Source organism: Vibrio sp. Vb0598, from assembly GCF_033338935.1.
GTDB classification, from domain to species: Bacteria; Pseudomonadota; Gammaproteobacteria; order Enterobacterales; family Vibrionaceae; genus Vibrio; species Vibrio alginolyticus.
The window spans coordinates 230,686-346,028 of the sequence record NZ_JAWOTP010000002.1 but is presented as its reverse complement, the minus strand read 5'-3'; the positions used below and the strand labels follow the sequence as shown (position 1 = coordinate 346,028).

Genomic DNA, 115,343 nt, shown 5'->3' with positions numbered 1-115,343 from the left:
CATATCTCGGTGTCTGATCGTGATGGACTAGTTTGCGGTGGGCATTTGCTGGAAGGCACAGTGATTGATACTACCGCAGAATTGATCATCCATTCTTACTCAGAACTTGAGTTCACTAGAGCGATGGACGACTCGACTGGCTATACCGAACTACAAGTGAATCCTTCCAAATAGTAAAAAGCTCCAGAACCATACTGTGGTGTATCTGGAGCTTTATTCGCATGTCTCTCACGCGAAGAATTCACTCATATCGAGCAAGCTAACTTCGGAGATCACTCTTCGACTAAATAACAAACCTGATTATCGTCGACCATTACTTGCCACGTTTTTAGACAGTGCGCATCGTCTTCTAAACACTGCCCGCTCTTTAAACTGAAGTGCTGTTTATACAGTGGTGATGCAACACACATCTCACCATCAATATCACCGACAATCCCTCGACTCATCACATAAGCCTTACCAATTGGATCCCAATCTTGAACGGCGTAAACACCGCTATCAGGAATGTAGAACAACGCGACATGCTCGCCTTCAATCAACACCGTGGCACCGATGAACGGCATTAGGTCATCAAGCTGACACAATTTCACTTTGGTTAAAGCTGCCATTTACACCTCCTGTTTCAATGGAATACGCTGACCGCGCACACGTTGGTACGGCAAGACTTTGCTGCCCGACGAGCTGTTCAAGAAAGGACGGAAGCGTTGCAATTTTTGAGGATTATCTAACGTACTCTTCCACTCACATTGATAGGTATCTACGACTCGTGCCATTTGTTCATCCAAAGAATCACATAGATTCAGAGAGTCATCCAAAATCACTTGTTTAAGGTAATCTAGGCCCCCTTCCATGTTCTCCATCCACACAGACGTGCGCTGCAAGCGATCAGCGGTGCTGACGTAGAACATCAAAACTCGGTCAATCATGATGATCAACTCTGGTTTGGATAAGTCGGATGCAAACAAATCAGCGTGTCTTGGTCTCATGCCGCCATTACCACACACATATAGATTCCAGCCGTTTTCAGTGGCGATCACCCCAATGTCTTTACTTTGCGCTTCTGCACACTCGCGAGTACAGCCCGATACGGCAAACTTAAGCTTATGGGGCGCTCGCAATCCTTTGTAGCGGTTCTCTAACTCAATCGCTAATCCGACCGAGTCATCAACACCATAGCGACACCAAGTAGAACCCACACAAGATTTCACGGTGCGCACCGACTTGCCGTAGGCGTGCCCTGTTTCAAAACCAGCATCAATCAAGGTTTGCCAGATTTCAGGAAGCTGTTCTAACTGCGCGCCAAATAAATCCACGCGTTGACCGCCAGTGATTTTGGTGTATAGATCGTATTGCTGAGCGACTTCGCCTAGCACGATGAGTTTGTCTGGTGTGATTTCGCCACCCGGAACACGAGGCACAATCGAGTAAGAGCCATCTTTTTGTAGGTTCGCCATAAAGGCATCATTAGAGTCTTGCAGAGATTGATGCTGCGGCTCCATGATGTGTTCATTCCACAAAGAAGCAAAAACAGATGCCGCTGTCGGCTTACAGATATCACACCCATGCCCTTTGCCATGCAGTGCAATTAAGGTGTCGAAGTCTTTGATTTGTTCCACTTGGCAAATATGGAACATCTCTTGGCGACTTAACTCAAAGTGCTCACAAAGGTGGTTGTTAACCTCTACCCCCATGGCTGCCAGTTGAGTATCCAATACCGACTTCACCATATTGCTACAGCCACCACAGCCAGTACCGGCTTTGGTGTTCGCTTTAAGGTCCGTAAGGTTGGTGGTGCCAGCTTGAATCTCGGCAACTAAGTCGCCTTTTGTGACGTTGTGACAAGAACAGATGATGGCGCTGTCTGGCATCTCTCCATCAAGCATTCCGGTATCAAACAACAGGTTCGCGGCGTGGTCTGGTAGAACCGTTTTGTTCAAATAACACTGTAAGAGCGCATCGTAGTCACTGTTGTCACCAACGAGAATCGCACCAAGCAGTTGGGTGCCGCTCGCATCAACCACCAGCTTTTTGTAGATGCCTGCAACCGCATCTTGCAACACCATTTCCTGTGCGCCTTCGGTTTGCATTTGTGCATCGCCGATAGACGCCACATCCACCCCAAGTAGCTTGAGCTTGGTGCTCATGTCTGCACCTTTAAAACCTTCGCTCGGCATTCCAGTCAAGACATCGGCAGTGGTTCTCGCCATGGTGTAACCGGGTGCGACTAAACCAAATATCTTCTGCTCCCAAAGGGCACATTCGCCAATCGCATAAATGTTCTCATCGCTGGTTTGGCATTGGTTGTTAATCACTATACCGCCTCGCTCGCCTACTTCTAGCTCAGCCATTTTTGCCAGCTCATCTTGAGGGCGAATCCCTGCGGAAAAGACAATCACATCCACTTCGAGAGGATCTTTGTCTTTAAACACCATGCGATGCTTAGCCGTTTCACCATCGCAGATTCGTTCCGTACCCGTTGAGGTGTGAACGGTTAGCCCTAGCGCCTCAATCTTCTCTTTTAGCACTAAGCCAGCACCATCATCTAACTGTACGGGCATCAGGCGAGGTGCAAACTCAATGACGTGAGTTTCTAGCCCCAACAGTTTGAGTGCGTTTGCCGCTTCTAAACCCAACAAGCCGCCGCCAATCACTGCGCCTGTTCTTGCACCTTCACATGCCTTTTTGATTTGTGAAAGATCATCAAGCGTGCGGTAGACAAACACGTTGTCGCGGTCTTTACCTTCAATTGGCGGCACAAATGGGTACGAACCAGTAGCGAGCACAAGTTGGTCGTAACCCAGCACATCTTCACCATCAAGCAGAATGCGCTTTTGCTCTCTGTCGATACCTGTTACTTGGCTGCCAAGTACGAGTTGGATGCCATGCATGTCGTACCATTCTTGGTTACTCAGCATCAAATCATTATGAGACTTACCCGCAAACAAAGAGGACAACTGTACACGGTCATACGCGATAAAACGCTCTGCACCAATCACGGTAATTCGGTGCTCCAAATGCGCGTTTTTCTGCACTAATTGCTCGACAAGGTGTTGCCCGACCATACCGTTGCCTACCACAACGATGTGGCTCAATGCGTTCTTTACTGGAATCGTTAAAGGACTGTTCATCGCTGCCTCCTTATGCCGTTTGCGCTGCGGTTTTGGGTTTGTCTTCTTTCGAAACAGGAATCTCGACTTTGGATTGCTTCTCGTAAAGAAACTTCAGCACCGCTTGTCGACACTTCTGATACTGCGCATCATCCGCCAGTGCGACACGCTCACGAGGGCGAGGTAGATTCACTTCTAACACTTCACCAATGGTTGCTGCCGGTCCGTTAGTCATCATCACGATTTTGTCGGATAGCAGCACGGCTTCATCCACGTCGTGGGTAATCATGATGACAGTGTTGTTTAGCTCGGCTTGAATCTTCATCAGTGCATCCTGCAAATGCGCACGTGTTAACGCATCCAACGCACCAAATGGCTCATCCATCAGCAGAACCTTTGGTTGAAGTGCCAGTGCTCTCGCGATGCCGACTCGCTGCTTCATACCGCCCGAGATTTCATCCGGCTTTTTGTGCGCAGCATGCTGCATTTGAATCAACTCCAAATAGTGATTCACTTGCTCCTGAATCCACGCTTTGCCCTTTTTGCCGGCAATTTGTTTTACAGCTAGCTCAACGTTTTGATATACGGTGAGCCAAGGTAACAATGAATGGTTTTGGAACACCACTGCGCGGTCAGGTCCCGGTCCAGCTACTTCTCGCCCATCGACTATTACGCCGCCGTCTGTTGGCATGTGCAGCCCTGCGACTAAGTTCAATACCGTTGATTTACCACAGCCAGAGTGACCAATTAGGGATACAAACTCGCCTTTATTGATTTGTAAATCGACGTTCTTAAGCGCGATGAACTCGCCATCTGGCGTTGGGAATCGCATCCCTAAACGCGTTAGATCTAATAATGCTTTTTCCATGATCTTTTCCCTTATCTCAACGCTTGTTGTTTATTCCAAGACAGCCACTTTTGAAGTTGCAACATGCCTCTATCGAGCATCAAACCGATAAAACCAATGGTGATGACAGCCACCATGATGCGCCCCAATGACGCTGAACTGCCGTTCTGGAACTCATCCCAAACAAATTTGCCTAACCCTGGGTTCTGCGCGAGCATTTCTGCCGCAATCAATACCATCCAAGCGATACCTAAAGAGAGACGTAAACCAGTGAAGATCATTGGAATGGCAGAAGGTAAAACGATGGTGCGTATATGCTGCCACCACGAAAGTTGAAGCACTTTACTCACGTTGATTAAGTCTTTATCAACGCTCGTTACACCCACGGCGGTATTAATCAGCGTCGGCCATAAGCTACACAGCGCCACTGTGATCAGAGAGTTAATGAACGACTTAGCAAACATCGGGTCATCACTCACATAAGTGGCACTTACAACCATAGTGACGATAGGCAGCCAAGCCAAAGGTGATACGGGCTTGAGCAATTGAATGATTGGGTTGAACGCTTGATACAGCCCTTGATTAAGACCAAGCACGATGCCAAGCGGAATCGCAATAACCGTCGCCAACAGAAAGCCTGCAGTCACAGTCACTAAGCTTGTTATGATTTGGTCGAAGAACGTCGGTTTACCAGTGTAAGGACGAATCTTTACTTCGGCGTCTGGATTTTCGGCTAACTTTGCAGCATTGCGCTTTTCCTGACGCTCGATAAACGCTTGTTCCTTTTCTCGCTCTTGCCAATGGTCATCGACAAGGTTGCTAAACTGCTGAAAAGTTTGCACTGGTCCCGGTAGCGTACCTAATGAAGTTTGCACTTCTCTCGCCGCTAAGTGCCACATTGCCAAGAAGATCAGCAAACCAATGACGGGCAAAAGCACCAACCTACTTCGGTTCACTACCTGCTTAGCAGGAAAAAGGGAAATGACATTACTAGACATACTCACTCCTAAGAAATTTACATCCTTGTTGCCACAAGCGAATCCCCCTCGCCTGTGGCGTTTATCGTTATGGTTAAACTTTGTCTTTTCCTTTAAGCCCGATAGAGAACTTCTCTAGATATTTATTTGGCTCACGACCGTCATAAACGATGTTGTCGATAAAGTGTGTTTGTGGCGCACGGAAACCATCTTCAGCACTGAAATCTGGGAAGTCTTTTTTGCTCAACACACCATCTTCAATCAGTGCTTGAGCCGCTTGTTGGTAAATGTCCGGACGGTAAACCTCTTTTGCGACATCCATGTACCAATCATCGGATTTCTCGCTTGAGATTTGTCCCCAACGGCGCATTTGGGTCAGGTACCAAATCGCATCGCTGTAATACGGATAAGTGGCGTTATGACGGAAGAACACGTTGAAGTCTGGCACGTCTCGTTTGTCGCCTTTCTCGTATTCAAATGTGCCGGTCATTGAGTTGGCGATAACTTCAGCATCGGCTCCAACGTATTCGCTTTTTGATAGCATCTTCACTGCGTCTTGGCGGTTGGCATTGTCGTTTTCATCCAACCAATGTGCCGCTCGAATCAAGGCTTTCACTACGCGAATGTGCGTGTTTGGATACTTCTCAGCCCAAGCTTTGGAAACACCAAACACTTTCTCTGGGTTGTTCTTCCAGATCTCGTAATCGGTCACAACTGGCGTACCAATGCCTTTAAACACAGCTTGTTGGTTCCATGGTTCGCCAACGCAGTACCCTTTGATCGTGCCCGCTTCCATTGTTGCTGGCATTTGTGGTGGCGGTGTAACACTCAAAAGAACGTCAGCATCCAACTGACCACTGTTATCGCCTGAGTCTGGCGCGTAAAAACCTGGGTGAATCCCACCTGCCGCTAGCCAATATCGCAATTCATAGTTGTGCGTCGATACAGGGAACACCATACCCATGTTGAACGGTTTGCCTTTATCCAGATAGCTGTCGACCACAGGCTTCAGTGCATCCGCTTTGATTGGGTGAACAGGTTTGCCATCTGGTTGTTTTGGAATGTATTGCTTCATCTGCTCCCAAGTATCATTGGAAACCGTGATTGCGTTGCCGTTCAAATCCATACTGAACGCAGTAATCACTTCTGCTTTTGTGCCAACACCAATCGTTGCGCCCAATGGCTGACCAGCAAGCATGTGCGCACCGGCAAGTTCACCGTCGATGACTCGGTCTAGAAGCACCTTCCAGTTTGCTTGAGCTTCTAAAGTGACGTACAAGCCTTCGTCTTCAAAAAAGCCTTTCTCATAAGCAACCGCAAGCGGTGCCATATCGGTTAACTTAATAAAACCAAACTTCAGATCTTCAATTTCTGGCTCACCCAACTCTGCCTTTACACTGACCGCGGTGAATACCGATAACGAAATTGCTGACACTTTCAGCATCGAACTCCATTTCATTGGTTTGCTCCCATAAAAAAAGCGCCACTACTCCGAAGAGCAGTAGCGCCGTTGCTAAGTCTACAATTACCGCCGTTGATAATTGAGATAAGCGATTCAACAATAAACCCAATTCTTCTAATCCAATTACTGTGCCAACTTATTTTTCACAGTAAATACAATAAGTTAGTATATCTTGCCGTTTGTTATTCCCTGTTATTGCTTGCTGATAGTGCAACACGCACCACGTTAGAAAACGCACTCTAACCCCAAAGTGGTAGAGCAACTAATCAAGCACCTCCAAAGTAGTTATCAAATTCTTGGCAACTTGTGCGAGCGTTTGGCTCGATTGCATGGCTGAATTTCTAAGTGCTTTATAAGCCTGTTCTTCATCAACGCTGTGCATCTTCATCAGCAGACCTTTGGCTTTTTCCACCAGCTTGCGCTCTTCAATCTTATGGGTCAGCGATTCAATTTCCGATTGCATACTTTCGAATTTCGCTCTCACTAGTGTCGCATGTTCAATCCAAGGTTGAAGTGCAAACTCACTATCATGTGGCATGAGAACATAGTCCATTTTTTCTGATAACCGATTGATATCATTGGATGATAACTGCTTTAAGACAATAAGAAGTGGTGCCGATTTTCTGCGGCAGAAATCGACTATCAAACGCAGTTCTGCCGTCGGCTGCTGCCATCCGACTACAACGCTTGCCGACGGTTCTCGCTGCATCAGCGTTTCTAATTGTGCCAATTGGCAGCCGATGATGTTGTCGTAATCTTTGCTCAATAAGCCGGACAATCGAGCCTGCTCTTGGAGGCTATCACAACATACTATGATGGGTGTTTTTGACGTTGATTGAGTCATGCACATTCCTTGTTTATATCTCACTCACTAAGAGAGACATAACAAGGAATGTGCCAACTAAAGTAGACGCGTTTTAACTAGAGGCGAGATGTTCTTTGAAGAAGCCGAGTGTGCGCTCCCAAGCGAGTGCTGCTTCTTCCGGTGCGTAGCGTGCTGTTGAGTCGTTATGGAAGCCGTGGTTGACGTTCTCATACATTAACGCTTGATACTGTGCGTCGGTTGCGATCAATTGCTGCTCATAAGCAGGCCATGTGTCGTTAACACGCTTATCGAGCCCTGCAAAGTGAATCATCAACGGTCCTTTGACTTGCTTTTGGATCTCTTGCGCCGCTGGTGTTCCATAGAAAGGCACACCTGCGTCGAGCTCTTCTGGCATTACCGCGGCAAGCATGTTGACAATGTATCCACCGAAGCAGAATCCAACCGCGCCCAATTTACCGTTACCACCCTCGTATTGCTTAAGGAAGTTAGCCGCTGCAATAAAGTCTTGTTCGATCTTGGCTCTGTCCATCTCTTTCTGCATGGCGCGCCCCTCATCATCGTTCCCCGGATAGCCGCCGAGTGGATAAAGCGCGTCTGGAGCGAAAGCAATAAAGCCATCTTTTGCAAGTCGTCTAGCGACATCTTTGATATAAGGGTTCAGACCTCGGTTTTCATGGATCACCAACACAGTCGGTGATTTTAAGGTCTTCTTCTGTGGCATCACCAAATAACCACGCCCTTCTCCATGCCCATTTGGAGATGGAAAGGTTTCGTAAGTTGCTTTGATGTCAGGATCGTTAAATGAAACTTGTTCTGCGAGTGCATAATTCGGGGTTAACGCGTCGACCAGTGCTGTCATGCTAAAGCCAAGCACAGCAAGGCCACCCAGCCTATTTAGAAACTCACGGCGCGAGATTTTTCCGTGGGCGTATTCGTCGTACCAATCGAAGGCTTCTTGCGGGATCGGATGAGAAGTCTTTTCACTAGGAGTGGTATGCTTTAGAACCATTATCCATGTCCTCTGTGTCTTACCATATGGGATTTTCTCATTCTCAAAAGCGCAGCGAGAAACGAACGCGATTGAGGCTAAAACTGCGGTTTCACCACTCTGATACGGAGCAAGGTGGTGAAACACATCATTGGCGAGCTAGGATCTTTTACCTTCTTCAAACAATAGATAATGGATTCAGATTCAACAACTTTGCGTCGTTGGTTTTACATTAATTGACAATAGTGCGTTATTGCTGGCCACAATAGGCTTGCCAGTAGGAGAAGGCGCGTTCGAATGCTTTTTCCCTGTCGTGCATTTGTGCAAATAGCACCACTGTCATGGTGGCAAGAACCGTATTTGCCATTTGGTTCATGTCATCTTCTGACGTCCCAAACGGGCAGTTCACAGGCATTGGCACCTCAGACAGCATTTGCTCCGTCCAGTAGTGCGATGTCACGCCGCTTGTTTGGCTTAGCCATACCGTTTGGCTTACTTTCGGGTTGTATTCTGACTCACCCGATTGTCCTTTGAATGACACAACGGCATGAGCGGTTTGACCGATCTCGTATTCGACTTCAGCATGAAGTTGTTGGAACCCAGGATGGAAGCTACCACGAATACCAACCGTCGCCTGCCCCGGATTCAATGCTCGAACCACGGTATTAATCGGCGTTCTAAGCCCATAACGATTCTTCCAACCGATCATGGTTTCTGCTTGAGGAGCAAACGCACTGAGCGGCAGATACACAATGTTTTGTATTTCTAATACACGCTTTGCGTCTTCTGCTGATTCCGCTTTCGTAATAGCAAATTTGTCGAGGTAGTCTTCAGCGTGTAAACGACCAGATTGACGGTCGTGATAGCCGTGCATCAGCACTTTGTGGCCATTATCGGCAAGGATCTTCGCTGCCAACAGGTGCCAAGGCTGCCCTGCCGCTTCACGTTTGCCTGCATAACATGGCCAGTCAATGTCTGCACCAATAGCTGGCATGCGGGATTGGAATGCTTTCACAAAGCCAGCGATTTCTTGTTGAGTTTCGTTCTGTACACGGATCAGCATCAATAGCATTGCCATCTGATCGTCGTCGCACTCACCGTTTAGGTATTCATCCATAACTCGAAACGCTTGGTCAAAGTTCAGTGGTTTTCTACCACGTTCGCCACGACCCACTGTTCTAATACATTCCAAAATGCTGCTCATATTCCCTCGTATTCCGTCACTGACTGTACGGTTTCTATTAGTTGTTCGCGCAGTTTGACAACTTCTCCCATCACAATCAATGCTGGGCTCACGCCTTTAAGTGTAATCGATAAATCATTGAGCTGATTGAGTTGTGTAACATGCACTTGTTGTTGAGGGCTGCAACCATGAGTGATGATCGCGACTGGGAAATCCTCTCTCAAACCGGAGTTGATTAAACCCGTTTGTATTTGAGATGACTTTTCTAACCCCATATAGAAGACTAACGTTTGTCCGCTTTGCATCAGTTGGCTCCACGCTTCAAATGCGCCTGTTACTACTTGCCCCGTCACAAAGGTAACGCTACGAGCAACGCCACGATGAGTCAGCGGAATCAAGCTGTTTGCTGAACATCCAATCGCAGCAGTAATACCGGGGATGACTTCGTACGCGATTGAGTGTTTGACGAGTGCTAACGCCTCTTCACCTCCACGGCCGAATACAAAAGGATCTCCCCCTTTTAAGCGTACAACTCGCTTTCCTTGTTGAGCGAGCGATACCATCAAGTCACAAATTTCTTCCTGACCAATACTAGGTTGTCCGCATCTTTTGCCCACGTAAATCCAATCGGCTTGTGGCGAAGCCAACTCCAAAATATCTTTGTTAACCAAACGGTCGTACAACAGTACCTCTGCCGACATAATCGCTTTCACTGCCTTCACCGTTAATAAGTCAGGATCGTGCGGCCCTGCTCCAACAATCGAGACAAAACCTTTGTGGTTCGCATCTAGATCTACTGAATGGTCTTCTAAAAGTTGGTTCAGTTTGCTTGCTTGGTCATGCTTAGAAAAGCGAGACGAGCGTTCTTGTTTCTGACTCGCTTGTCCTTTCTTAAACCAAGACTTTTGATAAGGCGCTTCCATGTGCTTATCCTCTTTGTGACTTACTTTATTTGAATAGCCAGACTTTGCTGGTTCGCTTGCTGTTTGCCCTTTTGATGCTGATGGCTGTCGACCATTTGTTTGATTTGAGAAACGCACGAACCACAGTTAGTGCCGCATTTGAGTTTGTTTTGAAGTTGAGTCAGTGAAGTGCAGTCTTGTTTCTCCATCGCGTCATGTATTTGTTTATCAGTGACACGGAAACAACTACAAACCAGTTTGGCACTGCTTTGCGATTGAGTGATGGTAAGCAGTTGCGATAGCTCCATCGGTTTGCCAATCAAGCCGGTAAAGTTGGTGTAGTCGGTTTGAATCGGTTCACTAGACACCACCAAAACAGAGCGAATGATACGAACGTCTCCAACAAGGTCGTAATCCACTGCTAGCCAACCTTGGGCAATATCTATCGTAATTCTGCGGCTCTTTTCCGTTCGACAAAAACTCTGCTTCTTTGGTCGCTTATCGTGTGCAAAGCGCCAAATACCCAAATTGCTTTCTGCTTGAAATGCGCTGTAAAGAAATTTACCGGAATCAAACTGTGTACCGATGAACATACCGTAGGTTTTTACCGCCGCATCTTGCACTTCAACATAAGATGACTTAAACGCAGGTTGCCCAGAAATAGGGTCTTTTGCGCTGTTTACTATCGCGTTAACACTGCTTTCACCGCCATATCGACCTGCCCAGTGCATTGACATAAACAGCTCCTGAAAACCCAAACCTTCATCAATGGCAACTTTGGCATAAATACTGGTGTTTGAAGTAGGCTGGAACAGCTTGGTGAGCTGTCCTGCTTTTAAGCGATTTTGAGTGGCAGAGAGCGTGTTCATGTACACGGTTGGTTCTAACTCTGAGGCGGCAAGGTGGGCGATATGCCCTGTGCGCGTCATGGTATGCCATTGGTCACGTTGCCTGCCCGTATTGAGCCACCAGCCTTTTGTTCTTTCTAAGCGCGTTGGAGATTCACTGGTCACGACAAAACGCGCTTTTCCATCTGGGTGTGAATAGACGCCATCAGCAAAAGGGCGCTCTCCTCCCCATTGTGTCGGCACCCACTCTTCGTATTCTTGCTCGGTTAAGTTGGCGTATTGAGAAAGATCTAGCTTCAATGGCGAATCTGCATTCATGCCTGTCATCGCGGCATATTCCCTGAATACCGCCCGCTCAGAAGTAAACGCAAAGCCATTTTGTGTCTTTTCCAATGCACACAGAGCTTGCCCAACTTGGCTTATCGCCCACCAATCTGATTTTGCTTCACCCGGAGGCATTTGAAACTGACGCTGCCTTGAAAGTCGACGCTCAGAGTTGGTCACCATGCCTTGCTTCTCACCCCAACCAGCGGCGGGCAGCAACAGGTCCGCGTAATGCGCGACATCCGAATCCGCTGTGATATCGGAAACAATCACAAACGGACAAATCTCTAGTGCTCGTTTTACCAATTGGTTATCTGGTAAAGAGACAACGGGATTGGTTGCCATGATCCACAGAACTTTAATCTCACCACGTTCTACCGCCTCAAACAGCTCAACGGCTTTTAAACCGGGCTGAGTGGCAATTTCTGGTGAATCCCAAAACGCCTGCACTTGCTTGATAGACTCTGCGTCAAAAGCGCGATGAACCGCTAATTGATTTGCCAAACCACCGACTTCTCGTCCGCCCATCGCATTCGGCTGACCTGTAATAGAAAACGGCCCGCAACCTGACTTGGCAATTTTGCCTGACGCCAAATGTGCATTAATAATGGCATTGCCTTTATCGACACCATTTTCGGCTTGGTTAACTCCTTGGCAAAACAGAGTGATTGCGGTTGGGCTTTGCGCAAACCAATGGAAGAATGTCGTGAGTTTTTCTTCTGAAATGCCAATGGAAGACGTTAGATTAGTGACATCGTAACGTGAGTCAGAGACTTCTTCTTTAAGTGTATCAAACCCGTCGGTATAGGAATTTATGTATTCAGAATCAATGCATTGCTGCTCAATAAGAAACTTAAGCAACCCATTAAAAAGTGATACATCCCCATCGTTTTTAATCGGTAGATGCAAATCCGCTTGCTGTGCAGTGACCGTTTCACGCGGGTCAATGACCACCAGCTTGAGGTTAGGATTGTTTTCTCTCGCTTGTTGAATACGTCGGAATAAAACAGGATGCGTCCAAGCGGTATTAGCACCGCAAATTATCAAGAGCTCAGTCTTATCAATATCGTCGTAATTGACGGGGACGACATCTTCACCAAATGCTCGTACATGAGCCGCAACCGCCGAAGACATACACAAACGGGAGTTAGTATCGATGTTTGCGCTGCCAACATAGCCTTTCATGAGTTTGTTGGCGACGTAATAGTCTTCCGTCAACAACTGACCAGAAACATACATAGCGACGGAATCAGGTCCAAACTCCGCTTTCGCTTGATGAATCTTTTCTGCAATTAGATCCGTGGCTTGTTGCCATTGTACTTCTTGCCCTTGAGGTCGCTGCTTGGTGACAAGCTTTGGATACAGCAAACGCGAAGGCATATTCAAGCTCTCTGCCAACGCGATGCCCTTTACGCACAGTGATCCCGCATTTGCAGGATGACACGTATCCCCAACGATTCCTTTCGCATTGACCTCGACACCACATCCAACACCACAATAGGGACAAGTGGTTTTTTTACATCCTTGCGACATTCCGCCCCCTGATTCTTTCCTTAGAATGACGAGCTACAAGCGAAAAAAAACCTCTCCCGAAACGAGAGAGGCTGCATTGCCTATAAAAGCTCAAAAAAGTAATACCCTATCCGCTTAACCGCCTGCTAAGGGAAAGCGGCGCATCGAGTTAACGATGAACGTTTATGTAAAGCAAGTGAGGTGCCAAGATTAAAAACCCTTAATATACAAAAGGTTAGCATAAAACCAATTATAGCAACGCAATGCTACGCACTGATTGTGTGCAAATTTCGGTCATTATCGTGCAGTATTACTTTACTAATTCCATAACTAACCTGGATTCTTCGTCACCAAAATAATGCGCTTCTTCTTCTAACGTTTTAAAGCCAAGGGAGAGGTATAAAGACAATGCAGGTTGGTTCTTAGGATCGACAGTCAATTTCACGCTTGAGCCTAACGTCAACGGCGCAATAACGTTTTCTAGGAGGGAACGCGCAATACCTTTACCTCTATGTTGAATATCGACGGCCAATGACATGATCCAATATTGATGTGCATTTGTGCTAGTCGTTAGCAATATATACCCTGCGACCTGCTCTCCCTCTTTTGCTACCAGTAAGCTCTCTCCCCAACAATCAAAAGCTTGCCGAAAGAAAAATTGAGGATAGGCGTGTTCTCCAAATAAAGTATTTTCGAGCTTATATATGGCAAATAAGTCCTCTTTTTGCGCAGACAAGATGTCCATTCAATGACTCCTTCTTTAACATGAATGGCAGCAGTATACCTAAATCTCATCTAAATGACGGGACACAAACATCTCAATTAAGTGCTTAAGAAATGTAATATTCTTCCTGAAAATTAGGCCTAACTCACTTAGAACATACATCCGTGATTAAGTTTTAACCGCAAAATCAAAAACCACACAAGATGAAAATTTCAACACATACAACCATTGAACGTATTAAATTTAAGAACTTTATTCTGGTTAATTGAAAAATTCATAGTTGGATAATTTACAACCACCCCAAATTCACAGCATTATTCACCAAGCTTCGCGTGTGATAATAAACACTAAAACCTTTACCATTTTCAGCATTATTATTTTTATAAAAGCGAGTTTTAAAGTGAAAGAATCTCGAAATGCCTTAAATCCTAGTGAAATAAACACAACCACAGCTTGGTCAAAACATGATACACATTGGGTTCTTAGCCTATTTGGAACAGCCGTTGGCGCAGGCATCCTGTTTCTGCCAATTAACCTTGGGATTGGTGGTTTTTGGCCTTTAGTCGCGATGGCAGTACTTGCTTTTCCAATGACCTATCTTGCGCACCGTGGCTTAGCTCGTTTTGTACTATCTTCTAAGATCAAAAACGCAGACTTCACTGATGTAGTGGAAGAGCACTTCGGCGCAAAAGCAGGCCGTTCTATTTCACTGCTGTATTTTCTTTCGATCTTCCCGATCCTGTTGATATATGGTGTTGGAATAACAAACACAGTAGATAGCTTCATGGTAAATCAGGCTGATATGGCTTCTTTACCTAGACCTTTGCTTTCTGGCGTACTAGTGTTTGCACTAATTGCTATTATGATGGCGGGTGAAAAAGTAATGCTACGGGCCTTTGCCATTATGGTGTTCCCACTTGTTGCCATTCTTGCCTTTCTATCATTTTACTTAATACCGAACTGGACCATGCCTGTCATGGATGTGCCAGAAGCGTCAGCTTTTGCTAGCACTATGTGGTTAGCAGTTCCTGTAGTGATTTTCTCGTTTAGTCACGCAGCTGCAATTTCAAGCTTTGCAAATGTACAACGTCGCCATTACGGTAAGCAGGCAGATGCCAAATCCGAAGTTATTCTTCGTCGCACTAGCATCATGCTGATTGCCTTTGTTCTTATTTTTGTATTTTCCTGTGTGCTAACACTGTCACCTGAACAATTGGCTCAAGCAAAAGAACAAAACGTATCCGTATTGTCTTACTTAGCGAACGCAACCGATAATCCATTTATTGCAACACTTGGTCCTTTAGTAGCGTTTGTTGCTATCACTTCATCTTTCCTTGGGCATTTTTTAGGTGCGCGTGAAAGCTTAAATGGTTTAATTACCAAGCATTTTAACCTATCTGAGAAGCGTGTTGATCGTATCAGCGTGGCAGCACTGTTCTTCTCAATCTGGGCGGCGGCGATCATGAACCCAAGTATTCTTGGTATGATGGAAGCATTGTCAGGGCCTGTTATTGCAATGATCTTATTTATTATGCCAATGTTAGCGGTGTATAAAATCGAGGCGATGAAACAATATCGAGGAAATATCTCTACTTACTTTGTTCTAGCAGCAGGCATTGTGGCGGTAAGTGCATTGATTTTTAGCTTCTTCAGCTAATAACTAAAGACTAGCTTGGATTTTCAGGGGAATACCTTACACAAGGTTAAGGTGATTCCCTGAATTTTCTTACTCTTTAAAAGGTAATCATCGTTACCCTTGACTCTTAAATAAGAGCGAAAACACCCGCAATCATAAGTACTGAAGCGATGCAGGTCCGGCCGATAATACCGAAGTGCGAAGGTTGAATCATTTCATTATGCATAGTTAATCTCCTATTTATTATAAAAGCCATTTTTTATTGGCTTAATAACACTATGTCTAATATCCAGTTTTTTAACAACCCATACAAACATTAAATATTTATGACAGAAACGTAATTTTTTACACTTCGCCCTGATTTTGAGCGATGAATCCGCGGCTTAAATCATTAGATTGAGTCCACCCAATATGCTCGCCTACCTGTCATCGTTACCTTGTCTATACCATCGTCTAATCATTGCATAAGTTTTCAATAGATTTTGTTTTATAAATCATAATATTATAGAGAGCCTTCTCGTCTCTCACTCCCAAAACACTTTACTACTGGGAATCCATCCGCACTTAACCAACAAGAAATGGTAGACTTAACTGGTATTCGGTTAAGAGATCACATTTTATTAATACGCTCATGCACTTCTCAATTAAAAAACTGGCTTGCGCACTTTGTACTGCACTTGGACTTTTCTTGCATCCGACCAACGTACTGGCGAGTACCGAAAAGCAAGCTTATCTGGAAGAACACATTTCAGCAGAAAGCAAGCCCATGTTAAAACTCTACTTTCGCTCGATGGGTAAGCCGCGATCAATTCAAAAAGATGAGTTAAATACGCCACAGAATGCATCAGCAGAGTCTCTTGCTCTGTATTACTTTGCACGAAAGTACCTTAAGCGTTACGAAGGTGTTCCATTACCGAAAGATATGCCCGATTTAATCGAATTCGGTAAAAAGCACCATTTGGAATGGGTCGTCGCTGAAGCACAGCTCAATAAGGCTGTAACAATGATTGAGCAAGACGATAACTGGAACGCAGAATTGTTACTCCATGACGTTGTTTCTACAGCCCGTGATCTTGGTTATCTAGCATTAGAAGGCCGTGCTTACCGCTGGTTAGGCAATCTAGAAGTATCTCGAAATCAACTACGCAGTGGCCTAAAATATTATCGCAATGCCTATGAGTTATTAGAAAAAACAGTATTTGAAATACAAGTCGCGATGACACTGAACAACATTGGGACGGTCTACATCGATGCATCAGATTGGGCTCGGGCCAACAGTTACCTAACGCAAGCTCTCGACACTTACCTAGAGAGCGAATATCAATACGATAATAGCTTTTTTATGGGGGTTATCTACGCAAACCTTAGCATCGTTCACTCGAGCCTCGGAGATAACAAAAAAGCGGAATATTATTTCAATGAAGCCATTCGACTTTCAATGCAAACGGGGTCGGACACAGTCAAGCACCACTCTTTATCCAGCTTTTCACAAATGTTGAGCTCGGTAGGAAAAATTGATGATGCATTAATGGTCGCACAGCGTTGCGTAGACCTGCCCATTCCCAAAAATCTAGAAATGCTAAAAACGTCTTGTTACGAGGCATTTGCAGAGGCTTACCTCGCAAACAAACAATACGATAAAGCTATTACAACAGCACTTAACGTTCTAGAACAAACCAAATCAACCAGTGAATTAGAGCTGCGTCAGCGTATTGATATGCTTTCGGTACTGGTAAACGCTCATCAAATTCTTAATGACTATGAAGCGGCTTTTCATTATTTAACCCAATTAAGAGAGCTAGAGGCTGAGTTTTCTCATCATATTCATGGTGAAGAGATGATTAACATTAAGTTTGACCTCGAAGCTAAGTTAGCCCAGAAAGAACTCAAATTGCTAGAAACAAAAAATGCGCTACAAGCCTCTGAACTGCGTTCACAGCGCTATCGAGAAATGTTCTACTTTATCGCTATTGCGGCAATTGGAGTCGTTGGTTTTCGTTACGTACTGCGCGTTAGACGTATTAATAAAGCACTCACTCAAGAAAATACTACCGATCCATTAACTCAACTGCATAACCGTCGCTATCTTCACATTTGGTTGGACAAAATGGCTCGTAGAAGCCCAGATAGAACATTTGCCTTAGCCGTTTTAGATGTCGATCATTTCAAAACCTTTAATGATCAATATGGACACGATATTGGCGATAAAATGCTGACTCATATTGCCACGCTATTTAACGAATCCACCCGCTCTGGTGACCTACTCATTCGTTGGGGTGGAGAAGAGTTTGTCCTATTATTCGAAGTACAGCGAGCCGAAGATTGCACTAAGTTTTTGGAGCGATTGAGATATACTGTTGAAAACACGCCATTGGTGGTTGACTCTAAACCATTAAGCGCGACAATTTCCCTTGGAGCAGTGGACAAACTGTCGGCACAAACAATTAAACAAGAATGGGATCAGTGGTTTTTCTTGGCAGACCAAGCTTTGTATGATGCGAAGCAAGCTGGTAGAAACCAGTTCATCATTCATCCTACATCATAAAAAAGCACACATGAAAAAAAATCTAATCATTATTACTTTTGCGCCTCTATTTCTTATGGCGTGTAGTAATCAGCAAGCATCTCAACTGGGAATGCGCAGCAGCAGTGTCAATGTATATGCCCAGCAAATGAGTAACACTCAACTATGTGAAACTCTCTACTACAACCGTGCAACCAACCAAACCAAAGTGGCGATTGGTGCTGAGTTCAATCGACGTGGATTAAACAAAAAGTGGTGTGATAAAGAATTCGATAAGTTGTACATTAAAAAGTGGATTGATAACGTGCTGCCTAAGGAAAAAGCCGAATCTAAGAAACCAATGGCAACTATTCAACCCGCTTCAACTAAATAACTCCCCTCTTGAAGCAGACGGTACACTCGTATTTTCTGCTTTTCACTTTTCACGCATGCTCGATGCGACATATAAAAACCTCATGGTTTCAGTAAATTAACAAAGACTTATGTTGTCCATCGAACTTTTAATGTAAACAAGTTGTAAATGGTTTTCGTCCTTATTCTTTGTCGTTAGCTTTGTTTGTTCCTGTTAGCGGAATATGAAACAGGAACTAAAAAATTCCAAACAAAGACATGAGGTCAAAAATGGAAATACGCATTAATCGCCTATTTGCTGCTATGTTGGCAGTAGGCATTGCACCTGCCGTCTCGGCGTTTGATCCACTCTATTCTGAACAATGGCACTTAGACAACACGGGGCAAACTGCGTTTGCGGCTAATCCTGCTGTTGCTGGGAACGACTTAAACACTAAGCTCACTCAGGCAATGGGGATTGCAGGTGTTGGTGTGAAAGTTGCCGTCATTGATTCTGGAGTGCAGATCGATCACCCCGACCTTGCAGGTAATATAGTTACAGGTAGCAGAAACTTCGTCGAAGACTCTTCATTCCCACCAAGTTATCCGGTTGATACTAATGGTCATGGCACTGCTGTAGCCGGTTTGATTAGCGCCGTCGGCAACAACGGTGAAGGCGGACGCGGTGTCGCTTCTCACTCTTCCCTCATTGGTTTTAACTGGTTAGCCAACCAGACATTAGAAGGTTGGTTAATCTCCCATGGCATGGACCCAGCAACACGTGATGTTCGCGTATTTAACCAAAGTTACGGTTTCAGCCCTATAAACCCGATTACTTTTGATGAAAGCGACCCTCAACTAAAACTTGAAATGGACGTGATGAAAAACGTCAGCGAGAGTAACGCCTGGGGTCGAGGTGCTGTATTTGTAAAGTCAGCAGGTAATGGTTACCGTTATTTCAATGCAGGGCGATTCTTCGTATTGCCAAGTAACTTCTTTGCTGGTGGAGACAATCAAGGCTTACCGATGCACAACTCTGCTCAGTCTTATGATAACGCCAATTACTTCAATTTAGTCACTAGTGCACTGCGAGCGGATGGTACGAGAGCGAGTTACTCATCTGTGGGTTCGAACGTGTGGGTTGCAGCACCAGCAGGTGAATATGGGCAAGATTTCCCTGCTATGGTCACCACTGATTTAATGGGTTGTGAAGAAGGGCAAAATACCAGTGATGGCCTTGGCATTAATGGGTTACACGGCGGAACGGAGCTCGATCCGAACTGTAACTATACCAGTACGATGAACGGAACCTCATCGGCTGCGCCAAACACATCGGGTGCCATCGCGGCAATCATGTCAACCAACCACGCACTTTCTGCTCGTGATGTACGTGCTTTACTAGCGGAGACAGCAAAAGTAACGGATAAAGCGCATCCAGGCGTACAGCTTGAATTTACTAACCATAAAGGCGAACAGGTTAGCTACGAGGCCATTGCCCCTTGGCAGAAAAATGCAGCAGGCGTAGATTTCCATACTTTTTATGGCTTCGGCGCTGTAGATTTAGATGAAGCGATGCAACGTGCCCGGATGACGAATCGTGTTTTGCCAACTCAAGTCATTACGCCATGGGTTAATAACGCTACAGAAGTAAGTGTACCCGATGCAAGTCTAGTTGGTGGTTCTTCAAGTATCGCCATTGCCGATGAGCTGACAGTCGAATCCGTTCAAGTGACATTGACACTGGACCACGCTCGTCTGCCCGACTTAGCTATCGAGCTCATTTCGCCATCAGGGACTCGTTCCGTTTTGCAAACACCGCGCAATGGTCTTGTTGGTCAATCTCTTGATCCAACGATTACAGGCTACAAAGATCAATTAATGTTGTCTAACCAATTTTATGGCGAAGATGCAAAAGGCGAATGGACGTTGCGAGCAATAGATACGAACGGCGATGAAGTCTATTCTTACATTGCATATTTCAACTCTTCCACCATCTATGACGTTCCGATGGCAAACAACGCTCAGCCCGGTGTTATTAAGAACTGGTCGATGCGCATATTTGGACACTAAGGAGTCAATAACATGAAATACAAATCATTTTCTATGCTGGCTCTCGTTATCATGACGTCGAGTGTATACGCTGAGCAACAGCTCTCTCAACAACCTGCACCAGAACTGTTTGTGCCATCAGAAGCGGTTGAGATTAATGGCCAAGATTATCGAAAAGTGCAAACTGGCACTGTTAGAACCCTATCTGAAGACGTAAAACTTCAAGCGGGTGATGAGGTGTTTAAGAATGCGTTTAGTAACGTATCCAAAGCCACAGGGCTGGTTTATATCACCGTAAACAATCCTAACGAAGCGAAAGCAGTCGCCAAAGAGTTAAAATTAGAAGTTATCTTCGCAGAGGGGGAATCAGCGGTGTTAAAAGCATCTCAAGATCAAGATCTGCTAAGTATTAGCGACTACCTAAATGCAGACAGCCGGGTAAAAGCGTCTAAAATTGAACTAAACAGCGGTAAATACCGTGCACAATAATTCTCTAACAAGAGAAGTTGGCCTGTAAAACCATGCCTCAGCGATTGCTGAGGCATTTTTATGGGTAGGAACAGATAGGCTATTATTCTTTAATAACATTTCGCATAACCAGTATGATACCTAAACACCCTACTCGCCTGCGCCTGTCATTTCTTAAACAAAATAATTTCCGTTCTTAGCTCTTCTTCCGTGGTTTCCTTCGGGCTATTCAGATAGCGTTCGATTCCTAAAGGACTGGTTTTGACTTTCATACCACTCTGACGAACCAAGTTCATCGCTAAAGCCCATGCATTTCCCAAAAACTGATATTCACCTCGGTGTTCAACGACAAATGTTTCACTCTCAGGAATGGTACCGGTAACCGCCCCTTGAGGCGCTGATACTGAGTTATGAAGAGGAAAGCAAGTGATAAACTCGAATGTTCCTTTCTGCATATCCATCGACTGGTAATAACAAAACAATTCACCATTCACGGATAGGGTTTCGTCACTAATTAACTGTTCTAGTTGCTGAACATGCTTCTCAATTACCGAACCTAATTCCTGCAAGCTAGCCACACCCTTGATCCCAATGTAATGAATTTGAGGCAACGTTCGGTTACCTATTTCGACTAAGTCTGAATGCACTCTTCCGGTTTCAAGCTTACTTTTGAGCATGCGTAACCCACGTTGATAATCCATCTCTATCATCGACTTAAACATACTTTTCAGAAAGAACAGATACCAAGGGACGCGAGATTGCATTTGCCATTCGACTAAACAGCCATTTTGTGACGGCGTCACGATTAGAGTCACCTTTCCATGGCTCTTGATTGGGCGAAAGAAATGCAGCTCCATATCTAATCGATGCTCTTGAGTACTTTCCAGTACAATCGCGCCAGTCCCAATACGCTGACCATTCCATTGATAACCAGCTCCAACGTGGCCCTGATTATCACTGAATGTCAGCTCGCAGCTTGGTTCAAGAATGATCCATGGTGACCAGCTGGGCCAGTTATTGAAGTTCTTGAGATAGCCAATAATTTCACTTTGATTCTTATTAATTTCAATATTTCGGCTGACCTGATAAGAGAGCATAACGGTTCCTCGAGTTTCCGCTTCACTAACTTCAGTCTAATTCAAATTCCAGTTTTTTCTTGTTTGACTGCGGGTTAGATGCGTACGACAAGAAAAATCCAGATCGTTAATTCTCACTTGAATCAATACGCGCAAAGCTAAGAGCAGAACTCCACTTTTGCACTAAATCGAATACCATCATCGTCCAGTACTAACGCCCACCCCATCCGTTCACATATTCGTTGTACGATAACAAGCCCACAACCATAACCAGCGTTGTACGTCTCGTTGCCATCGTGACGGTTTAGGATCTTAAGCGCATGACCTTTCAACTCAATTTCAATATCTCCCACACTATAGCTAAAGGCGTTTTTAATCAGATTGTTGATAACAATGGTCACAAAACTCTCTGGTGCCTTCACTACACCACTATGTTGTTCGTGCAAAGCGTAATTCGAATCTTGCTTGGCAAATAAAGGCGCTAGCTCTTCCAACTGTTTTTGTAAACAAGTGAGAAGCTGATGCTCTCCGTAATGCTGAGGCTCTATTTTCTCTTTACCAAGTAAGAGAAACGCTTCTGTCAGTACACGCATTTCGTCACAAGCTGACTGCATCCTCATGATGGCTTTTTGCGCAACTCGAGGTTGGTCAGGAATACGCGTCAGAATGTCTGTTGAGCCTTTAATCACCATGATTGGCGTTCTCAACTCATGCGATGCAAAACGGCTAAATTCTTGCTCTCGTTTGAAATAGCCCGCGATATCGTTTTTATTATCCAGCAAAGTTTGCTCTATCTGGCGTGTTTCGCTGAACTTAGTTTCAACTTGGAAAGCGGGTTGATCCGGTGACATTTGGCTAATTTTTTCTTCGATTTGCGCTAGTGGTCGAGACAATATTCGCACCATATAAATGCCATACCCGACCATAACAAATGAAAATAAGCCACCGAGCAGTAGCGTAAACTGATGCAGCGAGCTTTCGTATTCGTCGAGGTAATCATCGGAGTCATCTTGAAATACAATGTACATAAGCCCCTTCCCTGAGGGGTGTTTCAATACGACGAAGTGTTTGTCTTCTTCACCAAGCAGATATTCGTAAAAACCGGGCGAAGTAAAAGAGAGCAACCAATCCGGTGTCGGAGCTTCACTCCAATATGAGTTGAACTCCAATACGTTTGGCAATGGCGCATCCCAGCCCTGTTTCTCGAAATTCTCACTATAAAGCGCCGCTTCAGTATCAAGCCAGTGATGTAAACTCAGCACTTCAAGTTTGTTTTCTGCCACATAAATCAGCGACCAAAAAAGAGTAAACATCACAAACGTCATGACCCCAAAACCCCAACGGATCTTGCGATAAATGCTTGGATATTCGTTATGCTTTAAGTCGGTAACCTTGTCCATGAATAGTCTCTAATCGTGATTCTTCAAAACCTTTGTCTAGTGCGGTTCTTAAACCATAAATATGGCTACGAAGTGCATCACTTCCAGGTGGTTCGTCTCCCCACACACTATCGATCACTTCTGTGCGCGAGACCGCTGCTGGAGCACGTTGGAGGAGCAATTTTAAAATTTTAGTTTGAATTCGACTCAGCTTAATTTCTTTGTCTTTTCTCGTTACTTTTCCTGTACGCGCATCTAAACAAATATCTGCAAATTTGAGCGTTCCGATATCTTGTCTTGGACCACGATTAGCCAAAGCATGAACACGCAAACTGAGCTCTTCCATCGCAAATGGCTTCATTAAATAGTCATCTCCCCCCGCTTTAAAAGCCGCGATTTTGTCATCTAGCGTATCTTTTGCCGTTAGGAAGAGAATTGGCGTTCCACATAACTTATCTTGTCGAAGCTTCTGTACCGTACTGATGCCATCGAGCTTCGGCATCATGATATCCATGATAATTACATCGTAATGATTTTCCTCGATTAACTTAATCGCAGCCTCTCCATGAAACGCACAATCGATAATCATGCCTTCGAGCTCAAGATAGTCTGCAATCGTCTCCGAGACGTTATGGTTGTCATCTACAATTAAAATTTTCATAAAATCACATTTCTTCACGATCTCTTCACGATATGCCCAATAAGATACAGGCAATTTCCTAAACTCGCTCGTAAATTGAGGTTAATACAATGAAAAAACTCGCTCTTATTTCTGTAGTAGGTTTGGCATTGTCTGGTTGTGGTGGTTCAGGTGGTGGCAGCAATAGCGATAGCACACCAACTCAACCAACAGTGAAACCAAGTGTAGCGATTGGCTCTGTTGAAGCGGTCAACGCTGAAGAAAGCACGTTAACCGTCAATGGACATACGTATCGTGTGTCTGAGGTGGTTTATGACGACACACAAGTGCAATTGGCCGATGTAAAACCAAAAATGGTGGTTCGCGTGGGGTCAGATATTCGGCAAGCTTCGGACAATGGCGTCCGAGTCACACTTGAACCAACCATTACTGGACGTGTTACAGCAATTGATTATGTGAAGAAAACATTTACGGTAAACGGCGTAGATCTGCAGTTTGACGGTTTAAGTGATGATATAGAGATCAACGACTGGGTGATGGTGTCATCCTTGCCGACTGCGGATGCGGGTTATCGAGTGTTGTCTGTGGTCGAAATCGACGTAGATAACGATTACCCAGCCCTTGGAAGCTACTACGAACTGGAAGGTCGCATTACTAATACCGATGAAAATGCTGGCACGTTTGAGCTTGGTACAAATATAACCGTATCTTACGACAACATTAGCCAACTTAGCATCGGCCAATGGGTGGAAGTAGAAGGTGAAATGCAAAACGGCATCTTCATGGCAAATGAGGTAGAAGTTGAAGGCTACGACGTCATAAGCAATGACAGCGATGTGGAAGGCATCGTCACATGGGTTGCAAATGACTACAGTGAGTTCTCACTAAACTACCGAGGTGCATTCTTCATCGATAACGCAACACGATTTGAAGATGGCAGCAAAGCGAACCTAAAACAAGGCCAAGAAGTGGAAGTAACGTCTGTCGTGAAAAATGGCAAACGCATCGCTACCGTTATTGAGTTTGAGCAACCAGACTTTGACGATAACAACCAATGGCAAGGTAAAGAATTTGAATGTGAAGGATACGTATCAAACTACGATGCTGAAGCAAGAACATTTGAAATCGAGCATTGTGAGAATGATGCTGATCAAGTACTAAGTAACACCACCGTTGTGATTGATGCACAAACACGCTTCCAAGGCATTGAAGAACTTAACCTAAATGGTGCTCGTGTCGAAGTCGAAGGTGTGATCATTAACGACCAAAATATTGCCCGTGAAGTGGAGTTAGACGTTTACGACAACTAATCCCTTCTACGCTTAAGAAAAAGTGTCACTTCGGTGGCACTTTTTCTTTTCACCTTACTTTGCTTCCCAAGCTCAAACCAACAAATTCTCAGCCAAAGCCTTTTCTCTCCGTTACACTTTACCTATGTTTCACAACATTGGTGACGAATATGAAAAAACGCAACCTCATTTTGTTAATCTTGTTTTTTGGTTCAGCCACGAGCTTAGCTAGCGTTATGGATCCTGACTGCGATGCAGAAAAGGCAGCTAAAGCCGCTGCGACAAAAGCCGTGGTTGGTGTTGGGGGTCGCTGTACGCCTAAAGAGGCACTGAAAGATACCGCAGTTGATGCAGGAAAAGACAAATTGCCAGATGAAGGGATGGCGGGTAAAGCCGTTGATGCAATGACACCGGAAAAAGAGAAGAAAACGGTGAAAGACGTAACCAAAAAGCTCAATAAAGATTGATACGCTTTCTTGTAGTTAACTTTAATAGCGAAACTCCCCCCCTCCCAAAAAAAAGAGCGCCGATTGACGCTCTTTCCGAACTTTAATAGATAACCAATTATGCGGTCTCTGCTTCACCTATCCAATGATAATGGTGGTTGGCTTTTTTCCCCACTAAACCGAGCTCTGCCAATTCTTCAAATACCTTGTCTACCTCTTCCGCAGACAGCCTAAACTGTTTAGCAACGGCTTTTTTGGTGCACGTAATTTGATGCGTTTTAAGTGCATCGCTAACTTGCTCTAACAAGGTTTTCGGTTCCTTTGGTTCTTCTGGCTCCGGCGCTACTGGTATTTCTTGCTCTTCTTCCTCTTTTATATGAGGAAGATAACCCGCAGGCGCTGGGTCTATATCGCGAACTGTTTTCAATATCATGCCCTCATTTCTGCGATAGAAATATCGGAACCGTTGCTCTTCACCAATCAAGCCAACAAAAAATGCAGCAAAGAAGTCCAACAGAATCGAAAGAAATATAACCAAGCCAAGCTGAGCTTGCTGAGAGGTGGTACCAAATGCGTTAGCTAGACTATCAATTAAACCAATCACTGATCCTTGCGTGACTGGCGGTAAACTATCACGCTCCATAGCCAAGCGTTGCTGCTCTTCACGTAAGGTTTTGTTTTGATCCTGAATGCGAGTTACACCAGTCGCGATACGCTCCATCTCGATGTATTTCTGCGCTGCCATATTGTTGAGCTCAATCTGCTTATCGATTGCCGCAATCTGACGATTAAACGCTTCCACTTTCGCCTGCTCTACCGAAATATGACTTTGTGCACTATTGGTTGCACTATTAATGCCACCAATACTACCGCCAATGGAAATCGCAGCTAAGACTAAATAAAACACGAGAGCGGTTGCTGCTCCTGTGTAGTTGCGATGGGCTCGGCGCTCACCGTATTCATACCAAGCGTAAAATTTACCCGCTTCAAAAATGATCGCTAAACCACCAAATAAGGTTTGCATCATCGGATTTTCGTCGATAGACAAAAATAGCAATAGAGAAAAAATAGTCGATGCTAAAATCGCAGCACCAGTGAATGCGTATACACTCACCATGGCAAATCGACCTTTAGGGTATCGATATCCAATCTGTTGTTCGTATTTCATTTGAGAAATTTCTTAAGATTAATCGCCCCTCCTACTAAGTAGGACGGACGTTTCTGGCATGTACAAAGGAGCGCAGAATACCGTATCCTTTATTAAATTACTGTCATAATTCCGTTAATGGAAAACAAGTGAAGATTCGGTGGGCATTTTGAATCGATATCAGCCAAATCTAGCATGTAAAAACACCACCACGACACCCACTAACCGAAGCTTCAGTAACATATAAGAGAGATTAATTCGGTATCTTCAAAAGCGACTAGGCAAGACTGACAAGTTGAATTGGAGGTTGTGAATGTCAGCCGAATCAAGACATTAAAGCGTTAAAAATAGACAATAAAACAAATAACGCACACTTGCATCACCTTTTAGTAAACTGATAATTACATTGTTTGGTTAATTTGTTAGTATCCCGCGCCGAAGAAGATAAGCACTCAATTGTATGGAAAACACTCTAATACAGCACAAACACCATCGCTTGCACGCTATTGCGGTTATTATCGCGGTGTTGTTTCAGTTGTATTTAGCGTCCACAGCCGCTCTTAACCCTACACAAGTTCACAGCACAACTTGGCTCAACAAAGTCCAAAGTGAAAAGGTTTTACTGTGTACCGCAGATGGTTTCAAATGGGTGGATATCAATACGTTGATTGAGGCTAACGCTCAATCTTCTTCTAAGCTCATCCAAGATCTTAACTTACACGACGGCTTTCAGTTTGAATGCCCGCTTCTTCAAGCTGTTCAATTCTTTCTTTTGGTTGCGATTGGGCTTTACCTGACAACCATCCATTGGCTGCGCCGAGTAAAGTGTGCACTGACGACTTATCACTTTTCAAAATGCGATAAGCTCGTTTACAAACACATCGCGCCTAAGCACTCTCCGCCGAGTGTTTTTCCTGCCTAACAGGCATCTAATCATTAACAACTTTATTCAAAAATAACGATGACTCTGTTTGTTGTCCATTCAGAGAAGCTATTCATTCAAAAGGAAAAACACATGCTTAAATCATTTAAAACCGCCGCTATCGCGCTTATTGCTGTCATCGCTAGCCCACTGAGTTTAGCGCACGATTATGAAGCAGGAAAAATTCATATCGACCATCCATGGAGCCGCGAAGCGCCACCAAACGCACCTGTTATCGGTGGTTTTTTTCAATTAACCAACCACGGTGACAGTGAAGATGCATTGATCGCAGCAGAAAGCCCAATCGCAGGGCATGTCGAAATTCACACGCATAAGAAAGAAGATGGTGTGATGAAAATGATTAAGATTGACGAAGTGCGCGTTCCAGCCAATGAATCTGTGTTGTTTAAACCAGGCAGCTTCCATTTAATGATTTTTAACCCAACACAAACTCTTAAAGAGGGTGACCGCTTCCCTATGACATTAACCTTTAAAAACGCAGGTAAGGTTGAAGTGGAAATGGCGGTTGAGAAACAAGGCCACATGGAAAAACACATGCATCATTAATGACGCAAACAAAAGTGCCCGCTGATTTAGCGGGCATTTTTATCTCAGCTTAGTCAAAATCATTATCCAATAGGTCCTAACTCGACTCTTCAGAACAATGGTGATAAATAACGCTTGGCGAAACGGCGTCATATATCATAACAGCGTGCTCGGGCAAGAGATTCTAAATCACGCTCGTTCCTCGCTATTCAGAATGACCTTGAAAGACTTAAGATCCTAAAAAGGTTCCCTAACCGCTTAAAACTCAACCTCTCGACAAAGTTATCCAACCATCACTTGGCAAGCCTAAATGAAATCATAAGTTTGGCAACAAAGACCCACCGTTAATCGGCTTTCTTTCTACTTGCAACAAACCTCGGCCCAACGAGCTAAGCCCGCAGCTATAAGCTCAATTGTTTATATATCCCGATTATCCTGACTAGATACAAATCATGCACGACCGTAAAGTCGATATATGCCACTGGATGAGTCAGCATCTAAAGAAAGTACGTGATCGACTTCTCATTGTTGGTGTTTCTCTGTTTATTAAAACTATTTGTATTACAATAATACTCTATGTTAAATAAAAATCCTTTCCAACTCTACAAACATGAGAGAACACCATTATGTCTACTAAAATTGCATTTATTTCTGGTGCTACTGGCGGTATCGGCTTCCAAGTAGCAAAGCGTCTTGGTCAGGATGGATACACGGTCATTCTAAACGGCATTGAAGATGAAAAAGGTTCGGAGTGTATCTCCAAACTACATAACGCAGGAATTGAGGCTGAATACTACGGTTTTGACGTTACAGATGAACATGCCGTCGATGAAAACATCAATGCTATTGGTGAAAAATACGGCAAAATCGATGTTGTCGTTAATAACGCAGGTGGTCTTGGTGGTCGTAGTCCTATTGAAGGTATGGAAACTGATTTTTTCCGTAAAGTCATGGCTTTAAACCTCGATAGTGCATTCTTCGTATCACGCGCAGCGATTCCATTTCTAAGAAAGTCTGATAATGCATCAATTATCAACTTCACTTCAAACGCTGCTTGGAATGCAGGTGGTCCAGGTGCAGGTATTTACGGTACATCAAAAGCCGCCGTTCATACATTAACTCGCGCTTTAGCTAAAGAGTTAGCTCCGGCTGGAATTCGTGTCAATGCAGTATCTCCTGGCACTATCGATACACCATTCCATGCTCAAATCAAAGCAACCAAGCCTGAAGTATTTGCTTCTTGGGCAGACAGTATTATGCTTGGACGCCTAGGCCAGCCAGAGGAAGTCGCCTCTGCTATCTCTTTTCTGGTAAGTAAAGATGCATCATTCATTACCGCAGAAACACTGCAAATTGGTGGTGGTCAAGCTTTAGGCATTTAGTACCAATAAGTCTTTTTACCTATCAGTAAGTACGCTTTAGTACTGATTTGATAACGGCCGCAGTATGTTTGTACTGCGGCTTATCCTTATACCACCTCGCCTTTCACCCCATCTGGAACGTTTCACCCATTTTTGGTATAGACAGTATTCCTCTAGCTGAAACAAAATCACTTGTATTACAATAAATCTTATTTTTACGTTATTTAAGCCTCCTAAAGGATTTGTTCACGATAAAATGGAAGCGTGATGAATCCGCTTTTCTTATATACACTGATGAATAAAACCCCCACAAACCTTACTTACATCTCACTTTTAGAAAAAATTCATCCCAAGCCCGCTATGCTCATAATTTTCAATTGCAAAAGCCACAATAGTCATTATGATTACTAACAAGCAATATAATCATACAATAGTATTTTTGGAGTTAAAATGACTAAACCTATCATTGGTTTCATCGGCCTAGGCTTGATGGGCGGAAACATGGTTGAAAACCTACAGAAACGTGGTTACGAAGTTGCTGTAATGGACCTCAATAAAGATGCTGTTGACGCAGTACTAGCTCGTGGAAACGCTTCTGAAGCTTCTTCAGGTAAAGAGCTAGCAGAGAAAAGTGATATCGTGATGCTGTGCCTAACAACATCTGAAGTTGTCGAAAAAGTTGTTTACGGAGACACTGGTGTTCTAGCTGGCATGTCAGAAGGTAAAACACTCATCGACTTCGGTACATCTATTCCAGCTTCAACGAAGAAGATTGGCGCTGACCTTGCTAAGAAAGGGGCTGGTATGATTGATGCGCCTCTAGGTCGTACACCTGCCCACGCAAAAGATGGTTTACTGAACATCATGGCCGCAGGCGACGTCGAAACATTCAATAAGGTTAAGCCCGTACTGGACGATCAAGGTGAAAACGTATTCCACCTTGGCGCACTAGGCTCTGGTCACGTAACTAAGCTTGTGAATAACTTTATGGGTATGACAACCGTAGCAACCATGTCTCAGGCATTTGCTGTTGCTAAACGTGCTGGTGTTGATGGTCAACAATTATTCGACATCATGTCTGCAGGACCATCAAACTCACCATTTATGCAATTCTGTAAGTTTTACGCCGTAGATGGCGAAGAAAAACTAGGCTTCTCTGTCGCAAACGCAAACAAAGACCTCGGTTACTTCCTTGCTCTATGCGAAGAGCTTGGTACAACTTCCCTAATTGCAGAGGGCACTTCTAAGAGTCTACAAGCGGCAGTTGATAAAGGCCTTGGTCAAAATGACGTTCCAGTCATCTTCGACTACTTTGCAGAGCTAGAAGCTTAGTCACACTCAGTTGCAACTATAAGCCCAGCAACCAATGTAGCTGGGCTTTTTTGTTTTTCCCAAACGCTCATCACTCCTTGATACCCTAGCCACTCCTTTAAAGTTTTGCAGGGCAGCCTCTTCCAATTCTCTTATATATTTTCCACTCACACTTCAAAACCTCTCTCCTATTTCTGGCGTACGCCTCATTAAAGCTACGTCTGATTTAATGCTTTTTCTTTGCTAAGAAGGCACACATATTTATTTAAATAGACAAAGCATCAGGTTTGGGGTGTAAAGTGTAAACACGGCATGCAAAGAAAGTTAGATTGCTTTTTCGCTTTAGGCTGACGACTCTAATGTGAATATAGTCGCAACTTATTGGGAGTTCCCCAATACAACGAATAACAACAAACGATGCGCCACGCTTTCTCAGTCAGCTTGATCAAAAAATCCCACGGCTTTAACACCGCGGGATTTTTCATTGAGAGTCTTTAACTTTGGTTAGCTTTTCGCGTTAGCTAACTTTGGGCTTTTAGGCCCTCGGGCTGCGTTCACCAATAGAACACCCACCGAGAGAACAATCGCACCACACAAGATAAACAGTAGTCGACCAGATGATTCATTTGGAATTAGAGCCATAGCTAGGATACCGAAGCCCGCTACGCTGATAAGCTTACCAAGCATGCCGCGCTGTTTTGTATCTAGGTTCTGCTGCTCTTCGCTGTCAGCCACAAGTGGCGTATTCCAGTTCTCGAACAATTGGTCCACTTCTTTCTCACGTTCAGGTGATAGACCTTTGTAGAAGCGCGTTGTCAGCAAGAAGAAACCACCGGTGAAGATAACGTGTGCCGCTAAGCTCAAGCCAACTTTCAGATCTGCCCACTCACGTCCTGTAAACGCTTGCTCTAGACCGAATAGGCGCTCTACATCTTCTGCTTGTAGTGAGATACCGAAGATGTAAGAAACAAAGCCACCAACAACCAGTGTTGCCCAACCAGCCCAATCCGGCGTCTTACGAATCCACATACCAAGTAGTACAGGAATCAGCATTGGGAAGCCAATTAATGCACCGACGTTCAGTACGATATCGAACAGGCTCAAGTGACGTAGTGAGTTAATGAATAGACCGATACCAATGATGATGAAGCCCATCACGATAGTCGTTGCTTTACTCACGATAACCAGTTCTTTTTGCGACGCTTGTGGACGCACAATCGGGCTGTAGAAGTTCATCACAAAGATGCCCGCGTTACGGTTAAGACCAGAGTCCATTGAAGACATGGTCGCCGCAAACATTGCTGACATCAGAAGACCCACCATACCTGCTGGCATTACGTTTTGTACGAATGCTAGGTATGCTGCATCACCACCTACTGAGCCGTATTGCTCTGCGAAATCAGGCATAAATGCCGCAACGTACCAAGGTGGTAGGAACCAGATGATAGGACCAACAATCATCAGCACACATGCAAGACCTGCAGCTTTACGTGCGTTTTCACTGTCTTTTGCACATAAGTAGCGGTAAGCGTTGATGCTGTTGTTCATGACACCGAACTGTTTAACAAAGATGAAGACAACCCAAAGGATAAAGATACTGAAGTAGTTCAGGTTGTTACCCAGCATGAAGTCGCCGTGGAAGTTCGACACGATGTTGCCAATACCGCCACCATGGAAGTATGCCGCCACCGCACAAGTGATCGTCACTGCCATGATAACCAGCATCTGCATAAAGTCAGATGCAACAACCGCCCAAGAGCCGCCTGTTACCGCCATTAGCATTAGCACTAAGCCCGTAACGATGATGGTCGCTTCCATAGGAATGTTGAAGACCGCTGCCACGAAAATCGCAAGACCATTCAACCAAATACCGGCCGAGATCAAGCTGTCTGGCATACCAGCCCAAGTGAAGAACTGCTCTGAAGTCTTACCAAAACGTTGACGAATTGCTTCAATCGCCGTCACTACACGTAGTTGGCGGAACTTTGGAGCAAAATAGAGGTAGTTCATAAAGTAGCCAAATGCGTTGGCTAAGAATAGGATTACAACAACGAAACCGTCGTTGAACGCGCGTCCTGCGGCACCTGTAAACGTCCATGCTGAAAATTGCGTCATGAAGGCGGTAGCACCTACCATCCACCATAACATCTTACCGCCCCCTCGGAAGTAGTCACTGGTCGAGGTAGTGAACTTACGGAACATCCAACCAATTGCAACTAAGAAGAAGAAGTAGGCAAGAACAACAAGAGTATCAATAGTCATTTTTTCAGCCTTTCAAGTTTGATCATTTTCTAACGTCTAGACTACTCTCCTCATAACTCTATTTGTACTACAATAAGTTTTAATTGTGATCTAAAGCATAAGTTATTCAACGAAAAAAATACGTCAAACCCCTTACTTTCTTAGACCAATGGCTTTCTAGGAGATAATTGCCATTCAGAACACCTCAATATATTGTAATACAAATTGTCTAATTGAAATTTATTAGAGTATGGAATATTTTTCTTCTTCGCGCTTTGTCTGAAGATCAAAAATGCGCGGCATTTCTTTGAAGGAAACGTAATGAGATGTTTCGAAAAAATTTGATAGAAAGTAGGATTTATATGAATGCGATTCTTAACTCTCGCCTCTTTCAAACTTTCAAACACAAAAAAGCGAGCACTGAGGCTCGCTTTTCATTCTTTCGCTAGTTTTATCGGGGTGTTACGACACTTATGCTACGTGAGCTACTGCGTCGCGAACCAGTGTCCCTAGTTCATCCCACTTACCTTCATCGATAAGTTTTGTTGGCACCATCCAAGTGCCGCCACATGCCAGTACTGAAGGGATAGACAGGTACTCGTCTACGTTACCTAGGCTCACGCCACCTGTTGGCATGAATTTCACTGGGTAAACCGCCGTTAATGCTTTAAGCATACCAACGCCGCCAGATGGCTCAGCAGGGAAGAACTTAAGTGTACGCAGACCCATTTCCATCGCTTGCTCAACAAGGCTTGGGTTGTTTACGCCAGGTACGATAGCCACACCTTTGTCTAGGCAGTATTGAACCGTGCGAGGGTTAAAGCCAGGGCTTACGATAAAGTCCACACCAGCTTCGATCGCTTGGTCAACTTGCTCGTTAGTTAGGATCGTACCTGCACCGATCAGCATTTCTGGGAACTCAGCGCGCATAGCACGAATCGCTTCTGCAGCACACTCTGTGCGGAACGTGATTTCAGCGCAAGGCATACCGTTTTCAACCAAAGTGCGGCCCAGTGGAATCGCATCTTCTGCTTTGTTGATGGCAATAACAGGAATTACTTTTAGGTTTGCTAATTGTTCGTTTAATGTCGTCATAAGAGTGTACTCGTCGTCGTTAACTTGAGTTCAATAAATCACTGCGGAGCGCCGATTACTCAACGCTCCGCAAAAGAATTACAAAGGAAGATCTGGCATCACTTCACGTGGAATGATGGCACCTTTATGTTGAATTACCGCGCCAGCCATACAGTGGCCAGAGTAAGCCGATTCCGCTGCATTGCCGCCAGTCAAACGCTTCGCCAAGAAGCCCGCACTGAAAGAATCACCAGCCGCTGTTGTATCAATCACGTTGTCGACTTTGTTTGGCGCCACGTATTGCGCTTCGCCATTCGCGACAACTAAGCAATCTTTGCTACCACGTTTGATGATGATTTCATCCACGCCCAGTGCAGAGGTTCTCTCGATGCACTGTTCTAAATGCTCATCACCGTAAAGCATTTGCTCATCTTCAAATGTGAGCAGTGCGATATCTGTGTGCTTAAGGATCTTAAGGTACCAAGACATGGCATTCTCGCGGCTTTCCCACAATTTAGGACGGTAGTTGTTATCGAAAATAACCTTACCACCTTGTGCCTTGAAGCGCTCAAGGAAGCCAAACAGTTGCGTCTTACCTTCTTCAGTAAGGATCGCTAATGTAATACCGCTCAAGTAAACCGCATCGTACGAGTAAAGTTTGTCGACTAATTGCGGAGACTCATTTTGCTCGAATAGGAACTTAGCGGCCGCTTCGTTACGCCAGTAGTGGAAGTAACGTTCTCCAGTTTCATCGGTTTCGATGTAGTAAATACCTGGTTGCTTTTCTTTAACGGAAAGAACCAGACTAGTATCGATGCCCTCTTCTTGCCATGCTGATAGCATTTCTTGGCTAAAAGGATCGTTACCCAGAGCCGTTACATAGCTGGTTTTAATATCGTGAGCTTTGGTCAAACGAGATAAATACAGTGCGGTATTCAACGTATCACCACCGAATGACTGCTTTAGCTGACCTTCCTTTTTCTGTAGCTCAACCATACATTCGCCAATGACCGCGATGTTTAATGATTTCATGTTGTCACCTTAGCAACTGAGGTTGCGCTATAGATTATTTTAAGAAGTCTTCACGAGCTGGGTTGAAGATGTCTAGAAGAATGCTGTCTTGCTCTAGTGCAACCGCACCGTGCATCATGTGCTTACGAGCAAAGTATGCGTCGCCTTCTTTAAGTACTTTCTTCTCGCCTTCGATTTCTGCTTCAAAGCTGCCACGTACTACGTAGCCGATTTGATCATGGATTTCGTGAGTATGCGGAGCGCCAATCGCACCTTTGTCGAAACATAGGTGAACCGCCATTAGGTCATCTGTGTAAGCAACAATTTTACGTTTGATACCGCCGCCTAGCTCTTCCCACGGGTTCTCATCTAATACAAAGAAAGAATTCATCGTCATACTCCTAAAAAGTCTCTATTAAAGCGAACCCTACGGCACTTCATTCTTAACCATGCTTTTATTAAAAGGTTCTCTTAAAAAAGCGTCGTATTGATAAAAGTGAAACGCGAAGCGAAAGGGTCTGCTGTCGAATTGGTAACGAGCATATCCGATCTATTTTAATTGTCATACAATATATCTAAAAATATGTGATATTCATCAAACGGTGCTCGTTAAAGCATTCCACTTAACGATTGATAACGCCGAAACATCAGCCACAACAAGGATTACCACAACAATATAAATCAATAAGTTAGCTAAATTCGCGTGATTTCACTCTCCCTTTTTGCCACAAAAACTACACCAAAACTTAATATTGTATTACTTTATAGAAAGTTTAAGAAAACAACACACTTCATCTGAGGGTGGTAAAGAAATGACTACACAACCGATTTTGTTGACTGAAGCAGAAGTCGAACTACTAAGAAAGGAAGTCGGAAAGCCGAGCTTAATGGGCAAATCCATTGAAGCGAATCGCAAGGAACTTGAAGCCTTTATGCGTCTGCCTCTAGACGTACCAGGTCACGGCGAAGCGGGTGGCTACGAGCACAACCGCCACAAACAAAACTATACCTACATGAACTTAGCGGGTCGTTTGTTCTTGATCACTCAAGAAGAAAAGTACGCGCAGTTCGTCAAAGATCTTCTCGCTATTTACGCAGAGAAGTACCTCACTTTTGATTTCCACGTACAGAAAAACACTAACCCAACAGGTCGTCTTTTCCACCAGATCCTTAATGAACACTGTTGGTTAATGTTTACTAGCCTTGCTTACTCTTGCGTGGCATCAGTGATGACAGAAGAAGAGCGCACAGCCGTTGTTAAGCGCATTTTCGAACCAATGCTAGACATGTTCACAGTGAAATACGCGCACGATTTCGACCGCATTCACAACCACGGTATCTGGGCAGTGGCGGCCGTTGGTATTTGTGGCCTAGCCATTGGCAAACCTGAATATCTAGAGATGTCGGTATACGGTCAAGACCGTGATGATACCGGTGGCTTCCTAGCGCAAATCTCGCAACTGTTCGCCCCTTCTGGTTACTACATGGAAGGTCCGTACTACCATCGTTATGCGATTCGTCCAACTTGTGTATTTGCAGAAGTAGTACACCGTCACATGCCTGAAGTAGACATCTACAGCTACAAAGACAAAGTGATTGGCAACACTGTACAAGCGATGCTGGCAACGGCTTACCCGAATGGTGAGTTCCCTGCCCTAAACGACGCATCTCGTACCATGAGCATTACCGACATGGGTGTTCAAGTTGCAGTGAGCGTTTACAGCAAACACTACGGTATGGATGACAACATCCTAGGCATGGCGAAGATTCAAAACGCCGTTTGGATGCACCCATGTGGTCTAGAGCTTTCTCAAGCCTACGATAAAGCCATCGCAGACCGTGAAATCGGCATGCCTTTCTGGCCGAGTGTGGAGCTTAACGAAGGTCCAACTGGTAACAACGGTGCACAAGGCTTTATCCGTATGCAGGATAAAACCGGTGATGTGTCACAGCTTGTGATGAACTACGGTCAACACGGCATGGGACATGGTAACTTCGATACGCTTGGCATTACCTTCTTCAACCGTGGTCAAGAAGTGCTGCGTGAATACGGCTTCTGTCGCTGGGTAAACGTAGAGCCTAAATTTGGCGGTCGTTACCTAGACGAAAACAAATCGTACGCACGTCAAACTATCGCGCACAACGCGGTAACGATTGATGAGCAATGTCAGAATGGTTTCGATGTAGACCGCGCTGATTCAGTGCACGGTTTGCCTCACTTCTTCAAAGTAGAAGGCACTGAAATCAACGGTATGAGTGCGTTTGCGAACGACCATTACCCGAATACAGACATGCAGCGCAGTGTGTTCATGCTTAACCTCGATGAGCTTGAAGCACCGCTACTGCTAGACCTTTACCGCATCGAAGGTGAAGGCGAACATCAGTACGACTACTCTCATCAATACGATGGTCAAATCGTACGTACTAACTTTGATTACCAAAGCTTTGGTGAACTGAGCACGCTTGGCGATGATTTCGGTTATCAACACCTTTGGAAAGTAGCAAGCGGCAAAGTGCAAGATACGGCGTTGGTTAGCTGGCTACAAAACAACACCTACTACACTTGGTTAGGCACAAGCAGCAGCGCGAAAGCTATTGTCGATGAGAACACGCGCGACAATGAAGTGATCTTCACTCGCACTGGCGCCAATGACCCAAGCTTTAACCTACGTAGCGAACCAGCATTCATTCTACGCAGCAAGGGCGAATCGACGCTATTTGCTTCTGTGCTAGAAACACACGGCTACTTCAACGAAGAGTTTGAGCAGTCGGTGAATGCACGTGGTCAGGTGAAAGATATCCGCGTCGTGGGTTACAACGCCGTTGGCAGCATCGTAGAAATCACGACTGAAAAATCACTGGTTACTGTGATGATCAGCAATGTGCTAGGCGCTGACGACCAAACCCCACACCAAGTAGAATTGAACGGTAAAACCTACAGCTGGAATGGCTTCTACTCTCTAGAAGTAAACGCATTCGGGCAGGAGAAATAATAATGAGCTACCAAACCCAGTCTTACCAACCGCTATTAATGAACTTTGAAGAAGCGGCAGAACTAAGCAAAGCACTTGGCACGGATAGCCTATTAGGAAATGCACTCGCACGTGACATCAAACAAACTGACGCTTACATGGCCGAGGTGGGTATTGAAGTTCCAGGTCACGGCGAAGGCGGCGGCTACGAGCATAACCGTCACAAGCAAAACTACATCCACATTGATCTAGCGGGTCGCCTATTCCTTATCACTGGCGAACAGAAATACCGTGATTACATCGTGGACATGCTAACGGCTTACGCGAAGGTTTACCCGACGCTAGAGAGCAACACCAGCCGCGACTCTAACCCTCCGGGTAAGATCTTCCACCAAACTCTTAACGAGAACATGTGGATGCTATACGCCTCTTGTGCGTACAGCTGCATTTACCACACGTTGGAAGAAGAGCAAAAAACACTGATTGAAAACGACCTGTTCAAACAAATGATTGAGCTGTTCGTAGTCACTTACGGTCACGACTTCGACATCGTACACAACCACGGTCTGTGGGCGGTAGCAGCAGTAGGTATCTGTGGTTACGCAATCAACGATCAAGATGCAGTAGACAAAGCGCTTTACGGCTTGAAACTGGACAAAGTGAGCGGCGGCTTCCTAGCTCAGTTAGACCAACTGTTCTCGCCAGATGGCTACTACATGGAAGGTCCTTACTACCACCGTTTCTCGCTGCGTCCAATCTACCTATTCGCAGAAGCGATTGAACGTCGTCAGCCTGAGCTTGGTATTTACGAATTCAACGACTCGGTCATCAAGACCACGTCTTACGCGGTATTTAAGACGGCATTCCCAGATGGTACTTTGCCAGCACTGAACGATTCATCGAAGACGATTTCGATCAATGATGAAGGCGTAATCATGGCAACGTCAGTATGTTTCCACCGTTACGAGCAGTCTGAAACGTTACTTGGCATGGCAGACCACCAACAAGACGTTTGGGTTCATATCTCAGGCAAAACATTGTCTGACGCGGTTGCAGCAACAGACAACATCAAACCATTCAACTGGGGAAGCCTATTCGTAACAGACGGCCCTGAAGGCGAAAAAGGTGGCGTAAGCATTCTTCGTCACCGTGACGAACAAGACGACGACCCCAATACCGCAGATACAATGGCGCTTATCTGGTTTGGTCAACACGGCAGCGATCACCAATACCACTCAGCGCTAGACCACGGTCACTACGATGGTCTGCACCTGAGCGTGTTTAACCGCGGTCATGAAGTGCTGCACGATTACGGCTTTGGTCGCTGGGTAAACGTTGAGCCTAAATTTGGCGGTCGTTACATCCCAGAGAACAAGTCTTACTGTAAGCAGACCGTCGCGCACAACACAGTAACGGTTGGCCAAAAGACACAAAACAACTTCGACACAGCGCTAGCAGAAACCAAGTTCGGTTCTAAGCACTTCTTCAAAGCTGATGACGAAAAACTGCAAGGCATGAGCGGTCGTATTTCTGGTTACTACAACGGTGTAGACATGCAGCGCAGCATCATTCTTGCTGAATTGCCAGAATTCGAAAAACCACTTGTGATTGATGTTTACCGCATCGAAGCAGATCAAGCGCACCAATACGATCTGCCAGTGCACTACTCTGGTCAAATCATCCGTACGGATTTTGAATACGACGTAGAAAGCACGCTGCGTCCAATGGGCGAAGACAACGGCTACCAGCATCTATGGAATGTGGGTTCAGGCCAAGTTGAAGGCAGCTCACTGGTAAGTTGGTTGCACGACAACAGCTACTACTCGCTAATCACAAGCGCAACAAACGGCGGCAAAGTGTTCTTCACTCGCACTGGCGCAAATGATCCAGACTTCAACTTGAAGAGCGAGCCAGCACTGATCCTACGTCAATCTGGTCAGAACCACGTGTTTGCTTCTGTATTAGAGACACACGGTTACTTCAACGAGTCTATCGAAGCATCGGTTGGCGCTCGTGGCCTAGTAGAGTCAGTAACCGTCGTTGGCAACAACGAAGTGGGTACCGTGATTCGTCTGCAAACCACCACAGGCAACGCTTACCACTTCGCTATCTGCAACCTAGACGAAGACAAGCAAAACGCGGCACATCGCGTTGAGTTCGACGGTGTGGCTTACACTTGGGAAGGCGCATTCGCACAAATTTAATCTTTAGCTAGTCACTAAAAATTAATGTAAAAATCGGGAACTAATTCAAAGCCGGACGTCATGTTCGGCTTTTTTTGATTGTTTACATGACTCTACATGAGCTTATCAATTAGCGTTTAATCATAGTAAAACCGTTAATAACTCTTAGGAAAAACAGACATAACTTAGCCTTACGCCTTATCAAAGACACCACTTATAGATATAGAACTCTTCTGAGATTTAATTAACACTTTTACTATTTAACTTATGACTAAAATACTCCCCAACAACACTAAAATGATATTGTATTACAAATATTAAATAGTGTAAGAGACGTACTACTGTGTTTATAAAATCAACTAAATTGCTTCTAATAAGCTTCTCTGGGCTTGGATTAATAGGGTGTGGAGGAAATACCGCCCCTACAAGCCAAGATGATAAACCAAATATTCCGCACCAAGAGCATGTAGCACCATACTCAATAGCAAAATTTCAAAACATATTGAGTAATTCAGATTTACAAGTATCAGATCCCAATGGGAAGGAGGGAAATAAAACCAGTGACGTCAAAAATGGAGCATTCTCGGATTATAAGAGTGACCACTTTTACGCAGAAAAGGATTCCAATTACCTTGTCTTTAAAATGTCGAACTACAAAATGCGCTCAGAAGTTCGTGAGCGAGAAAACTTCAACATTTCAGAACAAGGCGTCTTTAGAACTTTGTATGCAGATGTTCGATTACCAGAGATTAACCTTGCAATGGCTAGCTCCCCTGCAAACCATGATGAAGTCACTTTCCTGCAAATTCATAACAAAGGCACAGATACTTCTGGTACAGGTGCTATCCCACACCCTTTGTTACGAATCGTTTGGGAACAAGAACGAAACAGTATCACTGGTCATTACTGGGCGGTAGTAAAGAACAATGCCATAGATTGCAGTCTACCTTCTAGCGCATCAGATTGTTATGCAACATCATATGATCGTTATGACTTAGGAAAAGCCGATCTCAACGCATTCACGCGATTCGAAGTAAAAATCGGAGAAAACACATTAACCATTAAAGTGAACGATGAACAAAAGGTAAATGTAGATGTATCCTACTGGCAGCACCTCCTGAGCTACTTTAAAGCCGGAGTTTATAACCAGTTTGAAAACGGTGAAGCAAAGGTACAATTTAAGCAGTTAGGACTAACCAAAACTGACCATACTGATTCAATAGCCTGGAATATTGACGATTGGAAATTAACCATTCCTACAAGCAAAAATGATTGGTATGGTTTTGGCGGTGACAGCGCGGCTGAATTAGAGCCTGAGCGTTGTAATTCAAGTAAAGATCTTCTGTCTAACGAAGAGAGCGTTTACCAACGCGAGATTGATTTATCATACTTCAATGTTATTGACGGTAGCATGCATTTCCGCGCCGATATGGGTTACGGCACGTCAACGGCCAACTCCAGTTACATCCGTTCAGAATTGCGAGAGCTCTACATCAGTACTAACTCCCCGGATTGCAGCACCAGCGATGAAGAGACAAGTTGGTATATTGAAGATAGTCGTACCGGTGCAACTTCGCATACGCTAAACGCAACACTAAGAATTAACGAATACCCTAAAATCGACGGTCAATTACCAAAAGTCGTGGTAGGCCAGATACATGGTTGGAAAATCAGCCAAGCACTCGTGAAGCTACTTTGGGAAGGTGACAATAAGCCAGTCCGAGTTATTCTGAACGATAACTACAAACTTGATAACAACAAAGACTGTACTGATTGCAACGCATTCAGTGTTAAGCTTGGTACCTACGCGGTAAACGAAGACTGGCAATATACGATCCGTGCCGATAAGGAAGGACTGTTTTTAGCCACCTACGATGCAGATGGCAGTAATATGGTCTCGCACACACTGAAGTGGGGAGAAGCATACTCAGACACCGCTAACAACAAGTCCTATACTCTTACTGAAAGATGGGCGTCGCCTGATATTGCGTTTTACTTCAAAGCCGGAATTTACCCTCAGTTTAAACCTGATAATGCATATCGAGGAGAAATCTTTGATGTGAGCTTTAGTGCTTTGAGCACTCTTCATCAATAGTCATTTCAATCTCTTAGCAATAGGCTTGCTACTATGCTCTAAAGCAACGAACAAAGCTCATACTGCCGCCACGGGAAATTTATTTTCTCGTGGCCTCTTCTTTTAGAACACCACAATTCAACTCGCTTCACGCATAGTGTTTCCTTCTACGATAAATATATAAATCAACCTCCACTTAGGCAGCTTAAAAACAGCTTCTATAGTTTCATGAGATATTTATCTACCCTAACGCTGAGTTATTTTAAATTTAACCAATTAAACTACTCTAATATACATTCGCACTTAAAAATAAACATTGTCAGAAGATAAAAGCAATCAATAATTATTACCTATCTATAGTGATAAATTTTTAAATTAATTTATCTATGTCAATTAAAATAATATTTGAGCTGTTTTATTCTTCTATAGAAAAAAGCCCTCAGCTACAAAGCTGAGGGCAAAGGACTTCAATCAACTATAAGTGATAGAACTAGCCTTGGTACTTACCAAAAGATTGTTTTAATTTATAGAAAGTAGCTTGTGCGTAATCATCTGGATTACCGTACATATTCTGGTTATAGACACCGGCTTTAAAGTACATATATCTGCCACCTTCGTCATAGCCACTGTCACTCATATCGACGACTTGAACAACATCATCTTTACCATCACGTTTTACCGTAACTGTCATTGTGTTGCCTTTCACATCAATGATGTAGCTGAATTTTTCACCTAGCGCGATGCCATCGTCACCGATTTCACCAGTCATATCACCCACTAAGCTGTAGTAATCCTCTGTTCCAGTTTTGGTTTTTTCGTGAGCAAAGTAAACTGTACCTGTTGGTTGGTCTGGTAGCTTACGATAATAAAGACGAATTGGCTCATCATCTTTGTCATGAATCTGGCCGATAATAAAGCGGCCAACTTCATGCGACTGACCAGTTGTGGTTGCGTGGTCAATCTTCAGAGTCGCTTCAAGCGTACCGTCTACACCACCCGCTTCTTTTTGATCTTCAACTGGTGCAGAACTGAATACCCAGTTATTAGGATTTACACCTTTTGTGCTGTAAGACTTATCACCAGCACGAAGCATGGTACGTAACTCAGTTCGCGCGTATTTAGTGTTTTCAGAAGTTCGAGCGCCTTTCACATAGCTCTTGAATACCATTCCGCCATCATCTGCTGTGTAGAATATATCAGAGTGTTGGAAGCCGTTAGCCAAGTCCCACTCATCAATATCATCAGCACGACCATCTTTGTCATGGTCGAAAGGTGTCGTCAGTTTCCAACGTGTTAAGTCAAAGTTTTCACCCGGTGCATTTGTAGCGAGTGGCTCTTTCGGTAACGTAGGGTAAGGCATCGCTTTAGAAAGATCACACGTCACAGTCGTTTCACAAGGACGGACGATTGGTGCTCCAAAGTCGCCTTTACGATTCTTTTTGAGTAAATCCTTTTGTGCCTTTTGCTCCGCTTTCATTTGCGCAATCATAGCCGCTTCAGCGTTAACGACGTCATCAGTAATGATGTGACTTGCCGGACAGGCATTAATTCCGCAATTAACTGCAGCTAACTCAGTAACTGAGTTCCATTGGTTTTTGCTATTACCGTGGCCAACGTAACGAACATAGCGTGCTTTTACTGCAGGCTCAAACTGGAAGCGCTCTAAGCCAAGTGCACGACCAGAGCTTTGCGCACCCTCAATAACCGTCACCCAGTTTTCACCATCAGTACTAAACTGAACATCAAATTTGCTGACGCGTTCGTTACCTTTGCTGAACGAGGCTTGAATTGCGTCGAACTCATAAACCGAGCCGTAATCCAACATCGCCCACTCACCATCACCATTTGCTGACCAACGTGTCATAATATCTTGGTCAAACAACTGCTCTGGAACATTACCATCATGACTACTCGCCGTTATCGTAACGGGAGTCAGAATATCAGCACCAGTTTCTTGGTTGTTTGGAAATGGATCTACCATGGTCGTCGTACTATTACAGCCCACAGCAAGTAAAATAGAAGAAGCTAACAAGCTTTTGAAGAAAATATGCTTCATGTAATCTAACACCTACAATATAAAAATGAATTAACAGCTCTTTTGCTGTAACAACAATTAGGCAATAACACTCGGGTTAAAAGCTGTATTTAAGGCCAAGGCGTGTTCTCAATTGGCGGTCATCCGTGGTTGAACCATCCTTACCTTTGACATTCCACAATTCAAAGTAAGGACGGAAATCTCCCATTTGGTAACCAACAATTAAGCCAGCATCCCACTCAGAATCTTTCCAATCAGATAAACGCACTTCGTCATAGTTTTTGTTGTAGTTGATCTCATAGCTCAGCTTGACGTTATCAAGGTACTCGTTATCAAACTGACGCATATCGTAAGAGCCTGTCAGTGTCCACTTACCTTGTTCAACTGTTTTCCCAGCAACGCTTACCGAAGTACCATCCGTTAGTGTTTTGTTACCTGCACCATCTGAATAAACTTGAAATTCGTGTCGGTAACGTAAAGCGGTACTTAAGCCAAAAGAGGATTTGTAACCAACACGAACTTGTGGTTTATAAGTGGTTTTTTCGTCATCATCACCAAAAGTAATAGGCATCCCTGGTTGGATAAACCATTGTTTATTTATTTGGTAGCGAACTCCCCAATCAAACTCAGAATCACCAGCAACGAGTTGATCCCAAAAATGCGAGTTGTCGTAACTATGGAATTTTTGTTCAACACCAAAGTTCAGTTTGGTCTGATCGTTAATTTTAGAACTACCACTAATTTTGATACGTTGGGCATAAGTTTCACTCTCATGCTTATATTCTGCGCGATAGTCTAAAGTTGCTGCGGAAACCGCTCCCGCCATTAATGTGGAAGCAACGAATAGGGACATTGTTGTAACTGCTTTCATGATTATATCTCTCTGTATATATTTTTGGGATACCACTTAAATCCCTGGATTTGATTCAACACTATTGAATTAATGTATGACAAATACTAGTTAATTCATCATGAGAGTTCTGTGATATTAATCATGTAAGTGCCCCTCAACTGACAATTTGTATTATTATATATTCAAAAGTGTTAGCTATGTCTGATTCTAAAACGACCTTTGTAGACATCACTTACAGAGAAATGTTTTAACTCGTTTCATATGATAAAGAAGAAGATTAAAAAAATATAAACAACAATAACTTCAATGGCTTAAAATCAAAAATCTTGATGTAAAATCAAATTTCTTTCCTAAATCACCTTTAGTTTTTGCTGTTCCTCTATAAAGAAAGCTGTCAACCTCATAAAGGTTCAGCTCTTATTGATGTTGATATTCAACTATTTTGTGTGACTTATTCATCACTTCAGTGAGCAATCATTGTATCTAGTGTGAGTCGGATCATTCTATTGATAAAACCATCTAGATGACAGAAATTATTTGTCTAACAATATTACATAAATAAAAACACATAGAAGTGAGTACCTACCATGCAAGTAACAAAAATTGCAGCAGCAATTGCTATTTCCACAGGTTTGTTAACCGGATGTAACACTGATTTAAGGGATGCACCATCGGCTCCCCCACCAACAGAAACTGAGTCTGAGTTGAGCCAAGGTATGTGGGATATTTCAACACCAGCCACTGTGGCGAAATCCGATGATGAGCACGACCTGCCAAACGTCTATGTCTTTGAAGACGGTACGCAAAAGTATTATAACGATGATGATAACTTCGGTACTTACACAATCTACACTTCAACTTATACCGAAGATAAAGATACAGAGACGCTTACATTCAACCTTTATGACGAGAGCGATCTAGGTAACCCTACCGAGTTAACAGGGACTTATGAAGTTTCAAACGGCATGTTAACCATCTCAGGAACAAATGACGGAAACTTCACCGGTAACGATGAATCAGAAAACGATGCGGTGAAAGATGCAGTTGCAGCGGCAAATAATGACGCTGGCGATAACAACGTCGTACAAATTTTGGATACCAATAAAGGTGGAACAGAAGAAGACACCGGTGAGTTACGAATCAAGCTGTCTGATTCAACGAGTGTTTCAGAAATTTCAACAGGCCGACTAACTGTAGACCTAACTTACCAGCATCATGAAGAAACAGAACAGGAAGCCGACGGTTCTGGTGACAATGCTTACATCTCATTTTATGCAGCAAAAACCTCGAATTCCAACTTGCATGGCGAAGTGGCATTTGAAAACGGCAAAATCAAATACCGCGATGCAAGTGGAAACTTGACGGAAACAGGCGACACGTTTGAGTTAGGTGAAAACCTCGCGATAGAAGTCAGTTGGATAGAAAACTTCTTCTCTTTTTCGGTTAACGGTAAACAAATAGGTGAAATGTTACCTGTCGCTGATGGCACCGCTGTAACCTATGTATCACTGAGACTAGGTGATAATGGCAACACTACAAACTTTGAATTAAATGCAGACAACTTGAAGATTTACTCTAGTGATTCGGGCTCTGAAGTGTTGGTTCTAGAAGAGGATTTTGACAACTACATTCCAGGCTTAGACCTCGCGACAATTTACAACAGTGCATCAAGCGAAGCGGTTGTCATTTCAGACGGAAGTTCTAATCCTGATAAACCGTCAGAAGACGTGAGTGAAAACTTTGACTCATACCCAGTAGGAACAAATATCAGTTCAGCAAACTCTAGTTGGAAAGAATACAATACGGTTGCTGATGACTCCTCCACCTTGACGTCCGTGGCTGTAGTAAGTGATGACGTATCAAAGAGCGGCGCTAACTCTCTGCTAATATCCGACACAGATACGACCAACAAACCATACGTTACGCGCGAGTTTTCAAACGGAGCAACATCAAACGGTAGCGTGTCATTCGATGTTTACATTCCGTCAGACAACGAAAAAACTACATACATTAATGTTGGCTCAGGTAAAAACAACTCAGATCGTTACTACGAATTGAGAATTTCGGGCAGCGGTAAAGTTGAAGCCGAAGCAGGATCAGATGACGTAGAAATAGGCACTATTACGACTGACGCTTGGAACTCAATGTCCCTAGCTTGGGATGGTGATGAGATTAACGTTTCTATTAATGGAAAAACGGTTGATGCGCCAAGCCAGTCCGAAACAGGCTTAGACGCAACGAATACACCATCACAGCTAACTATTTACGTAGGGGACACAAGTGGTGCTTCAACAAAAGCATATTTCGATAACATCGATTCAAAGCAACTCTAGTGTTATTTTGTAGCACTTGATACTAGGCCAGGCTTTCGAGCCTGGCTTTATTTTTTTACCTCTTAAGAAGAACAAAATTCAACACAATACTCTAAATTCAAGCCAGTCCCAGTGATTGCTTGCTCTATCTTGTTTCTTACCTTTTAAAGAATTCCACTGAAAACAAAAGCCTCATCAAATCGATGAGGCTTAAGTAGAAATCGAGTAGCTCTTAGTTTTCTATTAGTTTCAATTTTGATTTAGCTTGAGCTTAGAAAATGTCACGCTGTTATAGTCACCGTTTTTCTTGTCGACTGAAAAATCACCGGTGCCCGCACATCCTGTACCCCACACAGGGTGAGACTCACTGACGCTACATTGACCATAAGCTCCTGCTTTAAAATAGAACATGTCTTCTGCATAGCCATGCTCAAAGTCCTTACTATCAATCCCCTTACTGAGATCTATGGAATAAGTCACTGTCTCGTGGCGTTCTGTTTCAAACGTCAAGTTCATCATAGTTCCTTGAACTTCTATCTTGTAGCTGAACTCTTCACCAAGAGCGATACCTGCTTGGCCTGGTTCTTCAAGGTTATCCCAAGTATTTCCCCATACTGGATATGCAATATCAATACGATTTGGATCTTCCTTCGCTAGGTTACGCTCGTAGTTCCAAAATACAGAGCCCATTTTGTGTTCTGGGAATTTTTTATAGAAGATTTTAATGGGTTCATTTCCATGTCCATAACCTTTACCCTCTTTTATTCTTGCATCAATTTTTTTCGCGTGGATTTGACCGACAACAACAGAATGAGCAGGCCCTTTTTCTGGAAATTTGGCGTGTTCAGAAACATGGTTCACTTTCAAGGTCGCTTCCAACGTTCCACCTACGCGACTGTGTTTAGCAGCCTGAGGGTGGCTCGATAAAGCCCAATGGTTTGCTAAATCATCGGTTTGAATAGAAAAGTCAGCGCCACGAGGCATTTCACGTAGTTCAGAGCGAGCATTCTTCGAGTTTTTTGTCGTTACCGCTTTATTCTGCACTTCAAACACCAAGTTGCCTTCTTCGTTCAAGAAGAAGAAGTCTTTGTGTGAATAACTCAGCATCGCCACACCCTCGATTTCGTCCACTTTTCCGTCTTCATTGATATCGGAAGGAATAGTGATCTTCCAGTTTCGCATATCAAATTTATCGGCAGGGACTGGATAATCAACGCCATTATTTAAATCAGAAGCGATAGCAAGAGTTGGTAAGGTAACAGCCATTGCGGCTACGAGTAGATTGAGTTTCATGTTCAAACCTTATTATATGTAATATTGTCATACATATAATAAGGTTTGCAACGGAATGATTCGAGGAAAGAAGTTATGATGTGCTCTATTGATCACAATTTATAAACTCGATAAACCCCAAAATGATAAGCTAGACATACTCCTCTTTAGTCCATAGCATCTACGAATATTTTCGACCTAATCCAATAGTCATAGAATCAATCGTACATTAGCTTGTCTGCCTTATTAATATCGAAATCTTTCAGAGACTTACGTGCTAAATGCCTAAATGGCCATGCCTTAACAATTTCTTCAAACGGCATGATTGCAAACACCCAAAACACTGAAAGGTCCAAGTATAAAATCATCAAAGCACATAACGGTATTGAGATTACCCACTGACCGGTAAAGTTAATCTTAAACACCTCCGTTGTTTTACCTAACGCTCTCAAAATATGACCATGAACGGTGTTATAGCCACGTACTATCGGTAGCAGTATGTAAAGTGGAGCAATCGCGGATAACGCTTTGTAAGTACTCGGGTCTAAGTCGGGATACAAATCAGGAAGAACGAAACTAAGTGCAAAAAAGAAAAATGCTGAAACGAACGAGATCATCACGGCCATATCAATACTAATATCGACATTGTTACGCAGCTCATCCATTTTTCTTGATCCAATTGCTTGGCTAATCGTGATTGCCGATGAATGCGCCCAAGCAGTAATGAACTGAGTACCCGCTTTGATCCAAGGCATCACGATAGTCATAGCGACATAAGCATTTAAGGTCAGTTGCGAGTACAGCAACATGTATATCGTTGCGCCAGTTTGTAACATTGTGACGTTCGCCGCGACGGGGAAAATCTCTTTAAAATGCTTATGTATATTGCTTTTCAATGACGCATCAAGCTTCTTAATAGACAAGATGATAGAATCATCAAGCTTAATGCACATGGTTAAATATAACAGCCGAATACTAATAGCAACCAAACTACCCGCCGCGGCGCCTTGAACGCCAATACCTTCAAAATTAGTCAGGCCGTGAATCAGAACATAAGACATCGCCACGTTGACTGGCAATTCAATCAAATAGCCTTTAAATGGAACTTTGGTCCGTCCAAGCGCATTGAACACCGCAATCATAACCTGAGTAATGGCATTGAATATGACGATGAACTTAGCAATTGCAAGGTAGCATTTTGTCTCCGCATAGAGATCAACGTTATCCGTCAACTTACTGATTAATGCTTCATCAAAGACAGTAATCAACAGCCAGAATAAGGATGCGACTAGAACGTTGATAACTAAAGCTGCCCAGAAACCTTTATTTAACGATAGATAATGACCAGAGCCTACGGCACGGCTAAGTACCAATTGAGACCCATTTGCTAGAGCCATTTGGATACCTAAAACGAAAGAAACTATTGTTGTAGCAATCCCCATAGCAGCAAGTGAAACTTCACCTAATGGAGTAACAAGCAGCGTATCAATCATAAGCATTGATTGCATCAACAAAGCATTAAGAGCGAGCGGCCAAGCAAGAGATAAATTTTTCTTTATATATGGTTGGGAAAACATTAGTAAACCTTTGTAATGAGGTTAAACGTTTAAACTAAAGAGCTCGGTCATTAGGCAAAGTTCATGACAAAAAGAAACGACAGAAAAATCTTTTTAGTCAATAAAGGTGTACGCAAGCTCTTAACTATTCACGGCGTCGGAAAGCCTCTGATTCTCATCATTTAACAGCGTTTGAGAGGCTAAACGAGCTTGAAATGAGTTTCCGACCATAATTGCATCATAAATTGCACGGTGCTCATTAAGGCAGAACCTCCCTCCTTCAACTGACTTGTCAATAAACACCTTAAATATGGTCGAAAGTATATTGCTGAAGGGAACGTAGAATTGATTATCGGTACAAAGGAATATCGTTTGATGAAACAAATGATCGTTAGCAATCCACTCATCATAATCGTGACATCGTGCTGCCATCGTCATTCTTTGAAATACAATTGACAACAGCTTTCTTTGCTCAGCATTGGCATTTTGGGCTGCCAGCGCACACGCCTCTGGTTCTATGGCTTTACGCAATCCTAAAAACTGAGATAGAAACGGCTTAGTATCTTCTAAATCTTGGATCCACTCTAAGAGTTGAGGATCAAGAAAATGCCAATAGTTTCTTGGTAGTACCGTAGTTCCAACTTTTGGTTTAGAGATAATTAAGCCTTTAGCAGACAGCAACTTCGTCGACTCTCGTAGTGCTGTCCGACTAACACCAAACAACTTACACAGTTCTATTTCACTCGGGAGCTTCTCATTTTGACTTAATTCTCCTGACAATATTTTGCGAGAAATCTGTCTTGCTACTTGTACATGTATCTTGTGATTTGAATTCCCGAGAAGTGAAAACTCTGCCATCTATATTCCTCATTGCCAGCAGCCTAAACGACTTGTTTAGCTAATAATTAGAAAAGGCCAAATGAAACACGCTTTGAAGGCGGAGACTTTCTGTGTAAATGTAAAGCACTGTTATTTAGCGTCTAAAATCTAACGATCTTATGAATATGATTTTTACTCGCGAGGTATATTGGCCAAACTCAATATTGAATGGTCGAGTAGTAACATCATGCACACCGATCTTTAGTATATAATAATACAATATCACTTTATTTAACAAGAAACCTGACCTTCTATTCAAATTGTGTGCTGTGTATTGAAAATCAGTGAGTACAATAAGTAGGCGCGACTAGAGTTAACTAACATATTGAGCTAACAAATAAATAAGGAATGATGTAAGAATCGGTGGCCTCATCTGTTATACGCTAAGTATCATAATCATGAAGGCTTCATAAAGCAGTCGGAGATTCAAAATGGATTTGTGAAGACAGCTGTTATTACGTAAACATCTTCTTGGTGAGCTACACTTTGGATGATATAGTCCAAGCTTAAATAATACAATTTTAACGATAAGTGATTTTATGTCTGGTGAATTTCATTCTATCTCCGGTTCCAAGCGCAGCTTACATGTACAAGTAGCTCGCGAAATTGCTCGTAGCATTTTGTCAGGCAAGATCCCTCAAGGGTCCATTCTTCCAGGAGAAATGTCCCTGTGTGAACAGTTTGGTATCAGTCGCACAGCTTTGCGTGAAGCCGTAAAACTTTTAACATCAAAAGGTTTACTCGAGTCACGTCCAAAAGTTGGTACTCGAGTCATCAACCGAGCGTACTGGAACTTTTTAGACCCACAATTAATTGAATGGATGGACGGTCTAACAGAGATAGATCAGTTCTGTCATCAATTTTTGGGGTTACGACGCGCTATAGAGCCTGAAGCTTGTGCACTCGCAGCGAAAAATGCCACTGCGGAACAGCGAATTCAGCTATCAGAAGCATTCCAAGATATGTTGGAAGTCGCTAAAGCAGACGAACTGGACAAAGCGCGCTGGATGGATGTAGATATTCGTTTCCATAGCATTATTTTTAACTCAACCGGAAACGACTTTTTCTTACCGTTTGGGCATGTTCTGACTACAATGTTCATTAACTTTATTGCTCACTCATCTGAGGAAGGCAATACGTGCATCGAAGAACATCGTGAGATTTATGAAGCAATAATGGCAGGCAATGCTGAAAAAGCACGTCAAGCTTCGGCTAACCACTTGTTGGAGTCAAAACATCGCTTACCCGAAGCCAGTTAAGCTTGGGCTTGGGCGATCTAATAACTAGGCAAAAGCACGCATCTCGCGTGCTTTTTTAATTTCGTTTCCTCCAATTCTTTATGGCACACCATCAATATTTTGATATATAGTAATACAAATGTATTTTGAGAATGTTGTGTTATGACCGACTCGCTACTGCCAAATATCATACAGTTTATCAGCCAGATTGATCCGTTTGACAAGGTACCTAAAGGTGCACTTCGCGAGCTTGCTTCATCTGTTAAGATCACTTATTTAAGCAAGGGGGATGTTGTTGATCAATGTTCTTCTAAGAACGAAAAGTCACTTTATATTATTAGAACTGGCTCTATCGAACAGCGTAAATCTGATGGCATATTGAGAGCTAAACTTGGTCCGGAAGATTTGTTTGGCTTCACTTTTCTTGGTAACGAAGTCGAAAGCGGGAAAGAATACAAAGCAATTGCAATCGAAAATTCATTAGTTTATGTAATTCCAAATGCTGCGCTGAAAAAGTTGTGCACTTCTCATCCTGAATGTGCTGAACATTTTGCATCACAAGCTCAGGTACGGCTAAAGTCAGCATTAGATGTCGTGTGGTCTAACAAAGAAAAAGGGTTGTTTATTCGGCGTGTAGAGGAAGTTGCTAGTGGTCGAGTTGCAATTGTAACCGCTGAGCAATCCATTCAGTCAGTCGCCAACGAGATGATCGATAAGTGCTCTCCCTGCGCTGTCGTTTATCGTGATAATAAAATAGTTGGACTGATTACCGACCGAGATATGACAAAGCGAGTCATCGCTAAAGGATTAAGCATCTCAACACCAGTCGTCGAAGTCATGTCGCCTGATCCTAAAACAATTCATCCTGACGATTTAGTTCTGCATGCTGCCTCCATTATGATGCAGCACAACATAAGAAATTTACCCCTAGTCAAAGACAATAACGTCGTTGGCGTTTTGACAACAACGCACTTGGTTCAAAACCATCGAGTCCAAGCAATATTTTTAATTGAAAAGATCAAATATGCTGGCAGTGTCAAAGCTTTGTCTAGTTTTACGTCTGAGCGCCAAGCTATTTTTGAAGCATTAGTCGAAGGACGGGTTTCACCAGAAATCATTGGTAAAGTGATGACCATGATTATGGATGCGTACACTCGTAGGTTAATACAAATAGCCATTGATAAGTTGGGAACACCTCCCTGTGACTTCTCTTGGATTGTGGCAGGCTCTCATGCTCGCCAAGAAGTACATATGCTGTCAGATCAAGATAGCGCCATCGTATTAGATGATTCGGCAACAGATAACGACCGTATCTACTTCAAACATTTAGCAATGATAGTAAGTAATGGTCTGAATAAATGTAACTATCCATTGTGTCCAGGGAAATTTATGGCAGCGACCCCTAAATGGTGCCAGCCTCTCTCTGTTTGGAAAAAGTACTATAAGAAATGGGTGGCAAATCCTGAATACGAGCGCCTCCTCAATATCAGTGTCTTTTTAGAAATCCGAACCGTTTATGGAAACAAAGACTTTGAACAGATACTCCGCGATGAGCTTCACTCTAACATCAACGCTAATAGAGAATTCCTTACGATGTTAGTTAACGATGCGGTGAAAACAAACCCACCGCTAGGAATATTCAATAGCCTAGTATTACAAAAATCGGGAGAGAACAAGAAAACGCTCGACGTAAAAAAATACGCGATTAATCTAATCATTGATCTTGCAAGGATTTATGGTCTTGCAGTTGAATGTGACCTCACTGCAACTGATGAGCGTTTTAAAGCAGCTAACGAAAAAGGGCTGCTCAGCCATGACGCGTACAAAAATATAATAAACGCATATCAATTCATCTTGTCGTTTCGATTTGCCCATCAATTAGAAGCACTAAAAAGTGGAGATGAGCCAAATAACCACATTGACCCCAATACGTTCGGTAGTTTTGAACGTCAACATTTAAAAGACGCGTTCCGCATCATTGCAGATCTACAAGAAGTCGCCAAACTCCGTTTTGGGAGCCGATAATGAAGCGCTTACTTGAGTACTTTCATCCATTGACACGAAAAAATCGTCAGAGACAAAAGCACTGTAAAAAGAAGCACATCCCTCTTTATCTTAAAAAGCTGCTTCGCTCGCCAAATCTGGACGTAAATCAACGAGCTTTTGACACTGAGTTCATCGTTCTTGATCTTGAAACAACTGGCTTAGACAGTGAGGAAGAAGTCATTCTTTCCATGGGCTGGGTAGAGATTCGACAAGGCCATATTGACTTAGCAACAAGCCAACACCTTTATGTACATAGCGACTCAAAAATTAAGCCCGAAACCATAGTTGTTAACCATATTACCCAACAAATGCTGACTGATGGAATCTCTATTCATGAAGCAATGCGGACATTCTTTAAAGCAGCAGAAAACAAAGTTATTGTTGCGCACGGATGTATAGTAGAAACTAGCTTTATTAATCAATATTTACAGCGAGTTTTCAACATAAAAGAGTTGCCGCTCATTTGGATAGACACCTTGCGAATAGAAAAAAGGTTACAAAGAGCTATCAATGCTTCCGATGAATCAGATGTGACTCTAGCAGCGACAAGGGAACGTTACGGGTTACCCGCTTACAACGGCCATAATGCACTTGCAGATGCAATTGCAACTGCAGAGTTACTATTAGTTCAACAAACCCGTATCGCACCTCAGACAAAAGCGACAGTCGGGCCCCTTTACCGACTTAGCCTGTAATCATCCAGATCACAGGCCTACTTGCTAAACATGTTCTCTATCACAATTTGGTATCATCAGCATTTACCTTAATTAATAATACAATATCATTAATGGGGTCGGCGTTAGCTAAATGCAGCGAATAGCCATTGTCACTTGCCAACATCAGAGCGAGTGTAAACTGATTAGTTGCTCCATATCATAACTACATTTTAGAGAGCTTAGCATTGCATGTGCGCAATGATTGTCGAAGATCTAGCAGCGTTACATAAACAACCGAATTCAGGTGATGTCCCCTCGAACGTAATCTGCAGTGGTTAGTAATCATGTAAAGCCGCTGTTGCGAACTTCAGCCGACAGCTCGCGGTACTAGTACCGTTTGGCCCATGCAGTACAGGCTTGCATGGGCTTTTTTTTAACAATCCTACATCAATCGATGTTATATCCCTCTGCCAGATATGCATAAATCCGCGTCCATTCTTATTAGAGGACTTAAGATTCTTTATAAGTATATTCATAGAACCCATACCTAAACTCGACACTTTTAGCAGCTTCAGAGAAAAGCAATATCTGACACCGATCACTTGTATGATTAATTAAAGGGTTTATTACGCCTTACTGGTCACGATTTTGAGTTATTGTACTACAAATAAGAGGGGCGAACGTTACTATTACTTAGGACAATAAACTACTTCAAAGGTCTAAAGATGGAACTCAATACTCTCATTGTGGGCATCTATTTTCTATTCTTAATCGCAATAGGTTGGATGTTCAGAACTTTTACTAGTACTACAAGCGACTACTTCCGAGGTGGCGGCAACATGCTTTGGTGGATGGTTGGAGCAACGGCGTTTATGACTCAATTCTCTGCTTGGACATTTACTGGCGCCGCTGGTAAAGCCTACAATGATGGTTTTGCTGTCGCTATTATTTTCCTTGCAAACGCGTTTGGTTACTTCATGAACTTCGCTTACTTTGCACCGAAATTTCGTCAGTTACGCGTCGTAACTGTCATAGAAGCCATTCGTATGCGTTTTGGTACAACAAACGAACAAGTATTTACTTGGTCTTCGATGCCAAACAGTGTTGTCTCTGCAGGTGTATGGCTTAACGCCCTTGCTATTATAGCTTCAGGTATTTTTGGTTTTGATATGACAGCAACCATCTGGATTACCGGTTTAGTTGTACTTGCGATGTCGGTAACTGGCGGCTCTTGGGCGGTTATCGCCTCCGATTTCATGCAAATGGTCATCATCATGGCGGTAACGATCACATGTGCAGCCGTTGCTATTGTTCAAGGTGGTGGAGTTACTGAAATTATCTCTAACTTCCCAGTCGCAGAAAGTGGCAGCTTTGTTGCAGGTAACAACCTGAACTACTTAAGCATCTTTAGTATTTGGGCGTTCTTTATCTTCGTTAAGCAGTTCTCTATTACAAACAATATGTTGAACTCTTACCGTTACCTAGCTGCAAAAGACTCTAAAAATGCAAAAAAAGCAGCTTTGCTAGCATGTGTATTGATGCTGGGTGGAGTTTTCATTTGGTTCATGCCTTCTTGGTATATTGCAGGCCAAGGTGTTGATTTAGCGGCAGCTTATCCAGATGCTGGTAACAAAGCAGGCGACTTCGCGTACCTATACTTCGTTCAAGAGTACATGCCAGCAGGTATGGTTGGACTTCTGGTCGCTGCAATGTTTGCTGCTACGATGTCCTCTATGGACTCTGGTCTTAACCGCAATTCAGGTATTTTCGTAAAGAACTTTTATGAACCGATCGTTCGTAAGGGCCAAGCATCAGAGAAAGAGCTAGTCGCTGTTTCTAAAGCAACATCGGCGGTATTTGGCGTTGCAATTATTCTAATCGCGCAGTTTATAAACTCTCTAAAAGGTCTGAGTCTATTCGACACTATGATGTACGTTGGTGCGCTCATCGGATTCCCAATGACAATTCCAGCGTTTTTAGGCTTCTTTATCAAGAAAACTCCAGACTGGGCAGGTTGGGGAACTCTAGTTGTGGGTGGCATCGTTTCCTACCTTGTTGGGTTTGTTATCACAGCTGATATGGTGTCATCGGCGTTTGGCCTTGAGGAGTTGACTAGCCGAGAATGGTCTGATGTGAAAGTAGCAATAGGTCTAATCGGACACATGACACTAACTGGTGGCTTCTTCATGTTGTCGACTCTATTCTACAAGCCTCTAACTGACAAACGTCAAGCAGATGTCGATAAGTTCTTTGAAAACCTATCAACGCCTCTTGTAGCGGAATCAGTGGCACAGAAAAAACTCGATAACAAGCAACGTCAAATGCTGGGTAAACTTATCGCGGTCGCAGGTATAGGTGTCATGTTTATGGCTCTGCTACCTAACCCAGTATGGGGGCGCTTAGTGTTTATTCTATGTGGTGCCATCGTCGGAGGTGTTGGTCTACTACTTGTAAAAGCTGTGGATTCAAGCGCTGAACAAGCCTCTGAACCTGTGACAGAAAGTTAAATCTCTTATTCTAATAAACGCGGCTATTCTTTGGCCGCGTTTTTTAATTCTAAGTTCCCAGTACGAACACTTCACCCTTTTACGAAGACATATCATCTTGTCTAGGGTTATCGAATTGCAGCTTTATTTTGTCATTCGATAAGGCTAAACCAGAACGTGATAATCTGATCGAGTTAAAAGTGCAGCCTACCTTGCTTAAGTAAACGCCCCAAAGCCATCCAAATATCTGATGAAGTAAAGATCTCGGCTCGTATACTTTGTTACCGCTTCGTGATTTAGACTCGCTAGTCCTTTACATCACCACCTAGTCTACAAGCCAAACTATTCCCGCTGAACAAACCATCTCGGGATTACTTAGGTACACTATTTTCTCTTTTTGCAGATGGCACAACAACCGCTACCAATAAAGCTAACAACAGGAACACGGGGCTAAGCATTAATCCATGCCAGATTGAATACCCATCATGGAACAGCCAGAATATACCAAGCGTCAGTAGGTACGAAAAGTAGCTGCAAAACACCAAGCTAATCGCGACAAAGCGCTTTTGATTAATAATAAGAATCCGCACTAGATACTGGCTAAGAATACCAGAGCAGCGCATGGCAAGTTGCCAATTAATGATAAAGAAAGCAAGCGCAATAAACCCAGCTACGACCAGTGCATCATGCGTGCTTAAAATGAAGTAGCTACCAAATCGGCTTATGATGACCGGATAATCGCCTTCGTATATCGTTGACCAAGATATTGCGTTCGCTGCTGCTACGTAATTGGCAAAATAAGCAATGGCGTAGAAAGTCGTTTGAGAACTGAACGGCTGAAATACATCCGTACAAAATCCTCGCCACTCTTCTTTGTTGGCGGTAGGCCCAACCCAGTCACGTTTTTTTTGAGCGGTACGCCCGGCAAACGCAGGCCCGTTGCGAAACAACAGCCAAAATATATAGAGTGCAAGTATAACCAAGAGTATTGAAAACATACCCTTCCCCCTCATAAATTATCGGCGCCACTGCCAATGGCGTTGGGGTCGTAAACTGCACTTCCCTGCTATACCTATTTGATTTATCAAATACTTATTATTTTATTACCACCAAAATTCATTTAATGGCATGCTAAACAGCGACATTTTCACGCTTTGTGCGTGAAGTTCGAAAGCCTACTTTTAGGTTTAGCACAAAAATAGCTACAGCAAAGCGTAAGAAAGGGATTCCGCATCCATCAATGAAGATGAGGCGTTAAGCAGAAGCTGCGACCGCAATGAGAAGAGAAGGATTCAAAGCGGCCATGCATGGACGAGAAGAGCAACTATTTCTCTAACTTTTCTTCAAATACACCAATCTCTCTGCCCAACCAAATCGCGCGTTCTGTGTGATCGAGCAACTCTTCTTCGCTTACTGGGTGAATAAGCACAGAAAAATCGCCTCGAATCGTATCAAGCCACGCCAAGAACTCTTCACTCAATGATTCTAGGTGAATTTCAAACATCGGCATCTTGTGTGGGCCAACTAACCTTCCAACTAATGGAAACACACGCAGCACATCTTGACGCTCTTGACGGATGATCTCGTTCAAGGCTTGCGCTTTATCTTGTTCTCTTAGGGGAAAATAAACATGAGCGTGGTACATAACTTCTCCATAATCACTTCCGCTTGAGCACCACCTACTTTGGATAAGCTCAAGGACTGCCGAGGGTATACATTTGTAATGCCGTCACCCTACCTTGATTCCACTCAGTTGGGAAGAAGTTATGCATTCTCATAAGGTCGAGGCTTCGAGCACAACAAAAATTTGCAATTCATCATATAGCAACTGTTTGAGTTGATTCATTAATAATGACTCACTTTGTCAAATTTTACAGCCAAATTTTGTTGCAAATATGTTTCATTAACCAGTAATTAAATTCGAGTTTAAAAATACCACCAACAAAATATCAGCATATTACTCTGCAAAATCAGGGTGTAAGCAAAACTTTACTACTGATCGAAAGTCAAAATGAAGCATAATTTAACAATTTGTTTACACTTATTGTATCTGGCTATACCACGATTTAGTTAGAGGGTTAGATACAGAAAAGCCTTTCTCTGTATCTTGCGGTGAAATAGTCGCAGCGATGTTATCGACAAATAGTTTAAGGGACGAACAGATGCCTACCGCTATCGAAAGCACACGCAACCTTAGGTATGGCCTTTGCGCTGATATCAGAGTTTGAGTACCCATACAAACTCTGGTTTTGTATGAACAGCTGCAGTCCAAAAGACCCGCAGCGTCAAAAGGAGCTTGAGATGAACGTTCAGGCATTACCCATGCATCGGTTTATCGACCATCGTGGGGACCTCGTCGGCCAACTACCCAACTGGGCTGACACTGAAACATTGGTCGGGTTTTACCGAGACATGGTATTAACTCGCACTTACGACAACAAAGCAGTTGCCTTGCAACGCACCGGTAAGCTAGGGACCTATCCCTCACACTTAGGCGCGGAAGCCATAGGCATTGCGGTCGGCAGAGCACTTAAAGCCGATGATGTGTTTGTCCCTTACTACCGCGATATGCCTGCGATGTGGTGTCGTGGCATTGGCATGGAAAAGAACCTTCAATACTGGGGTGGCGATGAGCGCGGGAGTGATTTTGCTCCTGAGGGCAGTCCGGTTCCTAGCCGAGACCTTCCCTACTGTGTACCCATAGCGACGCAATGTACGCATGCTGTCGGGGTGGCTTCCGCGCTAAAAATTCAAGGTAACCATGAAGCTGCGCTAGTCATGTGCGGCGATGGTGGTACATCCAAAGGGGACTTTCTTGAGTCAATAAACTGCGCAGGTACTTGGAATATTCCACTTGTTTTCGTCGTAAACAATAACCAGTGGGCAATTTCAGTGCCGCGTAGTCTCCAATGTGCCGCCGATTTCTTATCAGAAAAAGCGCAAGGTGCAGGTATACCGGGTATTACTGTCGATGGTAACGATGTCGTCGCCGTTTATGATGCAACTAAAACCGCCCTTGAGAGAGCAAGAAAAGGGAAAGGAGCAACACTCATCGAAGCGGTGAGTTACCGACTGAGTGACCACACTACGGCCGATGATGCGACTCGTTATCGTAAAGAAGATGATGTTCAAACTGCATGGCAATACGAACCTATCGCACGTCTTAAAACGTACCTCCTTAATCAAGGCGCTTGGAGCGACGAACAAGAACAGCAATGGCTAGATTACTGTAAAGAGCAAGTAGAGTTAGCTGTTGAACGCTATCTGAGCTTACCGCCACAAGCACCAGAAACCGGTTTCGATTATTTGTATGAATCGCTACCTCAAGAGCTTCATGCACAAAGAGATGAACTCATCAACAAGGCAATGAGAATGCAGGGAGGCAGACATGGCTGAGCTAACGTTGGTTGAAGCAGTAAACCTTGCCCTGCACCACGAAATGCAACAAGACCCCAATGTTGTCGTATTAGGTGAAGACGTGGGCGATAATGGTGGTGTATTTCGTGCCACTGTTGGACTCAAGCAAGAGTTTGGTCTTAAACGAGTCATCGATACGCCCCTCGCTGAAGCCTTAATCGGCGGGGTTGCGGTCGGTATGGCAACGCAAGGATTACGACCTGTCGCCGAATTTCAGTTTCAAGGTTTCGTTTTTCCTGCGATGGAGCACTTAATGTGCCACGCGGCTCGAATGCGTAACAGAACTCGCGGTCGGCTCACTTGTCCCGCGGTTTTTCGTGCGCCATTTGGCGGCGGTATCCACGCTCCGGAACACCACTCAGAAAGCGTGGAAGCGCTATTTGCTCACACTGCTGGATTTAAAGTGGTGATTCCTTCTTCTCCACAACGCGCATACGGCTTACTTCTCGCTGCAATTAGAAGCAATGATCCCGTCATGTTCTTCGAACCGAAGCGCATATATCGCACCGTTAAATCTGAAGTCGTTGATAACGGCGAAGCACTCCCACTCGACACCTGCTTCACCTTGCGTAAGGGGCGAGATATCACGCTCGTTACTTGGGGCGCATGTGTCGTAGAGTCACTTCAGGCCGCGCAAACCTTGTCTAGTCAGGGGATTGAAGTCGAGGTGATTGATTTGGCGAGTATTAAGCCAATTGATACCGCGACGATTTTCAGCTCACTAGAAAAAACTGGACGTTTACTCGTTGTTCATGAAGCGAGTAAAACTTGTGGTGTGGGCTCTGAGCTATTAGCTCGAACCGCTGAACATGCCATGTGCTTACTTAAAGCCCCACCTAAACGAGTAACTGGAATGGACACCATTATGCCTTATTACCGTAACGAAGATTATTTCATGGTTCAGGAAGAAGACATTGTGACCGCGGCACGCGAACTCGTGGAGGATTGGAAATGAAGACGTTTAATTTACCCGATCTCGGCGAAGGCCTCGCTGAATCAGAAATTGTCAAATGGCACGTTAATGTCGGTGACATGGTTAAATTAGATCAAGTGATCTTAACTGTCGAGACAGCAAAAGCAACGGTAGACGTCCCTGCCCCCTACTCTGGCCGTGTGGTCAGCCGTCATGGTGAGGAAGGTGAAATCGTCAATATTGGTGCATTACTGCTAGAGATTGATGAAACAGGTGCCGGGAGAGAAGTAACGGCAGAGAAAAAAGCCACTGCTGACGCCGCAACCGTCGTCGGCAGCGTTTCTCACCAAGCGCATCATGTAAACGTTGATGATTTCTGGATAGGTGGCAACCACAACACGACAGAAAGTAACCTCGTTACCGCCCTGCCTTCGGCTCGCTTGTTGGCACAAAAACTTGGGGTAGATCTTAACCTCGTGTCAGGTAGTGGCCCGAACGGACTTATCGTTGATGCCGATATTTACGACGAAGCCGGAAAACAGCGTCCAGGCACCGAAGTTTTGAAAGGCGCTCGACGTACCATGGTGTCGTCTATGACCGAATCGCACGAACATGTTGCAGCCGTAACCATTACGGAAGAAGCGTTGTTGGAAGATTGGCTGCCAAACGAAGATATCAGTATCCGCCTTGTTCAAGCGATTGTTCATGCGTGTCAAGAAGAGCCTGCTTTAAACGCTTGGTTTGATGCCGAAACCATGACACGCTGTGTACACACAACGGTCAATGTAGGAATTGCAGTAGATAGCCGTCATGGATTGTACGTGCCAGTCTTGCGCCACGCAGATGAATACGAGCCACAAGATGTTCGTCGTTGGCTCGATCAAACCGTTGAAGGGATCAGAGAGAGAAAAATCGGTCGTGAGCAATTGCAGCACGCGACGATTACGCTTTCCAACTTCGGCGCGATTGCCGGTATTTACGCAACACCTGTCGTCACACCACCACAAGTCGCTATTGTCGGCGCGGGCCGAATACTCGACCGAGTAGTAATAAGAAACGGTCAAGCAATTTCGGTGAAAGCAATGCCGCTATCCGTAACGTTTGATCATCGCGCTTGTACTGGTGGTGAAGCTGCAAGGTTTACGAAAGTACTTGCAGAGCACCTGCAACGTCCGAGCGAAAAGTAACTTATAAAAATCAAATGATAAAGGCTTCCAATTTGGAAGCCTTTTGTTTTAGGGAACAAGACTATATCTACAGCTTCTCTAACAGCTCAGGCATTACCACAAACAAATCGCCGACCAATCCATAATCTGCAATGTCAAAAATAGGCGCATCAGGATCGCTATTAATTGCAACAATCACCTTGGAATCTTTCATTCCCGCCAAATGCTGGATCGCGCCAGAAATTCCGACGGCAATGTATAACTCCGGTGCAACAATTTTGCCGGTTTGCCCGACTTGATGGTCATTAGACACATAGCCCGCATCGACCGCCGCTCGTGACGCCCCTACCGCTCCACCTAGCTTGTCAGCCAATTGTTCTACTAAAACAAACTTCTCTTTACTCCCGAATGCACGACCACCCGACACTACTACTCTAGCCGCTAGCAATTCTGGTCGCTCACTTTCTGGCGTTTGTTGCGAAACAAACTCACTAAGTTTATTGATAATCACCGTGTCGACTTGAGTAAGCTTAGGGACAACTGGCGTGTCAGATAGCTCTGCGGCATCAAAAGCCGTACTTCTTATGGTCATCACTTTATAGGGATCATTCGACGTGACTCTCGCCAATGCATTTCCAGCATAAATTGGACGAATCACCGTATCGATAGACTCGATTGTCATCACGTCAGAAAGTTGACCAACATTAAGCAACGCCGCCACACGAGGCATCACATTCTTACCAAATGTACTGGCAGGAGAAAGAATGTGTGAGTAGTTTTTGGCTACTTGTGAGATCAAAGGTGCGATATTTTCCGCTAATCCATGTTCATATCCCTTCGCATCAACCCAGATAATTTCTGCAACACCCTGAACGCAATTCAACTCATCCAAAACTGATTGGCACTGATATCCAATAAGCAACACAGAAACAGGAAGCGATTTATCATCATCCTTAATCTCAAATGCCGCTTTAATTGCACACAGCGTCCCTACAGCCAACGATTGGTTGTCATGCTCTGCGAGCACAAGTGTTGCTAATGGTCGGTCTTCCATGGTCATGCCTCATATAACACGTCAGATCCATTACTTGAGCTTAGTCCACTTCACGTTAACGTCAACTGAGCTATAGTTTTCTGTATAGAAACCAAAAACCTGTCACGCAGATGACGATAATAGAAAGGAAGCATAAAGATGGAACGAGAATGCATGGAGTTTGATGTCGTGATCGTGGGGGCCGGACCTGCAGGCTTAAGCGCCGCTTGTCGGCTAGCTCAACTCAGCCAAGACAGTGAAGGTGACGCACTTTCAATTTGCGTTGTAGAAAAAGGCTCAGAAGTGGGCGCACATATTTTATCTGGCGCTGTTTTTGAAACTAGTGCCTTAGATGAGCTTTTCCCCGACTGGAAAGAAATGGAGGCCCCGCTAGCAGCCTCGGTTCAACGAGATAATTTCCTTTATCTTACTACTGAACAAAACCATATTCGCGTTCCCCACTTCCTTACACCGCGTCCAATGATAAATGGCGAGAATAATTACGTAATTAGCCTTGCCAACCTTTGCCGTTGGCTCGCTAACCAAGCAGAAAATCTTGGGGTGGAAGTTTTTCCGGGCTTTGCCGCTGCAAGCATCAATTATGATCAGACTGGCGCCGTGACAGGCATTAACACGAGCGATATGGGACTAGATAAGAACGGCCAGGCCAAACCTAACTTTGAACCAGGTATCGAGCTAAGGGCAAAATACACCCTTTTTGCTGAAGGTTGTCGCGGACATCTGGGTAAAGAACTTATTCAAAGGTTCGACCTAGACGCAGGAAAGCAACCACAGCACTACGCGCTTGGCCTAAAAGAGATATGGGAGTTACCCACTGACAGCAAGGATGTATCTGGCAGTGTTATCCACTCCGCTGGCTGGCCCTTGAGTGAAACAAATACCACAGGCGGCGGTTTTCTCTATCACATGGAGAACAACCAAATCGCCGTCGGGCTTATTGTCGACTTGAATTACAGCAATCCTTACTTGAGTCCGTTTGACGAATTTCAACGCTTTAAGCACCATCCGGCTATTGAACCACATTTGAAAGGTGCTCAACGCATCGCTTACGGCGCAAGAGCCATTGCGAAAGGTGGACTTTCCTCTCTGCCGAGACAGCAATTCCCTGGCGGTTTATTGATTGGTTGTGATGCGGGGACTTTGAACGTTGCTAAAATTAAAGGCAGCCACACAGCAATGAAATCCGGAATCATTGCAGCAGAAGCGGTACATACGGCCCGACAAACTGGAGCTTCTGAGCCAGACTACCAGTCGTTGTTTGAATCATCATGGTTGTATGACGAACTCGCTGAAACGCGTAACTTTGGTGCGAACATTCATAAGTTTGGCAGCATACTGGGCGGTGCTCTTTCGACTTTTGAACACAACCTGTGGCAACCACTGGTTAAAAAGCCGTTACCTTGGTCTATCAAGGACTATTCGCACGATCATGAGCAGTTAAAACCTAAACAAGAGTGCCACCCAATTGCATACCCAAAACCAGATGGTGAAATCAGTTTTGATAAGCCTTCGTCGGTATTTTTGTCGGGAACACAGCACGAAGAGAATCAACCTTGTCACCTTGTTCTGACTTACCCTCACATTCCAATTGATGTGAATTTAGGTATGTATAACGAGCCGAGCCAGCGCTATTGCCCAGCAGGGGTTTACGAAGTGGTGGAAGTGAACAATAAGTTGAAGTTTCAGATAAATGCCGCCAACTGCGTGCATTGCAAAACCTGTGACATCAAAGATCCTTCACAAAACATCACATGGAAAGCACCAGAAGGCGGCGGTGGACCGAGCTATCAAAACATGTAGATACGTTAGTATGTTGACGATCTAACAAATGGATAGACAAACCGATTGGCAGAGCCTCATTACTCCTGCCAATCGGCAAAATGATCAAGTAGAAAATCGATAGCCAATCGCGCTCGTAGTGGCAGAAAGTGACGATTCTGATAAACAATCCAGCTGCTGTTGCCGCTTCCCCAATACGGCTCTAGTATTGGCACCAAACGACCAGACGAAATAGCATCGTTGAAACTACTCTTCGGTAAGTACGCCACACCTAATCCTTCTGCACAGGCTTGCAAGACCGTGTGTGCGTTATTGCTCTTCCATCTGCCCTGCACTTTTACGCCATCTAAAGGCTTGCCGTCTTTTTCAAACAACCAAACGTCCTTATTGGCAATAATGCAGCTATGACGCTTGAGTTGCTCTGGGTGCGTTGGTAAACCATGTTCATCGAGATAACGCTGACTGGCTGCCGCTGCCATGGGACGATCCACCAGCTTTCTCGCAACCAAGCCTGAATCACTCAACCTTCCGTAACGAATAGCGAAATCGAAGCCATCTTCAATAAAGTTGACCATGCTGGTGTTGAAGTTGATTTCTACCGTGAGATTAGGATGTTGCTTGGCAAACGCCATCAAGGCAGGCGCTACATGGTTCTCAGAAAACGCACCAGCGGCGCTCACGCGTAACGTACCACTCAGTTGAGTTTGCTGCGTGGTGAGCTGTTCATTGGCTTGCTGAAGCCCAATCACCAACTCTTTACACTGCTGATAATACGCTTGCCCTGCTTCCGTTAGACTCACCATTCTTGTCGAACGTGCTAACAAGGCGACACCTAATCGCTCTTCTAACCTTGTGACTTGACGACTGACATGACTGGTACTGCAACCTAACTGTTTTGCCGCTGCAGAAAAACCTAAGCTCTCAGCAACCGTAACAAACTCATTGATACCTTCAAAACTGTCCATACTTACCTTTGCTATATAGCAATAATGTTTTGCCAATTAATCGTATTATCACTTATTTGTTTAGCAATTAGTATGAAGGTGTTCAACAAATACACGTAAGCCAAAAAGGAAACCATCATGAAGAAAGTACTCATCATTGTGACGAACCATGCGACCCTAGGTGAAACTGACCAAGCAAACGGAACTTACGCGCCAGAGCTCACTCATGCCCTTAGCGAACTGCTGGGTGCAGGCTTCGATTACGACATTGCCTCTATCAAAGGCGGGCAAGCACCACTGTACGGAACCGACATCGAAGGCGACGCAGTCAACGAGAAAATCTTAGCGGATGATGATTTCCAGAACCGCATCAACAACACGATTCCAGTGTCACAAATCAACGGTGACAACTATGATGCGATCTTCTATCCGGGTGGTTTTGGTCTTCTTTCAGACCTAGCGAGCAACGAAGATTTTGCCAAGATTTCTGCAAAACACTATGAAGATGGCGGTATTGTTGCAGCAGTTTGTCATGGTCCGGGCGCTCTTCTTCCTATCACGCTTAGCAATGGCGAAAAGCTACTTGCGTCTAAATCAGTAACAGGTTTCACTCGCGAAGAAGAGATCGACTTCGGCACCATCAACGATATCCCATTCCTATTGGAAGAATCTCTTGCACGCAGCGCAGCGCGCTACTCTAAAGTGCAACCATGGCAAGAGTTTGTAATTGTGGATGATCGTGTCATCACAGGTCAAAACCCAACGAGCGCACACGGCGTAGGCAGAGCGATTGTTGAACACCTAGCTTAAACGCGCCGGAAACTACAACTATCCTAGAAGAGGAAAGCGTGCTTTGTCATGCTTTCCCTTGCTACAGGCGATCGCAAGATGCGCTTATACTTCTTCCCCTGCCTCGTCCTCTTCTACGATATCCGTTTCTTGGCTCGCTTCTTCCAACCATTGCTGTAAAGATTCACTTGCTAGTACCTTTTGTTGGTAAGCTTTGGCACCTTCCGATAACTCGATGCCATAAGTTTGGAAGCGCAATGCCACAGGTGCATACATAGCATCTGCAATAGACCATTCTCCAAATAACCAACCATTCGGATGCAGCTTGGCTTGCTCTGCCCAAATAGCGTCAATGCGTGCAATATCTTTACGTGCACCTTCAGTTAAATCGACTTTTCTGCGCGCGCGGATATTCATTGGGAGTTCGCTTCTTAAGTTAAAGAAACCCGAGTGCATTTCTGACGCAATAGCGCGTGCTTTAGCTCGTTCTGCGGAGTTGCTTGGCCATGCTTTGCCTTGTAAGTATTGCTCGTTAACGTATTCCAAAATCGCTAATGAATCCCACACGGTTGCGTCACCATCCACCAAGGTAGGTACTTTCGCCGTTGGTGTAATACCTTCCAAGGTCTTATAAAAATCTTCCGTGAATAATTTGAGCTTGGTGACTTTCACATCCAGTTTGAATTGAGAAAAGATCAGCCATGCGCGAAGTGACCAGCTTGAGTAGTTTTGATTAGCAATAAACAGTTTCATGACGCCTCCATGCGGTTTGTGTTTTGAGTACCCATTCACAATATCTGATTGTATTTAAGGGGACTAACGGATAGTTTTGATGGAACACTTCAACAAAAACGATGGATGAGTTTTAGATATGGATATCGATGCGTTACGCAGCTTTCTGGCTTTTGTCGAAACGGGCAGTTTCACTCGTGCAGCCAAGCAGATCAATCGCACCCAATCCGCGTTCAGTGCGCAAATGCGTAAGCTAGAAGACGAACTCAGCGTCAGTTTGTTTGAAAAAGAAGGTCGCAACCTAGTATTGAGTGAAGCGGGACTGGCACTGCGCTCTCACGCCGAACTATTGGTTAACTTGCACAATCAAGCACTGAAACAAGTGAAACGTTATGAAAATAAGCGTCCTCTTCGCTTAGGTTGCCCAGAAGATTACAACGACAATATCTTGCCTAAAGTCATCCGCGTATTACAGCAATCTGAGCCCACATGTTCGATTCAGGTCTTTAGTGAGCCGAGCATCACCTTGAGAGAAAAACTTGATGAAGGAAAGCTAGACGCCGCTATTGTGACAAGAGCACCGGACAGTGAGGAAGGTTACTGGCTAGCAAGCGACAAAGGCGTGTGGATTGCTCATCCTGATTTTGACATTGAGAACGCCCAACCTCTCCCTCTCGCCCTATTCCAAACCGACTGTAAATACCATGCGGCAGCAGTAGACGGATTAACCAAACGTGGCACTCCTTATCAACTACTGGCATGTTGCAATACGGCTTCTGCACAACGAGCAATTGTACGTTCAGGCATGGCTATCGGTGCGATGGGCAGTATTAGCGTTAGCGAGGATCTTAAGATCTTAGACGATATGCCATCACTGCCTTCCGTGGATATAGTGCTGGTCACGGGTGTTGAGCCTCATCCAATACTGGACAAAGAATGCTTGGCGCAATTGGTTGAGTTGATGGCTTAACCGGATTCGCTAGCCAATCACAAAGTTAAATTGGCCAGTTAATCGCCCGTCGGTTCGTATGGTTTCAAACTGTAGATAATCTCGGGCTTTGCCACCCCACCATTCATCACCAGTATTGCCTTTTAAGTACAACTGAGTGGTCAGAAGCTCTTGGTTATCCCGCCACAACTTAACGTGAATGTGCGGTGGACGAGAGGCATAAGGCACGGGGTACAAAGTCTGGAATAAGTAGCGACCATCCGATTGAGTTTCTACCGCGCCAAAACCTGCAAAGTGAGTATCAAACTTATCATTATTTGGCTGCTTAGGGTGATCGTAAATCCCCTGCCCATCGCATTGCCAGATTTCTACTTTGATGCCTGAAACTGGGTTTCCCGATGTATCTACGACTTTACCTTGCAACACGATAGCTTCACCGACCAAACCTTCTGATTGCAGAATCAAGTTTTGACGAAGAGGAATGTCCACTACTGGATAAAATGGCCCTTCAGTTTGTGCTGGCGTTGGCCGCATTGGTGTTTTCGCTTTTAATGAGGGTGCGAACAACAATGTCCAAAGCGCTAAAAAGTGTCTTCTTTCCATGGTGCCACCAATACAATTGCGTTGAATTAAGTTTGGGGGAACTTGAGGAATTTGCCATGACGAATATAAAAAATGCCCCTGCAAGAGAGCCATTCGCAGAGGCACTGTGGAACTAAATGATGAGTGTTGATTGAAGGATTATGCGGCTTCGAACGCCAATGCTTTCTTCTCTACCTGACGGAAAATGAGAGTTAGCACACCATTTACCGTTAAATAAAATGCGCCTGCAATACCAAATACCGTCAACGTATCGTAGGTTTGTGCATTAATGCGCTGCGCGTAACCCATCAGATCCATGATCGTAATCGTGCTTGCTAGTGACGTGCCTTTGAAGACCAAAATCACTTCGTTCGAGTAAGCCGGAACAGCACGACGAATGGCGTATGGCAGCAGCACTTTCAGCGTTGCGGTTTTGTTCATGCCTAATGCACGACACGCTTGCCATTGACCGGAAGGAATCGCGTTGAATGCCCCTTTGAACAACTGAGTACTGTACGCCGCGGTATTCAACGCTAGCGCTAACATCGCACAGAACCAAGGTTGGCTTAACCATGTCCAGAATACACTTTCTCTTACTGCGTCAAACTGACCAGGACCGTAGTACACCAAAAAGATCTGTACCAACAAAGGCGTACCAGTGAACAAGGTGATGATGCCACGACTTACCCAATGCAAACCCGGAGTACGCAGGATCAGAGTCAGCGTCATCATCAGAGCTAAGAGACAGCCCACAACCAAGGAAGCGGCGGTCAATTGGAGGCTAGTGCCTAAGCCATCCAGCATTTGCCAAACGTGTTGTTCGTTCATGCGGTCGCCTCCTGTCCCATGCTCATACCTTGAATTGAGAATTTCTTATCAATCAGTTTTACGGCACGTTGCGTAATCAAAGTAATGCCTAAGTAAATCGCCGCAGCGGTTGCGTACCATGTAAACGCTTCATGCGTCGCTGCAGATGTTAGCTGCGCTTGTTTCAACAAATCCGTTACGCCAATCAGTGATACAAGCGCGGTGTCTTTCAGCAGAACCAACCATTGGTTAGTTAAACCTGGTAGTGCGTGTCTTACTGCTTGTGGTAAAACAATGCGAACGAAAGCGTGTGCTTGACTGATGCCGAGTGCACTTGCTGCTTCTCTCTGCCCTCTTCCAACGGCTTTTAATGCGCCACGTAGAGTTTGAGAAGCGTAGGAAGCGAAGATCAATGACAACGCCACCACGCCAGACAAGAACGGGCTAACTTCAATAAAGTCGCCGGTGATTAAAAACAGAACCTGCGTCGAACCAAAATAGATGAACAACACGACAAGGATTTCTGGCAAGCCACGTACAATCGTCACAAACGCCGTCATTGGCCATTTAACGAAAACGCGGCGAGACATTTCACCACTGGCGAATACCACTGCCAGAATCAAACCGACTAAGAGGCTTGTGAAGGCTAGCTGGACAGTCATCCAACTAGCTTGAACAAGCGATAAAGAGTAACCCGTTAGTGCCATATTACTTACCGAAGTATTTGTTGTAGATTACGTCGTATTCGCCGTTTGCTTTCACTGTTTTCAGTGCTGTGTTCAGCTTGTTCACTAGCTCGTCGTTACCTTTATTTACTGCGATACCGAAACCGTTACCGAAGTATTTAGGGTTAGTGACGTGCTCACCCACGTAAGCTAGGTTGCCTTCTTTCTTGAACCATTCTGCTACGACTGCTGTGTCACCGAATACAGAATCAATACGGCCATTTTTCATATCGATGAACGCGTCTTGGTAGCTTGAGTAAGGAACCGCGGTTACGCCCGGCATTTGCTCAATCAGGTAGCTTTGGTGTGTTGAACCGTTTTGAACACCAACACGCTTACCTTCTAGTGCTTTTTGATCAGCCACTTTTTCTTTGATAGAAACAAACGCTGCTGAGTTGTCATAGTATGCATTCGTGAAATTCACTTGCTCCAAACGCGCCTCAGTAATGTCCATTGCAGAGATTGCCGCATCGTAGCGCTTGAATTTTAATGCTGGGATCAGGCTGTCAAAAGATTGGTTGTGGAAGGTGCATTTTGCTTCGATTTCTTTACATAGTGCATTCGCCAGATCCACATCAAAACCTTGGATTTGGTTGTTTTCATCCATGTATTCGAACGGTGCGTACGTCGCTTCCATCGCGAATTTGATCTCTTCTTGTGCTGCTGCGTTTGCTGCCATAGTTGCAGAAGAAAGGCCGATTAGTGAAGCTAGTAGAATCTTTTTCATTGCAATACTCCGTGTGTACTTAGTGGGCTGACACTCGCAATGACAGCCGAGCTTATCTGTTAAATAGACTGAACTTTAAAAACGTAATTTAGTGATTTAAGTAGTCAGCAAACTGGGCGGTTTGCGGGTTAGAAAACGAATCATTTGTGCCGTGCTCAACGATGTGTCCTTTTTCTAAATACAGTACGTGACTAGCGATTTTCTTGGCGAAATCCACTTCGTGCGTCACAACTACTTGTGTAATTCCGGTTTCGCTTAAATTTTTAATAATCTTAACGACTTGGTTAGTAATTTCCGGATCAAGCGCAGCGGTCGGTTCATCAAAAAGCAAGACTTCCGGTTTCATCATCAATGCACGAGCAATCGCCACACGTTGTTGCTGACCACCAGAAAGTTGCATCGGCCATGCATCCGCTTTGTCTGCCAAATGCAGCGTCGCAAGAATTTGCATTGCCTGCTTCTTCGCTTCTTCTTTATCCATGCCAGCGACTTTTACCGGAGCCTCAATCAGGTTCTCCATCACTGTCATGTGTGGCCATAGGTTGTACTGCTGGAACACCATGCCTACTTTACGACGAAGTGCTAAACCTTGTTTCTCTTTGATTTCAGTAGAGAAATCAAAAACATCATTTGCGATGTTTAGCTTGCCGTTATCCGCACCTTCAAGAAGGTTAAGAACACGTAGTAGAGAGCTCTTCCCTGCACCACTTGGACCAAGTAACACCAGTGTTTCGCCGCTTTCACACTTAAAGCTGACATCGTGAAGCACTTGTGTCTCACCGTAGGATTTATTGATTCCGCTTACCTGAATAGTCATGCTGACATACCGCATTAATTGTCACTTGGCATTTATATTACTCAAAAGGATTTTTTATGCAATAAAAATGTATAAAAATTAATTTTGTTAAATTTTTGTATGATAAGCAATCAATACAACAGAGAATATGACTGGTTTAATCAGTTGGTTTTAACTGAAATTGTTGATGAAAATCCAACAATATGATGGCAATCGAAACAAGGTTAAAATTCTGGTTACTTTTGTGCTTGTGTAGACGGAATTTTGAGTCTTTGAACGTACTACACCCGACGCAGACCTTCTCATTTTTGCCGGGCTTCCCCCCTCGATTTCCGGTAAAGCCTTCTATCGGCGGGTTCCTGATTAGGACTTTGTGAATGGACTATAATTTCTCTTTGTATTCTGGCCCTTAATTCGAGTCATCTAAGTATGAGTGAGATAACCCCATGTTGAAGTCGCATTGTTTTTCTCTCATTGCACTTGCTTCTCTGAGCTTGCTTTCTGTACCCAACGTTTGGAGTAGAACAGCAATCGTATTACCTGGGTTGCATGAACAGGGTATTGATCTTCAAGATAAGCCTATCTCTGCTGCCGCTGCACTTGAATGGGAGTTGGATAATGCCGATATCGTGTTTGGAGCTTACGAAAATAAGAGTGATAACGAGCGTGTAAAAGCGCTTGGTTACATGTACAACCAAAAGCTGGAACTTAACTCAGGTTGGCTGGAAAACGATATACGTAACCAAGCAGAACTGAATGGAGTTGACTACGAAGATTTCTTTCTCCACTTTTCTGAAGACACTATCCTAGCTGAAGTCGACTCAAGCCATGGCGAGAATACTCTACTCAATCGAAAACCGATGATCGTTGGCTATACCGCCAGCGCTGACCACGCCGGTTTTTGGCTATATCAACCACCGCCATGGGATGCTGATGTGTTCGGTCAGGCGAATAATGGTGGTGCCCTCTATGTTTATCACTCAGAGAAGTTCGACCGCTTAACCTTTACGTTTTCTCAGTTTGCTCAAGGCGGCAGCTTCACGATTGAATACCCTTCTGCTATCGACTCGTTTGGTCGGGTAACTGAATGGAAAAGCTTCGCGATTAAAAAAGACAAAACTGAGAACATGACTAAAAACCAAACAGTAAGCTGGTCAGTTCCTTTGGATTGGGTTCGCGCTACAACGCATGATGGTAGCGGAAAAACTTATGGTGGCGGTCAGTACTTTGGCTCCACCTTTTTACGCGACGGCGGCCGCCTTTACGTTGCGAAAATTACTTGGCATGACGACAACATAGAAAACCGCCCACGTCTCGAAAACATTCAACTCAAAGATAGCTTCCCTGCCGTCAATATCTCAGGAGCACCAACGGAGACACCTGAAGGTCAAACCATTCAACGCTGGCGTAAAATTCGTGGCTTCGACAAATCTGCAGATCGAAACCAAGACAATTATCTTTCTTGGAATGAATACAAAAACCGTTCGAATAAGAATGCAACGGCACGATTTCGTTGGGAGTCACGGGTTATTCCATTTGGTCGTATGTGGAATCAAACCTCTTCATGGGCATTGACCAATCTCGGTAATCCCGTTTTTACCAATACAATGCGCCACTATTACCAAGCTGAATGGGCGAAACAAGGTTTAAATGGTGCGTACAACGACGATACGAATAAGTTACTCGGTGCAAATCAGTTCTACATATATTCCGGAGGCACAGTGGATGAGCTTGGTTTGGTGGCGGGTAGCCAAGCTGCTGACGATGCGTACAAAGCGCAATTCTCGGCGTTCTTGAATAAACTGGCAACGCTGGATGAAGATGCGTTAATTGGCCTCAACATAGGTACGGCAAACTTATTCGGTCGTAATGGGCAAAACCACTTGGTTAACGCTGGCTCCTTGAACTTGCGCGAGCACTACCTTTTCCCTTCTACCGGCTTTAGTGGCTATGCTGGGTTAGCTAAGTTTTGGGATAACGCTGCACTCGCCAAAGCTGGCCAGAAAGTGATTTATCAAGCGACCACGCGTTATGGTCGAGTTCAATACTTTGGTAACACAGAAAACAATTGGAAACAGGACCAATACTCTGCACTAGCGGTGTTCTACTTAAACTATCACCCTGAGCGCAGTTACTTTAATCAGTGGAACAATGGCTACTTATATGGAAGTAATAACACAACAAGTGACAACTTCTGGAAGGCAGGCGTACCAAAGAATATTGCTTATCAACCTAGCACCTTGCTTGCCGTTGATTTGGGAGAGCCTGCCAATCAAATACCAGAGGGGTATCAGGCGACTCCGGTAATGATGTCCACCAGCACGCCCTATTCCGCCGATTACACGGTGATTGGAGATGCTTCTATGAGCAAAGTGGCTCATCCTGACTTGCCTAATGGCGCTATCGATTTGTTACCAACCCATACGTACTTTGCGTATCACTCAGACGATACGGTAGTGATGCATGGCCCTACAGAGATGGTGTTAGCCCGCGAATTCACCAAAGGCCGAGTTCTGTATCGAACTGATTTCTTTGGCAAGAATATCGATTATTTCTCCTCACCGAAGATAACTATCGCACTTCCAGAGCCTATGCGACCTGTAGATCAAGACGGTAACATCGGCGACTATGTTTCTCATATTGAGATTGGCGGCTACGAAGGAGTGTTCTTGCTGTATTAACTCCCTTTCAACACGCCTCACCAAACGCTTCATAAATCACCGTTTTTATGCTTAACGTCACTGAAAAAAACTTGTTCACTGAATCTTTATAAACCGATGTATATACTGAAGTAAATGACAACGACAAGGAAATTCAGTCACATGAAGACGACACCTTCAATGCTCTCTGTTCTGCTGCTATCAGCATTATCTACTCATGCAAATGCAGACGAATGCGGAAAAATAACCATCGCAGACATGAATTGGAATTCGGCCAGCTTAATGGCGCACATCGACCAATTTGTCTTAAATGAAGGCTACCAGTGCGATGCGGAATTGATCCCTGGTGATAGCGTTCCTACAGGCACCTCTATGATTGAAAAGGGGCAACCTGACGTTGCGCCAGAGTTATGGACAAACGGCATTAAAGAAGCACTTGATAAAGGGATTGCGGATAAACGCTTGCGCATCGCTAGTGAATCGCTTGTCAATGGTGGTGAAGAAGGTTTTTGGGTTCCCGCCTATCTGGTAAAACAGTATCCAGAACTCGCGACGATAGAAGGCGTCATCAAGCACGCCAAACTATTTGAACACCCAGAGGATGATGACAAGTTCGCGTTTTATAGCTGCCCTGCTGGTTGGACATGCCAAATCACCTCCGGTCACTTGTTTAATGCATTAGGGTTAAGTGAGCACGGCTTTGAGATGGTTGACCCAGGATCTGGCGCAGCATTAGCTGGCACCATCGCCAAAGCCTATGATCGCAAAATGCCTTGGTTTGGTTACTACTGGTCACCGACCCCCGTATTGGGCAAGTATGATATGGTCAAAGTGGATTTTGGTAGCGGAACAGATTTAGAAGAGTATCGTAACTGTACCACTCAGCCTGATTGCGCTTCACCAAAAGTAACAATGTACCCACCTTCTCCAGTTCGCACAGTAACAACGGAGGCGTTTGCGAGCAAAGAACCCCAAGCATTCGCGTACTTGCAGAAACGCGGATTTACCAACGAGCAAATGAGTGAAATGCTGGCCTGGATGGAAGATAACTACGCGGACGGTGAAGAAGCGATGTTTTACTTCTTTAATACCTACCCTGACTTGTGGAAAGGCTGGGTATCTGAAGACGTCGCGGTGAGAATCGAAAAAGCGCTTTGATGATTAATACTTCGAGTGCCACAAATCATTTAACCTTCCATACCGTTTGAATAAACGGCATGGGAGACTAATCAACGACTCGTTAATACATGGTGTGACCATTCAATGTTTCTTTAGGAATCTCTTGCAGAGCGTCCCAATGTTCAACGATCTTCCCATTGTGATCAAAACGAAAGAAATCCATCGTCACGTATTCAATATCATTAGGCCATGTTTGGTGAGTGTGTAGTGCTACCAAGTTCCCTTCAGCAATGGCTCGCACAAACGTAATATCTTTATCGGGATACTCGTTTTGCATCCGCTCAAAATACTCGATAAAAGCCTCGGGGCCATTTCCAACTAATGGATTGTGCTGGATGTACTCATCACCTACGTAGTCTTCAACTGCCTTTCTTGGGTTACCTCTATAGGCGGTTTCGTAAAACGCAATGGCATTTCTTTTATTCTCTTGCAGATCCATTTTTCTTACCTGTGTTGCTCCATCTTGCGGATAACGGTAATCATAGTCTTTGAACTTCAGAAGTGACCAAACATTGCGCACAAAAAAGGCCGCTAAACAGCAGCCTTCATCACTTCTACTTGGAATCATCGCCTTTCATCGCTTAAACCACACCACCAGCACCGAGCATAGAACGCTCACTGTTCTCCACCAGCAACGCGGTTGCTGTTTGTTTCAGTGTTTCCCATTCTTGGTCTTCGACAAAGATACCATTTTGCCAAGAAGCTTGTTGCGTGCGGCTTAACTCATCACCTTCAATGTGGGTGGTATACCCTTGTGCACTTTTCTCGATATCGAAATCGTTCACGGAGAGCTCGATAACCATACTATGCAAATCCGTATCATGCCCATCAAACCGATCCGAGAAAAAGACTTCTGGTGCGATTCGTCCACGGTTTAACACATAAAGCGTTCGCTTGGGACTTGAGCCATTGATCCACTGTGCTCGACACGCAATGCCTTTTGCAGAGAGTTTCAACAACTCACTAAAACCTAGCCAACGGTTATGGCACTGCGTCAACGTGATAGTAATCGACTTACGGTTAATCATTTTCTCAAGTGCGAAATCCAACACAGCGGGTAAATGACACGCTACACTCCCGTTGTGCAGTTCTACCTCTATGTTTGACGGCGTACTGTTGGTCACCGATACGGCGCAGTCTGAATCTAACCCAAGAAACAGACTGGCGTTATTAAAATGACGAACTCCATGTAAGCCAACCATTTGCAAGTCCGCCACCATGTTCGCAATGACATCCGCCTCACCACAGTGACGGCGCATGCCAAGAAATGCCTTATTAACCGCGGCCACCAATTCGTTGTGAGAGACGATCATAATGCAAATCCTCCACTGATTTTTTGATTATCACTTTGCGCAATTTCGTCACGTGGCGGCATGCTAGGGAAAATCCATGTGTCTGCCAGTTTAGGGTCGTGAATTTCATCTAACAACGGCGCACCTTGGAAGAAAGTTACTCGAACCCAACGATCCGAGCGCGGATCAAACTTAGTCGCGCCAAAGATCGCCAATTTACAGCGCAGTAAGTGCATTGGTAACGCATCTTTACGCAGCACATTCATTTGAATATCCCCCATCGCACGGTTGCCTAGCGTCCATACGCGACGTGTGATCGAACGATAAGCCGGTTTTTGCAATAGAAACTCTGCTACGGACATTTCTACATCACAGTCAAGCAAGGCCTGGTACAAGCGATTCACTTGTCTGCCGATATCAAGCGGCAGTTCTTTTTCTTCTCCAGCCTCTTCCCCGCGAACACCAAGCCTTGGCTCTTCTTTATCTTGTGAGCGATACCAGAACCAGTAGTTGTTCTCGGCTAGTGAGTAATCCGCATCAATCGCCCAGCGGTACTTGCTTTGCAACACTTCCAGTAAATCTTGGATCTTTTTCCCGCCCGGAATAGATAACATTTCATCCGTATTCATTTGGCTAGCAAATTCATCCACTAAAGATGGGTAGAGTTCGATCAAGCAAGAGGTGAGGATTTCTTGGGCTTCCACACTCATTGTTTTCTTATGCTCGACCAAACTCGCCCAGTTCGGATGTGATGCCATTAACGTTGTTAGCTCTGATAGCAGTTGTTTGATGTCTGATATCGCTTGGTGATTGAGCCTATCTTGATGTTCATTGATGGTGATGACTTGCTCTAAATGACGCTGTGCTTTTTGTAGTAATCCTTGCAAAGGAGCATGGAATGAAGCTTCACATGGCATCGCAAAGACTCGCGCTACCGCACGTTCGCGAGCGGTCATCCATTGGTCAACGATGCACGGGTGATTAATCAAGTATGGAGCCATGCCTAAGCCAGTCGCATTGCCGACACCAAGGTAGCGCTGCAAGCCACGATGCAAAGCCACCGCGTTGTCGCCACCTTGTTGAAGTGCCAGATAGTGCACCCAATCTAGGCTGAATTCACGCAACATATATACGGCACACATTTGCGCACTAAAAGACTGGCTGAAATCTGAGTTGTTCTCTAACAGTTTGAAATCGGCGATACCAAACTTTCCGTTACCATAAACTGCTGTGGTACGCAGGATATAACCCACTTCCGCTAACTCTTTCGGCTCAGGCTGCTCGCCTTGAGAAAGTGCGCTAACAATGTGCTCAAACACGCGCACACTTTTATTTGCGCGAGCAAGAACAAGTACGTTGTTTGGATTACGTCCCGCTTCTTGCAGCGGTACATTTTCTCGCAATCTTTCCAACAAAGTAACATCAACATCGCCTTGAACCAGTGCAAATGTGACGTCCCACTTTTCAGCAATTACGCGATCATTACGCTCGTCGTCGGCAATTTCATCACAGAATACCACCAAATGATAAACGTGCTCTGGCGTGGTCAATTTGTAAATCACATGACCATAACCACGAGGACAAAGCTGCCACTCATGCTTGGTTACTTGCCAGTTTTGGCTTGCCATATTACGAATCAGACTGCGTACAAAGCTGATTCGGTTTTGGTGCATTGCGCCAAGCCTTTCGGCTGCCATGACAATCGCTGCATCGCGCATAGTTGCTTCCGTATAAGTAGAACGATGTGCATCCATTTTGCTCACCACCTATTTGTTATTGTAAGAATACTAGGGTTTGTGCGGATGCAGGAGGAAAACACCCGCACAAGCTCCACGTTGTTTGAATTAGATAATTGTTATAGCCCTTGCTCTTTCGCCATTTTGATTGCGATTTGCGGCGCATTCCAAAGTGACGGTAACAGAATCAACGAAACCGGAACCGCGGTAATCACAATGAAAGATTGCAGTGCAGAGATGCCACCAGAGCCAAGAGAAATCAGGATTAGTGCCGTCACACCCATCATTACGCCCCAGAAGGTACGGATGATCGCATTCGGCTCCGTTTCACCACTGATCACGACACTGATTGTGTAGGTCATTGAGTCGCCCGTCGTGACGATGAAGATCGTGGTTAAAATCAGAAATAGAATTGAAGTCAGCATTGGCATTGGTAGTTGCTGAGTCACCGCAAGCAAAGCACCTGGCAGGTTAAAGCCTTCGAACGCCGCACTCACGCTACCCGGTTCAGCAATTTCAAACGCAAGGCCTGAGCCGCCCACAATCGTGAACCAAAAACAGGTGGTTAACGGAGCCACAATACTGATGGTGGAAATGATTTGGCGGATAGTTCGACCACGGGAAATACGCGCAATAAAAATTGCCATCATCGGACCATAACCAAGGAACCAGCCCCAGAAAAATACTGTCCACCAGCTTAGCCAACCTTCATCACCACGGTAGGTCGCCATTGGGATAAAGTTATCCAGCATGCTCCCTACACCTTGAATGTATCCGTTAAAGATAAAATTCGTAGGGCCAAAAAACAGGATGTAAACCATCAATGCCATTGCCAGAATCACGTTGTAACGACTAAGCAGTTGCATGCCTCGGCTTAATCCACTGAGTGCTGACAGGGTGTAAAGAGCAATCGCAAACAAGATGATGATAAGTTGAGTGGTAAAGCCATCAGGAATATCAAACAGCGCATTTAACGCGTAGCTAACCTGCAAGCCTAGAAACCCAATGGGCCCGATGGTGCCCGCGGCTACCGCGATAATGCAGCATGCGTCAATCAATGCACCGAGTTGGCCTTTAAGTGCTCGTTCGCCCAAGACTGGGTAAAGCAAAATACGGGGTTTTAGTGGTAAACCTTTGTCGTAATGTAGGTGCATCACCACGATGGAAGTTAAGCTACCTACAATCGCCCAAGCTAGAAAGCCCCAGTGCATAAAGGATTGCGACAACGCATTCACCGCACCTTGCTGCGGGTTATCTTGCGCGCCGTACAAAGGAGGTGGGCTAACATAATGCGCGATAGGCTCAGCCGCGGCCCAGAAAACGCCACCACCAGCCAATAAGGTACAGAAAATAATCGCCATCCAGCGGAAAGAATCCATTTCTGGTTTTGCAATCCCGCCCAACATCACCTTGCCTGTTCGCCCTGCAGCCAAGCCAAGACCAATAAGAAAAGTGAGAAGCAGCAGTAACTGCCAGTATGGACCAAATACCTGAACTGCCCAGCCAAAGCCAGCGTTAACGATCGTAGATAACAGCTCGCCGTCATAAAGTGCAATAGCAACGAACAACGCGATGAAACCACCGCTATACCAAAAGGCCGGGTTATTCAGTCCTAATTTGTCCGTCGTGTTTTCTGTTGTTGATGTGTTGTGTTTTGCTTTCGACTTGCCCGATGACACGCTCATCGTGGAAGCTTTCATGCTATTGGTTAAATCAGACATACTCTGGCTCCAGAGGTTCTTTGCAGCAGCCAAAGACTGGCTACAAATGTGAGTTTTACGCCTGCCGTATTGTTATTATGTGGGCAGGCGGTTCCTACTTTGGGGAATGCTATGAAATAGGCTCTAATCCTTCTTTAAGGAAGTTGAACCAGTTTTCACCCAATATTTTTCCAGCCTCAGATTCACTGAATCCGTGACCCATTAATCCGTTGTAGATGTTCTCCATCCCTGCGCTGCCGCAGAACCATGGCAGCGCATCTGGCCATCCCGAGTTACTTGCTGAACCTTCGCCGTAATCCATCGCTTTTGACCAACGCCCGTTGCGCATCCATTCCAATACTTGTTGCGGTTGGTTTAAGCACAGATCACTACCGATGCCTAAATGGTCGACGCCAAACATGTCTGCGGTTTTCGCTACCATCTGGCAGAAATCATCCAGCGTGCACTGGCTGCCATTTGGCAAATGGAACGGATATAAACTGAATCCAATCAAACCACCGCGCTCCGTCAGTGCTTTGATCACGGTGTTGGACTTGTTGCGCAGTGCGTCATGCGCAAACGTCGGGTTAGCATGGCTGATACAAATTGGACGCGAAGAAAGATCGATGGCTTCCAACGTCGAACGCTCTGCACTGTGGGACATATCAATGATCATTCCGACTCGGTTCATCTCTTCAATCGCTTGCTTACCAAAGCGAGTTACGCCGGAATCGTTTTGTTCGTAACAACCTGTCGCCAGTAAGCTTTGGTTGTTGTAGGTCAGTTGCATGATCAGCAGACCTTGGCGGCGCATCACTTCAATCAGACCAATTTCATCATCGATAGGTGAGCAATTTTGCGCGCCGAAGAAGATGCCGACTTTGCCTTCTGCTTTGGCTTTTTCTACATCTGCCATTGAATAAATAGGCATGATGAGGTCCGCATTTTGCTCGAAGCGCAAGTTCCACTCAGCAAAACGCGTTAAGGTTTCGCGCGCAGTTTCGTGGTAGACGATGGTGGCATGAACGGCGGTAATGCCACTCGCCTTAAGCGTTTGGAAATACTCTCGATCCCAATTGCAGTACTGCAATCCGTCAATCACAATCCGTTGTTGGTACATAACCACTCCTTAAACAATTTCTTAGCCTTTTCGTGCGGGCAGCTGACACCATCAGCTACCCTGCTGTTCTTAGTAAGGGCGCTGATAAGCGGTTTTCACCACGGTGTAGAACTCTTTGGCGTACTGACCTTGCTCACGAGGGCCAAAGCTAGATTCTTTACGGCCACCAAATGGAACGTGATAATCTGTACCCGCAGTTGGCAAGTTAACCATGACGCAGCCCGTTTGGACTTGCTGTTTGAAGATCGCGCTATTACGCAAGCTTTGCGTGATAATGCCGCCTGTCAGGCCAAAGCGCGTATCGTTCGCGACTGCAATTGCCTCATCCAGATCAGAAACGCGAATCACGCTTGCCATTGGTGCAAAGACTTCTTCTTGGTTCACTTCCCAGCTGTTTTGTGTGTTCAAGAACAGGGTTGGTGACATGTAGTAACCGTCATGCTCTAGGCTCAGACGCTCACCACCGAAAGCCAACTCCGCGCCTGCTTGGCGTGCGTTTTCGATCCACTCAAAGTTCGCATTCAGCTGGTTACCATCAACCACAGGGCCCATGAACACGCCCTCTTCCAGTGCGTGACCCACTTTAAGTTCGCTCATGCGTTTGATTAGCGCTTCAACATACGCGTCGTGAATTCCGTCCATAACCACAAGACGAGAAGACGCGGTACATTTTTGACCTGCACCCGAGAATGAGCCTGCGATTGTCGCTTCGACAGCAATTTGAATGTCTGCATCATCTGCCACTACGAGCGCGTTTTTGCTGCCCATCTCTAGCTGACAACGTACAAAGTTTGGTGCCGTAGCCGCTGCAACTTTACGGCCTGTGTCCACAGAACCAGTGAAGCTCACGCCGTTCACATCCTTCGAATTGATAAGGGTATTACCTACTTGCGAACCGCTACCCAAAACGAGGTTAAACGTGCCAGCAGGTAAACCTTGGCGATGGATAATCTCTGTCAGCGCGACGGCACTTGCTGGGGTTAGGTTGGCAGGCTTCCAGACGACGCTGTTGCCAAACGCAAGTGCTGGCGCGATTTTCCAAGCAGCTGTTGCTGTTGGAAAGTTCCAAGGAGAGATAATGGCGATAACGCCGACGGCTTCACGAGTAACTTCAACGGAGACACCTGGACGGACGGAAGCAGCGTTATCGCCAATTTGACGCAGAACCTCAGCAGCAAAGTATTGGAAGAATTGGCCAGCACGGTAAATCTCACCTCGACCTTCAGCAAATGGCTTACCTTCTTCACGCGAAAGCAAGGTTCCCAATTCGTCACATCGTGCAATGAGCTCATCACCAATCGCTTGCAGCACTGCTTGTTTGCGCTCGATTGGTGTTTTTTCCCACTCTGGCTGCGCTGATTTAGCCGCTTGAATCGCTTGCTCTACTTGCGACACACTCGCTTGTGAGAAATCGCCAATGTTTTCGCTGATATCAGAAGGGTTAATATTGGCGATGGTGTCCATGCCCGATTGCCACTCACCCGCTATATAGAGGGATTTTTCTGCTTGAACATTGTTAATAAAAGTCATGGTTCTTTCCTTGTTCTTCCGATTTGTGATGGCAAGCCACCCACTCACTGATCTCTAATTGTTCTTATTGGATTTATTCTGGTTGGCTTGCCGACGCGTAGACAACAAACTCCACCAACATCTCTTCTCGCGCTAACCCTGCAACCACCATGGCGGCGCGATTTGGGTACGGCGCTTCAAAATATTCCGCGTACACTTGGTTAACGGTTTTTAAGTATTCTCTGTCGGTCACGTAAATCAGGACCTGTAATACCGAGTCCAAAGACTCCCCTGCACACTCCAGGGTGTGAATGAGATTGTTAAAGGTTTGGCGTGTTTGTGCTTCGATACCGCCTTCCACAACCGCGCCTGTGTCATCAATAGGAATTTGAGCCGTATACAGGGTTCCGTTGTTGACTATCGCCCATTCAAGCGGCGCTTTAGAAGCAAATAGACTGGTTTTAACTGGGTGTTTTTTAGTAGGAGTATTCACGTGCCTTTCAACCTTTGTAACAGCTTTGTTTCAATATGGTTAAATGATGCACATTGACAGGCGATAAATCTAACGGTAAATTTTTGACATTTGATAAATTAAACTTATCACTCTATTTAAAATAACGTAAATAAAGGGATTAAGAGGCATTAGGGATGAGTATTAAGCTTCAACAATTAATGCATTTTGTGATGGTAGTCGAGGAAGGAGGCTTTCGAGCCGCTTCACATCGTGCAAATCGTTCTCAGGCGGCACTGTCAACATCGATAAAAGAGCTTGAAAAAATTCTAGGGCAAACGCTGTTTGAACCCGGAAACAAAACCAAATTGACCCCGTTTGGTGAAATTTGTCTTCCCAAAGTGGTTCAGTTTCTCAATATCTACAGTGCACTAGACAACGATCTCAAAGCAGCCGCTGCCGGACAGCAAGGGAGAGTGCGAATTGCGAGCGTTCCTTCTGTTGCAGCGAAGCTCATTCCTAGCGTGTTGGGCGCCTTTTGCGAACAGTATCCAAATGTAGAAGTAAGCTTGATAGACGATAATGCCGCTGGCGTCGAGGCTCGCCTACTCTCCGGTGAGGTCGACTTAGCGCTCGGTAACCCCTCTCACCTCGATGAGGGGGGCATTGACTTTACGCCGCTGTTAGCCGATCCAATAGGTGTGGTGTGTTTAAAGGACAACCCTATTGCGAGTCATCCAGAAGGAATCGAGTGGCAAACTTTGTTGGAACAACCCTTTATCCGTAACGGCACTTGTACACTTCTCGATCCAACCCCAGCAAGAGCTCTGAGTCAGCAAGCGCTCTATTCGGTCGAAAATATTACTTCACTGTTTTCTGTCTTAGAACTTGGGATTGGTGTCACGACCCTACCGAAGCTTGCTTTCCCAACCAATGAAACACGCTTGGTTTGGATTCCGCTTATCGATCCACCACTTGAAAGGCAAATTGGTATATTTACGTTAACCGATCGCACGATCTCGCCTCAAGCTAAAGCATTTCACGATCTTTGTGTGCATTATTTAAACTATCAAAAAGAAGATAAATAATGGTTCGATTAACATGCGGATAATTAAAAGCCTCCATATTCAGAGTGGAGGCTAATTTGTATTTGTGTATTCGCTTCGTTCTATTTTTTGCGACGATTTCGGTTCTTATACACCACGCAAAAGTTACCACGCTTGGTACGACACTTTGAGCAACGTTCACAATCTACTGGTGCGCGATTGCCTTCTTTCCAACGTTTGATCAACTGTGGCTCAGCCAATAAAGGGCGTGACACAGCAAAAAATTGGATACCTGTGTTTTCTGCAATTTTCTCAATCGCATCAATGTCGCTCAGCCCGCCGACAGTAATCACCGGTATGCTAACGTCCTGACTGATCACGTGACCATATTCGTGAAAGTAACCTTCTTCTTGTAGTGTGTAACCATCGAACGTTTGACCAACAAGTTCGTTTGCTTTGCCGTGAACATTGCCAGATACGATGATCGCATCAACGCCTATTTCTTCAAGTTTCTTGCAGACGACGCGAGTTTCATTGAACGTTAAACCGCCGTCAAAGAACTCTGTTGCCGTCAGTTTAACGAGGATGGGAAATTCGCTTCCAACCAGCTTTCTGGTTTCAGAATAAATTTCTAAAAGAAAGCGCATGCGATTTTCTAAGTCACCACCATATTCGTCTTCGCGACGATTATAGTACGGGCTTAAAAACTGGTTAATTAAATAAGTGTGCGCCGCATGAATCTCTACGCCGTCAAAACCAGCGTCTTGAGCACGTTTACTCGCCAATGCGAATGCCTTTACGATGTAGTCTATTTCGTCCTTTGTCATCGCTTTGCCTTGCGTATTTGTACCACGCTCAGGCACGTCACTCGGAGCGAAGATGACACGCTCACCGACGTTATGGGTGGTTTTGGTGCCACCGTAAGCAATTTGCATCACGATTTTAGAATCTTGTTGATGTACTAGCTCTGTTAGCTTTTTGTATTCTTCAATAAAAGAGTCGTTGTAGATCCCCATCATACCTGCGTTGGGTTTCTCTTCTTCAACGATATTGGCATAACCCGTGACAATAAGCCCAACCTCCCCTTTCGCAAGCGTTTCGTAAATATCGTAAAGCTTTGCCGTCATGTGACCATCTTCGGTCGCCATGTTCTCCCACGTTGCGCTTCTCACAAAACGGTTCTTTAGGGTCATGTTGCCAATGCGGGCTTCGGAAAACAAAATGCTCAAAACCAGTCCTCTTAAAGTTGTCTTTATGTTTTATCTTTTCGCAAGTAAACAAGAACGAAAAAGGAACAGCGATACACGATGTATGGCTGTTCCTTCTCTGAATCCTTGAGACCTGCAAACTACAGGCGCACCTTAATGCCTCGGAGACGACAAAACTTTAATCTGGGTTAAGGTTTAGTGAGTTTTTAGATTATGTAAAAGGATGATTCTTAATCGTGTTCATTTCACTGGAGTTAAGATGCTTCCTCTCCCACTTTCAGTAGTAAAACTTGTGTATTTCGCTAGCTGGTGATTCAACTCAAACATTCACATTGTTAGTTTGTATGCTGCCATGGGAACTAGCACTCCCCCCAATGTTTACATTACAAACTATCGATATTGAATTCTCATATGGTAAGTAGAGTTATTGCGCTGTTTATACTTTTTGGCTTAATCGTCGCTATCTCTTGGCATTATTACGCGTCAGCGGAAACGCGCGATCCACTATGTTTTACACACTGGTTGTTTTTGCTTTTAGATATGAATACGTGATAGTGAAGCTAGAGGAGGAACAGGAAAAACAGTGAAAATAAAGGACAATAGAAAGTTAAATGACCTTACTTCCAGGTAAGGCCATTCATGCATTCAGCAGCAAAAGATATTGGCGTTTAGCAAACGCTTAGGTTTGGTTGTTACAGAGCTAGAGGAATCAACTCGACACCAAGCACACCACTGATCCCCATCACCACTAGCAGTGAGACTTTAAACACCGACTTTGACCAAGCGATGTAGTTGTTGTCATCAATGCTGCGAAAGGTCACTTTCGTCCACATAAAGCAAACAACCGCTGCAACCGCTAAGTATTCATACCCGGCTTCACCTAGTAAAAATAACCCCAACGATACTGCTCCAAACGCTACGACATACGCTTTCATGTGTCGATGCGCTTTATGAATACCTTCTTTAACTGGCAATACGGGAATCCCGGCTTCTCGGTAGTCTTGCATGCGGAACATGGCAATGGCATAAGAGTGCGGCATTTGCCAGAGACAGAACATGGTAAAGAGTAAAATCGCTTCCAAGCTAATGAAGTTTGTTACCGCCAAGTAACCCACCAATGGCGGAACTGCGCCTGAGATACTTCCCACTAAGGTTCCATACACCGAGTTACGTTTGTACCACATCGTGTAAAAGAACACGTAATACACGTAGCCAAGCAACACGACGACAGCGGATAGTGGGTTCACTCGGATAAATAACAGTGCGGTTCCTACCAGCAATAAAGCAAGTGCATAAACAAACGCAATATCGATATTGATGTTGCCTTTCACTGTTTCACGATTTCGTGTACGTGCCATCTTTTGGTCGATATCACGATCGAAAATATTATTCACCACACAACCTGAAGCGATGACTAACCCAACACCAACTAACGTCGTAACGAACAACATTAGACTGGCTGGTTCTGTTTTTGCGGCGAGGAAGAACCCCGCCGCAACAGAAATCAGGTTGCCGAAAATAATGCCCGGTTTAGTGATAGACAAATAACTTTTCAGCATACCTTGACCTACAACTTCATGTTGACGTTCATGTTGTAGATGATCCATACCGAGCCAGCGATAAGGATAAGTACAACAATGGCGGTAAACATCAGTGATACAAGGTTCCAACGTCCGTCGGATGTTTTTGTTTCCATGTGCAAGAAGTATTTAAAGTGAACAAATATCTGCACTAATGCACATCCAAATAGAATCGCATAGGTCGTTGTATCTGGTAATGATTTCGTCCAAACAAAGTAGAACGGAATTACCGTCAGAATCAGTGAGGCAATAAAGCCTTTCACGTAATCTGACGAACTGGTTTCTACATGTTGATCCATTACATTACCCCCAGTAAGTAAACGATGGTAAAGACACAAATCCAAACGATATCTAGAAAGTGCCAGAATAGGCTTAAGCAGTTAAAGCGCATTGCCATATTGTCGTTCAGACCTTTCGTCGACAGTTGATGATACGCTACCGCTAACCAAATCAGACCAAAGGTTACGTGCAGGCCGTGCGTACCAACCAACGTAAAGAATGCCGATAGGAATGCACTGGTTTGTGGCCCATAGCCTTCTTCAATCAGGTGATGGAACTCATAGACCTCCATACAGATAAAGCCAAGACCAAGCGCGAACGTGACTAACATCCAGCGTTTGAGACCAGCAACGTTGTTGCGCTTCATCGCGATAATGCCAAAACCAAATGTGATACTGCTAAACAGCAGCAGCATGGTTTCGACAAACACGAATGGGAGTTCGAAAATGTCTTTACCTGTTGGGCCCGCAATTGAATTGCTCGACAGCACAGCGTAAGTCGCGAACAAGGTCGCAAACAATACACAGTCACTCATCAGGTAAACCCAGAAGCCAAATAGCTTGTTGCCATTCGTGTCATGGTGGTGATCATGGTAGTGATGTGCTGCGATATTAGTTTGCATACGTCACCTCCAGATCATCTTTACTTTCGCTGTCTTTCACTGAGTTTTTCTTCGCTTCTTCAAGCTGAGCTCGACGTTCGGCCTCAATTGCTTTGATCTCTTCAACTTCCACGTAGTAATCCACATCATCGTTATAGCTATGCTGAATACACGTCACGATAATACCGACCAAACTTGCCGCCGCTAGCCACCAGATGTACCAAATCATTCCGAAGCCAAATAGGAGCGACCAAGCCGACACGTAGATGCCTGTTGCCGTGTTTTTTGGCATATGAATACGTTCGTATTCCACTTCTTTAGTTGGATCGAACTCGCCACTTTGTTTCTGGTACCAGAAGGCATCCAGCACATCACCTTTTGGTAGGTGCGCAAAGTTGTAGAACGGCGGTGGAGACGATGTTGCCCACTCAAGAGTACGACCACCCCACGGGTCACCAGTTAGATCACGGTTTTGCTCGCGGTCACGGATACTCACGTAAATTTGGATGAACTGAGACAATACGCCCAGCGCAATCACAACCGTACCTGCTGCGGCAATCGACAACAGTGGGAAGTATTCTGGGTTGATGTCTTGGCTTAAACGACGAGTCATCCCCATGAAGCCCAGCGCGTAAAGCGGTAAGAACGCCATTAAGAAACCAATAATCCAAAGATAGAACGCGCGTTTGCCCCAAGTTTCATTCATGGTGAAACCGGTCGCTTTCGGGAACCAGTAAGTGATCGCAGCGAAACATCCAAACACCACACCACCGATGATAACGTTGTGGAAGTGAGCGATAAGGAATACTGAGTTATGCAGAACGAAATCTGCGCCCGGAACAGCCATTAGTACGCCCGTCATACCACCAACAGTAAAGGTGATCAGGAAACCCACCGTCCACATCATTGGCGTCGTAAAGCGGATGCGGCCTTTGTACATCGTGAATAGCCAGTTGAAGATCTTCACCCCTGTTGGGATAGAAATGATCATCGTGGCAATACCGAAGAAGGCATTTACGTTCGCGCCAGACCCCATCGTAAAGAAGTGGTGTAGCCAAACGACAAAGGCAAGAATCGTGATAACTACGGTAGCCCAAACTAGCGATGTGTAACCGAACAACTTTTTACGTGAGAAGGTTGCGGTGACTTCTGAGAACACACCAAAAATTGGCAAGATCAAGATGTACACTTCTGGGTGACCCCAAGCCCAAATCAGGTTGACGTACATCATTACGTTGCCGCCAAGATCATTGGTAAAGAAGTGCATGCCTAGGTATCTATCCAGCGTAAGCAGAGCGATAGTCACCGTTAGGATTGGGAATGAAATGATGATCAAAATGTTTGCACACAGAGACGCCCAAGTGAAAACTGGCATCTTCATCATTGGCATAGACGGTGTACGCATACGTAAAATGGTCGCGAAGAAGTTCACGCCTGTTAACGTCGTACCAACACCTGATATCTGCAGCGCCCAAATCCAATAGTCGACCCCGACTCCTGGGCTAGCCTCAATACCTGAAAGCGGCGGATACGCTAGCCAACCTGTACGACCAAATTCACCTAAGCCGAGAGACATGTTTGTTAGGATGACACCAACAACAAACAGCCAGAAGCTCAAGTTATTCAGATACGGGAAAGCTACGTCACGCGCACCAATCTGCAATGGCACGATGATGTTCATCAGACCAATGACCAATGGCATCGCTACGAAGAAGATCATGATCACGCCATGGGCAGTAAAAATTTGATCGTAGTGATGCGGTGGTAAGTAACCTGCTTCACCCGCAGAAGAAAGGAGTTGCTGACTACGCATCATGACTGCGTCAGCAAAACCACGAACAAGCATCACCATCGCTACTGCGATGTACATGAAGCCAAGTTTTTTATGGTCTACTGAAGTAAACCATTCATTCCACAAATATTGCCACTTTCCGGCTTTGGTCACCGCGTAAACTACGGCTAAACCAACCAGCGCCACAACCGCTAGGGTGATGACAATAATAGGTTCGTGGAATGGAACTGAATCAAGAGTTAATCTTCCAAACATTACGATTATCCTTGGTTTTCAGGCAAACAGTTCATTGAACCAGGATGCTGAGTCACAACGTCGGTGAACAAGAACGGAGGAACGCTAGAGAACAAAGTGACTGGCTCTGCGATACTTGGCGCTGCCAGTGAGCTGTATTGCTCCCAATCTTCAATACGATCAGGGCTCGCCTTCACTTTCTGCACCCAATTTAGGAACGCAGCACGATCAGACATTGCTGAAGCTGTGAACTTCATTTGCGAAAAGCCTTCGCCGCTGTAGTTCGATGCAAAACCCTTGTAGTCACCTTCGTGGTTCGCTATCAGGTTGAGCTTGGTTACCATTCCTGGCATCGCGTAGATCTGTGTACCTAAGCGAGGGATGAAAAACGCGTTCATGATGTTGTCCGAAGTCAGTTTGAACTGCACTGGCACGTCTTTCGGGAACGCCACATAGTTTACCGTCGCAATGTTTTCTTCTGGATAGATGAACAACCATTTCCAATCGAGTGACACCACTTCGATGGTCATTGGTTTAACATCACTTTCCAATGGTTTGGAGGGCTCTAGTTCATGAGTCGAACGCCATGTGATCGTCGCAAGAATCGCAATGATGATGATTGGAATTGTCCATACCACCACTTCGATTTTGGTCGAGTGTGACCACTCGGGTGCGTACTCTTCTTCAGTGTTAGAGGCGCGGTATCGGTAAGCGAAGTAAATCGTCATTAAAATCACAGGGATTACAACGATCAACATCAGCAAAAGAGCAGTAATAATTAACTCTTTTTCTTGCACACCAATGGCACCTTTGGGGTCAAGTAAAGCTGAATTACATCCTGAGAGCATAAGTATGACGGACGCCAAACTTCCCCTCGACAAGATGCGTTTATATCTTGAGGCTTCCATTAACTTTCTCGATGGTTGTCTGGTTTCAAAGCAGATGCCAATCAAAGTAAATAAGAGCTCACAAATAGCGCAGAGGTAATGTATGAGAACAAGAAAAAACTTCGATAAGTAGTTATTCTACTTACAATTTTTCAACTTCGTCATCAAGCATTTAACCAGCTAGAATGAACCGTTATTTGCTACGATACGATTGGTATCAAGCCAAGAACCAGTTGTTATAGTCATTAGAATGTTTATGTGTTGAGCATGAGTAACGTCGGGCTCAGAGCGAAACAAAACGGAATTGAGTGGAGATCAAAACCACACTCTTAGTGTGAGTTTATTGTTACACTTTGAAACACTATGTTACATTTGGCGCATTATGAGGAGTAAAAAGTTAAAGCTCATTAGCCACAACTGGAAACTAACCTTCCATTAATGGAAGTTACACACTTTAAATCGAATATTAACCTCAACACGAATTTCTCGTGCTTCAACAATTAATTATTTAAAAACAAATAGTTGAAACTTAAAATTGATGAGACTGACTATCAACTTCATTTACACAGATAGCCTTAATGAGAAGCGGAAGCTAAAAAATCAAAAGTGTGATCAACATCAAATTAATGATTTCACTTAATATTTGAGTGGTATTTACATCTCTTTATTGGATTGTGAGAAATCATTCTCAAGGTAAATCCAAACATAAGTTGTAAATACATTTGGGTTGCGCAGAATTAGCACTCCACAACATAGAAAATGTTGAAATGGAAAGAGACTTATTATTCAGGTCTATCAGAGCCTTATTTCAGTGGTCACTTACATACGAATGCCGCCATCCACTTCTAAAACCCTGCCAGTAAAGTAATCACTCTCAATAATGTATTTTACTGCATGCGCGATTTCGCTTGTTTCGCCCATCCTGCCAACTGGGATCATCTTTTCTAGTCGCTCTATGGCTTCGGGGTTCATTTGCTCTGCCATCGCGGTATGAACTACACCTGGTGCAACCGCCGCCGCGCGAATACCGTATCTTGCGAGCTCACGAGCCCATGTTGTCGCCATGGTCGCGACCGCCGCTTTAGATGCAGAATAATTGGTTTGTCCGATATTCCCTGCTCTCGCAACACTAGAAATATTGATGATAACGCCTCGGGAGCCACTCTCAATCATCTTGACGGCAGCTTCACGCCCACACAAAAATGTTCCTGTCACGTTAACGTTCATGACCAAATTGAATTGATCCAAAGACATCTTACTGATCACGCCATCTTTTGCTTTTACAAGTAACCCATCTCTTAACACGCCAGCGTTATTGACTAACCCATTGAGTTGACCAAAATCTTGGATAATCGCTTCAAACGTGGTTTCAACATCGATTTCGTTGGTGACATCCACTTGATATGTCAACGCTTTCGCACTCAGCATTCGACACTGCTCTTGTGTTTCCATTAAGCCACTGGCGTTTACATCCAACAACGCTAAATCAGCGCCAGCTTGAGCAAGGGTAATGGCCATCATTTGCCCAAGCCCCTGCCCTGCTCCTGTAATGGCAATAACACTACTTTTTATGTCCATATTGGTGCACTCCATAGCTCGTAATGTTCTCTATCTCAACCAGTCTAAGTTGGCCGAAATGATGCGCGTTTTAGGTCACCATCTCGGGCTGGTTTGTCACAAAACTCGGTCTAGCCTTTCTTACTCTTGTATAACTCAAATAAGCTTGAGAAATCGAGCTCGCCGTGGCCGCTCGCGTTGTGGAAAGAATATAAGTTGCGCGCTAACGACCCCATCGGAACCGAAGAATGTGTTTGTAACGCCGCATCTAACCCCAAGCCGAGATCTTTTAGCATGAGTTTGCTCATAAAGCCCGGCTGGTAATCGTGACTGGCTGGCGCACTGTCCATCACGCCTGGGCAAGGATTGTAAAGCTCCAATGCCCAATTTCGGCCAGAGCTTTGCAGCATGATGTTTGATAGCACTTTTGGATCGAGTCCATGATCGATACCTAGGTTTAATGCCTCGCACGTACCAGACATTAAAATGCCGAGCATAAGGTTGTTACAGATTTTAGCCATTTGACCATCGCCTGCTTTGCCAGCATGGAAAACATTTTTTCCCATATACTGCAAAATCGCATTGGCTTTAGAAAACGCTTGATCCGAACCACCAACAATAAAGGTTAATGTCGCCGCTTTAGCGCCAGCAACGCCCCCCGAAACGGGCGCGTCGACAAACAACACGCGTTTATTTGCCGCTTCATTGGCGACTAATCGCGCAGAGTCCGGATCAATGGTTGAACAATCAATCATCAAGGTACTTGGCGAGACAAGATTGAGGACACCTACGCCGCCGTGTAAGTCGCCAAGATACACGGAACGAACGTGAGATCCTGCTGGTAGCATCGTGATGACCGTGCTTGCACCATCCACGACTTCCTCGATAGAGCTCGCCACCACCGCACCAAAAGGTGCAAGTTGCTTTGCCGCTTCGCTATCGACATCAAATACTTGCACGTTAAATCCAGACGCTAATAAGTTTTGCGCCATCGGATGCCCCATTCTTCCTAAACCGATAAATGCGATGGTACTCATGATCATTCTCCTTATTGACCTAGTGTTTGTTCACCCAAATCAGCAAGCGGATGTTCGTCATCCGGCCAAAGTGAGGTAAACAAGGTATCGATGATATCTTCATCGACTTCACTGACATTGTTAAACATCCAGTTAGGTTCGCCATCCCGGTCAATAAGCCGAGAACGGACGCCCTCTTTAAACTCACCTAATAAGGCACTGCGAACCGATAAACTCAGCTCCAAGCGGAAGCAACCTGCAAGTGGTAAACTGTGGTATTCTTTCACTTGTCTGAAGCAAATATGCGCGGTGATCGGACTGCCTGCGGCGAACGTTTGTTTCGCGTTTTCTATCCACTGACTGTTCCCGTCGATAGCCATGATTCGCTGTGCTATCGTATTAAGATCAAAGCCTTTGCACGCTTCCTCTATCTGATCTAAGTATGGACAAATTTGCGTGGTTGGTTTGCTATCAATAACTTGTTCTTCCATTAACTGTAGTAGTGCAGTTACCAACTCTTTCGCATCTTCTTTGCCCCACTGGAGCCGCTTTAGCTCATCCAGTAAGGTGGGATACTGCTCTTCCAACAGTAACCAATCGGCCAAACCAATAGTGACAGCGTCACTTGAATTTACCATTGAACCTGTCAATCCGAGGAATAAGCCCACTTGCGGATCTATCTGGCTTAAAAACCACGTACCTCCCACATCAGGATACAGTCCGATATTGATTTCTGGCATAGCAAGGCGTGATGTTGTTGTCACAACTTTATGGCTGGTTCCCATAAAAAGCCCCATCCCACCGCCCATGACAATACCTTCTCCCCAACCGATAATGGGTTTGTTGTAAGTGTGGATGAGATAGTCACACTCATACTCCAACGAGAAATAGTTCGTACAGAACTCTACGATTTTTTCTTTACTCTCGTTATGCATGACGTGATACATAGCTCGAACATCACCACCAGCACAGAATGCTTTTTCTCCAGCGCCAGTCAGTACCACACAAGCCATATGTGGATCATCTTGCCACTTGATAAGCTGATCGTTAAGTTGGACTAACATGTCATACGTCAATGCATTCAATGAAGCGGTGTTGTCTAACGTTGCGATACCAATGCGGTGCACGCCATCTAAGCACTCTATTTCACTAATGGTTACCATCCCTGCCATGTGGCCTCCTATCGGTTTTTCCATTGCGGTGGGCGTTTTTCTAAAAAGGCGCGAACACCCTCAACTTGATCTTCCGTATCAAAAAGATTCAGAAACAACTCTCGCTCTTTCATTAAGCCGTGCTTAAGTGGCGCAGAGCGCATATTTTGAATGAGCGCCTTACATGCGGCGACAGAAGATGGTGACTGGTTCGCAACAGATTCAGCAAGTTCCAGCGCTTTACTTAAAGCTTCACCTTTGGGAACCAACTCCTCAACTAGGCCTAGTTCTTTTGCTTTGTCAGCGCTGACTTGCTCTCCACATAAAATGATACGCTTTGCCCAGCCTTCCCCTACTAACGCTGTGAGGTTTTGGGTACCGCCAGCGCAGGGCAAAAGTCCGACTTTGGCTTCAGGTAAAGCAAGTACCGCTTGCTCTTCAACGACTCGAATATCACAAGCTAATGCCACTTCTAAACCTCCACCCATGGCGTAACCATTAATAGCGGCAATGGAAACACCACGGAATTCCGAGAGCGTTTCAAAGGCTTCACCAAAGCATCGCGCCATGTCTAACGCAATCGCTTTGTCACCGTCAGAAAATAGCTTGAGATCTGCACCAGCAGAGAAAAACTTTTCTCCACTGCCGGTTAAAACCAGTGCGTAGACCTGCTTATCATTGTTAAGTGTGAGTATCAGCGACTTCAGTACCTTGAGGCTCTCTGCTGTCCACGTATTGGCTGGCGGGTTGTTCATCGTCACCACCGCAACGTGATTAGTGATCGTATGTTGAATGGCTTCTTGGGTTAATGGCATATCTGAATCCTTTCTCAATGAGCAAATCCAATACTTCGCTACAGCAAGGCCGACTCCTCAGAGAGCAAACGACGTGCGATGATCAAGCGCATGATTTCGTTTGTCCCCTCCAGAATTTGATGCACACGCACATCTCTGAAATGACGCTCCATTGGATACTCTTTGATGTAACCATAGCCGCCATAAAGCTGCAGCGCTTGGTCGCAAACCTGAAAGCCCACATCGGTTGCGAACCGTTTTGCCATAGCGCAATAAGCCGTCGCATCGGGGTCATTTCGGTCGAGCTTGCTGGCGGCATAGCGCACTAACTGCCGTGCAGCCACGAGCTCTGTCGCCATGTCTGCTAATTTGAATTGTAAGGCTTGAAACTGCGCAAGCGGTTTGCCGAACTGCTTACGCTCCTGAATATACTGTGTCGCCTGTTCAAGGGCCTGTTGAGCCGTACCGACGGAACAGGTCGCAATATTTATACGCCCTCCATCAAGCCCTTTCATCGCAAAGACAAAACCTTGCCCTTCTTCGCCCAGTAAATGGCTAGCTGGAATAACGACATTTTCAAAAGTAACCGCTCGTGTTGGTTGGCTGTTCCAGCCCATTTTGGGTTCTTTGCGCCCATAGCTGATACCATCTGCGTGAGCAGGAACAACAAATGCAGACACGCCTTTGGCACCCGCTTCTCCGGTTCTCGCCATCACGACCAAAACATCTGTCTCTCCCGCGCCAGAGATAAAGGTTTTGCCGCCGTTGATGACATACTTATCTCCCTTTTTTGTAGCGGAAGTGGTCAGTGCAGCGGCGTCTGATCCTGCGTTGGGTTCGGTTAAGCAATAGGAGCCTAACCACTCCCCCGTAACTAATTTCGGACAGAACTGCGTTTTGGCTTCATCGGTAGCAAAACTGGCTATCATCCAACTGACCATATTGTGGATAGTCATGAAAGCGGTCGTCGACGTACAGCCCATTGAGAGTTGTTCAAAGATAATTGACGCATCCAAGCGGCTTAACCCTAAGCCGCCATGTTCTTCTGGTGTGTAGAGACTGAGAAACCCCAGTTCCCCCGCCTCTCTCAATACGTCTTTGGGGAAGATCTGCTTTTCATCCCACTCCGCCGCCATCGGTGCTAAACGCTCATCGACAAATTGTTGAGCGGTATCGGCAAATGCACGTTGATCTTCATTAAGTTCAAAGTCCATAAAAGCTCCTTTTATTCACTCAGCGCAGTTGGATAGTCAGATTAGGCCCCGTTGGAATATCGTCATCAAACCAACGCGCCGTCACCGTTTTGGTCTCGGTATAAAAACGCACTGCTTGTTTACCATATGCATGTAAATCACCATAGAAACTGCCTCTCCAACCAGTAAAGGAGAAAAATGGTAAAGGAACTGGAATAGGCACATTGATCCCAACCTGACCGACTTGAATGTCATGCTGATATTTTCTCGCAGCAGCGCCATTAGCCGTAAAAATGGAAGTGCCGTTCCCGTATGGGTTGCGATTCACCAACTCAATGGCCTCTTGCAACGTTTCGACTTCCATACAAACTAAAACAGGGCCAAATATCTCTTGCGTGTAAATCGACATGTTCGCTGTTACACCGCTAAACAAGGTTGGGCCAATCCAGTTTCCATCGGGAAAGCCTTCCACTTCACACTGACTGCCATCGAGTTCACACACTGCGCCTTGTTGTTTGCCATCTTCAATTAGGTCCAATACGCGTTGTTTAGCTTGCTCACTGATCAGTGGGCCATAAGCAGCTTGCTCATCGTCCCAAGGCCCTGGGTGTACTTTCGCCATTGCCTGTTTGAGGTCTGTAATCCATTCTTTTGAATCGCCGACAAATACCGCAACAGAAATTGCCATACAACGCTGCCCCGCCGCCCCAACGGAGGCTCCGATTAGGTTATTCACCACTTGTTCCTTGTTCGCATCAGGCATGATCACCATGTGATTTTTAGCACCAGCAAAAGCTTGAACGCGTTTAAAGTGTTTCGTACCCGTGGTGTAGATATAACGGGCAACAGGAACCGAGCCAACAAATGACACCGCTCGAATGTTAGGATGAGCCAGAAGAAAGTCGACTTGCTCTTTGCGGCCATGAACGATCTGCAACACTCCTTTCGGCGCGCCAGCTTGCTCAAATAGTTCAGCTAAACGAATAGAGGTCAACGGCACTTGTTCGGAGGGTTTAAGCACAAATGTATTGCCCGCAGCGATAGCGATTGGGAACATCCACAACGGAATCATGGCTGGAAAGTTAAACGGCGTGATACCACAACACACACCTAGGGGCTGAATCATTGAGTAACTATCAATATCCGTGGCAACGTTTTCGACGGTTTCTCCCATCATGTTGCTAGCAATGTTTGCCGCCTGCTCAACCACCTCGATACCACGCCACACATCGCCTTTGGCATCCGCTAAAATCTTACCCGTTTCATGAGAAAGCAGTGTGGCAAGCTCATCATGATGTTCTTTGAGCAAGTGCTGATAACGCAGCATAACTCGGGCACGCTCGGATACTGCCACTTCCTTCCAGGATTGGAATGTCTCTTTCGCATTATCAATGGCGGCTTCCATCTCGTGCTCAGTGGAACATGGGACGTACGCAATGACATCATTAGTGGCGGGATTGGTTACCTCAACCCAATCCGATGTTTGAGATTCACGAAACTCGCCACCAATAAACAAGGGAACCAAACGAGTCATCATTTACTCCTTTCTGATTTCAATTAAAGCGGTATTTCAATGCCTATCGCCGTGGCTTCTCCACCGCCGATACAAAGTGACGCAACACCCCGCATCACTTTTTTGGCTTCGAGATCACCATTGGTGCCTAGCGCTTGTAGCTGACGCAAACTGTGAATCAATGTCACCAGAATTCGTGCGCCACTAGCCCCTATCGGATGCCCAAGTGCACAGGCTCCACCTTTAATATTTACTTTGCTCGTATCAAGCCCAAGTTCCGCCACCGCTATTTGTGTCACGACGGCAAAGGCTTCATTGATTTCCCACAGGTCCACTTCATAAATGGACCAATCTAGCTGGAACAGCAGTTGCTCAATTGCGTAGACGGGGGCCAAAGTAAATTCTGCAGGTTTTCTGGCATGTGTAGAGTGCGCCTTGATGATCGCAAGTGGTTTAAGCCCCTGATGACGCGCAGTGTCTTCATCCATAAGCACAAGAGCCGCCGCGCCATCTGAAATGGCACTCGAATTAGCAGCGGTCACCGTACCTTTTTCATCGAATGCAGGTTTGAGTTGAGGAATTTTACCAAGGTCAATCGAGCGTGGGTGCTCATCGTAGTCCAGCACCGCTTGTTCTGACTTGGTATTGAGTGAAACCGGCGAAAGTTCATCGGCAAACAAGCCTCGCTCTTGAGCTTCCAACGCACGTTTTGCCGACATCACGGCCCATTCATCCATTTGCTCTCTGGTGAACTTAAGCCTGTCAGCGACTTGCTGAGCATAAACACCCATTAAGTGCCCTTCGTAAGCATCTTGTAGCCCATCGAGAAACATGTGGTCATACGCAGACTGGTGCCCCATACGCATTCCCTTTCTCGCCTCCCTCAGCAAATACGGCGCATTGGTCATACTTTCCATACCACCAGCAATGGCAGAGCGAATCGTTCCAGCTTTAATGAGATCGTGCGCTAACATGACGCTCTTCATGCCAGAGCCACACACTTTGTTAATGGTGGTGCACCCTACGCCCAAAGGAAGATCTGCCCCCATAGATGCTTGCCTAGCAGGAGCTTGTCCACACCCTGCTGGAAGCACACATCCCATGAACACTTCATCCACCGAAGTCACATTCACTTCGTGCATTGCCGCCTTGATCGCCAGTGCGCCTAATTGAGGAGCAGAGTAAGTTTGCAACTTGCCTTGAAAGCGCCCAATTGGCGTTCTTTTCGCGCTGACAATCCAGATGTCTTTTCCCATGATTCGCATTCCCTTAAGGTATATGTGAACACTTGGCAGACTGATGACACCCTACATAGAATTACTCACCAAGCGCCACACCAGCCTTTATCGCCTTTTTCACTAACAAACTTTCATTCCGCGATTTCTTGACGTTTACGTAAGCATAGCACTAGCCTTTACAATGAGATGAAAAAACACACCAAGCAGACGTTTATATTTCAAAGTTGATGTTCGGCCTTCCCATTTAAGGTTCGATTTCCAGAAACTGGATTTTTATTCGAGGTAAGTATGTTATGGAAAAATACAAGATCAGTGACCTCGCCAAGGAGTTTGATATTACTACTCGCAGTATCCGGTTTTATGAAGACGTGGGTCTGATTGAACCAGAGCGAAAAGGCAATATGCGCGTTTATCAACGCAGGGATAGAATTCGCCTCAAACTGATTTTAAGAGGGAAACGACTCGGTTTTTCATTGGCAGAAATTCGTGAACTTTTCGAGCTCTACGACATGCAACAAACCGAAGGACAGTTATTGAAAATGCTCAATATCATTGAAGAGAAACAAGCCGTCCTACAGCAACAACTCAACGACATCAGCGTCGTTATGGCAGAGTTGAATGCCGCTAAGGAGCGTTGTATTCAAACACTCAAAAGCAAGCAGACATAAACGCTATACTCAATTAGCAACACCGCTACAGGCTTTTCCACCTTACCTCTGAAACCGGGAGACGTTATGAAAAGCACCTATACCCCACTCAATTTCGGACTTGGTGATACCATCGATATGCTCCGAGAACACGTTAATGCCTTTGCTACGGAACATATTGCGCCCATCGCCGCTGAGATAGACCGCGATAACCAGTTCCCGAATCATTTATGGCCTTTGTTGGGAGAAATGGGGTTGCTTGGTGTGACCGTCGATGAAGAGCTTGGTGGTGCAGGCATGGGATACCTCGCTCATGTTGTTGCCATGGAAGAAATCAGCCGTGCCTCTGCGTCTGTCGCTTTAAGCTACGGCGCTCATTCTAACCTGTGCGTCAACCAAATCTTTCGTAACGGCACGCCTTCTCAACGCGAAAAATACCTTCCAAAACTCATTGATGGTACGCACGTTGGCGCCCTAGCGATGAGTGAGCCCAATGCCGGTTCAGACGTGATAAGCATGCAACTGAAAGCGGAGAACAAGGGCGACCATTTTGTACTGAATGGCAACAAAATGTGGATAACAAACGGGCCCGATGCTGACGTAGTGGTGCTTTACGCTAAAACAGATGTCAGCGCAGGTTCACGTGGCATTACCGCATTCATTATTGAACGTAACTTCGCAGGTTTCACTCATGCTCAAAAGCTGGACAAGCTAGGCATGAGAGGCTCGAATACTTGCGAACTTGTATTTAACCATTGCGTAGTGCCAAAAGAGAATATTCTTGGCGAGTTGAATCAAGGCGTCGAGGTGTTAATGAGTGGGCTGGATTACGAGCGCGTCGTCCTCGCTGCCGGACCACTCGGGATAATGCAAGCTTGCATGGACATTGTGGTCCCGTACGTACATGAACGAGAGCAGTTTGGAAAATCCATTGGCGAGTTTCAGTTAGTTCAGGGCAAGATCGCCGATATGTACTCTCGAATGAGTGCAGCAAAAGCGTATGTATATACCGTCGCAGCGGCTTGTGATCGAGGTAACGCAACACGCAAAGACGCCGCTGGCGCGATTTTGTACAGTGCAGAACTCGCCACACAAATGGCACTCGATGCAATACAACTGCTCGGTGGGAATGGCTACATCAATGAATACCCTGCTGGTCGTTTGCTACGTGATGCAAAGCTTTATGAAATCGGCGCGGGTACCTCAGAGATTCGCCGCATGTTAATAGGCCGAGAGCTGTTCGAAGAATCTCGCTAACAGAACATACGACAAGGAAGTCATTATGGCCATTATCAAAAGTAAAACTAAGCCAACTGACGAGTTATTTCTTTCCAATAAAGCCGTGATGGAAACGTTGGTCACTCAACTTAATCAACACATCGAGACCATCAAACAGGGCGGCGGTGAAAAAGCCATTCAGCACCAGAGGCAAAAAGGAAAACTCCCCGCACGAGAACGCATCGCGCGCTTGCTTGATGACAACACTGACTTTCTTGAAATCAGCCAGTTTGCCGCCTGGCAAGTGTATGACGAAGCGATCCCCTGCGCTGGTGTTATCGCCGGCATTGGTATCATAGAGGGGATTCAATGCATGGTCATCGCCAACGATGCTTCGGTAAAAGGCGGAACCTACTACCCACTCACGGTAAAAAAACACCTTAGAGCGCAAGAGATTGCCCAACGTTGCCAACTCCCCTGCGTGTATTTGGTGGACTCCGGTGGCGCAAATCTCCCTCATCAGTCCGACGTCTTCCCCGACAAAGAACACTTTGGTCGCATTTTCTTTAACCAAGCGAGAATGTCAGCGAAAGGCATCCCCCAAGTTGCTGTTGTGATGGGGCTTTGCACTGCTGGGGGCGCGTACGTTCCTGCCATGGCGGATGTCTCCATTATGGTTAAAGAGCAAGGCACCATTTTTTTGGCGGGACCACCTTTGGTGAAAGCAGCCACTGGCGAAGTCGTGACGGGTGAAGAGCTCGGCGGTGCAGACGTGCATTGTCGGAAATCTGGTGTCGCAGATTATTACGCTGAAAATGATGAACATGCCCTAATGCTTGCGAGAGAAGCCATTGCCAATGCCAATAGAACAAGACCTGTTAAGCCAGAAAACACCGTGCTTCCTCCCCGCTACGACGCAGAAGAAATCTACGGAATCGTGAATGCCAACTTACGACTGTCATTCGACGTTCGAGAAATTGTTGCCCGCATCGTCGATGATTCTGATTTCGACGAATTCAAAGCCTTGTATGGCAGAACGCTAGTGTGTGGCTTCGCTCGTATTCAAGGACACTTGATTGGTATTGTGGCAAACAACGGTATCTTGTTTTCTGAATCGGCACAAAAAGGCGCGCACTTTATTGAGCTGTGCGCCAAACGGAAAACACCGCTTCTCTTTCTCCAAAACATTACCGGCTTTATGGTCGGAAAAAAGGTTGAAGAAGAAGGCATCGCAAAACATGGCGCCAAGTTAGTGATGGCCGTCGCTTGTGCTGACGTGCCGAAGTTTACCGTGATCATCGGTGGATCGTACGGCGCTGGTAATTACGGCATGTGCGGCCGAGCGTATGATCCAACCATGATGTGGATGTGGCCGAACGCGCGTATTTCTGTGATGGGCGGAGAACAAGCAGCAGGCGTTTTAACACAAGTTCGAAAAGACGCGAAGGAACGTCAGGGGGAAGCGTGGTCAGAGCAAGAAGAGCACATTTTTAGAGAATCGATCATAGACTTGTATGAAACACAAGGACATCCCTATTTTGCGAGTGCTCGGCTATGGGATGACGGAATTATTGACCCTAAAAAAACGCGTCAGGTGTTGAGTCAAGCGTTAATGGCAGCATTAAACGCCCCCATTCCTGATAGCGAGTTTGGCGTCTTCAGAATGTAAACATCCAAAGATGAATTAAGGAAGTAAGTATGCAGGAAATGCAACCAAGCATTATTCCCAACGCCCAAAGGCAAGATGATGTTCTTTGGCATGTCGATGATAATGGCGTAGCGACCATTACCCTAAACAGAGCAGCCAAACACAATGCTTTTGACGCTTGTACGATCGACTTGCTGATCCACCGCCTAGATTATCTCGCTTTACGAACGGATGTGCGGTGCTTGGTATTAAGAAGTAACGGTAAGCATTTTTCATCCGGGGCCGATTTGAATTGGATGCAGTCGATGGCCGACAGCACGAGGCAAGATAACTTCATTGATGCCCAAAACTTGGCAAGACTCATGGAAACATTAGATTCGTTCCCTCAACCCACCATCGCAGTTGTTCAAGGTTCCGCTTATGGTGGTGCTTTAGGGTTGATTTGTTGTAGTGATATCGCCATCGCAAGCCAAAGTGCCAACTTTTGCTTAAGTGAAGTTAAGCTTGGTTTAGTTCCAGCGACCATTGCGCCTTACGTCATGCGCGCGATGGGGAATAGACAAGCTAGACGCTATATCTTAAGTGGTGAAGTCATTTCAGCCGAAGATGCCGAACGGTTTGGTATTGTGCACGAAGTGAAAGAAGCCAAACAGCTTGAAAATGCGGTCGATAGCGTAATCAAGACGTTGCTACTTAATAGCCCAGATGCGATGCGTAAAGCGAAAACGCTCTGCCATCAATGTCATCAAAACCCCATCGATCAACAACTGATTCACTATACTAGCAAGCTCATTGCGGACATTAGAGTATCACCCCAAGGTCAAGATGGGCTGCAAGCGTTTCTTGAAAAACGTAGCCCAAGTTGGGTCACCAAGTCACAGGACAAGTAATGCTACCTTCCAAAGTAAAGATTGTCGAAGTAGGTCCTAGAGATGGGTTGCAAAATGAATCTCCTGTTGCGACCCAGACTAAAATCCGGCTGATCAACTTACTCTCTGATACTGGGTTAACGCATATTGAGGTGGGCTCTTTTGTCTCACCCAAATGGGTGCCACAAATGGCGGACTCAACAGAGGTCATGAAAGCAATAACACGGCGAAATCATGTTACCTACTCTGCCCTGACTCCAAACCTAAAAGGCTTAGAACAAGCGTTGGAGGCTGACGCCAATCAGGTCGCAATTTTCACTTCATCCTCAGAAGGATTCTGCCAACACAATATCAATTGCTCGATTGCAGAAAGCCTAACTCGCTTCGAACCTGTAATGCGATTAGCCACCAAACACGGCATCCCTGTTCGTGGCTATCTATCCTGCGTTGCCGACTGCCCTTACGATGGCCCGACAGCCCCTAAACAAGTGGCGAGCGTGGTCAAATCACTCATCGATTTAGGGTGTTATGAGGTGTCTCTAGGCGACACAATCGGTACAGGCACGCCAAACCGTATCGCTGCTATGCTAGAAGCCGTCATGTTGGTTACACCTCTCCCCCAACTTGCTGTCCATTTCCACGATACATGGGGACAAGCGCTCGCCAATATTCATCAAGCATTAAGTATGGGCATCAATACCATCGACAGTAGTGTAGCTGGGCTGGGTGGATGCCCATACGCTCATGGAGCATCAGGGAATGTCGCAACGGAGGATGTACTGTATTTATGCCAAGGGTTAGGAATAGAGACGGGGATCGACTTAGAGCTACTAGCTAAAGCTGGCTGGATGATCAGCGAAGAGCTGGGGCGGGAGCCTACATCAAAAGTGTCATTAGCATTGCGTAACCGCGTATTATCACTTTCGTAGAAGGCCATCCGGCACCTCAAATTCTCCCAACCCAAGTTAATTTGCTCTACTTTCGAGTAGGGAAGCGAAACCGCCCGCCAGTACGATAAATAATTAGAGAAAATAAGATAAGCACACAACCTACTAGTTTATTTGCCGTTAGCACTTCGCCATACCACAGCACGCTCAGAATAACCGTCCAAACTGGTTCTAATATCATAATTAGAGCAGCGTTACCTGCCTGAACAAATTTTTGCCCCATGGTTTGCATTACGTAACGCAAGCTCGTCGCTAATAAGGTACTCAACGCAAACCACCACCAAATAGAGGAGTCAACCTCTGCCGGGAAAGATTCCATAAAAAATGAAACCAACAAACCTAAGCAACCTGCTGAAAAAAGTTGCACGCAAGTAAGCAGCAACACAGGTAGTTTTTGAGAGTATTTGCTATTCACATTAAAATGAAGCGCCAAAACCAGTGCTGCACCAAGAAACCACAATTGACTGGCCGATTGTTTCCAGCCACCAACTAAAGAAAGACAAGCAAGACCTAACACAGCGATAGGCAAAGAAAGCCAGAAAATTCGTTGTGGTCGTTGACGAAACATAACCCATGCAACAATCGGCACAAACAGCATGGAAAGGCTCATGATAAATGCGCCCTCCCCGAGAGTATCACTGATAGAAATAGCGTAAATCCATGTCATAACGGCACTGCCTAACAGGAGCCCGACACCACCAGCAGAAAGCACATCTTTTAAGTTTGCTTTCAGCAAAGGTCGGTAACATAGAGGCAGTAAGCAGAGCGAAGCGATAGTAAATCGCGCCCCAATAAAGCCAAAAGGTGGTAAACCCTGTATTGTTTCCTTAGAGAATATCCAGCCAAGTGCCGCGATCATCGTCGTCGCAACCAGAATAACCGTCGCTTTGCGTTCTGAGTTAAACATAAGTACTCACAAAATATGGAACACACAATAGCGCAGCAAGAGAGTTTCACTGCGCTATTGTGTAAATTTGAAAGGGGTTTGTGTCGAGCGAAAAAGTGAAAGCCCGATCCTCTCCTGTATTGTTGTCACGCAGATTGAAGTTCTGCTTCTAGATACATTAAATGCAGGCAAAGTCTTAAGGCAAGCCTTTTCGCATACTAAATTACTTTAGCATTCTATACAGCAAGCAAACTGGCTAAAACCAGTACCGGGTGTCGAACTACCTACCCTTCAAAACGCTTAACTTGACTGCGGCAGGAGTAGTATTGCGACTTCAGCGCACCTCAATACAGGTTGAATAAGGCGAATTGCTTTTTACCAATCGCCTCTGCAATGAAAACTTATTGATTAACTACAACGAGCGGTTAAATTGCTCCACGGCCTCTACAACACGGCTAGCGCCATCTTGTATTTCATTCATCACATTACCTGCTTTTTCAGAGAGCTCTAGCGTATCTAGTGCTTCTTTTTGGCATTTAGCGATCAGCTTAACTGCGTTATCCGTTCTCTGTAGGTTTTCACTTACCATTGTGACAATTTCATCGGTGGTTGCATTGGTTCTTGTAGCAAGCTGTCTGACTTCATCAGCAACAACGGCAAAGCCTCTACCATGCTCACCCGCACGAGCCGCTTCTATCGCCGCATTTAACGCCAATAAGTTAGTTTGGTCAGCGATACCACTGATGCTATTTACCAACTCGCTAATACGCGATGAGTGCGCTTTAAGCTCGTCAATCGCCGTGTTCGCTTGCTGCATTTGCTCGGAAAGTATCTGCATCTTTTCTAACGTTGAGCCTATAACCTCTTGCCCTTGCAGGGTTTGTGTTCCAGTTTCTTGGGAGATTTCGTTCGCCAATTGCGCAGCCTGGGCCATTTTCTGTTCCTGCATCACCTGCTGGGTAATATCTGTCGCGAACTTAACGACCTTGTAGAGCTCTCCTCTGTCGTTATGGATAGGGTTATATGAAGCCTCTAACCACACCTCTTCACCATAACGGTTAACTCGTTTGAATCGCTCTGATGAAAATTGCCCTTTTGCTAAACGTTGCCAAAACTCACGGTAAGCTTGAGAGCTCGACTCTTCCTGATCACAAAACATGCGATGATGCTTCCCTAGAATCTGATCAAGCGTATAACCCATTGTGTTTAGGAAATTATCGTTGGCTTTTAAAACATGACCATCTAATGTGAACTCAATCACCGCCATAGAACGACTTAATGCATTTAGCATGTCCTCTTGCTCACGAGATGATTTGATCGTTCGCGTAAGTTCAGAAGCAAAAACAAAAAAGCTTTCTACTTCTCTGCGCTCATTTAAAACAGGCTGGATAATCGTTCTTAACCAGGCTTCCTCACCATTACCTTTCTGTACTTGCAATGCCCCATTCCAGAACACTTTATCTTGGACGGCTTTCTTCATTCGATGAAAGTGATCTGTATTGCGCGAATTTGACGGTACCAATTCAGTAATTGATTTCGTTAAGATCTCATCATCATTTAAGAAAAGTTCTTGCTGTAGCTTAGTATTTGCAGAAGTAATGATGCCTTTACTATCCAATGTTAAGCGGATCATCTCTTCATCTAAACTGGTTTGGATTTGCTGCAGGATTTGCAACTCCTGCTTTAATCGTTGATTTTCTTGTTGAAGCGACTTATTAAAAAACATGACTTTCTCTCATTTGACCGACCTTCGGACTAGTCAAAGGTTTATTATTTATATACCGAATAAACTGCAAGCGGCAAAATCATTTGGTTGCATATTCAAACGCGATTTCTATTTCTCATCAAAGGACCCCGCTGGGAATACGGCGATTTTTTCTCCAGTGTAACCTAGCGCAGTATACTGAAATTTCTTCAGCGCCCAAGCTGTTTATATATTTATCAATATTAAAGCTCTTTATCGCCAGTTTGAGGTTTGTATTTGTGGATATACTTATATGGAGAAGTTGACTTAGTTCCAATAATTTTTGCCGTTTTATCGCTGTTCCATCCGCCGTTTGAGCGATTATCCACTCCTTATTCGCTTGTATTTCTATTAACAACGCACGGAGGAACCAATAACAGCACACCGACCAACAAGCTTTTGGACATTTTTGAGTTAGTGATTTTGCTAAATTAGCGAAATACTGATTAGTTTATGTATGGATGGGCTTCAAATGCGTGGCCAAACTCCTTTGGCCACTACAAACTGTAGGATTAGTATTCCATTAACCAACCAAGGAGTGTTAGCTCCAAGAATGGTAAGAATGCTGAAAATTGGCTCGGACATTCGTGACGTGCACCACCCAGTGGACGTTAACGATATTGCCCCTATGAAGATGCCTCTGCGCTATGTGACGAAGTATTGGCAGTGATTACCAAGCTTCCTCAAAAAGTAAACGGCTATTGACTTTCATTGGTCACCAGTTCGCTAGTGGCCATCTTCACTAAACCTTTAATCGCAAGTCTCGGGGGGAAGAACATAAGTTTTGCTTGAGAACTTCAATGCAAGCTCCCGTTCAGATACACATTCAATATAGCCTTTCTCATTAAGCTCTTGCTTTGTTGATACATTCGTATGCCAACCATATGCAAAGGAAGCCAAGAATAAGCAGCTTAGAACTAACACAACCACTTTAGGTAACCATCTTAAGCATCGGCCAGTAGTGAATACTATCAATGACAATAACGATGCAGTGATCATTGCGTAGCTAAGAGCCAGTAATGACGCGTCATTTAGTGGGCTGTATATCTTGACCACATTTGGGAGACTTTCTGAGTCGTAAAGGCCATTGGTAGAGAAAGGGACTATGAGCAATGATGATGCTATGCATGCCGCCAAAAATAGTCCAGAGCGAAAACGATTAATTTTCATCAATCAACCTCTCAATTTCTTTTTTCATTGGTTCGGTGAACTTGTATTGGTCATCAATAGCCGAAACAACTTTACCAATACCGAAAGCAGTAAGCACAAAGAAACCCAACAATAACGCTGTTGGTGGCGCTGCAAACGCTGCGGTAACTCCAACTCTAAGCCCTATCGTTATGCCTTGAGCAATCACACCAGCAACCACACTTTTTGATACATCCGATGTAAACTGTCCTACTACCTCACCTAGCGTTTTTTCATCGTGCAATATGTAATCAACTGCATTAACCGCACCACTGAACACAAGTTCTACATAGATATTGCTGCTCAAGAAACTGACATTGCCTCGAACGGTGTTTAGGGCGTGGCCAATTTTAAGCATTTTAGGCGTTGCTTCCTGCCAACGGACACCTAAATCTAAATATCGAGGCTTGTAGTTCTCAACCACAATGTTCATTACACCATTGATATTGACGGCTTTGGCGGTTGCCCCAAATCCACCGAGATCTTTGGCCACGTCATAAGCGTCTTTAAGTCCCTTGCTAACGCCAGTGTAGTCCTTACCTATAGTGAGCTGTCCGTGCGTGTCTTTAATGAGCAAATCCAAATACTCGTTGGCTTCTTCAACGGTTAGTACGGCAATACTGACGTTCTCTTGTTGAGAGGTGTCCCATTGATATTCTTTAGCTTGCTTTTGTAAATCATCGTCCCATTCTTTTTCTGTTAAGCCATAAGCTTGTTGGGCAGCTTTGCGTTCAGCAAGAACGCGCTCTCTATTTTCAGCCCATCGTTTCTCATCGCTCGCGGTATATCTCAGCTCTTCCTGACGTTCTAGGCGTTGACGTACTGTACGTTCTCTTGTGGTTTTTTGTCTTTCTACTGGAGCTACAGGAGCGGATTCATATCTCATGGGGTTTAGTTTTACTAGTAAATGAAAAAGGATAATAACAATATTTTCAGTGCTTTATCATCCCCCAACAAGATACCTCGAGGAATTAACTGGTTAAATAGGCAAATTGCCAAGTCAAACAAGCATAGTGAAGGGGCAAGTTATGTTGGTTTGTATTCTATCGGATAACTTTTTGTAGGGTAAAACGCAAGCACCAAATTTTGTAGAGTATTTACTCCAGCTTATTTTGGGGCAAAGATAAGTTTGGCAGAGAAAGCCCAAGCTTAGTCTTCAGGCTTTATATCAAAACTCATAAAATGAAGCTTTGGATGCCTAAAACAACCCTAACTCACTTCAATTGCTGCCCGCACTAACACTTTTGTTTTGTATCGTAACTGATTTGCTTACTGACGTTCTTTAGTTGCACTCCTACCTTATTAAAGGCCTTTTGAATAGTTGTGGAAACATGCTGGCGGCCCTCTCCTTCAAAAAAGTTAGCTCGATCTTGCTTCGTTTCGAAGACGCAGACTATTTCTAAGCTTTGTGGAAAAGAAGAGAATTTGACGGTATGAGTCACCCAAAGAAAGCCATCGTAGCCTTTTAGCGTATCTTCACAAACTTCGGTCAACACTTCTCTAATTAGATTCTCGACCTTCTTATCTGATTTGCGCATAAATTAAACTTCATTCCTATCTAACGCCTTTAATTAGGTTTCAGTGTACATTGTCTTAAACAGTATTTGGCAGTGGTATTTAGTCAATAGCCTGTAGATGAGGTTATTCGCACGAAGATTTACCGACCTACTCGCTTCGAACTACATCTTACGCTGTTAAAAATAAGCGCTTTGCAACTCTACAAAACGCTTCTAACTTATTAGATTATTTTAAGTGTGTTTCAAGGAATGCAGAAACCTTGTCCATTGCAATGCCGACTGCTTCTGGATGGTCATACAGTTCATAGTGAGACCAATTTTCCAAATTAACCAGCTGTCGGTCTTTTGATTGAACAGAGCGGCCATAAATTTCCTGCCCATCACGATAAGCACCAAATGCCCCGACTTTTTGCCCTACCACGGCCATAACAGGCTGAGTCAATAACGTTTCGGCAAATGCAAAGGCATCCCAGCTCAGTGTTTTCTGTGCATGTGAAAACAGCATACGAGTTGCACCACCTTCGGTTTGTCCACGTGATGTTTTGTAGTATTCAGTAGCTTCGAACACGTCTCGTTCTGTTAATCCATTTTCTTTTGCAAATTCAATATTTGGAGGAAGAAGTTCATCGATTTTCAGCTCTGAGCCGCGAGCTTCGGCTGTTCTCTGTGCAGCCATAGCTTCAAGATTGGCGATAGGGTCGTACATACTAAAGCCTTCACGGAACAAGCGGCCTAAGTTAACAGGCGTAATACCTACGACAGCTTTCAAGCGCTTTTCGGTTAGGGCTGAATTGATCATGTAACCACCACCGCCGCAGATACCGAGTCCACCAATTCTATTCTCATCGACATATGGTAAAGTTACTGCATAGTCGATAACGCGACTGATATCTTCAACACGTTGACTTGGGTCTTCTACGTAGCGAGGCAATCCCCCCGATTCTCCTTGGAAGCTCGCGTCAAATGCGATCACGACGTAACCTAACTCAGCAAGGGCTTTACCATAGACAGCGCTGGATGTTTGTTCTTTACAACTACCAAAAGGATGAACACTTATCATTGTTGGGTAGCGTTTCGATTCATTGAAGCCTTCTGGGAATAAAATTAATGCAGACATATCCCAAGACATATCAGCATTTCTAAAAGTGATTTTTTGCATATTCATAATCAATACCTTAAGAGTAAAAAGCCTTGAGAGCAGAAAGGCTCGAAGCAATTGAGCCTTTCATCGGGAATATTAAAGAGTGCGTTGGAAGAAAGATGCGAGTTGGGATACTGCGTCATCGACGTATTCGGCAACATCATAAAGCGACATATGGTTTGCACCATCAATGGCATACAAGGTTTTATCTGAACTCGCTGCACGTTCTATCAGGTCATCACTCATCCATTTGCTGCCTGCGTCACTACCAACGACAGCAAGAATTGGCTGAGTTAGGAATGCTTCCGCTTTGTGGTACGCATCGTAAGTAATGATCTGGTTTAAGTTACGAGTTAGAGCAAAACCCGGCGCATTTGGATGTTCACAACGTGGTGTGTGGTAATACTCCCAAGCTTCGCGTAGCTCTGCATTTGAGGCATCTTCTTCACGCATCGGAGCTAGAGGAATAGTCGCGAATTCTGTACCATTCGTGTCGGTTGTGCGAGCATTCGAACCAAATTCTAAGTAACCAACAGCGTCAGCATCGTTAACCGAATTATCCCAACCATTACGGAACATTTGGCCAATGTTTACGGCACTAACCATACCCAGTGCTTTGATTCGACGATCATTGATCGCTGCATTTGCACTATAGCCCGCACCAGCACAAATCCCCATTGCGCCAATTTTATCGTTATCGACGTACTCTAACGTTGTCAGATAGTCGACGACTGCGCTCACGTCTTCAGTACTCGTGTAAGGGTTTTCCATTTGGCGAGGCTCACCTGTACTTTCACCTTGATACGAACGGTCAAACGCAATGGCAATTATGCCGCTTTTTGCAAGTTTACTCGCATATAGGCCTGCGGTTTGCTCTTTTACGCCACCACCTGGGTGTGAAACAACAACCGCCGCATATTGTTTACTTGCATCAAAATCTGTAGGGAAGTTGATAACCGCTGAAATCTCAATACCTTGACCATTGAGATTTTTGAAAGTGACTTTAGACATAGCGACATTCTCCATTAGAGGTTAACTGTTCATCTCAGGCTGACCTAAGCTTCGATGTAATATTAGTCAACACACTGTTTCGGATAAATATCGTTTTATCTACATGACTGTTTAGTTATACTTAACAAATGAGAATAGAACCTTCTTTAATTTCATCACTGACGTGGTTTGCACATATTGCTCGCCATCGCAGTTTCACTAAAGCAGCCTTAGAAATGGGGGTAACCCGTGCTGCCTTATCACAACACCTAAAAGCGTTAGAACAACAGCTACAAGTTCGGTTAATTAATCGAACCACCAGAAGTATGTCGCTGACGGAAGAAGGCCAACGTCTGCTTGATATTTTGCAACCTTCATTGGTGAACATTGAGCAGGTCGTTAACGAATTGAACGACTCTCATCTTGAGCCTTCGGGATTAATCCGTATCAGTGTATCAAGAACCGCTGCTCGGCTGCTTATTGAGCCCTATCTAGGTGAGTTCCTCTCTCGTTATCCTAAAATACGCCTAGAGCTAATCATGGATGATGGCTTTTCTAACATCGTCGCAGAAGGCGTTGACGCTGGCATTCGCTTAGGATTAAGCTTAGATGAACATATGGTTGCGGTCCCTATTACTCCGCCGTTAACAACCGCAATAGTGGGCTCTCCTGAATACTTTAGGCAAAATGGACTACCTCAAACTCCTGAGGATTTAGAAGGTCACAATTGCCTTGCTTATCGTTTTACCTCTAGCGGAACAATTGATCATTGGTCCCTAACCTCTCCAGATGTTGCAAAGCGCACCCTAGTTTTCGAGCCTAAAGGCAATGCTATTTTTAATGATGACTATAGTATGTTACAAGCTGCAATACAGGGTGTGGGTTTAGTGAAGCATATTGATTTATGGGTGGAAAAGCACATAAATGAGGGAAGATTGACCCGAGTTCTGACACCTTGGTGCAAAGAGTTTCCTGGGTTTTATTTATATATACCTTCACGAGAGCATATGCCGAAAAAAATCCGCGTCTTGATGGATTTTTTAATCGAAAAGCGCGAAGCTCTGAAACTCAAAGAGTAATTACCAAATTGCTTTAAATAAAAAAGCGAGCACGAGGCTCGCTTTTAACTTTCTGTTTTCGTTATATATTACAATAGCTCAACCGATTGTTTGGCTATCACAAATTCCTCGTTAGTAGGAATAACAAGAGCTTTGGCACCTAACAACTCAGATGTTGCAATAACACCTGCGTTACCAAATCTTGCATCTTCGTTACCTTTCTCATCTTCAACAAAACCTAACAGTTTTAGGTTTTTCAAGATTTCACGACGAATTGGTAGTGAGTTTTCACCAATACCACCAGTGAAGATGATGCCGTCTAATGAATCCAGAGCCGCTAGGTAGGAAGTAATGTATTTCGCAACGCGGTAAGTGAAGATCTCAAATGCCAACTTCGCACGTGAATTCCCCGCTTCCATTGCTTCTAGTACACCACGAGCATCACTTGTCACACCAGATACACCTAAGAAACCTGACTTCTTGTTCATCATCTCGAACACTTCGTCTTTTTCCCAGCCTTTACGGAAAAGGAACTCGATAACACTTGGGTCTAGGTCACCACAGCGAGTGCCCATCATTAGGCCAGCTAACGGCGTCAAACCCATACTTGTATCAACACATTCGCCATTTTTAACCGCACTCACTGATGCACCGTTACCTAA

Annotated in this window: 96 protein-coding genes and 2 pseudogenes (2 of these 98 only partly in view); 35 read left to right on the top strand and 63 right to left on the bottom strand. The window is 44.8% G+C overall.

The annotated features are described in order from the left end of the window. On the top strand, positions 1-174 hold the 3' end of the coding sequence (locus R7Q38_RS04010; RefSeq protein ID WP_053349945.1) for a PPC domain-containing DNA-binding protein. 231 nt of this gene lie to the left of the window's left edge; 174 of the gene's 405 nt are visible here — the last part of the coding sequence; the start codon falls outside the window, past its left edge; the stop codon is at positions 172-174. A gap of 98 nt (positions 175-272) precedes the next feature. On the opposite strand, the gene nirD is transcribed toward R7Q38_RS04010, so the two are convergent. From nirD to R7Q38_RS03955, 11 genes are all read right to left on the bottom strand, one after another. Next, the gene (nirD, locus tag R7Q38_RS04005; protein WP_053349946.1) at positions 273-608 is read right to left on the bottom strand and encodes a nitrite reductase small subunit NirD; all 336 of its coding nucleotides are present in this window, start codon (positions 606-608) and stop codon (positions 273-275) included. Further along, positions 609-3,128, bottom strand: a complete 2,520-nt coding sequence (nirB, locus tag R7Q38_RS04000; RefSeq protein WP_239938851.1) for a nitrite reductase large subunit NirB — start codon at positions 3,126-3,128, stop codon at positions 609-611. A 10-nt stretch (positions 3,129-3,138) separates the two neighbouring features. Further along, positions 3,139-3,975: an ABC transporter ATP-binding protein gene (locus R7Q38_RS03995; protein WP_053053060.1), complete on the bottom strand. Its 837-nt coding sequence runs from the start codon at positions 3,973-3,975 to the stop codon at positions 3,139-3,141. Between the two features lie 11 nt (positions 3,976-3,986). Then, on the bottom strand, positions 3,987-4,952 hold the full coding sequence (locus R7Q38_RS03990) for an ABC transporter permease (RefSeq protein ID WP_017818740.1): 966 nt from the start codon (positions 4,950-4,952) through the stop codon (positions 3,987-3,989). Between the two features lie 73 nt (positions 4,953-5,025). After that, positions 5,026-6,390 carry a CmpA/NrtA family ABC transporter substrate-binding protein gene (locus R7Q38_RS03985; protein WP_136976415.1) on the bottom strand — a complete coding sequence of 455 codons (1,365 nt, stop codon included), beginning with the start codon at positions 6,388-6,390 and terminating at the stop codon, positions 5,026-5,028. A 265-nt stretch (positions 6,391-6,655) separates the two neighbouring features. Beyond that, positions 6,656-7,237, bottom strand: coding sequence for an ANTAR domain-containing response regulator (locus R7Q38_RS03980; protein WP_012842515.1), 582 nt, complete (start codon positions 7,235-7,237; stop codon positions 6,656-6,658). A 73-nt stretch (positions 7,238-7,310) separates the two neighbouring features. Then, complete coding sequence (locus R7Q38_RS03975) at positions 7,311-8,228, bottom strand: dienelactone hydrolase family protein (RefSeq protein WP_213910244.1); 918 nt, start codon at positions 8,226-8,228, stop codon at positions 7,311-7,313. Positions 8,229-8,457: 229 nt separating this feature from the next. Next, on the bottom strand, positions 8,458-9,411 hold the full coding sequence (locus R7Q38_RS03970; RefSeq protein WP_239938849.1) for a glycosyl transferase family protein: 954 nt from the start codon (positions 9,409-9,411) through the stop codon (positions 8,458-8,460). Next, positions 9,408-10,313, bottom strand: a complete 906-nt coding sequence (cobA, locus tag R7Q38_RS03965; RefSeq protein ID WP_047100962.1) for a uroporphyrinogen-III C-methyltransferase — start codon at positions 10,311-10,313, stop codon at positions 9,408-9,410. The genes R7Q38_RS03970 and cobA overlap by 4 nt, the downstream gene beginning before the upstream one ends. A gap of 20 nt (positions 10,314-10,333) precedes the next feature. Further along, the gene (locus tag R7Q38_RS03960) at positions 10,334-12,997 is read right to left on the bottom strand and encodes a nitrate reductase (protein ID WP_239938847.1); all 2,664 of its coding nucleotides are present in this window, start codon (positions 12,995-12,997) and stop codon (positions 10,334-10,336) included. 289 nt (positions 12,998-13,286) lie between these two features. Then, the gene (locus R7Q38_RS03955; RefSeq protein ID WP_005375870.1) at positions 13,287-13,721 is read right to left on the bottom strand and encodes a GNAT family N-acetyltransferase; all 435 of its coding nucleotides are present in this window, start codon (positions 13,719-13,721) and stop codon (positions 13,287-13,289) included. A gap of 379 nt (positions 13,722-14,100) precedes the next feature. Here R7Q38_RS03955 and R7Q38_RS03950 point away from each other — a divergent pair, with 379 nt between their 5' ends. The 5 genes from R7Q38_RS03950 (at position 14,101) to R7Q38_RS03930 (ending at position 20,728) form a co-directional block, all read left to right on the top strand. Continuing rightward, positions 14,101-15,357: an aromatic amino acid transport family protein gene (locus tag R7Q38_RS03950; protein WP_065275627.1), complete on the top strand. Its 1,257-nt coding sequence runs from the start codon at positions 14,101-14,103 to the stop codon at positions 15,355-15,357. 610 nt (positions 15,358-15,967) lie between these two features. Further along, entirely contained in the window at positions 15,968-17,881 is a 1,914-nt protein-coding gene (locus R7Q38_RS03945) for a tetratricopeptide repeat-containing diguanylate cyclase (protein WP_136976419.1), read from the top strand. 10 nt (positions 17,882-17,891) lie between these two features. Continuing rightward, entirely contained in the window at positions 17,892-18,233 is a 342-nt protein-coding gene (locus R7Q38_RS03940; RefSeq protein WP_136976420.1) for a hypothetical protein, read from the top strand. Between the two features lie 248 nt (positions 18,234-18,481). Next, positions 18,482-20,260, top strand: coding sequence for a S8 family peptidase (locus R7Q38_RS03935; RefSeq protein ID WP_031781132.1), 1,779 nt, complete (start codon positions 18,482-18,484; stop codon positions 20,258-20,260). 12 nt (positions 20,261-20,272) lie between these two features. After that, on the top strand, positions 20,273-20,728 hold the full coding sequence (locus tag R7Q38_RS03930) for a hypothetical protein (protein WP_025767689.1): 456 nt from the start codon (positions 20,273-20,275) through the stop codon (positions 20,726-20,728). Positions 20,729-20,874: 146 nt separating this feature from the next. On the opposite strand, the gene R7Q38_RS03925 is transcribed toward R7Q38_RS03930, so the two are convergent. From R7Q38_RS03925 to R7Q38_RS03915, 3 genes are all read right to left on the bottom strand, one after another. After that, the gene (locus R7Q38_RS03925) at positions 20,875-21,804 is read right to left on the bottom strand and encodes an SRPBCC family protein (protein WP_136976422.1); all 930 of its coding nucleotides are present in this window, start codon (positions 21,802-21,804) and stop codon (positions 20,875-20,877) included. A 137-nt stretch (positions 21,805-21,941) separates the two neighbouring features. Further along, positions 21,942-23,183, bottom strand: coding sequence for a sensor histidine kinase (locus tag R7Q38_RS03920; RefSeq protein WP_239938845.1), 1,242 nt, complete (start codon positions 23,181-23,183; stop codon positions 21,942-21,944). Continuing rightward, positions 23,155-23,823: a response regulator transcription factor gene (locus tag R7Q38_RS03915; RefSeq protein WP_025767686.1), complete on the bottom strand. Its 669-nt coding sequence runs from the start codon at positions 23,821-23,823 to the stop codon at positions 23,155-23,157. Before R7Q38_RS03915 ends, R7Q38_RS03920 begins: the two co-directional genes overlap by 29 nt. Before the next feature lie 89 nt (positions 23,824-23,912). Between R7Q38_RS03915 and R7Q38_RS03910 the strand changes: the two genes are divergently transcribed. Continuing rightward, positions 23,913-25,112: a DUF5666 domain-containing protein gene (locus R7Q38_RS03910; RefSeq protein WP_132936402.1), complete on the top strand. Its 1,200-nt coding sequence runs from the start codon at positions 23,913-23,915 to the stop codon at positions 25,110-25,112. Positions 25,113-25,261: 149 nt separating this feature from the next. After that, entirely contained in the window at positions 25,262-25,558 is a 297-nt protein-coding gene (locus tag R7Q38_RS03905; RefSeq protein WP_017634219.1) for a hypothetical protein, read from the top strand. Between the two features lie 97 nt (positions 25,559-25,655). On the opposite strand, the gene R7Q38_RS03900 is transcribed toward R7Q38_RS03905, so the two are convergent. Further along, on the bottom strand, positions 25,656-26,705 hold the full coding sequence (locus tag R7Q38_RS03900; RefSeq protein ID WP_206949039.1) for a Preprotein translocase subunit SecY: 1,050 nt from the start codon (positions 26,703-26,705) through the stop codon (positions 25,656-25,658). A gap of 439 nt (positions 26,706-27,144) precedes the next feature. Here R7Q38_RS03900 and R7Q38_RS03895 point away from each other — a divergent pair, with 439 nt between their 5' ends. The 4 genes from R7Q38_RS03895 (at position 27,145) to R7Q38_RS03880 (ending at position 30,845) form a co-directional block, all read left to right on the top strand. Further along, the gene (locus tag R7Q38_RS03895; protein ID WP_053349957.1) at positions 27,145-27,606 is read left to right on the top strand and encodes a hypothetical protein; all 462 of its coding nucleotides are present in this window, start codon (positions 27,145-27,147) and stop codon (positions 27,604-27,606) included. Between the two features lie 93 nt (positions 27,607-27,699). Beyond that, positions 27,700-28,173, top strand: coding sequence for a copper chaperone PCu(A)C (locus R7Q38_RS03890; protein ID WP_053349958.1), 474 nt, complete (start codon positions 27,700-27,702; stop codon positions 28,171-28,173). A gap of 605 nt (positions 28,174-28,778) precedes the next feature. Further along, positions 28,779-29,534, top strand: a complete 756-nt coding sequence (locus R7Q38_RS03885; RefSeq protein WP_137282568.1) for an SDR family NAD(P)-dependent oxidoreductase — start codon at positions 28,779-28,781, stop codon at positions 29,532-29,534. A 414-nt stretch (positions 29,535-29,948) separates the two neighbouring features. After that, positions 29,949-30,845: an NAD(P)-dependent oxidoreductase gene (locus tag R7Q38_RS03880; protein ID WP_372051950.1), complete on the top strand. Its 897-nt coding sequence runs from the start codon at positions 29,949-29,951 to the stop codon at positions 30,843-30,845. 483 nt (positions 30,846-31,328) lie between these two features. Here the strand turns inward: R7Q38_RS03880 and R7Q38_RS03875 are convergent, their stop codons facing one another. The 4 genes from R7Q38_RS03875 to R7Q38_RS03860 all read right to left on the bottom strand — a co-directional run bounded on the left by R7Q38_RS03875 (position 31,329) and on the right by R7Q38_RS03860 (position 35,541). After that, entirely contained in the window at positions 31,329-33,086 is a 1,758-nt protein-coding gene (locus tag R7Q38_RS03875; protein ID WP_225473153.1) for a sodium:solute symporter family protein, read from the bottom strand. A 450-nt stretch (positions 33,087-33,536) separates the two neighbouring features. Continuing rightward, on the bottom strand, positions 33,537-34,160 hold the full coding sequence (locus tag R7Q38_RS03870; protein ID WP_005388506.1) for a bifunctional 4-hydroxy-2-oxoglutarate aldolase/2-dehydro-3-deoxy-phosphogluconate aldolase: 624 nt from the start codon (positions 34,158-34,160) through the stop codon (positions 33,537-33,539). 78 nt (positions 34,161-34,238) lie between these two features. Further along, a complete protein-coding gene (locus R7Q38_RS03865) occupies positions 34,239-35,171 on the bottom strand; it encodes a sugar kinase (RefSeq protein WP_167415983.1) in 933 nt (310 codons plus the stop codon). 34 nt (positions 35,172-35,205) lie between these two features. Next, positions 35,206-35,541, bottom strand: a complete 336-nt coding sequence (locus R7Q38_RS03860; protein ID WP_005450851.1) for a cupin domain-containing protein — start codon at positions 35,539-35,541, stop codon at positions 35,206-35,208. A gap of 421 nt (positions 35,542-35,962) precedes the next feature. Between R7Q38_RS03860 and R7Q38_RS03855 the strand changes: the two genes are divergently transcribed. From R7Q38_RS03855 to R7Q38_RS03845, 3 genes are all read left to right on the top strand, one after another. Further along, the gene (locus R7Q38_RS03855) at positions 35,963-38,143 is read left to right on the top strand and encodes a heparinase II/III family protein (protein WP_318114078.1); all 2,181 of its coding nucleotides are present in this window, start codon (positions 35,963-35,965) and stop codon (positions 38,141-38,143) included. A gap of 2 nt (positions 38,144-38,145) precedes the next feature. Beyond that, positions 38,146-40,326, top strand: coding sequence for a heparinase II/III family protein (locus R7Q38_RS03850; RefSeq protein WP_225496199.1), 2,181 nt, complete (start codon positions 38,146-38,148; stop codon positions 40,324-40,326). Between the two features lie 322 nt (positions 40,327-40,648). After that, positions 40,649-42,400, top strand: a complete 1,752-nt coding sequence (locus R7Q38_RS03845; protein WP_225496200.1) for a polysaccharide lyase family 7 protein — start codon at positions 40,649-40,651, stop codon at positions 42,398-42,400. Positions 42,401-42,869: 469 nt separating this feature from the next. On the opposite strand, the gene R7Q38_RS03840 is transcribed toward R7Q38_RS03845, so the two are convergent. Next, entirely contained in the window at positions 42,870-44,435 is a 1,566-nt protein-coding gene (locus R7Q38_RS03840; RefSeq protein ID WP_017634226.1) for a polysaccharide lyase family 7 protein, read from the bottom strand. 76 nt (positions 44,436-44,511) lie between these two features. Continuing rightward, positions 44,512-45,285, bottom strand: coding sequence for an oligogalacturonate-specific porin KdgM family protein (locus tag R7Q38_RS03835; RefSeq protein ID WP_017634227.1), 774 nt, complete (start codon positions 45,283-45,285; stop codon positions 44,512-44,514). 569 nt (positions 45,286-45,854) lie between these two features. On the opposite strand from R7Q38_RS03835, the gene R7Q38_RS03830 reads away from it, so the two are divergent. Next, entirely contained in the window at positions 45,855-47,600 is a 1,746-nt protein-coding gene (locus R7Q38_RS03830; protein ID WP_033906977.1) for a hypothetical protein, read from the top strand. 228 nt (positions 47,601-47,828) lie between these two features. Here the strand turns inward: R7Q38_RS03830 and R7Q38_RS03825 are convergent, their stop codons facing one another. From R7Q38_RS03825 to R7Q38_RS03815, 3 genes are all read right to left on the bottom strand, one after another. Then, on the bottom strand, positions 47,829-48,872 hold the full coding sequence (locus R7Q38_RS03825; RefSeq protein ID WP_054578992.1) for a polysaccharide lyase family 7 protein: 1,044 nt from the start codon (positions 48,870-48,872) through the stop codon (positions 47,829-47,831). Between the two features lie 197 nt (positions 48,873-49,069). Beyond that, positions 49,070-50,359 (bottom strand): MATE family efflux transporter, encoded by a 1,290-nt coding sequence (locus R7Q38_RS03820; RefSeq protein WP_025998585.1) that lies wholly within the window; start codon positions 50,357-50,359, stop codon positions 49,070-49,072. A 189-nt stretch (positions 50,360-50,548) separates the two neighbouring features. After that, on the bottom strand, positions 50,549-51,265 hold the full coding sequence (locus R7Q38_RS03815; RefSeq protein ID WP_017634231.1) for a FadR/GntR family transcriptional regulator: 717 nt from the start codon (positions 51,263-51,265) through the stop codon (positions 50,549-50,551). A 560-nt stretch (positions 51,266-51,825) separates the two neighbouring features. Between R7Q38_RS03815 and R7Q38_RS03810 the strand changes: the two genes are divergently transcribed. The 4 genes from R7Q38_RS03810 to R7Q38_RS03795 all read left to right on the top strand — a co-directional run bounded on the left by R7Q38_RS03810 (position 51,826) and on the right by R7Q38_RS03795 (position 57,733). Beyond that, positions 51,826-52,545 (top strand): FadR/GntR family transcriptional regulator, encoded by a 720-nt coding sequence (locus tag R7Q38_RS03810; protein ID WP_005388529.1) that lies wholly within the window; start codon positions 51,826-51,828, stop codon positions 52,543-52,545. A gap of 141 nt (positions 52,546-52,686) precedes the next feature. After that, on the top strand, positions 52,687-54,549 hold the full coding sequence (locus tag R7Q38_RS03805; protein WP_149192218.1) for a putative nucleotidyltransferase substrate binding domain-containing protein: 1,863 nt from the start codon (positions 52,687-52,689) through the stop codon (positions 54,547-54,549). Next, complete coding sequence (locus R7Q38_RS03800) at positions 54,549-55,265, top strand: 3'-5' exonuclease (protein WP_005388533.1); 717 nt, start codon at positions 54,549-54,551, stop codon at positions 55,263-55,265. Before R7Q38_RS03805 ends, R7Q38_RS03800 begins: the two co-directional genes overlap by 1 nt. 686 nt (positions 55,266-55,951) lie before the next feature. Next, on the top strand, positions 55,952-57,733 hold the full coding sequence (locus tag R7Q38_RS03795; protein ID WP_017634233.1) for a sodium:solute symporter family transporter: 1,782 nt from the start codon (positions 55,952-55,954) through the stop codon (positions 57,731-57,733). Between the two features lie 350 nt (positions 57,734-58,083). On the opposite strand, the gene R7Q38_RS03790 is transcribed toward R7Q38_RS03795, so the two are convergent. The 3 genes from R7Q38_RS03790 to R7Q38_RS03780 form a co-directional block, all read right to left on the bottom strand. Further along, the gene (locus tag R7Q38_RS03790; protein WP_154203902.1) at positions 58,084-58,710 is read right to left on the bottom strand and encodes a hypothetical protein; all 627 of its coding nucleotides are present in this window, start codon (positions 58,708-58,710) and stop codon (positions 58,084-58,086) included. A gap of 326 nt (positions 58,711-59,036) precedes the next feature. Beyond that, complete coding sequence (locus R7Q38_RS03785; RefSeq protein ID WP_005375836.1) at positions 59,037-59,357, bottom strand: DOPA 4,5-dioxygenase family protein; 321 nt, start codon at positions 59,355-59,357, stop codon at positions 59,037-59,039. Positions 59,358-59,753: 396 nt separating this feature from the next. Further along, entirely contained in the window at positions 59,754-59,948 is a 195-nt protein-coding gene (locus R7Q38_RS03780) for a hypothetical protein (RefSeq protein WP_127891143.1), read from the bottom strand. Between the two features lie 65 nt (positions 59,949-60,013). On the opposite strand from R7Q38_RS03780, the gene pdhA reads away from it, so the two are divergent. From pdhA to R7Q38_RS03765, 3 genes are read left to right on the top strand one after another with little or no spacing between them, the layout of a single operon-like run. Next, positions 60,014-61,108, top strand: coding sequence for a pyruvate dehydrogenase (acetyl-transferring) E1 component subunit alpha (gene pdhA, locus R7Q38_RS03775; RefSeq protein WP_025998586.1), 1,095 nt, complete (start codon positions 60,014-60,016; stop codon positions 61,106-61,108). Next, a complete protein-coding gene (locus tag R7Q38_RS03770; protein ID WP_017634235.1) occupies positions 61,101-62,084 on the top strand; it encodes an alpha-ketoacid dehydrogenase subunit beta in 984 nt (327 codons plus the stop codon). Before pdhA ends, R7Q38_RS03770 begins: the two co-directional genes overlap by 8 nt. Continuing rightward, positions 62,081-63,229 (top strand): dihydrolipoamide acetyltransferase family protein, encoded by a 1,149-nt coding sequence (locus tag R7Q38_RS03765; RefSeq protein WP_005375831.1) that lies wholly within the window; start codon positions 62,081-62,083, stop codon positions 63,227-63,229. The genes R7Q38_RS03770 and R7Q38_RS03765 overlap by 4 nt, the downstream gene beginning before the upstream one ends. 67 nt (positions 63,230-63,296) lie before the next feature. Here the strand turns inward: R7Q38_RS03765 and R7Q38_RS03760 are convergent, their stop codons facing one another. Continuing rightward, the gene (locus tag R7Q38_RS03760) at positions 63,297-64,262 is read right to left on the bottom strand and encodes an electron transfer flavoprotein subunit alpha/FixB family protein (RefSeq protein WP_239939171.1); all 966 of its coding nucleotides are present in this window, start codon (positions 64,260-64,262) and stop codon (positions 63,297-63,299) included. Positions 64,263-64,400: 138 nt separating this feature from the next. Here R7Q38_RS03760 and R7Q38_RS03755 point away from each other — a divergent pair, with 138 nt between their 5' ends. Next, positions 64,401-66,062, top strand: a complete 1,662-nt coding sequence (locus R7Q38_RS03755) for an electron transfer flavoprotein-ubiquinone oxidoreductase (protein WP_318114076.1) — start codon at positions 64,401-64,403, stop codon at positions 66,060-66,062. Positions 66,063-66,121: 59 nt separating this feature from the next. On the opposite strand, the gene R7Q38_RS03750 is transcribed toward R7Q38_RS03755, so the two are convergent. Further along, the gene (locus R7Q38_RS03750) at positions 66,122-67,006 is read right to left on the bottom strand and encodes a LysR family transcriptional regulator (RefSeq protein ID WP_005388553.1); all 885 of its coding nucleotides are present in this window, start codon (positions 67,004-67,006) and stop codon (positions 66,122-66,124) included. A 117-nt stretch (positions 67,007-67,123) separates the two neighbouring features. Between R7Q38_RS03750 and R7Q38_RS03745 the strand changes: the two genes are divergently transcribed. Beyond that, positions 67,124-67,795 (top strand): type 1 glutamine amidotransferase domain-containing protein, encoded by a 672-nt coding sequence (locus tag R7Q38_RS03745; RefSeq protein WP_005388562.1) that lies wholly within the window; start codon positions 67,124-67,126, stop codon positions 67,793-67,795. A gap of 84 nt (positions 67,796-67,879) precedes the next feature. On the opposite strand, the gene R7Q38_RS03740 is transcribed toward R7Q38_RS03745, so the two are convergent. Further along, positions 67,880-68,527 (bottom strand): glutathione S-transferase family protein, encoded by a 648-nt coding sequence (locus R7Q38_RS03740; RefSeq protein WP_239939173.1) that lies wholly within the window; start codon positions 68,525-68,527, stop codon positions 67,880-67,882. A gap of 118 nt (positions 68,528-68,645) precedes the next feature. Here R7Q38_RS03740 and R7Q38_RS03735 point away from each other — a divergent pair, with 118 nt between their 5' ends. After that, positions 68,646-69,476 carry a LysR family transcriptional regulator gene (locus tag R7Q38_RS03735; protein ID WP_213911988.1) on the top strand — a complete coding sequence of 277 codons (831 nt, stop codon included), beginning with the start codon at positions 68,646-68,648 and terminating at the stop codon, positions 69,474-69,476. A 9-nt stretch (positions 69,477-69,485) separates the two neighbouring features. On the opposite strand, the gene R7Q38_RS03730 is transcribed toward R7Q38_RS03735, so the two are convergent. The 5 genes from R7Q38_RS03730 to artP form a co-directional block, all read right to left on the bottom strand. Further along, a complete protein-coding gene (locus R7Q38_RS03730) occupies positions 69,486-70,058 on the bottom strand; it encodes a protocatechuate 3,4-dioxygenase (RefSeq protein ID WP_171345436.1) in 573 nt (190 codons plus the stop codon). A 138-nt stretch (positions 70,059-70,196) separates the two neighbouring features. After that, the gene (gene artM / locus R7Q38_RS03725; RefSeq protein ID WP_005388569.1) at positions 70,197-70,865 is read right to left on the bottom strand and encodes an arginine ABC transporter permease ArtM; all 669 of its coding nucleotides are present in this window, start codon (positions 70,863-70,865) and stop codon (positions 70,197-70,199) included. Further along, entirely contained in the window at positions 70,862-71,551 is a 690-nt protein-coding gene (artQ, locus tag R7Q38_RS03720) for an arginine ABC transporter permease ArtQ (protein ID WP_005388570.1), read from the bottom strand. Before artQ ends, artM begins: the two co-directional genes overlap by 4 nt. 1 nt (position 71,552) lies before the next feature. Next, positions 71,553-72,296 carry an arginine ABC transporter substrate-binding protein gene (locus R7Q38_RS03715; RefSeq protein WP_213911990.1) on the bottom strand — a complete coding sequence of 248 codons (744 nt, stop codon included), beginning with the start codon at positions 72,294-72,296 and terminating at the stop codon, positions 71,553-71,555. Between the two features lie 88 nt (positions 72,297-72,384). Next, positions 72,385-73,113: an arginine ABC transporter ATP-binding protein ArtP gene (artP, locus tag R7Q38_RS03710; protein WP_086013014.1), complete on the bottom strand. Its 729-nt coding sequence runs from the start codon at positions 73,111-73,113 to the stop codon at positions 72,385-72,387. 425 nt (positions 73,114-73,538) lie between these two features. Here artP and R7Q38_RS03705 point away from each other — a divergent pair, with 425 nt between their 5' ends. Continuing rightward, entirely contained in the window at positions 73,539-75,773 is a 2,235-nt protein-coding gene (locus R7Q38_RS03705; RefSeq protein ID WP_239938544.1) for a hypothetical protein, read from the top strand. A gap of 141 nt (positions 75,774-75,914) precedes the next feature. Continuing rightward, on the top strand, positions 75,915-76,910 hold the full coding sequence (locus tag R7Q38_RS03700; protein ID WP_005375798.1) for an ABC transporter substrate-binding protein: 996 nt from the start codon (positions 75,915-75,917) through the stop codon (positions 76,908-76,910). Positions 76,911-76,992: 82 nt separating this feature from the next. Here R7Q38_RS03700 and R7Q38_RS03695 read toward each other — a convergent pair whose 3' ends face one another. The 7 genes from R7Q38_RS03695 to R7Q38_RS03665 form a co-directional block, all read right to left on the bottom strand. Next, positions 76,993-77,370 (bottom strand): nuclear transport factor 2 family protein, encoded by a 378-nt coding sequence (locus R7Q38_RS03695; RefSeq protein ID WP_031777276.1) that lies wholly within the window; start codon positions 77,368-77,370, stop codon positions 76,993-76,995. A gap of 142 nt (positions 77,371-77,512) precedes the next feature. After that, complete coding sequence (locus R7Q38_RS03690) at positions 77,513-78,244, bottom strand: DUF3726 domain-containing protein (RefSeq protein ID WP_318114075.1); 732 nt, start codon at positions 78,242-78,244, stop codon at positions 77,513-77,515. Continuing rightward, positions 78,241-79,977 (bottom strand): hypothetical protein, encoded by a 1,737-nt coding sequence (locus R7Q38_RS03685; protein WP_318114073.1) that lies wholly within the window; start codon positions 79,975-79,977, stop codon positions 78,241-78,243. The genes R7Q38_RS03690 and R7Q38_RS03685 overlap by 4 nt, the downstream gene beginning before the upstream one ends. Positions 79,978-80,078: 101 nt before the next feature. Next, entirely contained in the window at positions 80,079-81,680 is a 1,602-nt protein-coding gene (locus tag R7Q38_RS03680; protein WP_017634251.1) for a BCCT family transporter, read from the bottom strand. A gap of 109 nt (positions 81,681-81,789) precedes the next feature. Further along, a complete protein-coding gene (locus tag R7Q38_RS03675) occupies positions 81,790-82,779 on the bottom strand; it encodes a membrane dipeptidase (protein WP_005388594.1) in 990 nt (329 codons plus the stop codon). A 69-nt stretch (positions 82,780-82,848) separates the two neighbouring features. After that, a complete protein-coding gene (locus R7Q38_RS03670) occupies positions 82,849-84,309 on the bottom strand; it encodes an aldehyde dehydrogenase family protein (protein WP_085568960.1) in 1,461 nt (486 codons plus the stop codon). Positions 84,310-84,382: 73 nt separating this feature from the next. Further along, positions 84,383-84,781, bottom strand: coding sequence for a RidA family protein (locus R7Q38_RS03665; RefSeq protein WP_005375789.1), 399 nt, complete (start codon positions 84,779-84,781; stop codon positions 84,383-84,385). Between the two features lie 155 nt (positions 84,782-84,936). Here R7Q38_RS03665 and R7Q38_RS03660 point away from each other — a divergent pair, with 155 nt between their 5' ends. Beyond that, positions 84,937-85,827, top strand: a complete 891-nt coding sequence (locus R7Q38_RS03660) for a LysR family transcriptional regulator (protein WP_005375788.1) — start codon at positions 84,937-84,939, stop codon at positions 85,825-85,827. 80 nt (positions 85,828-85,907) lie between these two features. Here the strand turns inward: R7Q38_RS03660 and R7Q38_RS03655 are convergent, their stop codons facing one another. The 13 genes from R7Q38_RS03655 to R7Q38_RS03595 all read right to left on the bottom strand — a co-directional run bounded on the left by R7Q38_RS03655 (position 85,908) and on the right by R7Q38_RS03595 (position 100,846). Then, entirely contained in the window at positions 85,908-87,014 is a 1,107-nt protein-coding gene (locus R7Q38_RS03655) for an NADH:flavin oxidoreductase (protein WP_054576783.1), read from the bottom strand. A 671-nt stretch (positions 87,015-87,685) separates the two neighbouring features. Further along, a complete protein-coding gene (gene cyoE, locus R7Q38_RS03650) occupies positions 87,686-88,600 on the bottom strand; it encodes a heme o synthase (RefSeq protein WP_017634257.1) in 915 nt (304 codons plus the stop codon). Continuing rightward, entirely contained in the window at positions 88,561-88,872 is a 312-nt protein-coding gene (gene cyoD / locus R7Q38_RS03645; RefSeq protein ID WP_005375783.1) for a cytochrome o ubiquinol oxidase subunit IV, read from the bottom strand. Before cyoD ends, cyoE begins: the two co-directional genes overlap by 40 nt. Continuing rightward, positions 88,872-89,474, bottom strand: a complete 603-nt coding sequence (gene cyoC / locus R7Q38_RS03640) for a cytochrome o ubiquinol oxidase subunit III (protein WP_213970802.1) — start codon at positions 89,472-89,474, stop codon at positions 88,872-88,874. The genes cyoD and cyoC overlap by 1 nt, the downstream gene beginning before the upstream one ends. Further along, positions 89,464-91,500, bottom strand: a complete 2,037-nt coding sequence (gene cyoB / locus R7Q38_RS03635; protein WP_005375781.1) for a cytochrome o ubiquinol oxidase subunit I — start codon at positions 91,498-91,500, stop codon at positions 89,464-89,466. The genes cyoC and cyoB overlap by 11 nt, the downstream gene beginning before the upstream one ends. Positions 91,501-91,505: 5 nt before the next feature. After that, on the bottom strand, positions 91,506-92,387 hold the full coding sequence (cyoA, locus tag R7Q38_RS03630) for a ubiquinol oxidase subunit II (protein ID WP_005388604.1): 882 nt from the start codon (positions 92,385-92,387) through the stop codon (positions 91,506-91,508). A 798-nt stretch (positions 92,388-93,185) separates the two neighbouring features. After that, on the bottom strand, positions 93,186-93,944 hold the full coding sequence (locus R7Q38_RS03625; protein WP_239938545.1) for an SDR family oxidoreductase: 759 nt from the start codon (positions 93,942-93,944) through the stop codon (positions 93,186-93,188). Between the two features lie 110 nt (positions 93,945-94,054). Next, positions 94,055-94,960, bottom strand: coding sequence for a 3-hydroxyisobutyrate dehydrogenase (gene mmsB / locus R7Q38_RS03620; protein WP_053307783.1), 906 nt, complete (start codon positions 94,958-94,960; stop codon positions 94,055-94,057). Between the two features lie 11 nt (positions 94,961-94,971). Beyond that, entirely contained in the window at positions 94,972-96,111 is a 1,140-nt protein-coding gene (locus tag R7Q38_RS03615; protein WP_053307784.1) for an enoyl-CoA hydratase/isomerase family protein, read from the bottom strand. A gap of 8 nt (positions 96,112-96,119) precedes the next feature. Beyond that, positions 96,120-96,905, bottom strand: a complete 786-nt coding sequence (locus R7Q38_RS03610; protein WP_053307785.1) for an enoyl-CoA hydratase — start codon at positions 96,903-96,905, stop codon at positions 96,120-96,122. A 38-nt stretch (positions 96,906-96,943) separates the two neighbouring features. Then, complete coding sequence (locus tag R7Q38_RS03605; protein WP_318114069.1) at positions 96,944-98,098, bottom strand: acyl-CoA dehydrogenase family protein; 1,155 nt, start codon at positions 98,096-98,098, stop codon at positions 96,944-96,946. Positions 98,099-98,117: 19 nt separating this feature from the next. Then, positions 98,118-99,611 carry a CoA-acylating methylmalonate-semialdehyde dehydrogenase gene (locus R7Q38_RS03600; RefSeq protein WP_154204423.1) on the bottom strand — a complete coding sequence of 498 codons (1,494 nt, stop codon included), beginning with the start codon at positions 99,609-99,611 and terminating at the stop codon, positions 98,118-98,120. Positions 99,612-99,634: 23 nt separating this feature from the next. Next, a complete protein-coding gene (locus R7Q38_RS03595; protein WP_005375769.1) occupies positions 99,635-100,846 on the bottom strand; it encodes a thiolase family protein in 1,212 nt (403 codons plus the stop codon). Positions 100,847-101,121: 275 nt separating this feature from the next. Here R7Q38_RS03595 and R7Q38_RS03590 point away from each other — a divergent pair, with 275 nt between their 5' ends. The 5 genes from R7Q38_RS03590 to R7Q38_RS03570 all read left to right on the top strand — a co-directional run bounded on the left by R7Q38_RS03590 (position 101,122) and on the right by R7Q38_RS03570 (position 106,139). Then, positions 101,122-101,496, top strand: a complete 375-nt coding sequence (locus R7Q38_RS03590) for a MerR family transcriptional regulator (RefSeq protein WP_017821195.1) — start codon at positions 101,122-101,124, stop codon at positions 101,494-101,496. Positions 101,497-101,562: 66 nt separating this feature from the next. After that, positions 101,563-102,732 carry an isovaleryl-CoA dehydrogenase gene (locus tag R7Q38_RS03585; protein WP_005387610.1) on the top strand — a complete coding sequence of 390 codons (1,170 nt, stop codon included), beginning with the start codon at positions 101,563-101,565 and terminating at the stop codon, positions 102,730-102,732. A gap of 25 nt (positions 102,733-102,757) precedes the next feature. Then, the gene (locus tag R7Q38_RS03580; RefSeq protein WP_086047315.1) at positions 102,758-104,362 is read left to right on the top strand and encodes a carboxyl transferase domain-containing protein; all 1,605 of its coding nucleotides are present in this window, start codon (positions 102,758-102,760) and stop codon (positions 104,360-104,362) included. Positions 104,363-104,391: 29 nt separating this feature from the next. Then, positions 104,392-105,231 (top strand): enoyl-CoA hydratase-related protein, encoded by an 840-nt coding sequence (locus tag R7Q38_RS03575; protein ID WP_086047314.1) that lies wholly within the window; start codon positions 104,392-104,394, stop codon positions 105,229-105,231. Continuing rightward, positions 105,231-106,139 carry a hydroxymethylglutaryl-CoA lyase gene (locus R7Q38_RS03570; RefSeq protein ID WP_154203916.1) on the top strand — a complete coding sequence of 303 codons (909 nt, stop codon included), beginning with the start codon at positions 105,231-105,233 and terminating at the stop codon, positions 106,137-106,139. The genes R7Q38_RS03575 and R7Q38_RS03570 overlap by 1 nt, the downstream gene beginning before the upstream one ends. A gap of 46 nt (positions 106,140-106,185) precedes the next feature. Here R7Q38_RS03570 and R7Q38_RS03565 read toward each other — a convergent pair whose 3' ends face one another. The 7 genes and pseudogenes from R7Q38_RS03565 to R7Q38_RS03540 all read right to left on the bottom strand — a co-directional run bounded on the left by R7Q38_RS03565 (position 106,186) and on the right by R7Q38_RS03540 (position 113,644). Further along, positions 106,186-107,064, bottom strand: coding sequence for a DMT family transporter (locus tag R7Q38_RS03565; RefSeq protein WP_005375761.1), 879 nt, complete (start codon positions 107,062-107,064; stop codon positions 106,186-106,188). Between the two features lie 391 nt (positions 107,065-107,455). Further along, positions 107,456-107,809 (bottom strand): annotated as a pseudogene (locus R7Q38_RS25170) (methyl-accepting chemotaxis protein); the annotation flags it as partial. A 180-nt stretch (positions 107,810-107,989) separates the two neighbouring features. Then, positions 107,990-108,676, bottom strand: a pseudogene (locus R7Q38_RS25165) (PAS domain-containing protein); the annotation flags it as partial. A gap of 1,270 nt (positions 108,677-109,946) precedes the next feature. Beyond that, entirely contained in the window at positions 109,947-110,861 is a 915-nt protein-coding gene (locus R7Q38_RS03555) for a hypothetical protein (protein ID WP_005386210.1), read from the bottom strand. 349 nt (positions 110,862-111,210) lie between these two features. After that, positions 111,211-111,513 (bottom strand): hypothetical protein, encoded by a 303-nt coding sequence (locus R7Q38_RS03550; protein WP_031781024.1) that lies wholly within the window; start codon positions 111,511-111,513, stop codon positions 111,211-111,213. Between the two features lie 205 nt (positions 111,514-111,718). Further along, on the bottom strand, positions 111,719-112,657 hold the full coding sequence (locus R7Q38_RS03545) for an alpha/beta hydrolase (RefSeq protein ID WP_017635745.1): 939 nt from the start codon (positions 112,655-112,657) through the stop codon (positions 111,719-111,721). A 72-nt stretch (positions 112,658-112,729) separates the two neighbouring features. Further along, positions 112,730-113,644: an alpha/beta hydrolase gene (locus tag R7Q38_RS03540; protein WP_017821078.1), complete on the bottom strand. Its 915-nt coding sequence runs from the start codon at positions 113,642-113,644 to the stop codon at positions 112,730-112,732. 128 nt (positions 113,645-113,772) lie between these two features. Between R7Q38_RS03540 and R7Q38_RS03535 the strand changes: the two genes are divergently transcribed. After that, a complete protein-coding gene (locus R7Q38_RS03535) occupies positions 113,773-114,702 on the top strand; it encodes a LysR family transcriptional regulator (protein ID WP_137282529.1) in 930 nt (309 codons plus the stop codon). Positions 114,703-114,770: 68 nt separating this feature from the next. Here R7Q38_RS03535 and R7Q38_RS03530 read toward each other — a convergent pair whose 3' ends face one another. Then, on the bottom strand, positions 114,771-115,343 hold the 3' portion of the coding sequence (locus tag R7Q38_RS03530; protein WP_005386205.1) for an acetate/propionate family kinase. It continues 621 nt past the right edge of the window; the window shows 573 of its 1,194 coding nt (coding positions 622-1,194); its start codon lies off the right edge, out of view; its stop codon occupies positions 114,771-114,773.

Bases quoted from the DNA above. Each gene is read 5' to 3' on its own strand.
- nirD (WP_053349946.1), bottom strand. From the start codon at position 608: ATGGCAGCTTTAACCAAAGTGAAATTGTGTCAGCTTGATGACCTAATG.
- nirB (WP_239938851.1), bottom strand. From the start codon at position 3,128: ATGAACAGTCCTTTAACGATTCCAGTAAAGAACGCATTGAGCCACATC.
- R7Q38_RS03995 (WP_053053060.1), bottom strand. From the start codon at position 3,975: ATGGAAAAAGCATTATTAGATCTAACGCGTTTAGGGATGCGATTCCCA.
- R7Q38_RS03990 (WP_017818740.1), bottom strand. From the start codon at position 4,952: ATGTCTAGTAATGTCATTTCCCTTTTTCCTGCTAAGCAGGTAGTGAAC.
- R7Q38_RS03985 (WP_136976415.1), bottom strand. From the start codon at position 6,390: ATGAAATGGAGTTCGATGCTGAAAGTGTCAGCAATTTCGTTATCGGTA.
- R7Q38_RS03980 (WP_012842515.1), bottom strand. From the start codon at position 7,237: ATGACTCAATCAACGTCAAAAACACCCATCATAGTATGTTGTGATAGC.
- R7Q38_RS03975 (WP_213910244.1), bottom strand. From the start codon at position 8,228: ATGGTTCTAAAGCATACCACTCCTAGTGAAAAGACTTCTCATCCGATC.
- R7Q38_RS03970 (WP_239938849.1), bottom strand. From the start codon at position 9,411: ATGAGCAGCATTTTGGAATGTATTAGAACAGTGGGTCGTGGCGAACGT.
- cobA (WP_047100962.1), bottom strand. From the start codon at position 10,313: ATGGAAGCGCCTTATCAAAAGTCTTGGTTTAAGAAAGGACAAGCGAGT.
- R7Q38_RS03960 (WP_239938847.1), bottom strand. From the start codon at position 12,997: ATGTCGCAAGGATGTAAAAAAACCACTTGTCCCTATTGTGGTGTTGGA.
- R7Q38_RS03955 (WP_005375870.1), bottom strand. From the start codon at position 13,721: ATGGACATCTTGTCTGCGCAAAAAGAGGACTTATTTGCCATATATAAG.
- R7Q38_RS03945 (WP_136976419.1), top strand. From the start codon at position 15,968: ATGCACTTCTCAATTAAAAAACTGGCTTGCGCACTTTGTACTGCACTT.
- R7Q38_RS03940 (WP_136976420.1), top strand. From the start codon at position 17,892: ATGAAAAAAAATCTAATCATTATTACTTTTGCGCCTCTATTTCTTATG.
- R7Q38_RS03935 (WP_031781132.1), top strand. From the start codon at position 18,482: ATGGAAATACGCATTAATCGCCTATTTGCTGCTATGTTGGCAGTAGGC.
- R7Q38_RS03930 (WP_025767689.1), top strand. From the start codon at position 20,273: ATGAAATACAAATCATTTTCTATGCTGGCTCTCGTTATCATGACGTCG.
- R7Q38_RS03925 (WP_136976422.1), bottom strand. From the start codon at position 21,804: ATGCTCTCTTATCAGGTCAGCCGAAATATTGAAATTAATAAGAATCAA.
- R7Q38_RS03920 (WP_239938845.1), bottom strand. From the start codon at position 23,183: ATGGACAAGGTTACCGACTTAAAGCATAACGAATATCCAAGCATTTAT.
- R7Q38_RS03915 (WP_025767686.1), bottom strand. From the start codon at position 23,823: ATGAAAATTTTAATTGTAGATGACAACCATAACGTCTCGGAGACGATT.
- R7Q38_RS03910 (WP_132936402.1), top strand. From the start codon at position 23,913: ATGAAAAAACTCGCTCTTATTTCTGTAGTAGGTTTGGCATTGTCTGGT.
- R7Q38_RS03905 (WP_017634219.1), top strand. From the start codon at position 25,262: ATGAAAAAACGCAACCTCATTTTGTTAATCTTGTTTTTTGGTTCAGCC.
- R7Q38_RS03900 (WP_206949039.1), bottom strand. From the start codon at position 26,705: ATGAAATACGAACAACAGATTGGATATCGATACCCTAAAGGTCGATTT.
- R7Q38_RS03895 (WP_053349957.1), top strand. From the start codon at position 27,145: ATGGAAAACACTCTAATACAGCACAAACACCATCGCTTGCACGCTATT.
- R7Q38_RS03890 (WP_053349958.1), top strand. From the start codon at position 27,700: ATGCTTAAATCATTTAAAACCGCCGCTATCGCGCTTATTGCTGTCATC.
- R7Q38_RS03885 (WP_137282568.1), top strand. From the start codon at position 28,779: ATGTCTACTAAAATTGCATTTATTTCTGGTGCTACTGGCGGTATCGGC.
- R7Q38_RS03875 (WP_225473153.1), bottom strand. From the start codon at position 33,086: ATGACTATTGATACTCTTGTTGTTCTTGCCTACTTCTTCTTCTTAGTT.
- R7Q38_RS03870 (WP_005388506.1), bottom strand. From the start codon at position 34,160: ATGACGACATTAAACGAACAATTAGCAAACCTAAAAGTAATTCCTGTT.
- R7Q38_RS03865 (WP_167415983.1), bottom strand. From the start codon at position 35,171: ATGAAATCATTAAACATCGCGGTCATTGGCGAATGTATGGTTGAGCTA.
- R7Q38_RS03860 (WP_005450851.1), bottom strand. From the start codon at position 35,541: ATGAATTCTTTCTTTGTATTAGATGAGAACCCGTGGGAAGAGCTAGGC.
- R7Q38_RS03855 (WP_318114078.1), top strand. From the start codon at position 35,963: ATGACTACACAACCGATTTTGTTGACTGAAGCAGAAGTCGAACTACTA.
- R7Q38_RS03850 (WP_225496199.1), top strand. From the start codon at position 38,146: ATGAGCTACCAAACCCAGTCTTACCAACCGCTATTAATGAACTTTGAA.
- R7Q38_RS03840 (WP_017634226.1), bottom strand. From the start codon at position 44,435: ATGAAGCATATTTTCTTCAAAAGCTTGTTAGCTTCTTCTATTTTACTT.
- R7Q38_RS03835 (WP_017634227.1), bottom strand. From the start codon at position 45,285: ATGAAAGCAGTTACAACAATGTCCCTATTCGTTGCTTCCACATTAATG.
- R7Q38_RS03830 (WP_033906977.1), top strand. From the start codon at position 45,855: ATGCAAGTAACAAAAATTGCAGCAGCAATTGCTATTTCCACAGGTTTG.
- R7Q38_RS03825 (WP_054578992.1), bottom strand. From the start codon at position 48,872: ATGAAACTCAATCTACTCGTAGCCGCAATGGCTGTTACCTTACCAACT.
- R7Q38_RS03820 (WP_025998585.1), bottom strand. From the start codon at position 50,359: ATGCAATCAATGCTTATGATTGATACGCTGCTTGTTACTCCATTAGGT.
- R7Q38_RS03815 (WP_017634231.1), bottom strand. From the start codon at position 51,265: ATGGCAGAGTTTTCACTTCTCGGGAATTCAAATCACAAGATACATGTA.
- R7Q38_RS03810 (WP_005388529.1), top strand. From the start codon at position 51,826: ATGTCTGGTGAATTTCATTCTATCTCCGGTTCCAAGCGCAGCTTACAT.
- R7Q38_RS03805 (WP_149192218.1), top strand. From the start codon at position 52,687: ATGACCGACTCGCTACTGCCAAATATCATACAGTTTATCAGCCAGATT.
- R7Q38_RS03800 (WP_005388533.1), top strand. From the start codon at position 54,549: ATGAAGCGCTTACTTGAGTACTTTCATCCATTGACACGAAAAAATCGT.
- R7Q38_RS03795 (WP_017634233.1), top strand. From the start codon at position 55,952: ATGGAACTCAATACTCTCATTGTGGGCATCTATTTTCTATTCTTAATC.
- R7Q38_RS03790 (WP_154203902.1), bottom strand. From the start codon at position 58,710: ATGTTTTCAATACTCTTGGTTATACTTGCACTCTATATATTTTGGCTG.
- R7Q38_RS03785 (WP_005375836.1), bottom strand. From the start codon at position 59,357: ATGTACCACGCTCATGTTTATTTTCCCCTAAGAGAACAAGATAAAGCG.
- R7Q38_RS03780 (WP_127891143.1), bottom strand. From the start codon at position 59,948: ATGGGTACTCAAACTCTGATATCAGCGCAAAGGCCATACCTAAGGTTG.
- pdhA (WP_025998586.1), top strand. From the start codon at position 60,014: ATGAACGTTCAGGCATTACCCATGCATCGGTTTATCGACCATCGTGGG.
- R7Q38_RS03770 (WP_017634235.1), top strand. From the start codon at position 61,101: ATGGCTGAGCTAACGTTGGTTGAAGCAGTAAACCTTGCCCTGCACCAC.
- R7Q38_RS03765 (WP_005375831.1), top strand. From the start codon at position 62,081: ATGAAGACGTTTAATTTACCCGATCTCGGCGAAGGCCTCGCTGAATCA.
- R7Q38_RS03760 (WP_239939171.1), bottom strand. From the start codon at position 64,262: ATGGAAGACCGACCATTAGCAACACTTGTGCTCGCAGAGCATGACAAC.
- R7Q38_RS03755 (WP_318114076.1), top strand. From the start codon at position 64,401: ATGGAACGAGAATGCATGGAGTTTGATGTCGTGATCGTGGGGGCCGGA.
- R7Q38_RS03750 (WP_005388553.1), bottom strand. From the start codon at position 67,006: ATGGACAGTTTTGAAGGTATCAATGAGTTTGTTACGGTTGCTGAGAGC.
- R7Q38_RS03745 (WP_005388562.1), top strand. From the start codon at position 67,124: ATGAAGAAAGTACTCATCATTGTGACGAACCATGCGACCCTAGGTGAA.
- R7Q38_RS03740 (WP_239939173.1), bottom strand. From the start codon at position 68,527: ATGAAACTGTTTATTGCTAATCAAAACTACTCAAGCTGGTCACTTCGC.
- R7Q38_RS03735 (WP_213911988.1), top strand. From the start codon at position 68,646: ATGGATATCGATGCGTTACGCAGCTTTCTGGCTTTTGTCGAAACGGGC.
- R7Q38_RS03730 (WP_171345436.1), bottom strand. From the start codon at position 70,058: ATGGAAAGAAGACACTTTTTAGCGCTTTGGACATTGTTGTTCGCACCC.
- artM (WP_005388569.1), bottom strand. From the start codon at position 70,865: ATGAACGAACAACACGTTTGGCAAATGCTGGATGGCTTAGGCACTAGC.
- artQ (WP_005388570.1), bottom strand. From the start codon at position 71,551: ATGGCACTAACGGGTTACTCTTTATCGCTTGTTCAAGCTAGTTGGATG.
- R7Q38_RS03715 (WP_213911990.1), bottom strand. From the start codon at position 72,296: ATGAAAAAGATTCTACTAGCTTCACTAATCGGCCTTTCTTCTGCAACT.
- artP (WP_086013014.1), bottom strand. From the start codon at position 73,113: ATGACTATTCAGGTAAGCGGAATCAATAAATCCTACGGTGAGACACAA.
- R7Q38_RS03705 (WP_239938544.1), top strand. From the start codon at position 73,539: ATGTTGAAGTCGCATTGTTTTTCTCTCATTGCACTTGCTTCTCTGAGC.
- R7Q38_RS03700 (WP_005375798.1), top strand. From the start codon at position 75,915: ATGAAGACGACACCTTCAATGCTCTCTGTTCTGCTGCTATCAGCATTA.
- R7Q38_RS03695 (WP_031777276.1), bottom strand. From the start codon at position 77,370: ATGGATCTGCAAGAGAATAAAAGAAATGCCATTGCGTTTTACGAAACC.
- R7Q38_RS03690 (WP_318114075.1), bottom strand. From the start codon at position 78,244: ATGATCGTCTCTCACAACGAATTGGTGGCCGCGGTTAATAAGGCATTT.
- R7Q38_RS03685 (WP_318114073.1), bottom strand. From the start codon at position 79,977: ATGGATGCACATCGTTCTACTTATACGGAAGCAACTATGCGCGATGCA.
- R7Q38_RS03680 (WP_017634251.1), bottom strand. From the start codon at position 81,680: ATGTCTGATTTAACCAATAGCATGAAAGCTTCCACGATGAGCGTGTCA.
- R7Q38_RS03675 (WP_005388594.1), bottom strand. From the start codon at position 82,779: ATGTACCAACAACGGATTGTGATTGACGGATTGCAGTACTGCAATTGG.
- R7Q38_RS03670 (WP_085568960.1), bottom strand. From the start codon at position 84,309: ATGACTTTTATTAACAATGTTCAAGCAGAAAAATCCCTCTATATAGCG.
- R7Q38_RS03660 (WP_005375788.1), top strand. From the start codon at position 84,937: ATGAGTATTAAGCTTCAACAATTAATGCATTTTGTGATGGTAGTCGAG.
- cyoE (WP_017634257.1), bottom strand. From the start codon at position 88,600: ATGGATCATCTACAACATGAACGTCAACATGAAGTTGTAGGTCAAGGT.
- cyoD (WP_005375783.1), bottom strand. From the start codon at position 88,872: ATGGATCAACATGTAGAAACCAGTTCGTCAGATTACGTGAAAGGCTTT.
- cyoC (WP_213970802.1), bottom strand. From the start codon at position 89,474: ATGCAAACTAATATCGCAGCACATCACTACCATGATCACCACCATGAC.
- cyoB (WP_005375781.1), bottom strand. From the start codon at position 91,500: ATGTTTGGAAGATTAACTCTTGATTCAGTTCCATTCCACGAACCTATT.
- cyoA (WP_005388604.1), bottom strand. From the start codon at position 92,387: ATGGAAGCCTCAAGATATAAACGCATCTTGTCGAGGGGAAGTTTGGCG.
- R7Q38_RS03625 (WP_239938545.1), bottom strand. From the start codon at position 93,944: ATGGACATAAAAAGTAGTGTTATTGCCATTACAGGAGCAGGGCAGGGG.
- mmsB (WP_053307783.1), bottom strand. From the start codon at position 94,960: ATGAGTACCATCGCATTTATCGGTTTAGGAAGAATGGGGCATCCGATG.
- R7Q38_RS03615 (WP_053307784.1), bottom strand. From the start codon at position 96,111: ATGGCAGGGATGGTAACCATTAGTGAAATAGAGTGCTTAGATGGCGTG.
- R7Q38_RS03610 (WP_053307785.1), bottom strand. From the start codon at position 96,905: ATGCCATTAACCCAAGAAGCCATTCAACATACGATCACTAATCACGTT.
- R7Q38_RS03605 (WP_318114069.1), bottom strand. From the start codon at position 98,098: ATGGACTTTGAACTTAATGAAGATCAACGTGCATTTGCCGATACCGCT.
- R7Q38_RS03600 (WP_154204423.1), bottom strand. From the start codon at position 99,611: ATGACTCGTTTGGTTCCCTTGTTTATTGGTGGCGAGTTTCGTGAATCT.
- R7Q38_RS03595 (WP_005375769.1), bottom strand. From the start codon at position 100,846: ATGGGAAAAGACATCTGGATTGTCAGCGCGAAAAGAACGCCAATTGGG.
- R7Q38_RS03590 (WP_017821195.1), top strand. From the start codon at position 101,122: ATGGAAAAATACAAGATCAGTGACCTCGCCAAGGAGTTTGATATTACT.
- R7Q38_RS03585 (WP_005387610.1), top strand. From the start codon at position 101,563: ATGAAAAGCACCTATACCCCACTCAATTTCGGACTTGGTGATACCATC.
- R7Q38_RS03580 (WP_086047315.1), top strand. From the start codon at position 102,758: ATGGCCATTATCAAAAGTAAAACTAAGCCAACTGACGAGTTATTTCTT.
- R7Q38_RS03575 (WP_086047314.1), top strand. From the start codon at position 104,392: ATGCAGGAAATGCAACCAAGCATTATTCCCAACGCCCAAAGGCAAGAT.
- R7Q38_RS03570 (WP_154203916.1), top strand. From the start codon at position 105,231: ATGCTACCTTCCAAAGTAAAGATTGTCGAAGTAGGTCCTAGAGATGGG.
- R7Q38_RS03565 (WP_005375761.1), bottom strand. From the start codon at position 107,064: ATGTTTAACTCAGAACGCAAAGCGACGGTTATTCTGGTTGCGACGACG.
- R7Q38_RS03555 (WP_005386210.1), bottom strand. From the start codon at position 110,861: ATGAGATATGAATCCGCTCCTGTAGCTCCAGTAGAAAGACAAAAAACC.
- R7Q38_RS03550 (WP_031781024.1), bottom strand. From the start codon at position 111,513: ATGCGCAAATCAGATAAGAAGGTCGAGAATCTAATTAGAGAAGTGTTG.
- R7Q38_RS03545 (WP_017635745.1), bottom strand. From the start codon at position 112,657: ATGAATATGCAAAAAATCACTTTTAGAAATGCTGATATGTCTTGGGAT.
- R7Q38_RS03540 (WP_017821078.1), bottom strand. From the start codon at position 113,644: ATGTCTAAAGTCACTTTCAAAAATCTCAATGGTCAAGGTATTGAGATT.
- R7Q38_RS03535 (WP_137282529.1), top strand. From the start codon at position 113,773: ATGAGAATAGAACCTTCTTTAATTTCATCACTGACGTGGTTTGCACAT.